The organism is Pseudomonas gingeri (genome assembly GCF_013386115.1).
Lineage (GTDB): Bacteria > Pseudomonadota > Gammaproteobacteria > Pseudomonadales > Pseudomonadaceae > Aquipseudomonas > Aquipseudomonas gingeri.
In genome coordinates, this window is the sequence record NZ_JACAOR010000012.1 from 1 (window position 1) to 115,343 (window position 115,343).

The window sequence follows — 115,343 nt, forward strand, 5'->3', positions numbered from 1 at the left end:
GGGGTTTTGTTTTTGCGCTGCGAAAAGCCCGCAGTGATGAGGTCCTTGAGCCCTGCGGGGATCTGGCGGCCGCCATCGCTGGCAAGCCAGCTCCCACAGGGGGCGGGTGGGTGCGGCCGCAAGAACGATACAGGACTTGTGGGAGCGGGCTTGCCCGCGAAGAGGCCGGCAAGGGCGACGCAAGCCTCAAGGGCCTCTTCGTGGGCAAGCCCACTCCCACAGCGCCAGACCGTCTGCAGTATGCAAGGCTCCGGCTCATCGCCGGCAAGCCGGCTCCTACAAGGGACGGGGATGAGGCCATCCCGGCGGTGTCCCGACAAGCCTGCTCCCACAGGAGGTGCTAAAGTCCTGCCTTCGTTTTGAATTCTCCAAGGAAGTCGGCATGCCGGACGCGACATCACTCAACCCTGCCTTCATGGTTGTCCAGAGCAACAGCCCTGAAGAACTACGCAGCCTGGTGATCAACGTGATGCGGCGTTACCCCCTGGCGCCCCTGGAGAATGAGATCGCCCTGGTCCAGAGCAACGGCATTGCCCAGTGGCTGAAGCTGGCCCTGGCCGAAGACGCCGAAGACGATGACTCGGGAGGCTGCGGCATCGCCGCCGCCATCGACGTGCAACTGCCCGGCACCTTCATGTGGCAGCTCTACCGCATGGTCTTGGGCCGTGACCAGATCCCGGCCAAGTCGCTGCTCGACAAGGCCCCGCTGACCTGGCGCCTGATGCGCCTGCTGCCGGAACTGATCGACCAGCCGCACTTCGAGCCCCTGCAGCGCTTCCTCACCCACGACAGCGACCTGCGCAAGCGCTACCAGTTGGCTGAACGCCTGGCCGACCTGTTCGACCAGTACCAGGTCTACCGCGCCGACTGGCTGGAAGACTGGGCCGCCGGTCGTCACCAGTTGCGCAGTGGCCGTGGTGAAGCCAAGCCGCTGAGCCCGGCCAATTGCTGGCAGGCCGAACTCTGGCGTGCCTTGCTGCTGGATGTCGGCACCGAAGGCATGGCCCAGAGCCGCGCGGGCGTGCACCAGCGCTTTATCGAGCGCATCAACAGCCTGACCGCGGCACCAGCGGGCCTGCCTTCACGGGTGATCGTCTTCGGCATTTCCTCATTGCCGGCCCAGGCCCTCGAAGCCCTCGCCGGCCTGGCACGTTTCAGCCAGGTGCTGCTGTGCGTACACAACCCCTGTCGCCACCACTGGACCGATATCGTTGCCGACAAGGACCTGCTGCGTAACGAATACAAGCGCCAGTCGCGCAAAGCCGGCATGCCGCTCGCTCTCGATCCCGAGACCCTGCACCAGCACGCCCACCCACTGCTGGCCGCCTGGGGCAAGCAGGGGCGCGACTACATCAACCTGCTCGACAGCTACGACGACCCCAACAGCTACCGTGCGGCCTTTCGCGACGGTCGGATCGACCTGTTCAGCGAGAGCCTTCCGGCGACCTTGCTCAACCAGTTGCAGGACGACATCCTCGAACTGCGTCCCCTTGGCGAAACCCGCGAACTCTGGCCGGCCGTCGACCTCGATCAGGACCACTCGATCCGTTTCGAGATCGCCCACAGTGCCCAGCGCGAAGTGGAAATCCTCCACGACCAGTTGCTCGCCCGTTTCAGTGCCAATCCCGACCTGCGCCCCCGTGACGTGATTGTCATGGTCCCGGATATCGACAGCTATGCCCCACACATCCGTGCGGTGTTCGGCCAGCTCGAACGCAACGACCCGCGCTTTATCCCGTTCACCCTGGCCGACCAGGGCCAGCGTGGTCGCGACCCCTTGCTGATCGCCGTCGAACACCTGCTGAAACTGCCGGACAGCCGTTTCCCGGTCAGCGAGATTCTCGACCTGCTGGACGTTCCCGCCCTGCGCGCCCGCTTCAATATCGAAGAGCGCGACCTGCCGACCCTGCATCGCTGGATCGAAGGCGCCGGTATTCGCTGGGGACTGAACGCCGAGCAACGTGCTGGCCTCGGCCTGCCCAGCGAACTGGAACAGAACAGCTGGCGTTTCGGCTCGCGGCGCATGCTGCTGGGCTACGCGGTCGGTAGCGGCGACGGTTGCGAAGGCATCGAACCGTACGACGAGATTGGCGGTCTCGATGCTGCCTTGATCGGCCCGTTGATCGCGCTGCTCGATGCCCTGGAAATCGCCCACCAGGAACTCTCCGAACCGGCCCGTCCGCAACAGTGGGGCGAGCGCCTGCAAGCGCTGATCCAGCTGTTCTTCCTGGCCAGTACCGAGCACGACGATTACCTGCTGATCCAGCTCGAACAACTGCGCGCCACCTGGCTGGAAACCTGCGAAGCCGTCGACCTGCAGGAAGAACTGCCGCTGACCGTGGTGCGTGAAGCCTGGCTGGCCGGCCTCGACCAGGGCCGCCTGTCCCAGCGCTTCCTCGCCGGCGCGGTGAACTTCTGCACGCTGATGCCGATGCGCGCGATTCCCTTCAAGCTGGTGTGCCTGCTCGGCATGAACGACGGCGATTACCCGCGGGCCCAGCCACCCCTGGACTTCGACCTGATGGGCAGCGACTACCGCCCCGGCGACCGCTCACGCCGTGAAGACGATCGTTACCTGCTGCTCGAAGCCCTGCTCTCGGCACGGGAACAGCTGTACATCAGTTGGGTCGGCCGCAGCATCCGCGATAACAGCGAGCGCCCGGCCTCGGTACTGATCGGCCAATTGCGCGACCATATCGCCAGCGGCTGGCGACTGCCCGACGCCGACGGCGAACAGCTGTTGCACGCCCTGACCCAGGAACACCCGCTGCAACCGTTCAGTGCCCGCTATTTCCACGAAGGCGACAGCGGCCTGTTCAGCTATGCCCGGGAATGGCAGCAACTGCACGAACTGCAAGGGACGAGCCCGGCCATCGACGAACTGGCCGCCTACCTCCAGGAAGAACCGCTGACCCTGGCGCAACTGCAAGACTTCCTGCGCAACCCGGTCCGGCACTTCTTCAGCCAGCGCCTGAAAGTCTTCTTCGAAGCGGCCGAAGCACCGCTGGCCGACGAAGAACCCTTTGTCCTCGATGCGCTGCAACGCTACAGCCTCAGCGACAGCCTGCTGGGCGCAGCGCTGATGCACGCCGACAATCCCGAGCAAGCGCTGCGCCAGCAGGCCCGGCGCCTGCAAGGCAGCGGCCTGCTGCCGATGGCCGGCTTCGGCGAGTTGCTGCAAGACGAACTGATCGAGCCGCTGCCCGACCTGCTGCAACGCTACCAGCAACTGTTGACGCTGTGGCCGACCCCGGTGACCAGCGCCGTGCCGGTCAGTGTCGATGCCAGCGGCGTGCGCCTCGAAGGCTGGCTTGCCGGCTTGCACCAGCGCAGCGATGGCGGCTACCTCGCCGTCACCACCATTCCCAACAGCATCGGTTCGCTCAAGACCCGCAAATGGCATCGCCTGACCCGGCCCTGGGTCGAGCATCTGGTGGCCTGTGCCTGTGATTTGTCGATGACCACGGCGCTGGTCGCCAGTGACGATACCCTGCTGCTGCCGCCGTTCGAGCAGGAGCGGGCCCGCGCCATTCTCGGCGAGCTGCTGCTGGCCTGGCAGGCCGGCATGCGCCGGCCATTGCCGGTGGCGGTGAAGACCGCCTTCGCCTGGCTGTCTCAGCCCGACCCGCTCAAGGCCGACGCCGCCGCCCGCAAGGCCTACGACGGCGACGGTATCAACAGTGAGGGCGAGCGCCGCGAAAGCGCCGCCCTGGCCCGGCAGTTCGCCGACTACGATGCGCTGATCGCCAGCGAAGAATTCACCGGCTGGTGCGACACCCTCTATCGACCGCTGCTCGAAGCGCCGTGGCGCGCCCTCGCGGCCGAGGAGGCGCGCCCATGACCGCTACCAAGACCCCGTTGGCCCTGGCCTTTCCATTGCGCGGCAGCCAGTTGATCGAAGCGAGTGCCGGTACCGGCAAGACCTTTACCATCTCCGCGCTGTACCTGCGCCTGGTGCTCGGCCACGGCGGCGAAGCGGCCGGTTTCGGGCGCGAACTGCTGCCACCGCAGATCCTCGTGGTGACCTTTACCGATGCCGCCACCAAGGAACTGCGTGACCGGATCCGCACGCGCCTGGCCGAAGCCGCGCGCTTCTTCCGCGACGAGACGGCCGCCCCGGACGACTTGATCGCGCAATTGCGCGCTGAATACAGCATCGAGCAGTGGCCCGCCTGCGCGAACCGCCTGGACATCGCCGCGCAATGGATGGACGAAGCGGCCGTATCGACCATTCACGGCTGGTGCCAGCGCATGCTGCGCGAACATGCCTTCGACAGCGGCAGCCTGTTTACCCAGACCCTGGAAACCGACCACAGCGACCTGCTCGGCGAAGTGCTGCGCGATTACTGGCGGCTCTACTGCTACAAGATGCAGGGCGACGCGTTGAACTGGGTCCGCGCCAACTGGGGCGGTCCGGCGGCTTTGTTGCCAAGGGTCAGGGCCCTGTTCGGCAGCGACAGATCCGCTGGCGAACGACAGGATGATGTCGAGCCCGCCGAGCTGATCGATGCCTGCCTGCGCGAGCGCCGCGCTGCCCTGGTGCAGCTCAAGACCCCCTGGAAACAATGGGCGGCCGAACTGCGGGAGATCTGCCTGCAAGGCGTGGCGAACAAGACGGTCGACGGCCGCAAGATGCAGGCACGTTACTTCGAACCCTGGTTCGACAAGCTCACTGCCTGGGCCGACGACGATACCCAGGAGCAACTGGATATCGGCACCGGCTTCACTCGCCTGACCGCCGATGGCCTGGCCGAGGCCTGGAAGGGCGACGCCCCGCGGCATCCCGGTCTCGACGCCATGCCCGGGCTCAAGGCCAGCCTCGATGCCCTGCCGACGCCCGACGCCGCGGTGCTGGAACATGCCGCCCGTTGGGTTGGTGCACGCTTCGAAGACGAGAAGCGCCGCCGCGCCGAAATGGGCTTCGACGATATGCTGCTGCGCCTCGACGCGGCATTGCAGGCCGACGGCGGCGAGCGTCTGGCGAGCCTGATCCGCGAACAGTTCCCGGTGGCCCTGATCGACGAATTCCAGGACACCGACCCGGTGCAGTACCGGATCTTCGAAAGCATCTACCGCATCGAAGACAACAACCCCGACGGCGGCCTGTTCCTGATCGGCGACCCCAAGCAGGCGATCTACGCCTTCCGTGGCGCCGATATCTACACCTACCTGCGTGCCCGCCAGGCCACCAGCGGGCGCCTGCACACCCTGGGCACCAACTTCCGTTCCAGCCATGCCATGGTCGACTCGGTCAACCACGTCTTCGCGCGCGCCGAGCAGCGTGAACAGGGGCGCGGCGCGTTCCTGTTCCGCGATGGCGCGCAGAACCCGGTGCCGTTCCTGCCGGTGGCCTCCCAGGGCCGCAAGGAAGTGTTCGAGATCGACGGACAGCCGCCGGCGGCGCTGAATCTCTGGCAGTTGTCCTCCGGGCAGCCGTTGTCCGGCGCAGTCTATCGCCAGCAACTGGCAGCGACCTGCGCCAGCGAAATCGTCGCCCTGCTCAATGGCGGGCAACAGGGCCGCATCGGTTTCAGCCGCGATGGCCAACTCAAGGGCGTCCTGCCTTCCGATATCGCCATCTTGGTCCGGGACGGCAAGGAGGCCCAGGCGGTGCGTGGCGAACTGGCCGCTCGTGGTGTGCGCAGTGTCTACCTGTCGGACAAGGATTCGGTCTTCGCCGCCCAGGAGGCCCACGACCTGCTGGCCTGGCTCAAGGCCTGCGCCGAGCCGGATGTCGAACGTCCGCTGCGGGCGGCCCTGGCCTGTATCACCTTGAACCTGCCGCTGGCCGAACTGGAGCGCTTGAACCAGGACGAACTGGCCTGGGAAGCGCGGGTCATGCAGTTCCGCGGCTATCGCACGCTGTGGCGCACCCAGGGTGTGCTGCCGATGCTGCGGCGCCTGCTCCACGACTTCCAGTTGCCCCAGGCCCTCATCGCCCGCAGCGACGGCGAACGGGTGCTGACCAACCTCTTGCACCTGTCCGAGCTGTTGCAACAGGCGGCCGGCGAGCTGGATGGCGAACAGGCGCTGATCCGCCATCTGAGCGAACACCTGGCGCTGTCCGGCCAGGCTGGCGAAGAACAGATCCTGCGCCTGGAAAGCGACGAGCAACTGGTCAAGGTGGTGACCATCCACAAATCCAAGGGCCTGGAATATCCGCTGGTGTTCCTGCCCTTTATCTGTTCGGTCAAGCCGGTGGATGGCAGTCGCCTGCCGCTGCATTACCACGACAGCGAAGGCCGCGCCCAGGTCAGCCTCAAGCCCACCGCCGAACTGATCGCCCAGGCCGACGACGAGCGCCTGGCCGAAGACCTGCGCCTGCTCTATGTGGCGCTGACCCGCGCGCAGCATGCCTGCTGGCTGGGTGTCGCCGACTTGAAGCGCGGCAATAACAACAGCTCGGTGCTGCACCTGTCGGCCCTCGGTTACCTGCTGGGTGGTGGTGCCGTGCTGGGCGAGTCCACCGCCCTGGCGGGCTGGCTGGCGCAACTGCAACAGGACTGCCCGACCCTGGCCTGGGGAGAGCTGCCAGAGCCCACCGATGCCTCGTTCCAGCCGCCACGCAACCAGGCAACCCTGCTCGAACCGTTGCTGCCCAAGCGCCGTGCCGCCGAGCACTGGTGGATCGCCTCCTACAGTGCCCTGCGCATCGGCGATCAGCTCAGCAGCGACAGTGACGAAGCGCCGGAAAGCCCCCAGGCGCAGAAACTCTTCGACGATGAACGCCTGGACCCGGACGCGCCCCGCGAAGTCGCCGCCAGTGGTGGCGATATCCATCGCTTCCCGCGAGGGCCGAACCCCGGCACCTTTCTCCATGGTCTGCTGGAATGGGCCGGTGAGGAGCGCTTCACCGCCGATCGCACGCTGATCGAAAAGGCTGTCGCGCCGCGCTGCAACCTGCGGGGCTGGAAGGGCTGGATCGAGACCCTCAGCGACTGGCTCGCCCACCTGCTGCAAGTACCGTTGCGCCTCGGCAACGACCAGCCACCGGTGATCCTCGCGGGCCTGGACAGCTATCAGGTCGAGATGGAGTTCTGGTTCGCCAGCCACAAGGTCGACGTGCACCAGGTCGACGAACTGGTGCGTCGCCATACCCATGGCGGCGTGGCGCGGGCGGCGGCCGAGCCGGTGTTGCTCAACGGCATGTTCAAGGGCTTTATCGACCTGACCTTCGAACACCAGGGCCGCTATTACGTGGCCGACTACAAGTCCAACTGGCTGGGCGCCGACGATACCGCCTACACCGAGCAGGCCATGGCCGCGTCGATCCTGGAAAACCGCTACGACCTGCAATACGTGCTGTACCTGCTGGCCCTGCATCGCCAGCTCAAGGCCCGTCTGGTCGACTATGACTACGACCGGCACATGGGCGGCGCGCTGTACCTGTTCCTGCGCGGCACCCGTTCGCCCAGCCAGGGCGCGTATTTCGCCCGGCCGCCGCGGGAGCTGATCGAACACCTGGACCTGCTGTTCCAGGGCAAGCCCGTGCCGAAATCCGCGCCCGCCTGGGAACAGGGGAGTCTGCTATGAAACGTTCCTTCGCCGAATTGCTGCCCACCGCGTTGAGCGACGACAGCCTGGCCGAACTGGCGCCGCTGAGTCGCGCCGAAGACCTGCTGCTGTTGCTCGAACGCTGGCTCGAACGCGGCTGGGTGCGGGCGCTGGACAAGGCCTTCGTGGCCTTTCTCCATGAGCTCGACCCGAGCGGCGATCCGCTGGTGCTGCTGGCGGCGGCCCTGACCAGTCACCAACTGGGTCACGGGCATGTCTGCCTCGACCTGTTCGAAACCCTCAAGGAGCCGGACTTCGCCCTGTCGCTGCCACCGGAAGGCGATGTGCAGAGCGGCGCGATGCTGCTGCCCTCGCAACTGCTGGTGGCCCTGGACGGTGACGCCTGGTGCCGGGCCCTGCAGGCCAGTTCGCTGGTGGCGCTGGCCGACGATCATGACGCCGGGGCTGGACAGCGGCCGCTGGTCCTGAGTGGTCGGCGCCTGTACCTGCGACGTTATTGGGGCTACGAGCGACGTATCGACAACGCCTTGCGCCAGCGCCTCGCCGAACACGAAGCCAGCCCCGACGATCTGCCGCGGCGCCTGAGCGAACTGTTCGGCGTGGCGGCTGCCGGCGAGCGCATCGACTGGCAGAAGCTGGCCTGCGCCCTGGCGACCCGTGGTGCCTTCAGCATCGTCACCGGCGGTCCCGGTACCGGCAAGACCACCACCGTGGTGCGCCTGCTGGCCTTGCTCCAGGCCCCGGCGGTGGAAGCCGGGAAACCGCTGCGCATTCGCCTTGCGGCGCCGACCGGCAAGGCCGCCGCGCGCCTGACCGAATCCATCAGTGCCCAGGTGCGCTCATTGCTCATCGATGAAGCGGTGCGCGCGCGGATCCCCAGCGAAGTGACCACGGTGCACCGCCTGCTGGGCAGTCGTCCCGGCACCCGGCACTTCCGCCATCACGCCGGCAACCGCCTGCCGCTGGACGTGCTGGTGGTGGACGAAGCCTCGATGATCGACCTGGAAATGATGGCCAACCTGCTGGACGCCTTGCCGGTGCATGCACGGCTGGTGCTGCTGGGGGACAAGGACCAGCTCGCCTCGGTGGAAGCCGGCGCGGTGCTCGGCGACCTGTGTCGCGATGCCGAGGAGGGCTGGTACAGCGCGCAGACCCGCGATTGGCTGCAAGCGGTCAGCGGCGAGGACCTGAGCGCCAGCGGCTTGCGCGAAGACCTCGATCACAGCCATCCGCTGGCCCAGCAAGTGGTGATGTTGCGTCACTCACGACGTTTTGGCGAAGGCAGCGGCATCGGCCGGTTGTCGCGGCTGGTCAACCAGCAGGCGGCGGACGAGGCGCGTGCCCTGCTGGCGGCGGGCAGTCATGCCGATCTGTTCGCGCTGGCCCTCAAGGGCGAGCAGGACCGCGCGTTCGAGAAGCTGGTGCTCGACGGCCAGGGCAGCGAGCGCAAGGGTTATCGGCACTACCTCGGGGTGATGCGCGGCCAGCGCCCGGCGGCGGGCGTCGACCTTGATGATCCGCGCTGGTCGGACTGGGCCCGGGCCGTGTTGCAGTCCTTCGACGAATTCCAGTTGCTCTGTGCCGTGCGCAAGGGCCCCTGGGGCGTCGAAGGCCTGAACCAGCGCATCACCGCGGCGCTGTTCGCCCATCGCCTGATCGACAGCGACCAGCACTGGTACGAAGGGCGCCCGGTGCTGATGACCCGCAACGACTACGGCCTGGGGTTGATGAACGGCGATATCGGCATCGCCTTGCGCCTGCCGGAGCGCGACGGACCGCAAGCCGGCCAGCAGGTGCTGCGCGTGGCGTTCCCGCGCAACGACGGCCAGGGCGGCGTGCGATTTGTCCTGCCGAGCCGGCTGAACGACGTGGAAACCGTCTACGCCATGACCGTGCACAAATCCCAGGGCTCGGAGTTCGCCCATACCGCGCTGATCCTGCCGGAGGCGCTGAACCCGGTGCTGACCAAGGAACTGATCTACACCGGGATCACCCGGGCCAAGGACTGGTTCAGCCTGATCGAGCCCCGCGGCGGCGTGTTCGAAGAGGCCGTGCGGCGCAAGGTCAAGCGGCTGAGCGGGTTGATGCTGGAGCTGGGAGAGTAGCTGCCTGTACCGGCCTCCTCGCTGGCAAACTGCACCGAGAACCTTGTGGGAGCGGGCTTGCCCGCGAAGGGGCCCGCGAGATCGCTGAAGACTTCCAGGCAATCCCGATTCCCACAGGCACCGCGTTCGCTTCAGTTGAGCTGTGCCACCGCCACCTTCGCGGCCGCCTCGATCCCCATGAAGCGCCGCACCCGTTCACCCCGCGGCTCTTCACGAATCGCCCCGGGGCTGGCATCCAGTTGCACCACGCCGTTCTCCATGAAAATCACCCGGTCGGAAATCGACATCGCAAAATCCATCTCATGGGTGACGATCAGCATGGTCATGCCTTCATCGGCCAGGTCGCGAATCACCTTCAGGACATCGCCCACCAACTCCGGGTCCAGTGCCGAGGTCGGCTCGTCGAACAGCATCACTTCCGGCTCCATCGCCAGCGCGCGGGCGATCGCCACCCGCTGCTGCTGACCACCGGACAACTGATGCGGGTACTTGTGGGCATGGGCCAGCAGGCCGACCTTGTCCAGCAGCGCCAGGGCCCGCTGCTCGCCCGGTACGCGCGCCGCGCCGTGGTAACGCGGGGCCAGGGTGACGTTGTCGAGAATGCTGCGGTGCGGGAACAGATTGAAGTTCTGGAACACCATGCCGATGCGCCGTACACCGCGGCGTACCTGCGCACTGTTGGGATGGTCGGCGGCACTGATGAAGCTTTCGCCGAACAGCACGATCTCGCCCTGATCGATGCTTTCCAGGCCGTTGATGGTGCGGATCAGCGACGTCTTGCCCGAGCCGGACGGGCCGATGATCGACAGCACCTGGCCGCTGCCGACGTTCAGGTCGATGCCCTTGAGCACCTCATGGTCGCCATAGCGCTTGTGGATATTCTGCAATTGCAGGGCCGGCGCGGCCCCGGCGACGGCCTTCGTACGGGCTGCCGCGGCCAGTTGTGGCAAGCTCGCCCGCAGGCTGGCGGCGGCGCTGTCGACGAGGGTCCGAGGCTTGCGCTGGCTGAGGTCCAGATACTGTTCCAGGCGCTGCAACAGCCAGCCGAACAGACTGACGATCAGCACGTAGTACACCGCCACCGCGCCGAGGGTTTCCATCACCAGGAAGTTCTGCGCGTAGAGGCGCTGGCCCACCGTGAGGATCTCGGTCAGGGAAATCACCGAGATCAGCGACGTCAGCTTCACCACCGTGATGTATTCGTTGATCAGCGTCGGCAGCGAGATGCGGAAGGCCTGGGGAATCACGATCAGGCGTTGCAGCCCGAGCAGGCCGACACCCAGGGCCCGGCCGGCCTCCTTCTGGCCCTTGGCGACCGAGATCAACCCGCCGCGATGAATCTCGGCCATGTAGGCCGCTTCCGTGACCACCAGGGCGAACAAGCCCGAATAGAACGGGTTCGACAGTACACGGCCGGTAACCGGAAACAGCTGAGGCAAGTTGTAGACGAACACCACCAGCACCAGCAGCGGGATACTGCGGAAGAACCAGATGTACACCACTGCCGGCAGACGGAACCAGGCCGCGCTCGACAGCTTGGCCGAGGCCAGGACAAAGCCCAGCAGCATGCCGATAAACCAGGCCAGGGCGCTGAGCTCGACCACCGTGACACAGGCCTGCCAGAAGGCCGGCATCGAGAACAGCGAAAAGAAATAGGGCCAATCGAATTGCATGGGAACCTCGGTGTGGCTGTATCGCAGGTTGCGGGGGATCCTTTGCATCCACTATCCCTGTAGGAGCCGGCTTGCCGGCGATGAGGCCCTCGAGCCTTGCATCGCCTGACCGGTCGCTATCGCCGGCAAGCCGGCTCCCACAGTCGATCGTTCCCACGCTCCGCGTGGGCATGCAGCCCGTGACGCTCCGCGTCACAAGCGCCGACGCGAGCGCCCGGCGAGGCATTCCCTTGCCGCGCGCGGGAACGATCAGGGCGGTTGTTACTCCGCCGCCTCCAGACTGTACTTGCTCAGGATCGCCGCATACTCGCCGCTCTTCTTCGTTTCCTCGAAGGCCTTGAGCAAGGCCTGGTACACCGCGTCATTGCCCTTCTTCACGAAGATCCCGAGGGTCTGCTGGTAGATCGGATGCTCGGTGGTCACTACCACCCGGCCCTTGGTCCGTTCGGCGATCATCTTCGCCGCGCCGGCAATCTCCACCTGCGCCTGGATATTGCTCGACAACAGCGCCTGGGTGACTTCCGGCGCCGACGGATATTCACTGACCGTGATCGCGCCCTTGCCCTTGGGCACGCAGTAATCGGTGGACAGCTTCTGGAACTGCGCGACCCAGGTCGTGCCCTGCTCCAGCCCGACCTTCAGCCCGCAGAGGTCTTCCGGGGTGGTCGGTTTCAGCGCGCTGTCCTTGGGCACCATGATTGCCGCGCCGGTCTTGGCGTAGGCAATCGTCATGGCCTGGGTCTGGCGCTCGGGAGTGATGTACATGCCGGAAATGATCGCGTCGAACTTGCCGGCATTGAGGCCCATGATCAGGCTCGGGAACTTGGTGTCGATAAATTCCGCCTTGCTGTCCATGTGCCTGGCCAGCGCCTGGGACAGCTCCGGATCGGAGCCGACCACGTTCTTCTCGGCGTCATAGGACTCGAACGGCGGGTAGGTGATTTCCATGCCGACTTTCAGTTGGCCGGGGGTGGCGGTCGCGGCGGCGAAAACGCTGCCGGCGCAGAGCAGGCCGGTGGCGACCAGGGTCAGGCGGGGGAGGTGCTTGAGCATGTGCGATAACTCCAGGATGAGAAGGTAAGCGGCAGGTTCAGGAAGGCTGCGCCTGGTTTTTCAGATGACCGAAGCTCGATGGCTTTCGGGCTTTTTCCGGCAGGGCGATCTCGCCGTTTTCCACGCGCTTGCGCAGGTACTGGTAGGTCTGCAGGGCCTGGCCATACATGTGTTCGCCGATGGCGATCTGTTCGTATTCCTGGCCGGCCCGGGCAAAGCTGGGCAGCGGCTGGATCAGGGTGTGGAAGTCGCAGGCATAGAACAGCGGGAAGGAGTAGCGCTCCTCGCTCACGGTGCGCACGCGGTGGGCGGTGGCGACAAAGGTGCCGGCGGTCATCACTTCGAGCATGTCGCCGATGTTCACCACGAACGCGCCGGGAATCGGCGGCGCGTCGATCCACTGGCCCAGGTCGTTCATCACCTCCAGGCCGGGCTTGTCGGCCAGCAGGATGGTGAAACACTCGTAGTCGGTGTGGGCACCGATACCGGGGGCGTCCTGGGCGGCATCGTCGAACGGGTAGTGGATCAGTCGCAGCTTCGATGGCGGCCGGCTGACCAGGCTGTCGAAAGTGTTTTCCTCCAGCCCCAGGGCCAGGGCGAAACCGCCGAACAGCTTGCGCCCGAGGGCGAACACGGCGGCGTAGTAGGCCTGCACGGCTTCCTTGAAACCGGGCAATGACGGCCACTCGTTCGGCCCCAGCAGAGGCGTGCCGGCGAGCACCAGCGGATCGTCCGCCGGCACTTCGAAACCGATGTCGAAGGCTTCCTTGTGGTCCGGCTTGCCCTTGGCGTACACCTCTTCGCCCTCGGGCACGAAACCCTTGTGGCTCTTCGACGTGCCGATGTAGTGCTGCATCTTGGCTTCGAGCGGCTGGGCGAAGTAGTCCTTCGCCGCCTGGCGCAGGTTGGCGATCAGTTGCGGATCGATGCCGTGCTCGGTGATGTAGAGGAAACCGACCTCGCTGGCGGCGGCCCCCAGTTGCTCGGCGACCGCCAGGCGATGCTCCAGCTCGACGCTGAACAGCCCGGCGATATTCACCACCGGAATGCTCTTGAAGTTGGCTTGGGCCGGACTGTTATGGCTGTTCTCAGGCATGACGCAAACACCTCACGGGTGGGTTGATTGGCTGAAGCGGTCGAAGTGCGCGCGTTCGGTCCCGGCCATCCAGACGTTCAGCGACCACAGGTCGGCGACCGGGACATTGGTGAAGGGCAGGTGATGCAGATAGCCGTCGGCGCCGAACTCCGGGGTCAGGGTGCTGACGGCATAGCCGCGGGCCTGCTGGGAACGCCAGATGCTTTCCCAGTGGGCCTGGTGGAAGGCCAGTTCGCGGGCGTATTCCGGGGCGCCGGGGTGTGGCACCTGAGGGCCCTGGTCATAGCCGACCCGGGCCTGGATATGGTGGACGCGTTCGACAAACGGCCCCAGGTCATCGGCCGGATCGTCCAGCAGGCGTTCGCAGGTGACGATCCAGTGGCTGATATCGCTGGTGAAGCGCAGGTCGGGCAGTTGGCGGATCAGTTCGAGGGTCAGCCAGGGGTTGAACAGCGAACGCGAGCGGTGGGTTTCGAAGCAGCAGGTCTGCCCCGATTGGCGAGCCAGGTCCATGGCCGCACCGAAGAATTCCACCTGTTGCGCCAGGGGCCAGCGGTCGTTGCCGGCCAGCACGTTGACGAAGCGCGGCTCCAGTTCGGCGGCCCAGGCCAGTTTCTGTTCGAGATCGCGCAGGTGCTCGGCGGGCGGCGCGGCCTGCTCGGGGAGCACGTCGTAGGCGGTGAAGACCGTGCTGATATAGCCCAGTCGATTGGCCCGCAGGAAGGCGGCGAACTCGGCGCGTTCCCGGGCCTGCAACGGCAGGCGCGCTTCCATGCCGTCGAAGCCGGCGCCCAGCAACTCGTCGAGTGCCTGGGCCTTGCTCGCGGTGTAGCCCCAGAGGGTGCGGAAAATCTCCAGTTTCATCGGTGAACCTCAACCAGACCTTGAGCTGCTCGAAGCACGCCACGGCACAGGGCCAGGGCGGGCGGTTACGGCAGTAGCAAAAGGTTTCGTCGAGCCGGCTCTCTGTGGAGCCGGTCTCACCGCGAGGCGGGGAGGGATCAATCACGCTGGCGTCGATCTTAGACAGCCACGGACGCAGAGAAGAATAGGAAACCTCAAATCCATACTTCAGAGATTCATGAACTATTAGCCGGCTATCTACCGCCTTGGCTTGACGCTGGCAGGCCAGTGATATGCTATCGTTGCGGCATCATTCCTACATAGTTTCAAGAGAATCCCTGCATGAACGTGGCTGTCTGGACGACAGAGCGGTGGTTTGGCTGGAGACAGCTGGGGCTGTCCGCCATGCTCTGTTTGTTCACGCACTTGAGTAGTGCCCAGGACACCGTCGCCCCTGGCGCCGCCGACCAGCGCGCCCAGGCCGTCACCCAGGTGGTGCTCGGCATCCTCAGTTATGCGCGCTGGCCGGTGGAGCCCGCGCAGCTGCGCTTGTGCATCATCGGTCCCACCGAATATACCGACGACCTGGTCAAGGGCACCACCCAGGCCACCGGCCGGTCGGTGCTGGTGCAGCGCCTGCTGGCCGACAACGCCACCGTCGCCAGCGCCTGTGATGCGGTGTATATCGGCAAGCTCACCAGTGACGAACGCAGCCGCCTGTTCAACGCCCTCAACGGCCATGCCGTGCTGAGCATCAGCGAAGGTGGCGATCAATGCACCGTCGGCAGCCTGTTCTGCCTGCGCGTGGCGGACAGCCAGGTGTCGTTCGAGGTCAACCTGGATTCGGTGGCCCGCAGCGGCGTGCGCATTCACCCGAGTGTCCTGCAACTGTCCCGTCGTCGGGCCGCACAGCCATGATCGGTCTGCACAAGCCGGAAGTCCGCCGTAGCCTGCGCTCGGTGCTGGGGCGCGGGCACCTGATGGCGGCGCTGGCGGCGGTCGGGCTGGTCAGCGTGTCCCTGACCTTCCTCGGCGTGCTGGCGCTGCGGGTTTATGCCGATCACAACCTGCACCTGATCGCCCGCTCCATCAGCTACACCGTCGAGGCGGCGGTGGTTTTCAACGACAGCAGCGCGGCGACCGAAGCCCTCGACGTGATCGCCGCCACCGAGGAAGTGGCCGATGCCCAGGTGTTCACCGCCAACGGCCAGCGCCTGGCCCACTGGCAGCGACCGGAGACCGGTCTGATGTCGCAGTTGGAAACGCAATTGGCGCGGTCTCTGCTCGAACAACCCATCGAACTGCCGATCCTGCACCAGGACCGTGAAATCGGCAGCGTGCGCCTGACCGGCCATGGCGGCAGCCTGCTGCGCTTCCTGCTCAGCGGCCTGGCGGGGATCCTGGTCTGCAGCGTGCTGGCCGCCTGGCTGGGCCTGTACCTGGCCCGCCGGTTGTTGCGCGGGATCATCGTACCGCTGCGCAGCCTCGCCGAAGTGGCCCACGCGGCCCGCAGCGAGCGGGCCTTCGATCGTCGCGTGCCGGCGGCGGAGATCGTCGAGCTGGACAACCTCGGCACCGACTTCAATGCCCTGCTCGACGAACTGGAAGCCTGGCAGACCCACATCCAGAGCGAGAACGAATCCCTCGCCCACCAGGCCAGCCACGACAGCCTGACCGGCCTGCCCAACCGGGCGTTTTTCGAGGGCCGCCTGATGCGTGCCCTGCGCAATGGCGCCAAGCAGGGCGAGCGGGTCGGCGTGCTGTTTCTCGACAGCGACCGCTTCAAGCAGATCAACGACAACTTCGGCCATGCCGCGGGCGATGCGGTGCTGATGGCCGTGGCCACGCGGGTGCGGGCGCAGTTGCGCGAGGACGACCTGGTGGCGCGCCTGGGCGGTGACGAGTTCGCCGTGCTGCTGACACCGCTGCACGCGATCGAAGACGCCGAGCGCATCGCCGACAAGATCATCGCCAGCATGGAAATGCCGATTGCCGTGCCCGGTCAGGCCCAGGTCGTGACCTCCCTCAGTATCGGTATCGCCGTCTACCCCGATCATGGCACCACCCCCGGCACCCTGCTCAATGCAGCCGATGCCGCGATGTACCAAGCCAAGCGCCTTTCCCGAGGCGGGCAACACACGGCGGAGTCGGAGCACTCCGCAGCCACTGTTCAGATCAGGAGTTGAACCCTTGTATACCTTTACCCAGCGTTCCCTGCGATTCTTCGGTGTCTTCCTGTTTACGGCGCTGCTGGCCCTGGCCGGCTGCCAGACCGCCCCGCAAAAAGGCCTGAGTCCGGCGCAGATCGCCGTGCTCAAGCAACAGGGGTTCGAACTGACGGACGAGGGCTGGGCCTTCGGCCTGTCGGGCAAGGTGTTGTTCGGCAGTGACCTGGAAGTGCTGAACAAGGAAAGCCACGACATCGTCGAACGCATCGCCAAGGCCCTGCTCGGCGTGGACATCCAGCGGGTGCGGGTCGACGGTCACACCGATGCGTCGGGCAAGGAAGCCTACAACGAACAGCTCTCCGTACGGCGCGCCAACAGCGTGGCGACGGTGCTGGAGCAGACCGGCATGAAGAAGGAAAACATCGAGATCCGTGGCCTGGGCAGCCGCGAGCCGGTGGCCTCCAACAGCACGGCCGCCGGTCGTACGGAGAACCGTAGGGTGTCGATCGTGGTGATTGCCGACTGAGTATCAGGCGCCTGACGATCTGGACACATTATGAAATAACATACGCCGCTCTTTCTCGAGTTGTACCCATGCGGGTATAAGTGATGGCCCTGCCAGGCAGGGGCGTCGACTGAGAGGAAGTTTGAATGGCAACTGTTCAATGGGTCAGTCGGGCAGCTTTGATCCCGTCCGTGTTATGGGACACCTGTTTCAACCATGTCGAAGGTCGCTGGTGGTACGAGGCGCTGGAGGCCAGCGGTCTCGATGACCAGTTTGAATTCGCCTATGCGGTGGTCGAGCGCGACGGCCAGCCCATCGGCCTGGCTCCGACCTTTATCATGGACGTGCCGATGGAACTGGTGGTGCCGCCACTGATCGCCAGGCTGATGCGGGTGATTCCGGCGTTGCGTTACCAGCGCACCCTGTTCGTCGGCTCGCCCTGTTCGGACGAAGGCGCGGTGGGTGTGATGCCCGGTTATTCCCTCGGCGATATCCTGCTGCCGCTGCAAGATGCGCTGACCCGCCGTGGCCATGAGAAAAAGGTCGCGATGACGGTCTGGAAGGACTTCGGCGAAGCCGAGAAGCCGGCGCTCGAAGCCCTCAGCCAGGCTCGCCGGTTGTTTCCCATGGTCAGCTTTCCCGGCACGACGGTCGAGTTGGCGGCGGGCGGTTTCGAGGGTTACCTCAAGGGACTCAAGAGCCGTCATCGTTATCGCCTGAAAAAGAAGCTCAAGGACGGCCTGGCCCACGGCGCCCACGAAGTGCGGGTGCTGCAGCAACCGGACGAGCAGATCCTGGACGCGGTATTCGCGCTGTTCCAGCAGACCTATGAAAAGGGCAAGACCAAGTTCGAGCGCCTGAATATCGAGTTCTTCCGCCAGATCGCCGCCAAGCCCCAGTCCCACTTCATCCTGATGACCGATGCGCACAGCGGCAAGCTGGTGGCATTCATGCTGTGCTTCCTGGTGGGCGACAAGGCCATCAACAAATTCATCGGCATCGACTATGCCGTGGGCATGCAGTCGCACCTGTACTTCCAGCTTTGGGAGCAGGCGGTGAAATGGGCCTGCGGTGTTGGCGCCACCCGCCTGGAAAGCGGCCAGACCGGCTACAGCGCCAAGCGCGAGGTCGGCCATCAACTGGTCCCGCTGGACTGCTACTGCCGGCACCGCAACCCGTTGCTGCACCGCGTATTCGGCGCGGTGGCCAAGGGCATCAACTGGCAGAACCTGGATCCCGACCTGCGGCAGATGGCCGAGGCTGAATAGCACCGCGACCTGTGGGAGCGGGCTTGCCGGCGAAGAGGCCCGGAAGGCTTGCACCCTGTGGGAGCGGGCTTGCCCGCGAAAGCGGCGGTGAGGCTGGCATCGTCATCGCTGGCAAGCCAGCTCCCACAAGGTTCCAGGCTGGGCGATAGACCGTGGCGAACCCCCCTCCTGTGGGAGCGGGCTTGCCCGCGAAAGCGGCGGTGCGGCTGGCATCGTTATCGCTGGCAAGCCAGCTCCTACAAGGTTCCAGGCTGGACGCTAGTCCGTGGCGAACCCCCATCCTGTGGGAGCGGGCTTGCCCGCGAAAGCGGCGGTGCGGCTGGCCTCGTTATCGCCGGCAAGCCAGCTCCTACAGGGTTCGTCACGATCGTTCCCACGCTCCGCGTGGGAATGCAGCCCGTGACGCTCTGCGTCACAAGAGCGGACGCAGAGCGTCCAGTAAGGCATCCCTTTGCCGCGCCTGGGAGCGATCAGCCGTCACCGTAATGGCACCTGTTTCAGGGTGTAAAAGTGGCAGCTATTCGGCAGATCGCTGGACTATAGTTCGGCAGTCATCGACGAATCGGTGACCGGTCTTAGCCGACTGAAACTACTACGAAACGCAGAAGCGCCCTATGATATTGGCGCTTTTTGCTGTCTGGATTTTTGTCATGGCGGCTGTGCGTGGGACACCCTCGGGTGTGCCGGGTTTCGTAATAGTCCCGGTCGGCTAACCCGCGTACAGCTGCCACCTTCGTTTGTTTAGCCGCAGATGTTGGTGACTCCATAACTATTACGGGGTTACACCATGACCAATTTCCGCCCGCTACAAAGCAATCTCACCCAAGTCCCTGTGCTCTACCTCAACCTCGACGCCCCGGTGCGCGATCTCTACGAGCTGGCCGTACAACGCATCAAGGCGGCTCGCGACCTGAGCCACAGCCTGACCTGCATGAGCATCGGCAATACCTGTGACCGTGACCTCTATCACTTTGCCGGCGCGGCCTATCTACTGTTGCAGGACGGTTGTGACGCCCTGGATGCGTTGCAGCGGCGGATCCCCGATCCCCAGCCCGACGCGTTGCGGGCCTGATTGGGTACACCCCAAAACGCTGAAAACGCCACCTGACTTGTAGGGGCCGGGCTTATCGGGACGCCGCACCACCGCGAAGGGACCTTCAGGTCGCTAAAAGCTTCGCGGGCAAGCCCGGCTCCTACAAGGGACCACACCCGCCCTCAATCGTGAAACACCATGCTCCGCGTCTCTCCCATCAGCAGCGCCTGGTTGCGCTCGGTCACTTCGCGGATGTAATCCCACAACAAGGTAATGCGCTTCAACTTGCGCAGGTCCTCCCGGCAGTACATCCAGAATTGCCGGGTGATGTTCACTTCGTCCGGCAGCACCGGCAGCAGGTTCGGGTCCTGGGCTGCGAGAAAGCAGGGCAGGATCGCCAGCGCGCGGCCCTGCTGCGCGGCGACGAACTGGGCGATCACGCTGGTGCTGCGCAGGTTGGCGGTGGCGCTGGGCAGGACATTCGCCAGGTACAGCAGCTCGTTGCTGAAGGCCAGGTCGTCGACATAACTGACAAACCGATGCCGGCCCAGGTCGCTGGCGCGACGGATCGCCGGGTGCTGGTCCAGATACTCGCGGGTCGCGTACAACTGCAGGCGGTAGTCGCAGAGCTTGCAGCAGACATACGGCCCATGCTCCGGGCGCTCCAGGGCAATGACGATATCCGCCTCGCGCTTGGACAGGCTGATGAAGTGTGGCAGCGGCAGGATATCGACGGAGATCGCCGGGTACGCCTCGACGAAATGACTCAACTGCGGGGTGATGAAGAAACTGCCGAAGCCTTCCGTGCAACCCATGCGCACATGCCCGGAAAGCGCTACACCCGAGCCGGAAACCTGCTCGCAGGCCATGTGCAGGGTGCTTTCGATGGACTCGGCGTAGCCCAGCAGGCGCTGGCCTTCGGCGGTCAGGACAAAGCCGTTGGTCCGCGACTTCTCGAACAGCAAGGTGCCGAGCGCTGCCTCCAGCGAACTGATGCGCCGCGACACCGTGGTGTAGTCCACCGCCAGGCGCTTGGCCGCGCTGCTGGCCTTGCGGGTACGAGCGACCTCGAGGAAAAACTTCAGGTCGTCCCAGTTCAATGAACCCAAAGACGTGATGTTTTTTTGCATGTTGGTCCGGTTTTTATGTGCGTTCTTATTAGAAGAATGCACATCTATACTCCAAAAACAGTCCAGTCACCATGCTCGGCGCTGCCTCGCCCGTCTCGGACCCTTGCACCAGGATTCGCCCCTACAATAATTCAGGAGACTTCCATGAACGTTTCTCTCAAGCCCGACGCTACCCTCAAGACCGCCAGGTTGCTGATCGACGGCGAATGGGTCGAATCCAGGACCAGCGAATGGCATGACATCGTCAATCCGGCGACCCAGGAAGTCCTGGCCAAGGTCCCGTTCGCCACCGCCGATGAAGTCGACGCCGCCATCGCCGCCGCGCACCGTGCCTTCCAGACCTGGAAGCTGACCCCGATCGGCGCGCGCATGCGCATCATGCTCAAGCTGCAGGCATTGATCCGCGAACACTCCAAGCGCATCGCCGTGGTCCTCAGCGCCGAGCAGGGCAAGACCATCGCCGACGCCGAGGGCGATATCTTCCGCGGCCTGGAAGTGGTGGAGCACGCCTGTTCCATCGGCACCCTGCAAATGGGCGAGTTCGCCGAGAACGTCGCCGGTGGTGTCGATACCTACACGCTGCGCCAGCCCATCGGCGTCTGCGCCGGGATCACCCCGTTCAACTTCCCGGCGATGATTCCGCTGTGGATGTTCCCGATGGCGATCGCCTGCGGCAACACCTTCGTGCTTAAGCCTTCCGAGCAGGACCCGCTGTCGACGCTGCTGCTGGTGGAGCTGGCGCTGGAAGCCGGGGTTCCGCCGGGCGTGCTGAACGTGGTGCACGGCGGCAAGGACGTGGTGGACGCCTTGTGCACCCACAAGGACATCAAGGCGGTGTCCTTTGTCGGTTCGACCGCGGTCGGCACCCATGTCTATGACCTCGCCGGTCGTCACGGCAAGCGCGTGCAGTCGATGATGGGCGCGAAGAACCATGCGGTGGTGCTGCCCGATGCCAACCGCGAACAGACCCTCAATGCCCTGGTCGGTGCCGGTTTCGGCGCGGCCGGCCAACGCTGCATGGCCACTTCGGTGGTGGTGCTGGTGGGCGCGGCGAAACAATGGCTGCCGGACCTCAAGGCCCTGGCGCAGAAACTCAAGGTCAACGCCGGCAGCGAGCCGGGCACCGATGTCGGCCCGCTGATTTCCAAGCGGGCGAAAGAGCGTGTGCTGGGTCTGATCGAAAGCGGCATCAAGGAGGGCGCCAAGCTTGAGCTGGACGGTCGCGACATCCAGGTGCCGGGCTTCGAGCATGGCAACTTCGTCGGCCCGACCCTGTTCTCCGGGGTGACCACCGACATGCAGATCTACACCCAGGAAATCTTCGGCCCGGTGCTGGTGGTGCTGGAAGTCGACACCCTCGACGAGGCGATTGCCTTGGTCAACGCCAACCCGTTCGGCAACGGCACCGGCCTGTTCACCCAGAGCGGCGCGTCGGCGCGCAAGTTCCAGAGTGAAATCGACATCGGCCAGGTGGGCATCAACATCCCGATCCCGGTGCCGGTACCGTTCTTCAGCTTCACCGGTTCGCGCGGTTCCAAGCTCGGCGACCTCGGCCCGTACGGCAAGCAGGTGGTGCAGTTCTACACTCAGACCAAGACCGTCACCAGTCGCTGGTTCGACGATGACAGCGTCAATCACGGTGTGAACACCACCATCAATCTGCGCTGAGGGAGGAACGGGCCATGAAGATCGCATTTATCGGACTGGGCAACATGGGCGCGCCGATGGCGCGCAACCTGATCAAGGCTGGGCACAGCCTGAATCTGTTCGACCTGAACAAGACCGTGCTGGAAGAGCTGGCGGCCCTCGGCGGGACCATCAGCGGCTCGCCGAAAGCCGCGGCCCAGGGCAGCGAGCTGGTGATCACCATGCTGCCGGCCGCCGCCCATGTGCGCAGTGTCTGGCTGGGCGAGGACGGCGTCCTGGCGGGTATCGCCAGCGGCGTACCGGCGGTGGATTGCAGCACCATCGATCCGCAGACCGCCAAGGATGTCGCGGCCGCCGCAGCGAAACAGGGCGTGGCCATGGCCGATGCGCCGGTGTCCGGCGGTACCGGCGGTGCCGCGGCCGGGACCCTGACCTTCATGGTCGGCGCCTCCGCCGAACTGTTCGCCACCCTGCAGCCGGTGCTGGCGCAGATGGGCCGCAATATCGTCCATTGCGGCGAAGTCGGCACCGGGCAGATCGCCAAGATCTGCAACAACCTGCTGTTGGGCATTTCCATGGTCGGGGTCAGCGAAGCGATGGCCCTCGGTGCGGCGCTGGGAATCGACACCCAGGTGCTGGCCGGCGTGATCAATAGCTCCACCGGGCGTTGCTGGAGTTCCGACACCTACAATCCGTGGCCGGGGATCATCGAGACGGCGCCGGCTTCCCGGGGTTATACCGGTGGTTTCGGTGCCGAGCTGATGCTCAAGGACCTCGGCCTGGCCACCGAGGCCGCGCGCCAGGCCCACCAGCCGGTGGTGCTCGGCGCCGTGGCGCAGCAGCTTTACCAGGCCATGAGCCTGCGCGGCGAAGGCGGCAAGGACTTCTCGGCGATCATCAACAGCTATCGCAAACCCGAATAAGGGTTTTTTCCGGGGGCTCGCGTCGGGCGGGCCCCCGGTTTTTTCCGTGCATGGAATAAACGTCGCGTTCAAACGTTAACTGCTCAACACCCGACACTAAAGAGCACGTCATGCACTATCACTTCCGCTTGGCCGCCGATCAGGATGTCGACACCCTGGTCTGCCTGATCAATGCTGCGTATCGCCCCGGCGCCGACCTCAGCGGCTGGACCCACGAGGGCGCCATCCTCGACGGGCCGCGCATCGACGCCGGGCAACTGCGCGAATCCCTCGCCACCCCGGGCGTGGTCCTGCTGGTGATGGAAATCGACGATGTGCTCACCGCCTGTGTCGAGGTCCGGCACCAGGGCGACGATGCCTATATCGGCACCCTCGCCGTATTGCCCGGACAGCAGAACAGCGGCATCGGCAAGATGATGCTGGGCGCGGCCGAGGCCTATGCCATCGAACAGCTCAAGGCCACGCGGCTGGTGATGAGCGTGCTGTCGGGGCGCGTGGAACTGATCAATTTCTATGTGCGACGCGGTTATGTGCGCAGCGGCAAGCTACAGGATTTTCCGCTGGACGCCGGAGTCGGCGTGCCGAAAGTGTCTAGACTGGTCCTGGAGACGCTCTACAAGACGGTGCCGCAAACCGCAGACGCGTGAATGTGCCGTGCCGCCAGGCAGCGGTATTGACCTGCCCCGAGACTCGATGTGGCCCCGTCCATGGATAAACCCGTACTGCCGTTCTCCTATGAACAACTGGACCATTGGGTTGCGTCGTTGCGCTCCCGGCTGGTCGACGAGGCCTTTGCCTGTGTGGTCGGCATCCTGCGTGGCGGGGCGCCGCTGGCGCTGATGGTGTCGCATACCACCGGGCTGGCACCGGCCTTCCTGCGCTATGAGCGTGGCAGTCGCACCGTCACCTGGGATTCGTCATTGCCGATGCCCGCGCCGGGCAGCAAGGTGCTGTTGTGCGAGGACATCGCCGGTGCCGGGCACACCCTCGCCGACTGTATCGAGTTCCTGCAAGGCCATGGCCTGACCCTGAAAACCATGACAGCGGGCTTCGACGACCTCAGCCGGATCCGTCCCGACTACAGCATCGATGGCCGGGGCGCCTTCCTGCTCTTTCCCTGGGAGCGCCATTCCCATACCGCCGAATACCGCGCCCGCTGGCAGGCCACCGGCGGCGGCCTGACCGGGCCGGTGGGTGAAGATCACGAATACGAAACCTACGGCATCGACCTCGATGGCATCCTGTTGCCCGATATCGCCCCGGAGCGTTATGCCGCCGACCTGCGCCGGGCGTTGCGCGAGCGAGACCGCCTGGACCCCTTCGAGCGCCCGTCCTGGCTGGCCTTGTCACGGGTCAGGGCGATCATCACCGGGCGTCCGGAAATGGATCGCGAGCGCACCCGGCATTGGCTCGACCTTCACGGTTACGCCGGAATCACGCTGCTGATGCGCGATATCGCCACCTACGACGACAGCCCGGAACAGGTGGCTGCCCACAAGGCCGCGGCGGCATTGCAGCAGGGCTGCACGCATTTTGTCGAAAGCGATGCGCAGCAGGCGATCCTGATTTCGACGCGCCTGCCGCTGCTGCGGGTGATCTGGTGGGATGCCCTGGTGCGCAGGGGGCGATTGATCGGTGCCCATGACTGGAGCCACGTCCCGCAGCGACAGGAAGACGCGCAACTGGCGTGAGAGAGGGGCGCCCCGGCGGGCAATGACGAGTAGAATTGCTGCCTGGAATCGGTTTCGAGGTAGTGGTGGTGGATCTACAGCAGGGTTTTGTCCTGACCCGGCATTGGCGCGACACCCCTGCGGGGACGCAGGTCGAATTCTGGCTGGCCACCGATGACGGCCCGCGCCATGTTCGCCTGCCACCGCAACCCTCGGTCGCGTTTATCCCCGCCGCCCAGCGCGAGCGCGCCGAAAACCTGTTGCGCAACGAGCGTGGCGTCGAGCTGCGACCGCTGGAACTGCTGGATTTTCATCACCGCCCGGTGCTCGGCGTCTACTGCCAGCAGCACCGGCAGTTGATAAATATCGAGAAACTGCTGCGCTCGGCCGGCGTGGATGTCTACGAAGCCGATATTCGTCCGCCCGAGCGTTACCTGATGGAGCGCTTTATCACCGCGCCGGTGCAGTTCGGCGGCACGGCGAACGGCGATGGGCCGCTGCTCGACGCGCAGATGAAGCCGGCGCCGGACTATCGGCCACGGCTGCGGCTGGTATCCCTGGATATCGAGACCACCATGCAGGGCGAGTTGTATTCCATCGCCCTGGAAGGTTGCGGCGAACGCCAGGTGTACATGCTCGGGCCGGAAAACGGCGAAGCCGGCGAGCTGGATTTCAAGCTCGACTATCGCCAGAGCCGTGGCGAACTGCTCGAAGCCCTCAACGGCTGGTTGGTCCGCCACGACCCCGATGCGATCATCGGCTGGAACCTGGTGCAGTTCGACCTGCGGGTCCTGCATGAACATGCCCAGCGCCTCAAGGTGCCGCTGCGCCTGGGGCGCGGCGGCGATGTCATGGGCTGGCGCGATAACGGTGCGCGCAACACCCACTATTTCGCGGCCGCCGCCGGGCGCCTGATCATCGACGGTATCGAGGCCCTGCGTTCGGCGACCTGGAGCTTTGCGTCGTTCAGCCTCGAATACGTGGCGCAGAACCTGCTGGGCGAGGGCAAGGCGATCGACAACCCCTACCAGCGCATGGACGAGATCGACCGCATGTTCGCCGAGGACAAGCCCGCCCTGGCGCGCTACAACCTCAAGGACTGCGAGCTGGTGACGCGGATCTTCGACAAGACCCAGTTACTCACCTTCCTGCTCGAACGCGCCACCGTCACCGGCCTGCCGACCGACCGCAGCGGCGGCTCGGTGGCGGCCTTCACTCACCTGTACCTGCCGCTGATGCATCGCCAGGGGTTCGTCGCGCCCAATCTCGGCGAGCGCACGCCCGAAGCCAGCCCCGGCGGCTTTGTCATGGATTCTCGCCCGGGGCTGTACGAGTCGGTACTGGTGCTGGACTACAAGAGCCTCTATCCATCGATCATCCGCACCTTCCTGATCGACCCGGTGGGCCTGATCGAGGGCCTCAGGCATCCCGATGACAGTGAGTCGGTGGCGGGTTTTCGCGGCGCGCGATTTTCCCGCACGCGGCATTGCCTGCCGGCGATTGTCGAGACGGTCTGGCAGGGGCGCGAGGCGGCCAAGCGCGAGCACAATGCGCCGCTGTCCCAGGCGCTGAAGATCATCATGAACGCTTTCTACGGGGTGCTCGGTTCCAGCGGTTGCCGTTTCTTCGATACCCGGCTGGCGTCGTCGATCACCTTGCGCGGCCACGAGATCATGCGCCGCACCCGGCAACTGATCGAGGCCCAGGGCTACACGGTGATCTATGGCGACACCGACTCGACCTTCGTCTGGCTCAAGCGCGCCCATGACCAGGAAGAGGCCGCGCGGATCGGCCGCGCGCTGGTGGCCGGGGTCAATGACTGGTGGCGCGAGCATCTGCATCAGGAGCATGGCCTGACCAGTGCCCTGGAGTTGCAGTTCGAAACCCACTTCAGCCGTTTCCTGATGCCGACCATTCGTGGTGCCGAGGAGGGCAGCAAGAAGCGCTATGCCGGGTTGGTCACGCGGGCCGACGGCAGCGAGGAAATGGTCTACAAGGGGCTGGAAACCGTGCGCAGCGACTGGTCGCCGCTGGCCCAGGAGTTCCAGCAGGAACTGTATCTGCGCATCTTCAATCGCCAGCCCTACCAGGACTATGTGCGCGACTATGTGCGACGCACCCTGGCGGGCGAACTGGACCCGCTGCTGGTATACCGCAAGCGCCTGCGCCGGCAACTGGGCGACTATCAGCGCAATGTCCCGCCCCATGTGCGGGCGGCGCGGCTGGCCGATGAGTACAACGATGCCCAGGGGCGTCCACGGCAATACCAGAGCGGTGGCTGGATCAGCTACGTGATCAGCCTGGCCGGGCCGGAACCGCTGGAGGTCCGGCGCGCGCCGATCGACTACGACCACTACATCACCCGGCAATTGCAGCCGGTGGCGGATGCGATCCTGCCGTTCGTGCAGGACGATTTCAGCACCCTGATCGGCGGCCAGCTCGGGTTGTTCTGACGGGCCCTCGATCAAGGTGATGATCGTGTATTGCAATGTATCTGGCCCCGTCCGCGATACGTGCTGACTTCCGCGACCCGGCTGGCGAACACATTCGAGATACCTCAAGGGCGTTCAATAGGTTCCAGGGAGACAGACCGCTCTGCCTCCAGCCCATCGAATCGAATCTTGAGGAAATCATCATGAAACTGAAAGCCTTCATTGCCACCGGCCTGTTCGGCGCCCTGAGCGTTCTCGCCGTGATCGCGCCGGTCCAGGCTGCCAGCCAATCCGCCAGCGCCAAGCCGGATATCCAGCGGGTACTGTCGGTGGTGACCGACGCCACGGGTGGCTGCGGCGTGGTCAACGCCCACATGACCTACGTGGACTCCCACGGCGAGCAGCACACCCTCGACTACGGCAAGTTCGCCAACAACTGCAACCTGGGCAGCTGATCCCTTGGTGATCACGTTTGTGCCCGACCTCCCTCTCGCCTGAAACCGTGCCGTACCCCGCTCGGTTCCAGGCTCGCCTCTGTCCGGTGACGCCATGCTGCTTATCGCTTTTCTGGGCGGGATACTGACGGTCCTCAGCCCTTGTATCCTGCCGGTTGTACCTTTTCTCTTCGCCCGCGCGGACCGCTCGCGCGCGTCGGTCGTGCTGACGCTGGTCGGCATGGTGCTGACCTTCGCGCTGGTTTCCAGCCTGGCCGTGGTCAGCAGCGAATGGGTGATCCAGGCCAACAATGCCGGACGCCAACTGGCCCTGGTGGTGATGGTGCTGTTCGCCCTGTCGCTGATTTCCGCCCGCGCCGGTGCCTGGCTGTCACGGCCATTCGTCATGCTGGGCAATTGCATCGACCCGGCGGCCCGCCAGTTGTCCGGCCCCTTGGCTTCGCTGCTGGTGGGGGTGGCCACGGGATTGCTGTGGGCGCCATGTGCCGGCCCGATCCTGGGCGTCATTCTTACCAGCGCGATGCTGCAAGGCGCCAATGCGCAGACCAGCCTGTTGCTGCTGGCCTATGGATTGGGCAGTGCGCTGTCCCTGGGCACGCTGATTTTCGCCGGTCGCGGGCTGGTCAACCGGCTTCGCCCGTCGATTCCGGTGACCGGCTGGTTGCGGCGTGGCGCCGGTGTGGCGGTGCTGTTGTCGGCGCTGGTGATTTCCACCGGCGCGGATAACACGCTGCTGGCCGGCACCTCGTCCCAGGGCGCCGCCGCGGTGGAGCAGAACCTGCTGAAGCAGATTCCCCGGGCCATCGACTATGTGATCAGCAAGGCCAATGCCGCCACGGCGGTCGACCTGGAGCCCAAGGGCGCCATGCCGTCGCTGGCGGGTGCGGTGGAATGGTTGAACTCGCCGCCGCTGGATCGCGAGTCCCTGCGCGGCAAGGTGGTGCTGGTGGACTTCTGGACCTTCGACTGCATCAACTGCCTGCATACCCTGCCGTATGTGAACAGCTGGGCGAAGAAGTACGAGAAGGACGGACTGGTGGTGATCGGCGTGCATACGCCCGAGTACGCCTTCGAGAAGATCCTCGGCAATGTGCGCCAGCAGGTGATGAAGCTCGGTATCGGTTACCCGGTGGCCATCGACAACGACTACAGGATCTGGCGTGCTTTCGACAACCAGTACTGGCCGGCCCATTACCTGATCGATGCCAAGGGGCAGGTGCGCTACAGCCATTTCGGCGAGGGTCGTTATGACGAACAGGAGCAAGTGATCCAGACCTTGCTGCAGGAAGCCAAGGGCGTTGTGCCAGCGGGTAACGCCGGCTGAGATTCAAGTCCGGGCCACCCAGGCCGCAAAACCCCTGGCCGGGTTTTGCGGCTTTTTCGTGGGCGCCGGATTGCCGGCAATGGCGTGTGATCGATCGTTCCCGCGCTTTGCGTGGGAATGCCCCTCTGGACGCTCTGCGTCCGCTCTTGTGACGCGGAGCGTCACGGGCTGCATTCCCACGGGGACCGTGGGAACGATCACGGTGTGTTCCGGCTTGAGGGCGTGTCTTTCGGTCGGCCATGAAAAAGCCCCGGTACTGATCGTTCCCACGCTCTGCGTGGGAATGCCTCTCTGGACGCTCTGCGTCCGCTCTTGTGACGCAGAGCGTCACGGGCTGCATTCCCACGGGGACCGTGGGAACGATCACTGTGTGTTCCGGCTTGAGGGTGTGTCTTTCGGTCGGCCATGAAAAAGCCCCGGTCGGATGAGCGGGGCTTTTTCTCGAGGAACCGTTCAGCGCGTTGCAGGCTTCAGACACGGCGATCAGCGTGATGATCGGCATCGCCGGCAGCCAGGCGACGTTCCAGCAAACGATCGGAACCGCCTTCGGCGACACGACGCTCCAGCAAACGATCGGAACCGCCTTCGGCGACACGGCGCTCCAGCAAGCGATCGGAGCCACCTTCCGCCAGTTGCTGCTGGTTGACGTGGCTGAATTCGACGGCCGGGACATTGGCCGAAGCGACATTGGACAGGCCGAGGCCGCCGGCCAGTGCCAGGGCGAGGGTCAGGGAAACGGTCGGGAACTTGAACATGGGGTGAGACTCCTGCGTTGTGGGTAAGACTCACGGGGTATGAGTCGAGGGCCTGGATCGGCGTTGCCGATCGACAGGCCCATTTCAACGCGGGGGTGTATCCGCCGTGTGTCGCCGGCGGACGACAACGTGCCTCAGTGTATGGCGGGGGACTGCGTACACAGTCTGATACGTGGCTCAGATCGAGAAGCGTGCCACCAGCCCGTGCATGTCCGCCGCCAGGCGCGACAGCTCGGCACTCGCCACCGAAGTCTGCTGGGCACCGCTGGCGCTGTGCATCGACAGGTCGCGGATACTGCTCAGGTTGCGGTCCACGGTGCGCGCCACTTCGGCCTGTTCTTCGGAACCGGCGGCAATGCGCAGGTTCATGTCGTTGATCTGGCCGATGGCGCCGGCGATCTCCGTCAGGGCCGCGCCGGCCTCATGGGCGATGCGCAAGGTGTCGCGGGCTTCCTCGCAACTGTCCTGCATGGCCCGGGTCACCTGCTCGGTGCCCTGGCGGATACGCTCGATGATCTGGGCGATTTCCCCGGTCGATTGCTGCGTGCGCCCGGCCAGGGCACGGACCTCATCGGCCACCACGGCAAAGCCGCGACCCTGTTCGCCGGCCCGCGCCGCCTCGATGGCGGCGTTCAGGGCCAGCAGGTTGGTCTGCTCGGCGATGGTGCGAATCACCTCCAGGACCTGGCTGATGTCCTGGGATTGGGTCGCCAGCTGCTGCACATCGCTGCTGGTGTTCTGCACCGTCGAGCTGAGTTTCTCGATGGCGACGACGGTGTGCATGACCCGGTCCGCACCGGTCTGGCTCGACTCGCCGGAGGAGCGCGCCGCCGTCGATGCCGAGGCGGCATTGCGCGCCACGTCGTTGACCGCCACGGTCATCTGGTTCACCGCCGTGGCCGCCTGTTCGATCTCCTGGTTCTGCCGTTGCAGGCCGCGACTGGATTCGCCCGTCACCGCGCTCATTTCTTCCGCGGCCGAGGCCAGTTGGGTCGACGAGTCGCCGATCAGGCGGATCGTGTCGCGCAGGTTGCCCTGCATGGTCCGCGCCGATTGCAGCAGGGCCGAGAGTTCGTCCTTGCCTTCGATGACGATCTCGCTGCGCAGGTCGCCGCGGGCAATGGTGTCGTTGATCGACAGGGCGTATTTCAACGGCACGGTGATGCTGCGGGTGAAGCGGTACGCCAGGGCCAGGGTGGCCAGCGAGGCGAAGATGATCATGGCAATGGTGAAGTCGAGGCTGACGTTGTAGGTGTGCGCCGAGTCGAGCCCGGACTGCCTGGCCTTGTCGATATTCAACTGCACCAGCTGGTCGATGGCCTGCTGCATCAGCTTGTTCAGGGGGACCTGCTCATCCAGCAGCAATGCGCCTTCGGCGTACTGCCCCTTCTGGCTGAAATCGATGCAACTGTCGGCCAACCGGGTCAGGCGCTGGATGCCGTCGCTGACCACCTTGAACAACTGCTGCTCGTGCTCGTCGCTGATATAGGCGCTGTAGTCCTGCAACTGGCCGAGGAGGGTGGTGCGAAACGCGCGGATATTCTCGATGGTGGCGTCCCGGGTCGACGCATTGGACTGGGCGATCAGCCGGCGGCTTTCCAGCAGCAGCTTCAAGGCGGTCGAGTTGACCCGGTCGGCGGCGATGACGCTGGCCATCGAGCGTTCCTCGAGCTGGGCCGCCAGGGTGCGGATGGCGCTCATGTTCCACAGGGAAACCAGGCCCAGCACGATCAACAGCGAAGTAATGACAGCGAAACTCAGGGCAGAACGTACGGGGATCTTCAGATTCCTCAACAGCATGACAACCGGCTCCTGGATTCCGCCAAGTGAAAGTGGGTGTTACGAAAGGCTTCGATGATGGCACGAGAGCTTTGCCGTTTCAGAGCGGTGTTCATTGAATTAACTAATGCCTTCCATAGTTTTTCCCGTGGTTTTGCCGGGGGCGCGAGGCCCAGTAGCCGGGGCTGACAGCCTGCCCATGTCCCCCATAAAGGGGGCAGTGGCGGCCATGCCCAGCGGATGCCCGTCAATGTTCATTGGTTGTTCTCCGGGCATCACGGGCGTACCGTGGCGCAGACCGCATAAGGGGGCCTGCCTGGGTGGTGGTGGCTTCGCCGATGAAAAAAAACGGCTCGTTCGCAGGTGAGTGGTTCGCCGGGCGAAATGAGTTCCATGAAAAATCATCATTGCACTTGCGGTATCGATCACATGACATCTCTAGTGCTGGCACTCTAAAGTTTGTAATGCCAGTGCTTTGACATTGCCGGGGCTTTCAGGAGTATTTTGTCCATTGCCCGGTATTTGAACTTCAGTGTTCGAAAACGGGGCAGGGGAGAATAACTCGCACTGGCATCTGTCGATGTAAGATTACGGTTGACAGGCATAAGTACGAATGTATTCTTTCGCCCACTACCGGGAACCACTCTGCTTTGCCGGCCTCAGTTATCGTGGGATGCCGATCTTTATCGGTCAATGGAGCGTGAATGATAAGGTGGCCTTTCAAACGTTTGTACGAATCGTTCAAAGAAGATATTTCAGGTTTTTTGTGCGCGTGCTCTTATTTTAATGCCCTGTTAATAGCGCCGGTTTCCGAATAGTGTTAACGGAAAAACGAACTTGCTGAATATCAGTACTCGTCGGTTCTGTTTCAAGTATAGGGCAATCATGTTGTCTTAAATAAGCGGCTTGCCAATTTTTGGGCACGCTAAGCCTGTCCTGATGTTTTTTTGGCGTTGTGGAAAATAAAAACATAATGGATTTTTCTGCTCGGTAAGTTGTTCCGAGTGCGGGGTTCTGTTCGCAACAGCTGCCGGTGCGATGCAAATGTCACCAGGTGGTTACAAAGGAAGCGACGGCCTCGCCTGGCGGGGAATTTAATAGAGCGGACCGATCTGGAGATCGTAGATGGGTGTGTACGATTGCTTTGATTGTGAGCTTGACTCCGAGAAGGAGATTCCCAATATAAAGATCATTGCGCAAAGCACGTCTCAGCTGGGCATCGACCTGCTGCTCTCGGGTGAGACGGGGACGGGCAAGGATACCCTGGCCCAGCGGATCCACGGGCTTTCCGGCCGTAGCGGTCCCTTTGTGGCGATGAACTGCGCGGCGATTCCCGAATCCCTCGCCGAGAGCGAATTGTTCGGGGTGGTCAGCGGCGCCTTTACCGGGGCCAGCCGGTCGCGCATGGGCTACATCGAGGCGGCCCAGGGCGGCACGCTCTATCTCGACGAGATCGACAGCATGCCGTTGAGCCTGCAGGCCAAGCTGCTGCGTGTGCTTGAGGTACGGGCCATCGAGCGCCTGGGGTCGACCACCGTGATTCCTCTGGACCTGTGCGTGATCGCCTCGGCGCAGCGGCCCCTGGGGAAGATGGTCGAGGACGGGCTGTTTCGTCGTGACCTGTATTTTCGCCTCAATGTCCTGACCATCCAGTTGCCGGCATTGCGTGAGCGTCGCGAGCAGATCATCCCGCTGTTTTCCAAGTTCGTCAGTGCCGCCACCCGCGATCTCGGGCGGGGCCAGAAACCGTTGAACGCCTCGCTGGCGCAGATGCTGCTCAGCCATTCCTGGCCGGGCAATATCCGTGAGCTGAAGTCGGCGGCCAAGCGCTTTGTGCTGGGGTTCCCGCTGCTGGGCGGCGATGCGCCGGACGATGTCGAGGGGCAGACCCTCAAGGCGCAGATGCGGGTGATCGAACGCACGCTGATCCAGGAGGCGCTCAAGCGCCACGGCCAGTCCGTCGATGCGGTCAGCATGGAGCTGGGCGTGCCGCGGCGGACCCTGTACCACCGGATCAAGACCCTGGATATTTTCCTGAAGAACGATGGCCTGGAAAAAAAGATGGAACTCAAATCGCTGGGGGTTCCACTCATGGATATCCCGCACTGACGTGGGTGAACAATCAGGAGTTGTAGAAGATTATGAAACTTCCAGGTATCGGCGGTATGGTGAATTCGGCGGTCAATGGTTTCAACTCTGTGAAGGAAACCGCCAACTCTATCCAGGGTAACGCGCAAAACCAGTCAGCGGCGGCGGATTTGTCCGGTGGCGGCAAGGCCGCCGACGCACAGATGAAGATGATGCAGATGCAGGACGAGCAGTCCGCGCGCAATATCATGTTGCAAGGCCAGGCCGCGATGCAGACCGAGCAGCGCAACACTCTGCAGGCCATCAGCTCCGCTCAGACCGACGCCGCGAACAAGGAAATCTCGAACGTGGCGCAAACCGCCAAGGGCATCAGCTATTAATCATCCCCCGGCCCCCTGATTGTTCAGGGGGCATTGTGATCGTTAGCGAGATTCTTCCATGTTAAATTCTGTTTCCAGCTCTGCCGGTGCATTCGGGCGGATAGGCACTGTCATTCCGTCAGCTTCAACTTCGGACGCTTCCGGTTCGCCCCAGACCCTCAAGGGCGTTATCGAAAAGTTAAGCAATGCCTTAATGTCAGGAGGCCATCTTTCCACCGATTCGCCGTTGGGGAAAATGGTTGAACAGCAACTAAAGAAAGATAATCCGCTGGCGGCATTAACGGGCAATAGCGATAGCGGTGCAGTTAAAAAAGCATTGGGCGAAGTTATCAAGGACAAGCTGGGCAGCAACTTCGGTGCTGCCGCCGACGCCGGAATCGGTGGCGGGCAGGGCGGTCCGGACCTGTTGTCGCAGGTCATGAACGGCCTGAGCAAGTCGATCCTGGATCACGCCCTGACCGACAAGGGTGACGGCTCGACCTTTTCCAACGCCGACAAACCGGTCCTGCAACAGGTCGCCGACTACATGGACAAGAACAAGGCGCTGTTCGGCGCGCCTGATTCCGGCTCATGGAGCAAGGAGCTGGACGAGGACAACTACCTCGACAAGGGCGAAACGGCGAAATTCAGGGCGGCACTCGACCAGATTTCCCAGCAGTTGGACGGGGGCGACGCTGGCGATGCCTCGACCCAGCCGGCCAATGCCGGTGGCCTGGGCAGCCCGCAGGGCTCGTCCGATGGCGGCGGTCTCGGTGGCCCGCAAGAGGATCTGTCCGGCAACGGCGGCCTCGGCACCCCACAGCAGGAGCCTGCCGACAACGGCGGCCTGGGCAGTCCCCAGCAAGCGTCGCCACGTGGTGATCTGGCCAAGGTCGTCAACAGCCTCGAAGACCAGCTGGCGAAATTGATGGGCGCGAAGAATCCGATGGATATCTTCAAGCAGGGCCTGGAGATGGGCCTGGGCCTGGCCAGTGGCTTGCAGTCCGGTGGCCTGGGGCATCATCTGCAGCAGCATGACCTGCAGAACTCCGCTGCCCAGGCTGCGCAAAACATCCTCGACGTGATGACCAGCAGCCTGGGCTGATGCCCGGTTCGCTGTGGCGTTATTCCACCATTCGACACTGTCTGCCGGAGAAGTCCCGTGAGCCTAGCCCCCATCCACTCCTTCAAGGGTTTGCCCGTCGACCATGAGCAGGGGCTGGTTTCCGGGCCCGCGCAGGCGGATGTCGACCTGTTCAACAACGCCATGCGCCAGGACCACGGGGTCTCCGGACACCTGGCCGACGGCATGGTCAATGCCATTTCCGACCGCCTGCAGTCCCAGGGACGTCTGTCCGAGCAGGCCATGCGGGCGATGAAGGTCGCCGCCGGTTCGGCCGATCCGATGGACGTGGTCAAGATGAGCCGCTCCCTGTCCCAGTACTCCCTGCAGATGGCGATGACCACCAAGGTGGTGAGCAAGGGTGCCCAGGCACTCGACAAGCTCACCAACCTGCAATAGGACCGCGTGTGAGATCGCTCTGGCCGCTCCTGCTGTTGTGCCTGTCGCTGCTCGCCGGCTGCAGCGATGAAAGCAAGCTCTTCGGTGGCCTGTCCGAGCAGGATGCCAACGAAGTGATCGCGCAACTGGCCGACCAGCATATCGAGGCGCACAAACAGGCGGAGAAGGTCGGCGTGACGGTGATCGTCTCCAGTCACGACATCAATCGCGCGGTGCGTGTCCTCGACGCGGCGGGCCTGCCGCGGCGCACCCGCACCAGCCTGGGGGAAATCTTCAAGAAGGAAGGGGTGATCTCCACGCCGCTTGAAGAACGGGCACGCTACATCTACGCCTTGTCCCAGGAGCTGGAGTCGACCCTGTCGCAGATCGACGGGGTGGTCGTGGCCCGGGTGCATGTGGTGCTGCCCGAACGCATCGCGCCGGGCGAACCGGTGCAGCCGGCCTCGGCGGCGGTGTTTATCAAGCACACCTCGGCGCTGGACCCGGACAGTGTGCGCGGGCGTATCCAGCAGATGGTCGCCAGCAGTATTCCAGGGATGTCCCAGGAAACCCTGAACTCGAAGAAATTCGCCATCGTCTTCGTACCGGCGGTGGAGTTCGAAGACAAACAGAAACTGGTGGCGTTCGGGCCGTTCCTGGTGGACAGCCGCGACCAGGGCTTCTGGAACTCGGCGCTGCTCGCGGCAGTGGCCGGCGTCTTGCTGTTGCTGCTGCTGATCGTCCTGATCCTGCGGGCCGACTGGCGCCAGGCGCTGCTGGGGCGCTTGCTTCCCGGTCGGCGCAACGCTTCCCGCTACCCGGCGCGGCTGTGAACGAACTCGACTGGGTGAACTGGTGGTGTTGCACCTGGCGCTGGGCCCATCCCGACTGGCGCCTGCGACTCCTCGCAACGCGCGGACTGGATGCCGGCCACGCCGCGGCCCTGGCCGGCAGCCGACACGGTGAACTGCTGGAGGCGCTGGGGGTGATGCCCAGCCAGCCGCCGCCTGTCGATGCCGATGTCGCGCTGTGGTTGTCCCTGACCGCCGAGCAGCGCGAGCAGGCGCTGTTGCTCGCCCGGTCGATCTGCTGCGCGCCGCTCCCGCACCAGCCCACGGTTCCCGAACGCCACGGGCAATGGTGCCGCAGCCTGGCGAAAGCCCTGCGTCCTGGCCTGTGGCTCGATCAGCCGACGGTGGACGCACGGGTGTTGCTGGCCAGCTGGCTGGGCGCGCCGTTCTGGTCACGCCTGCGCCTGGCCTGGGCGCCGGATGAGCGGCTGGAGCCGCTGGCGGATCTGCCACGGCAGAAACTCGATACCCTCTGGCGCGCCATACTCTGGCGGGTCGGAACCCCATGAGCCGCCCCTGGAGCCCGTTATCGTGCTGAGTCTCAGACGCTTGTCCCTCGGCGCCTCGGCGCTGCCACACTCGCCCATCGTGCGCCTGGAACAACTGGCCCAGGCGCAGGAAGCCACGGATGTCCTGGCGGCGGCCCGGGCAGAGGCCGAGCGTTTGCTGGCGGACGCCCGTGAACAATGCCAGCGCTATCTTGACCAGGCCCTCGGCCAGTTCTGGGAACAGGCCAATGATTTTCTCCAGGCTCTCGACAGCGAGCGCGAAGCCCTGCACCAGGAAGTGCTGGTGTCGGCCGAGAGCGTGCTGGTCGCCGCCATGACCCGCCTGTTCGGCGAAACCGGTCCCGCCGAGCGGGTCCGCGCCCTGGTCGGCCACCTCGCGGGCAGTCAGCGCCAGGCGGTGAGTGCGGTGCTCAGTTGTTCCCCGGGGCTGTTCGACGAGGTCCAGGCATGGTTGGCGAGCAGTCGCTTCGCGCAGCTCTGGCAACTGCGCGAAGACGCCTTTCTCGGACCCCAGGCGCTGCGCCTGAGCAGCGACACCGGGACCTTCGAACTGGATTGGGAAGGCCTGGTGCGTTGCCTGTCGCTGCGCGGTGAATGACAGCGGGTGCGCCTGGCGGTCATCGGCCGTGGAAAAAGTGGAACCCACTGGCGGCTTTGCTCCACTCACAGGCATCACCTCGCTGGAGCGACCTCGATGATCAGTTTCAAAGCCTTGCAACATCGCCTCGATCACTCGTTTACCCACAACCAGACCGGCACCGATGACGCCGCCATGGCCGCCGCCGAAAGCGGTTCGGTGGAGGACATGATGGCGTTTACCGATGCGGCGCAGAAAATGGCCACCGCCACTTCGGTGATGAGCGAAGGGCTGCGCGCCCAACATGGCCTGACAAAGTCGATCATCGATGGAATTCAGTGATTTCACGGCGATCGTCGTCCAGTGGTGCGAGCAGTCTTCCGGCACCCCGCTGGACTGCTGGATCGATGATGCGAACGCCCGGCTCGTCGCCATCGAAGGCGGCGTGCGCTGCAGTATCGATGTGCTGGATCCCTATGATGCGGCCGACCCGGAACGGGTGACGGCACTCCTGAACCAGGGCGCGGCCAGCGTGGCCTGCCACTGCGAGGGCGCATTGGCCATTGATCCCGACAGCCATTGCCTGGTCCTGGTCAGTTGGCAGCCGCGGCCGTGTCCGCCGCAACGCCTGCTCGAACGCCTGGAGAACCTGGCCAACCAACGGGCGGCGATGCTCAGCCTGTTGCGCACCACCCTCGACAGCCTGGCGGCCAGCGCCTCCGGGCGTCCGACCCTTCACAGCTGGCAGCCGGGAGTCTGAAATGCGCAAGGTTGCCTGGTGGTTACCGTGGTTGTTGATGTGGGCCGGTGCCCCGGCCCTGGCGGTGGTTCCGCCGGCGTGGAAGCACACGGCGTATGCCTATGACGCCAAGCAGGCCGATGTGGCGACGACCCTGGAGGACTTTGCCCGGGAATTCGGCATCGGCCTGGAAATGGGCCCGCTGGACGGCGTGGTCGACGGTCGTATCCGCGCCGCCAGTCCCCAGGCCTTTCTCGATCGGCTGGGGCAGGAGCATCACTTCCAGTGGTTCGTGTACAACGAAACGCTGTATGTCAGTCCGACCGACCAGCAGACCTCGGCCCGTATCGAGGTGTCCCAGGATGCGGCGGATGACCTCAAGAGCGCACTGACCGATGTCGGCCTGCTCGATCCGCGTTTCGGCTGGGGCGCCTTGCCCGACGAGGGCGTGGTGCTGGTCAGCGGACCGCCGCGCTACGTCGAGATGATTCGCGAGTACAGCCGCAAGGTCGACACCCCGGACGAAAAACAGGATGTGGTGGTGCTGCCGCTGCGTTACGCCAACGCCGCCGACCGTACCATCCGCTACCGCGACCAGCAACTGACGGTGGCCGGCGTGGCGACCATTCTCCAGGACCTGCTGGAAAGTCGTGCACGGGGAGACACGGTGAACGCCGCCAACCTGTTGCAGGGTGCGGGCCTGGGCGGCGGCCAGGGCAGCAATCCCTACGGTGCCTCGTCGACCCTGCTCGGCGGCCTGGATAACGACAGCCTCCAGCAAGGCCTGGACCGGGTCCTGGCCAACACCACCGCTGGCGCCAAGAACAGCCATGGCGGCACGCCCGGCGGCAGCAAGTCGCGGATCCGCGTCAGCGCCGATGTGCGCAACAACGCCGTGCTGATCTATGACCTGCCCAAGCGCAAGGCCTTGTACCAGGAGCTGGTCAAGCAGCTCGATCAGCCGCGCAACCTGATCGAGATCGATGCGGTGATCCTCGACATCAACCGCGACGACCTGGCCGAACTCTCCAGCAGCTGGAACGTCTGGGCCGGCGGTACCAATGTCAGCGGCTCGCTGCTCGATTCGGGGGCGACCCTGTCGGCGGAAAACTCCGGGCGGTTCGCCCTGGCGGTGCATGCGCTGGAGGCCAGGGGCGCCGCGACCGTGGTGGGCAACCCGTCGATCCTGACCCTGGAAAACCAGCCGGCGGTCATCGACTTCAGCCGCACCGAGTACATCACCGCCACCGGTGAGCGGGTCGCCGATATCCAGCCGATTACCGCCGGCACCAGCCTGCAGGTGATCCCGCGCTCGCTGAACGGCAATGGCAAGTCGCAGGTGCAGTTGATCCTCGATATCGAGGACGGGCAGATCGACCAGTCGGTGCTCAATGTCACCCAGCCCAGCGTGCGCAAGGGCAATGTCAGCACCCAGGCGATCGTTGCCGAGCGTGGTTCGCTGGTGGTCGGCGGGTTTCACGGCCTGGAGTCCAACGACAAGATCAGCCGGATTCCCTGGCTCAGCGATATCCCGGTGATCGGCAAGGTGCTGTTCACCTCCACCAGCCATCGCACCACCAAGCGCGAGCGGTTGTTCATTCTCACACCGCGGCTGATCGGCGACCAGGTCGACCCGGCGCGGTATGTCGAGAACGGCAACCCCGACGATATCGACGCCGCCGGCCAGCGCATCGACAAGCGCCGCAGCGAGGCGCAGCCGACGCGGATCCAGGTGCAGAACACCTTTACCCAGTTGCTCGACGGCCTGCAGCCGAGCGGTTTCAGCAGCGGCGGCGCCTTGCCGTTCGTGCCGGACAGTCTCTGCGATTCCGGCGGTGGCCTGGTCATCGACCGCCAGCGAGCCCAGTGGTACGGCCACAAGACCTGGGGCGTGGCGGTGGTGGTGGCGCGCAATACCGGGACCCAGCCGGTGCGTGTCGACGAGAGCGGCTGTGGCGGGCGCTGGGTGCTCGGGGTTGCGGCCTGGCCCCATGCCTGGTTGCAACCGGGAGAGGAAAGCGAAGTGTTCATCGCCCTGCGCCAGCCCAGGGCCGCCCAGGGCAATGCCCAGGCCCGCGCTTCACTGCTCAAGGGAGCGAAACCATGAACAAGTTGATCTGTCTCGCGCTGGCGGGACTGGGGGTCATGCTGGCCGGCTGCAGTACCGCGCCGCCGCCGGTGGGTTGTACGGGCCTGGCGTGCAGCCGGCCGGATTCCACCGATCGCAGCCTGGTGATCTGGTGGCCCGAGGAGATGCGCCACGGTCTGGAAGGCCCCGAACGAGTACTCGATTTTACAGTCGTGCCATTGAAGGACTAAGCGTCATGATTCGCGTTTCCGGTAAGGCGGCGTTTTACGAGCGGGTAGCAGCAGAGCAGGATGCGATCTGGCCTCTGGTCAGTGGGGTGTCCTTCCTCAGTCGACGTGAGCATCACGACTGGGGGATTGCCCTGCATATCGAGAAGCGTGCGCTGAAACCTCAACAACTGCGTGAAACCCTCGAGCGGCGTTTCACCCAATCCCATCGCTTCCCCGATTACTTCCTGTTCCTCGATCCCCAGCGCAACTTTGTCGTCTGGCACGCGGTGCCGGGCGGTGGCGAGGGGAGCCCGTCACTGGATCAGATCCGCCAGCATCAACTGATGCTGGCGGGGCTTGAACACCTCAACGACTCCCCGCACTGACGCGGCCTAGACCGCGTCGTCCGCCAGGGCGGCGCGGGCGACCCGTGTGTTGCCCCTGCGGTTGACCATCCCCGCCTGAGCCTCGATCCGCGCCTGTACCGGTTCCACCGCCGTGGCGGCCGGTGGCGGGGCGTCGATGGCCTTGCGCACGCTGCCGTGGGCCTGGAATGTCTGGTTCATGGTGCGATAGGCCAGGCCCATGGCCAGGGCGGTGCCGCTGTTGCCGAGGAAGCTGGACAGGGCCGGTGTCGTCCCGCCCCGCGTCAATTCCCCCATGGCCATGTTGATGGCGCTGGCCAGCGAGGTCCAGGCCACCCGCGCCGGCGACTGATCGAACAGACGCCCATAATCCTTGAGCGGCAGGCTGGCCTCGAACTGCTGGGTGGTGCCCGCCTGCCGGGTGTCGAAATGCTTTTGCAGGTGGCCGTCGATAATTGCCGTGACGGTGTTGAACGCCGCGCGGGTGCCCGCCAGGGTCTGGATCGAGCGGGCCAGGGCGTCGCCGCGCAACGGCTGGTGGTCGGCGCCGGTCAGGGCCGGGCTCGACAGGGTCTGGCCCGGTGGCAGGGTCTTGGGGCTGATGGAGTCCTGGATAAACCCCATGGTCAGGGTCATGGTGCCGTAGGCCCAGCCCAGCAGCGCCATATTGTCTTCGTTGACGCCGTGGGTCTTGGTGTCGTCGTGCTTGCCGGTCATGCTCAGGCTGGCCTGCATGGTTTCCCGCGACAGGGCATAGATCACGTTGCGCAACTGGGTCGCCAGGATCCGCGCGCTCAAGGCGCCATCGCCCCGGGCCGCGCCAAGGGCGCCGAGGCCGAGGTAGATCGCTTCGGCGGCAATCTGGTTGCGGGTGACATTGCGCGAGTCGCGCTGCATCTGCTCGCGCCGGGCCTGCTGCTGGTCGGCACCGAGGGCGTTCCATTGCCGCTCGCTGAGGGCGAAATGCCCGCGCACGGCGACGGTGGATTCGGCGCCCAGGCGATCCAGGCGCGGCTGGCGGACATACACATGGCTGGCGACGGTGGCCAGCGAGATTGCCGCCTGCAAGGCCAGCGCACCGCCCGGACTCTTCTGCGCCAGGCCCTCGGCCAGGGCGCTGTAGGTGTGCATGAAGGCGACTTCACGGGCGTAGGTCGGCAGCCCGCAGGTGACCATCTGCTGCAGGGTCTGCCCGGCGGCGGCCAGGGTACTGCGCCCGGACGGCAGGTTGGCGGCGGTGTCGGCCCAGCTTTGCACGGCGGTGTGCCGGATGCTGTTGCCGGCGCTGACGCCACCCTGGTACATCGCCGTTCCCGCGGCATTCATGCCCTTCCACGCGGGCGCCAGGCACTGGCGATGAAACGCCTGGCCCATGCCGCTCGCCGCCTGGGCCGCACGGGCGGTGAAGCCGGGGGGCGCGACGGCCACCTGGGCGTTTTCCACGGCGCCCGGAGTACGCACAGCCAGTTCGATGGCCGCTGTCGGCGGCGTGGCGTTGACCGTGGGCGCCTGTGTTCTCAAGACCATGTCGGGTTCCTCAGCTGGGTTCTGGTGGGCGTGGTTTCGGGCGCGGAAGGCGTGGCGAAACTTTCGGCGAAGGCGGCGAAGTCCAGCAGCCAGTCGACAAAGGCCTGGGCGTCCAGGCCCTGGCTGTCCCAGCGGGCCTGCAGGCAGGCACCCTGTGGGGCAAGGGCGATGGCACAACCGGTAAGCGTCATCAGTTGCAGGTTGGCGCGCAGTGCGAGTTCGCGCTGGTCGCTGCCGTGCAGCGGGGCATCGATGGCGGTGCTGACCAGCAGGTGACGCTGGTCGCTGTCGGCAATGATTTCCAGCGCGCGACCATTGAGCCGGATCACGCCGACGGTTTCCGGCGCCGCCGGCGGCGGGGCGATGCCAAGGTGGCGCAAGACCTGTTCCAGCAGCGGGCGATGCCAGGTCTGCGCCATGGCCGCTTGCGCCTGTGCCCGGGCCGCGGGACTTGCCGCCGGTGGCGGGCCGGCCGCTGCGTTGCCGGTGGCGAGAGGCGAGCTCAAGGCCGTGGCGCCGGCAATCAGGCTTTCGCCCAGGGCCAGCAAGTGACTGAGTTCGGCGGCCAGGTAGCGGGTGTCCGAGTACGGCTGGTATTGCAGGCGCGAGACCAGTACCGCGTTGCCGTGATCATCCAGTGCGCCGGCGCAGGTGCTCATCGCACTGGTGGCGCAATTGGCCCGCAACAGCAGCTCGCTCCACAGCGCCGGCGTGCAGTCGAGGGGGCGTTGCAACCAGCCCAGTGCCAGCCATTGTGCCACCGGTTGCTGCTGCCACTGCACCAGTTGCAGGGTCAGGCCAGGCAGGGGCAATTCACCGCTGCGGGCGAAGTCGCGAGCCTGCGGATCCGCCAGCCCGAGCTGCCTCGCCGCGTTCAGGAACCAGCTCGCCGCAGCGTCTGGAATGGGGATTTGCGGGCCTTTTGCAGCGGGTGGGCGAACATGTGATTGCATGGGCTCTACCTATGGGGCTTTTGAAGCCCATTTGAGCGCAACAACATGTCAGTTTGATGAATCGGAAGGCTCTGGATCAGTCTTCTTCGAGCTGAATGATCTCGTCGGTGACTTCATCGAGCTGGCGGATCACCTGGTAGATATGAGCCACGTCGAGCAGGGTCGGACGGGGGATGTATTTGCCGGTCCTGACCTTGTACAAAGTGCGCGCCAGCCACACGCTCTGCACCACCGGAATCTTCGCGCGCCGGGCACGTTCGATCAGCGCCAGGGCGTCGGCATCCTCGCCCTTGCAGTGGATCAGCGGCAGCGGTGTCTGGCCGGGGCGGTAGTAGAGCGCCACGGCGAAGTGGGTCGGATTGACCAGCAGCATGTCCGCGTCTTCCACCGGCTTGGGCGGCGTGCGCGGTTCCTCGTTGAGCAGTTCATGGGCCAGTTGGCGGCGATGGCCCTTGACGTGCGGGTCGCCCTCGGACTCCTTGTATTCCTTCTTGATGTCCTCGTGGCTCATGCGCATTTTCTTCGCGTGGAAATACTTCTGCAGGGCGAAGTCGATCATGCCTATCGCCAGCAGCAGGCCGAGGGTGGTGCGCAGGACACTGCGCAACAGCGTCAGCAGGGCATGCCAATAGGTGTTCAGGTCCGAATCCGCCAGCAGCACCAGGGTGCCCAGCACCGGCTTGATCGAGACATAGAGGGTGGTGCCGATCGCCACCGCCTTGAGGATGCTCAGCAGCAGGTTCATCAGGTTCTGCCCGGAGAACATCTGCTTCAGGTGGCTGATGGGATTGAGCTTGCCGAAGTCGATCTTCAGGGCCTTGGGCGCGAACAGGAAACCGATCTGCACCCAGCTGCCGACCATGCGCATCAGCATCGCCAGGCCGACGCTCATCAGGATGAAGCTGATCAGCAGCCAGGTGGCCTCGCCGGTCATTTCCGTCAGGCTGCTGAGGAACGGCTGGTTGATGCGCCGCAGGGTCAGCGACATCAGGTGTTCCAGGCGCGCCACGCTGTCGTCGGCCATGCCCAGGGCGACCTCGCTGACCACCATCAGCACCAGCAGCTTGCCCAGGTCCTGGCTTTGTCCCACCTGGCCTTTTTCACGGGCGTCGCGCAGCTTCTTGGGCGTGGCCTTTTCGGTTTTTTCGCTCATGGCACCTGCACCAGCAGGCCGAGCAGATGCTTGAGGTCCAGCAGTTGCCGCAACTGGCCGTTGCCCAGTTCCAGCAGGGTCGGCAGGTAGATCAGCAGGAACGCCAGGCCGGCCATGCTCTTGGCCGGCATCGCCAGGACCGAGACGTTCAGTTGCTGGGCGTAGAGACCGATGATGGCGAATGCCACTTCGATCAACAGCAGCAGGCCGATAAAGGGCGCGGCATAAAGCAGCGCGTGTTGCAGGGTCTGGTTGAGTTGGCCGAGAAAGACGTCCAGGCCGCCGACATTCAGCCCCGGCACCCAGACGGTGGGCGGCCAGACTTCATAGCTGTCCCAGATCACCTGGGTGATCAACGACAGCCCGCCGCTGAGGATCACCAGCATGATCAGCGCCTCCTGGAACAACTCGCCCAGGGGCGTCGCGTCCGGCCCGAGGGACGGGTTGAGCTGGCCGCCGCTGAGGGCGCCGCGCTGGCTGTCGAGCAAGGCGCCGACGGTGGCGAACATCCAGAACGGCGCGTACAGCAACAGGCCCAGGAGAATGCCCAGTACCGATTCCTTCAGGAGCAGCCCGGCGATGGTGAACCAGGCGTCGTTTTCCAGGGCCAGGGCGCGACCGATGCTCGGCGCCGGGATCAGCGCCAGGGCGCAGGTCACGCCATAGCGCAGCGGGCCCTTGAGGTGCTTGAAGCAAAAGGCCGGGACCAGGATCAGGCAGGGCAGGATCCGCGCCATGGCCAGGCCCATGCCGAGCATCAGCTCGAAGGCGCTCTCGGCGTTGAACGGCATCAATGGGCACCACCGGTGCGCGCGATCAGGTCGAAGGACAGGTTGATGAACTGGATCAGTTCGACCCCGATCCAGCGGCCGGTCGCGGCCAGGGTCAGGCCGACGGCGGCGAGCTTGATGCCGAACGGCAGCGTCTGGTCCTGGATCTGCATCAACGCTTGCAAGAGTGAGGTGATCACCCCCACCAGGACCGCCACGCCGAGGGGCGGCGCGGTAAGGATCACCACCAGGAACATGCCTTGCTTGAACAGTGCCAACGCTTCCACGGCAGGTCTCACAGATAGGAATAGAAAAGGCTGTCGAGCAGGCGCGACCAGCCCTGGACCAGCACGAACAGCAACAGCTTGAGGGGCAGCGAGATGGTCATCGGCGAGACCATCTGCATGCCCAGGGCCAGCAGCAGGTTGGAGACGATCAGGTCGATGACGATAAACGGGATGTAGATCAGGAACCCGATCTGGAACCCGGCCTGCAGCTCCGACAGCACGAACGCCGGGATCGCCAGCAGCAGGTCGCTGCTGCTGGCCTTCTCGGCCATCTCGGCGGGCCACATGCGGTGGGTGTTTTCCAGCAGGTGGGCCTGCACGTCGGGATCGGTGTTGCGGGTCATGAAGCGCTCGATCGGTTCCATGACGGTGTTGGCGCTGAATTGCAGTTTTTCCGTGCTGCCGATTTCCAGCGGGTTGTCGTGGACCCGTTGCTGGATCTGATGGGCCACCGGCGCCATGACGAACATCGTCGCGGCCAGGGCAATGCCGTACATCGCCATGTTCGGCGGTACCTGCTGCACACCGATGGCGTTGCGGGTGATCAGCAGCACCATGGAAATCTTCAGGAACGCGGTGCAGACGATCAGGAACAGCGGGATCAGGGACAACGCGCCGAGAAACAGCGCGAGCATGATCGGGTTCATGCCATCCAGGATCATCGGTCGAATACCATCCGGGTGATCTGCAGGCCGAGCCGACCTTCCACGTCCACCAGCTCGCCGTGGGCCACCACGCGCTCGCCATGGCACAGGGTCGCCTCGCCGGGGACCACGCCGGTGACTTCCAGCACCACCCCCGGCGCCAGGCGCTGGAGGGCGTACAGGGGCAGGCTGATGCTGCCGCTGCGGATGGTCAGGTCCAGGTTCAGGCCAGCCAGGGGCGATGGCGGCTGTTCGGGTTGCTGCTCCAGCCCCAGTTCCTGTGTCGGGGGCGGTGCCTCGTCCTGGTCGTCCGGTGCCACCGGCACGTCTTCGTACAGTGCATCATTGTCCATCGTGCGGGGTTTCCTCATGGTTGAGCTGTACAAGCAGCGTGTCGTTGGCGACGCCGGTGGCGACGCGCCAGGTCCGGGCGGCGAGGTGCAGCACGCCTTGCCCGGCGCAATCGAAGTAGGCGCGGCCGGGCAGCAGCACATCGCCGGGGCGCAGCGAGCGCAGTTCGTTCAGGGTCAGGCTCAGCTCGCCGAGGACCAGCGGCGCGGGCAGCGGCCAATCCTCGGGCAAGGGTTGTTCGAGGGCCTGCCAGGGCAGGGCGTCCAGCAGGTGGATCAGGGTCTGCGCATCGCAACTCAGGCGTGCCTGCACCGACTCGTCGGCGCAGTGCACCACGAGTCGGCAGGCGATGTGTCCGGCGCGCTCGTCATCCGCCGGTAGCCGCGGTTCCAGGGGCGCCAGCAAGGCGGCCAGCGGTGGGCTCAGTTGCTGGTTCAGGTATTGCCAGTACCAGGCCTGCAACGGTCCGCCGGTCACCACGGGCACTTCGCCGAACAGGCTCAGCACGGCGTCGGCGTCGGTCAGGTGCAAGCGGCCCCGGGCGCTGTCGAGGGTGGTCCAGGTGCGCTCGTCGGGGCTGGGCTGATCGGCCGCGAGCAACGGGCTCAGGCTCAGCCGGGCCACAGCGCCACGCAGCGGATATTCCAGCCAGCGGCCACGGCCGAGCAGGCGGCTGGCGCTGGCCAGTGTCCGCGACACCGGGCGCAATGCCAGGGGCGTCATGCTGTTCCGGTTCCGTGCAGGGACAGGTTCACTTCCCGGCCCAGGGCCTGGCTGAAGGCATCCTCGCAGGCCTGCCGATTGTTGCTCAGGCGATTGAGCACGTCGGCGCGTTCAAAGCCCAGGTCGATGGTCCACTGGTTGTCCCGTCTGCCGGCACGGACCTGGACCTTGCCCAGGTTGGGCATCAGCAAGGTGGCGCTGAAAGGCCGGTCGCCGCGGGCCGGCAGTTGCAGAGCCAGTTCGTCGATCAACTGCGTGGGAATGGCCTCGGCGGCCTGGAACAGGCTGAAACCCGAGCCGCCGTGCTGCTCAGATTGGTCGCCCTGGTCGCTGGCGGACGGCGCCAGCAGTTGCTCGAAGAACAGGCCGTCGGCGATCATCTCGCCGCTGTCGCGACTGGCACCGAACGCGCCCCCGGACTGGCGTGCGCGCTCGGTCTCGGCGCGGCGCGGAAAGGCCGGCGAAGGCAGGCGGTTCTCGGCCTGCGGGGCTCGTGCGGCAGGAGCCGGCCGGTGCGCCGGGTGCGGGGGCGCGGGCTTGATCGGAGTGGTCATCGCGGAGTCATTCCTCATTCAGGTTCTCGCTCATGCAGGCGAGTTTTTCCACGGCGCGCTGACGGGCCCTGGCTTCCATCCGGGCCTGCTCCAAGCGCTGCTGGTGCTGCTCGATCTGCTGGCGCAACTGCCTGACGTCCTGCTGGATAAAGGCCAGTCGGTCGAGCATGCGCCGCTCTTTTTCATGCCAGCGCTCGACCTCGTTCAACTCCAGGGTCTGTTGCAGGTGCGCCTGGGACAGCTGCCGACGGCGAACCCGCTGGTTGTCGCGCTCCTGGAGCCAGGACTGCTCGCTGTGCAGGAGCTGCTGGCGCAGTGTTTCCAGCTCCTGCTGCAAGCGGCGCTGGGCGCGCTCGGCGCTGGCCTGGCGGTGCTGGCGCAACGGCGTGAGGATCTGGATCACCTGGGCCATGGCGACGTGGTTGGGGTCGGCTTCGAGTTCTTCGTCCATGGTCACTCGGGCAACTGCGAGGTCAGGCGGGTGAGCAGGTCCATCGTGGTTTCCAGCGGCACCGGCTCACGCAGGTCCTGGCGCAGGAAATCATTGATGGCGTCGTTGAGCTGCACCGCGCAATCGGTGACCGGATCGGCGCCGGGCTGGTATTCGCCCAGGCGCAGGAGCATCTCCACCTGGCGATAGGCGGCCATCAGCCGACGCAGGCGGTTGTTGGCCTGCTGGTGCGCGCGGCCGGTGACGTTGCTGAGGATCCGGCTGATGCTGGCGGGCACGTCGATGGCCGGGTAGTGCCCGCGCTCGGCGAGTTTGCGCGACAGCACGATATGACCGTCGAGCAGCGAGCGGACCTCGTCGGCCACCGGGTCGTTCATCGAGTCCTGTTCGATCAGTACGGTGTAGAGGGCGGTGATCGAGCCGTTCTCGCTCATGCCCGCGCGCTCCACCAGGCGTGGCAGCAGGGTGTAGACCGAAGGGGGCAGGCCGCCACGACCGAGCGGCTCGCCGGCGGCAATGCCGATTTCGCGCTGGGCGCGGGCGAAACGGGTCAGCGAGTCGATCAGCAGCAGCACCTTCAGGCCGCGCTGCCGGTAGGCCTCGGCAATGGCCGTGGCGGTAAACGCCGCGCGGGCGCGCTCCATGCTCGAACGATCGGAGGTGGCGCAGACCAGCACCGAGCGCCGGCGCAGGGTGTCATCCAGTTCGTGGTCGAGGAACTCGCGCAACTCCCGGCCACGCTCGCCGATCAGGCCGAAGACGATCACATCGCAGGCCATGTTGCGGGCCATTTCCGCGAGCAGGGTGGTCTTGCCGCAACCGGCCCCGGCAAACAGGCCGACCCGCTGGCCTTCGCCGAGCAGGATCGCGCTGTCGATGGCGCGGATGCCGGTGGGCAGTGCGGCGGTGATCCGCGGACGCTGGGTCGGCGGCAGCGCATCGGCGATCACCGGCATGGTTTCGCGGGTGTCATAGGGGCCGGCGAAAGCGCCTTCGCCATCGCCCAGCAGTGGCCGACCGAAACCGTCGAGGACACAACCGAGCAGGCTGTCGTCGACGCCGATCCGGTGGGCCATGCCCAGGGGCCGGATCTGCGCCCCGACCTGGATGCCATCGGGCGTGCCCAGGGCGCTGAGCAGGGTGCACTGGGTGGTGAAGCCGACGATCTCGGCCAGCATGCTGCTGCCGTCGGCCTTGCTCACTTCGCACAGGTCGCCGATCTTCGCCGCGGGAATCTGGCATTCCAGCAGGATGCCGTTGACCGCCGAGACCCGCCCGCTGACCTGCACCGCCGACAGTTGCGTCAGGCGGCGGGTCTGCTCGCGGGTCCACTGGGCGAGGGCGGCACTCACCAGCGCACCTCGTAATGCTGGTCGCCTTCGAATTCGATGCGCTGGTCGTCGATGCGGGTCAGGCGCAGCCCGTTGAGTTCGTCACCGACATACAGACGGTGGCCGTCATCGGTGACCAGGTGACCATTGGCGCCGGAAATCACCTGGACGATGACGAAAGGCAGGCCGCTGCTGACCGGGACCACGCTGTCGACAATAGGCACGGCCGATTCATAGCGTTCGTGGAAACGCTGGAGCATCCGCTGATAGACCGACAGGGCATCGCCCTTGAGGCCGCCTGCGAGGGTCAGGCCGTCGACGCTGTCTTCGATGCGCACGTCGGTCAGCAGGCGATCGCTGAGCAGGGTATTGAGCAGGCGACGGGTGTCTTCGCGGCTGGCCAGGCGGGTCTTGCCCGGAGCCGGTGGTTCGACGTGCGCAGCCTTCGCCGGGCTGGCAATGGGCGGCGCCGGTGGTGCGGTCGGCTGGCTGACGCTGCTGCGGTTCCAGACCCAGGCGCCGCCGAGCAGGCTCAACAGCACGCCGACCAGCAGGGCATTGCGCCGGCTGAACCAGCCCGCGCGGGCACTGACTTTCTCCAGCGGCGCGGAGGCGGCGAACTCATCGGCCCGGGGGTCGAAGGCCGCCGGGCGGGAAGCGTTGTCATGGGCCACCGGCACCAGCGGCCAGGCGTCTTCGGCGGGTGCAAGGCACAGCCAGACATTGCCCAGGGCAAAGGTCTGGTTCGGCGTCAGTTCGGTGAGGCTGTGGGCGTGGCCCTCATCGTCGTTGATCAGGCTGTCTTCGGCGCTCAGGGTCCAGCCATCGGCACTGCGTGTCAGCCGGCAATGCCGGGCCGCCACGCCGGGATCGTAGAGGGCCAGGTCGTGATCGGCGTCGGCACCGATCAACCACTGCTCGCCCACCAGCGGCAACGCGGCGCCCTGGTGCAGGCCGTTCAATACCCGCAGTTCGTACATCATGCGGGGCTCCCTGCAGTATCAGGCCGCATACTCGTCCTCCAGCGGTTGCATATCGTCTTCCAGGTCGAAGCGACCCAGGACCTTGACTTCGGCGGCGTTGCTGATTTCGGCGAACGACAGCACGGGCACGTGGTGGAACTCGTCCTGCAACAGGGTGCGCAACGGGCTGCGCAGGTCCTGGGCCACCAGCAGCACGGCGCGCTCGCTGGTGCGCAGGGGGAAGGCGATGCGCAGTTGCTGCACCAGCAACAGGCTGGTCTCGCTGCTCAAGGCAAAGAAAGTCTCGGTCTGGGTCTGGCGCAGGCCGTCGCGCAGGATGCCTTCGCTTTCCGGGGTCAGCAGCCACACCAGCAGGCCGGCGGGGCTGCTGTACTGGTTGTAGATCAGCGACTTCAAGGCGATGCGCACGTAGTCGGTGAGAGCGGTGATATCCCGTTCGTGCTGGCCGTGTTCGATCAGGGTTTCGGCGATGACGCGGATCGCCCGTAGCGGCACGCACTCCGAGGCCAGGCGTTGCAGCACGGCGGAGAACCGCGCCAGCGGCAGGACCCGCTGCATCTCCTGGGCCAGCTCGGGTTGCTCGGACTCCAGCCAGCCGAGGATCGCCTTGGTCTCCTGCAAGCCGATGAACTGCGGACCGCAGGCCTGCAAGGCCCGCTCCATGCGTTCGACGATCAGGGTGCTGGCGCTGACGGTTTCCAGCCGTTCGGCTTGCAGCTGCGGCGCATCGGCCGGCATCCACACCCACTGGTTTTCCTGGCGGTCGAGGCTGCCGGCCACCGCCTGTTCGACCTGGCTCGCATCGAGCACCTGGGCGTCGACCGCGACGTGGGTCTGGTTGAAGGTGGCCTTGAGCAGCGGTACTTCGTAGACCGAAAAACGAAACTCGTCGGGCTCCAGGTGCTCGGCGGTCTCGATGATGAAGGACGGCAGCGTCAGGCCGTACTGCACCACCAGGCGGTTGCGCCGCTGGCGGATCTCGCTGACCAGTTCCTCGATCTGCGCCGCGTTCTGTTGCGGGTGGAACTGCAACAGGAACTGGCGGCTGGGGATAAAGGTGCGCAGGTCTTCCTTGCCGTTGTTTTCCGGCGCGACGAAGATCGGCTGGGCCTGGGGCGCCTTGGGCCTGGCCCGTTGCAGTTGCAGCATGCCGCCGCAGCCGCAGATCAGGGCAATGATGACAAACACCGCGGTGGGCATGCCGGGCAGGGCGGCGAAGCCGAGCATCGCCACCGAGGCGATGATCCAGGCCTTGGGCTGGCTGGTGATCTGCTCGGCGATCTCGCGGCCGATATTGGCTTCCACGCCCGGCGTGTCGTTGTTGGAGACGCGGGTGATGATCATCCCCGACGTCACCGAAATCAGCAGCGCCGGGATCTGTGCGATCAGGCCGTCACCGATGGTCAGCACGGTGTACAGCTGCACCGCGTCGCCGGCGCTCATGCCATGCTGGACCACGCCGATGGCGATGCCGCCGATCATGTTGATCGCGACGATGATCAGGCTGGCGATGGCGTCGCCGTTGACGAATTTCATCGCGCCGTCCATGGCCCCGAACAACTGGCTTTCCTTGCCCAGTTCGGAGCGTCGGCGGCGGGCTTCGTGGACGCTGATCAGGTTGGCGCGCAGGTCGCTGTCGATGGACATCTGCTTGCCGGGCATGGCGTCGAGGGTGAACCGCGCGCCGACTTCGGCGACCCGCTCGGAGCCCTTGGTGATCACCAGGAAGTTCACCACCGTGAGGATCATGAAGATCACCATGCCGACCGCCAGGTTGCCGCCGACGACGAACTGGCCGAAGGCTTCGACGATGTGCCCGGCATCCTGGTTCAGCAGGATCAGGCGCGTGGTGGAGATCGACAGCGCCAGGCGGAACATCGTGGTGATCAGCAGCACCGAGGGAAAGGTCGAGAACGCCAGGGGGCGCGGCAGGTGCATCGCCAGCATGATCAGCAGGCAGGAAATACAGATGTTGATCGCGATCAGCACATCCACCAGGCCGGTCGGCAACGGCGTGATCATCATGAAGACGATGGCGAGCACGACGAACGCGCCGACGATTTCCGAACGGCGCATGGCCGCCAGGGCGACCTGGTTGAGCAGGTTGATCAGGTGATCCATCAGGCGCTTTTTCCCTTGGGCAGGCTCTGTTCCTGGCGGGTCAGCTCGGCCATCAGCAACAGCAGGTTGCCGAGGGCGTTCTGGCGCGCCTTGAGGTCACGCCAGAGCAGGATCGGCAACTGTTGCAGCATCGGTCGCAGGCCATTGAGAAAGGCCAGCTGGTGCCGGAGTTTGGGGCCGCCGATGTACTGGGTCAGTTGCAGGGTTTCCTGCAGGTTCATGCCCTTGCCCGAGAGGGTCAGCAAGTGCTTGAGAAAGGACGGCGCGCTCAGTTGCAGGGTCGGGTTCTTGCCGCGCATGCGCCCCAGCAGGTGTTCGCTGTTCTGCAGCAGGGTGGCGACATGGCGCGCGGTGTTCAGGCCGTGCATGAGGTTGCGCAGTTGCTGCTGGGTGCTGGACGGGCTCAGGGCCGCGAGGTCGTCGGCGATGGCGCCGCGCAGGTCGCGCAGGGTCGGTTCGAATTGACGCTCGCCTTCCTCCAGGCCCAGCAGGGTGTCGATCAGGCTGGAGATGGTCTGCTGGCCGACCACCCCGGAGTAGTACAGGTCGCGCAGGTTCTGCCGACGTCGCGGGTTCAGGGTGGAACGGGCGAAGGCCCGCGCGGTGTTCATGCCGGCCTGGGCACGGCTGCCATGTTCGCGGCGCAGCAATTTGAGCTGCTGGCTCAGCACCACGTGCTCGTTGTCGTCGCCTTCGTCCTGGGCCTGCCGGGCGGCGGCCTGGAGCGTCACATGGGCCTTGGCCGCGTCGCCACCGCTGAATGCAAGAACTTGCGCGAGGGTCGCGGCCTGGTTTTTCAACTGCCGCCGCAGCGCCCGGGCCGCCTCGTCGAGGCCCTTGTCCTGGGTGCCCATCAGCAACTGATACAGCTCGCCGAGCTTGACCGCCTTGGATTGCAGGGCGGTGCTGCTGGCCATCAGGTCGCGCTGGCTCAGGCTGAGGCTCTGCTGCACCAGGGCCGAGGCGAAGCGGGTGACCTGCTGGGCCGAGTTGTCCTGGTGGGGCGTGCTCTGCGCGATCAGCGCCGCCGGCTTGGCCGGGGCGTTGATAACCGGTGGCTGGACAGGCGATAGGGTCGGAGCGGCGATCTTCATGGCGCATGACTTCGAGGGGCGATAACCCATGAGTGGTCAGGTGCGCCATCCGGTTCCATCGAGCCCTTCGGTCGGGAAGGATTTGTGCAAGAAAGGTTGTACGGAGCAAGGTGATTTGTGCAACTAATTGCAAAGAAACCTTCGGTAACAAAAAATAAAATTCATAAAAATCATGCAGTTATTTTTATGTAACAGGTGGCATACATATCGCTATAGGCATTGGACATATCCTGAAATGGTTTATCTCTATGCTCTCCAGCGATTCGATTGCCCATTCATCCCAGGCCTCCGGCATCCGTCAGCTCAATACCGAGCAGGTGCAGAAACTGCGATCGTTCATCAAGCGACGGGTGATGAACCCTGATGATGTGGAGGACATCATGCAGTGCACCTTTCTCGAGGCGCTGCGCAACGAGCACAAATTCCGTTTCGATTCCCGACCGCAGACCTGGCTGTGCGGCATTGCCCTGAACCTGATCCGCAACCATTTCCGCCGTCAGTACAAACAGCCGCTCCAGGAGCGCTGGGAGGATCGCGAGGACATGGAACTGTCCGATGGCGTCGATATCGGCGCGCAGATCGATGGTCATCGGCAACTGGCGCGGGTGGTCCGGGCCATCGGCACCTTGCCGCTGACCATGCAGCAGGTGATCCAGGTCAGCCTGGAAATGGATGGCAACTACCAGGACACCGCCCTGAGCCTCGGTGTGCCGATCGGCACTGTCCGTTCACGGCTGTCGCGGGCCCGCGAGCAACTCAAGCGCAGCGTGCCCAGCGTTTTCTGAAGCAATTGCCATCAGATTGGAACCACTTGCGTCGGTCGCGCCACACAGCGATATGTTCGACTGACGATGGCGACCTCTCATGCGCATTTCCACTACACCTTTTTCCGGTACCGGTTCTCCCATGCTGGGCGGCGACATGGCGGCAGCTCCTTCGACGAAGGAGCCCAAGCTCGATAGTCAGTCGGCATTCGATTTCGGCGTTCAATTTGCCCAGCAGGCCTTGCAGCAGCATCCGGGCACCGATTCGGCGGATGATCTGAAAGCCATGATCAGCCAGCTGTTGAAGCGACTGTTTGGCGGGGATGCGAAACCCGAGGGCCAGGTTCCGGACAAGCCCGCGACCAGTGCCCCTGCGACACAGACTGCGCCGGCTACAGGCGCCTGCCCGGCGACGCCGGTGCAGGCTCCGGCTCCGGCGGCACCTGCCGCGGCCAACGATTGCTCGGCACCGGCCGCCAAGCCGAGTGCGGAAGCCAGTTTCCTCGATGATTCGAAGTACTCCTCGCCCAAGGACCTGGAGCGCTGGGCACCGATGGTCGCCAACCTGCCGCCGGACCAGCGCCTGCAGGCGGAAAAAGAGCTCAATCGACCGATCGCCGCCGCGCGCATGGCCTTGGAGAAAGGTCCCGACGGGGCCAAGGCGATGAAGTTCATCAACGACAACCCGGCCCTCAAGACGGCCATCGACACCGCCAAGCATGGCGGCAAGGCCGACGGCAAGATCAGCGACGGTGACCTCAAGGCGTTCGCCAAGAAGATGCAGGGCGCCGCGGATGGCGCGGCCAAGGATCTCGCCCAGTACCAGAAGGACAATCCCGGAGCTGACCCGCAGTCGTTGCAGATGGTCCGCTCGGCCCTGTTGCTCAAGGCCAACGCGCCACTCACCGCGGCCGCCGACCCCAAGCATGCCGCCGGCACGGAGGGCGAAACCAAGGTCGACAACCTGACCAGCGCCGATGGCCTGCAGGCCTTGCAGAAGAGCAACCCGGGCCTGGCCGGTACCCTCAAGCAGTCGGCGAAGACCTTCTCCCAGCCGGGCTTCCTGAACATGCTCGACCAGGGCGGATTGTCCGGCCGCGGCCTGGCCACCCATGGCCCGGACAAGCTGTTCAATCCGGCGAATATCGGCGACTGGGTGAAGAAGCAGGCCCCCACCAACGGTGGCGAATTCGCCTCCATGCTCAGCGATGCGGCGACCTTGAACGCCGTGGCCGGTACCGATATCAGCAAACTCGACAAGCAGGTGTTCGAGCAGCCGCAGAACTACACCGGCGCGCAGAAAGCCGCGGTCATGGTCAAGCTGCAACAGACCCAGCAAAGCGTGGTGGCCGGTCGCGACCTGCACAAGACCGGCAAGACCGAAGACGCGCTGGCAGAAAAGATCGCCCAGTTGCAGGCCGATCCGGATGTCCAGGCCTACATGAAGCAGGCGGTGCCGAGCCAGGAGCGCGCCCTGGTGGCCAGCGACCCGGCCCTGGCCAAGGCGGTCAAGGGACAGCTGCAACAGGTGACCAGCGGCCAGGCGCTGCGTAACGACATGAGCACCGCCGACCGCAAGGCCAACGGCGACAGCAGCAAGGCTGACTACAGCGGTGCGATCAGCGGCCTGTCGGCCCAGTTGCAGATGCAACAGGACCTGCTGGGCCCGGATACCAAGTTGCCCAGCGCCCAGCAGGTGATCGGCGGACAGCCGCAGGTCCAGGCCCGGCTCAAGCAGTCCTATGAGGCCAACTTCAGCGAAGGCGGTGCCCTCAAGCAACTGCTGGGGCAGAAGAAGGCCGATGTCGGCGACTCCCTGCAAACCGTCGATGCGCGCAAGGCGGCCTATGACAGCGTGCTGCCGGAGCACTTCGTCCGTGGGCAGCAGGACAGCTACATGAACACCACCGTCGGCCAGTTGCAGCAGTCGAAGAAGGGCCGCGAACTGCTCGAAGGCATGCTCGACCCAGGTGCCGGCGCCGATGCCGCATCACCGAAAAGCAAGGCCCAGCAGTTCAAGGACGGCTACGACAATGCCAAGTCCGGGCTGTCGGCCGCCAGGAACGGCATCGAGACCGCCGGCAAGCTGGCCGGCCGCGAAGTCTCGGTCGGGCTCGGGCGCCTGGCCGGTTCCATCGGCGGGCGCATTGCCGGGGCCGTGGCCGGTGAAGCGGTCGGCATGGCAGCGGCCTCCGCCATCGGTGCGGCGGCCGGGCCGGTGGGTTGGGTCATCGATGCGGCCATGAGCCTGGGTTTCGGCATCGCCGCGATCATCGAAGCGGTGAAGAAACACCACGCGCAGAAACAGTTCGATCACAACGTCGATCCGACCCTGGACCAGTTCGGCATTCCCCGGGCGCATTGATCCCAGGCGCCAGTGATTGATGCCATCGAGCAGAGGAGCAAGACCGTGAGTGTGTCGATTTCACCGATTCGCACAGCTGTGCAAGATTCTGCAAATGCCTTCAACCCCGTGCTTGAACGGAAATTTTTCGTATAACAGCGAGGCAAGACGCCAATGACTATTCCATCCTCGACCTCAGGGGGCCATTACCTGACCACTTCGCAACGGCAGGCAAATGCCTCGCACGACGTGGAAATGCAAACGCCGTCGCGGGCGACCGCCGTCGACCGGGTCCAGCCCGGCACGCCGCAAGCCCTGGAAGGGCTGAAGCAGAAAATGGCCGACATTTTCGAGCCGCACAAGACCGCGGACAACGAAGAGGCCCTCAAGACCCTGATCGACAGCCGCGCCGACGAGCTGCACGCCATGGGCCAGACCGCCGATGACGTCGAGCGCCTGCTGGACAAGGCCGCGCGCATGGACCGCGTGGCAGTGCCGGCCCAGGGCGCGGTGGGCGGTATTCCGTTCGGTGTCGCCTCGGTGGTGCTCGATCGCGTGCCGGATATTTCCGCCGATGCCGCCCACAGCCCGGCCTATGGCGGCTTTCTCTCCGGTGCCTTCTCCGGTGCGGCGGACGTGGTCGGTGGCGGCCTGTTGTCGAAGGCGACCCATGACACCTTCTGGCTCAAGGCTCCGGCCGAAAGCCTCGAACCGGTGATGCAGGACGCCCAGAAAGCCAAGGCCTCGGAAAACCTCGGCACGCAGACCCTGCAGAACGCCGTGGCGACCCAGACCTTTTCCCTGCGCAACGCGGTGCGCGGCGTACTCAATACCACGCTGACCGCGACTTCGGGTCCGAAGACGGCCGCGGCGGTGGATACCGGTATGTCCGCGCTGGGCGGGATGGCTGCGGGTGCCGGTTTCGCCAGCATCATGCGCGGGCATGACACGCGGGCGCACCGCGCCGGTCCCGAGTACCTGTTCGGGCGCCAGGACTGGAAGAAGCAGTACGAGACGCTGCGGGACTGCAATCCGACCCGCGACCCACTGATCAATGGCGCCAAGCGCATGGCCAAGCTGCCGCTGGACATCATGACCGACGGCCTGAAGTCCATCGCCGGCGCCGCCACCATGACCAGCCTGGCCAACAATGGCCTGGCCCTGGGCGGTGGTTTCGCCGTGGCGTCGCAGGTCCGTGGCCTGGTCAAGGAGGCCGCGACCCGGGCCGGTTTCTCACCGGTGGCGAAGGTCGCGGTGGACCAGGCGACCAACCTCGGCATGTCGGCCCTGGCCTTTGCCGGCCTGAGCGTGACCTCGACCCTGGCCGGTCCTGCCAGCGATCATGCGGTCAAGGTGCTGCAGGAGGACGTACCACCGAAGGCCCAGGCCATTGCCGACAAGGTCCAGACCCAGGTGGCGGCCAAGGCCGAGTCCGCCGGCAAGCAGATCAGCTCGGGTTATGCCGGGGCCAAGCAGAGCGTGAGCCACATGATGGACGGGCTCGGCGATGCCGCCGCGTCCGGCGCCGATCTGCTGGCGGGTGCGATCAACACCGTGCGCCGTCGTCCTGCGGCTACCGCCAACGCGCCGGTCAACACCCCAACACCGACCCCGGCCAATGCCGTGGCGAGCAGCAGCACCCAGCCCAATCCGGCTTCGCAGGTCTGACCCCTGGGTGAATGAAAAAGCCCCCGGTTGCCAACGCAGCCGGGGGCTTTTCATGTGTGGGGCTCAGGCGAAGACGAAATACTTGCGCACGGTCTCGACCACTTCCCAGGTGCCCTTCATGCCGGGTTCAATGATGAACTTGTCGCCAGCCTTCAGGTGGATCGGCTCCTGGCCATCAGGGGTGATCACGCAATAGCCTTCCTGAAAGTCGCAGTATTCCCACTTCACGTATTCGACCCGCCATTTGCCCGGAGTGCAGATCCAGGTGCCCATGATCTTGCTGCCGTCCTCGCTGGTGTAGGCGTTGAGGTTGACGGTGTGCGGGTCGCCTTCGAGCTTTTCCCACTTGCAGGCATCGAGCACCGGCAGTGGGTGGGTGTCGCGCAGAACGGTAATCGGTGGATTGGACATGCTGGGCTCCGGGCGCAGGTTCTGAATGAAGCCTGCACCCTAGCGGTCGCGGCCGCCCGGCGAATGTCCAGGGTCGACATCCACCTGTCCATGCGCGCACGGCGTCATTGCGGTTTCAGAGCCTCCACCAGGGCTCGGGCATAGGACGGCAGGTGTTCGAACGAGCGCGCGCACAGCAGCAGTTTGCGCCGGGCCCAGGGTTCGGGCAGCGGGCGACTGATCAGCCGCTCATCGGCCGGCCAGCGGTCGAGGGTGGCCTGGGGCACGATGCCCGGGCCGGCACCGCGGGCGACCATGCGCAACACCGCGTCGAAGCTGTCGACCCGCACGCGCAGTTGCATGCGCAGGCCCAGGTGCAAGGCCTGTTCTTCGAGGTACACCGCCAGTGCGCTGGCGGCGGCCAGGCCGACCTGCTCGTGGCGCAATGCATCGCTGAAGCGCGGCTGCGGGACCGCGGCCAGCGGGTGCCCGTCGGGGATCACCAGCACCAGCGGATCGTCGTGAAAGGGTAGGGTCTGCAAGTCCTGGGTGTCCACCGCGTCGGAGACGATGCCCAGTTCCGCGGCGCCCTGGCTGATGGCATGGACGATGCGCAGGCTGGGCAACTCCTGCAGGTCGATATCGATGGGCGGGTGCTCGCGCAGGAAGTCGGCGAGACGTTCCGGCAAGTATTCGCTGATCGCCGTGGTGTTGCACAGCAGGCGGACCTGGCCCTTGACCCCGTTGGCGTAGTCGGCCAGGTCCTGGCGCAGGCGCTCGCTCTGTTGCAGGATCAATCGCGCATGTTGCGCCAGGGCCTTGCCCGCCGCGGTGGGGGTGACGCCACGGCGACCGCGCTGGAAAAACGGCGTGCCGAGGGATGCTTCCAGGGCCCTGATCCGCGCGCTGGCCGCCGCCAGGGACAAATGACTGCGGGTCGCGCCGGCGGTGATATTGCCGGCATCGAGGATGTTCAGGTACAGGCGCAGGTCGGTCAGATCGAAGTGCATGGTTTTCAGCCTCTTGTATTGGCAGAGGCTAGCTCAGGCAATCGCAGATTTTCAAATGCATTCGCCGGGTCCAGCATGGGCCCATGAATACTTATCTCGAGTTCTACCAGACACTGGGCCTGGCCCTTTCCCTGCTGGTGCTGGGCACCTTTCTGCTGGCCGGTACGGTCAAGGGCGTGATCGGCCTCGGGCTGCCGACGGTCGCCATGGGGCTGCTCGGCCTGGCTATGGTACCGGCGCAGGCTGCGGCCCTGCTGATCATTCCGGCGACCCTGACCAATGTCTGGCAGCTGGCGGCGGGCGGGCATCTGCCGGCGCTGCTCAAGCGCCTGTGGCCGCTGTTGCTGGCGATCTTCCTCGGCACGGCGGCCGGCACCCTGTGGCTCGGTGGGATCGAGAGCGGCGGTTGGGCGGTGCGGGCACTGGGCGCGGCCTTGCTGCTGTATGCCGGGTGCGGGCTGTTCCTGCCGACCCTGCGGGTGGGCAGCCGCTCCGAACGCTGGCTGGGGCCGCTGTGTGGCGTGGTGACGGGTGTGATCACCTCGGCCACCGGCGTCTTCGTGATCCCGGCGGTGCCTTACCTGCAAGCCCTGGGACTGAACAAGGACCAACTGGTGCAGGCGCTGGGCCTGTCGTTCACGGTCTCGACCCTGGCCCTGGCGGCGGGGCTGTTCTGGCGCGGCGCCCTGGGCGAGGGCGCGCTCGGTGCCTCGTTGCTGGCGCTGGTGCCGGCCCTGCTCGGCATGTGGCTGGGCCAATGGTTGCGCCAGCGGATCAGTGCCGTGCTGTTCAAGCGGGTGTTCTTCATCGGCATGGGCGTGCTGGGCGGGCACCTGTTGATCAGCGGCTAGTGGTTCCTTTTGCCCCGCATACGGCTACTATCAGGCCTGTTTCCAGATGAGGGGCCAAGGTGAAAGCCAGATCCGATGAGTTGCAGATCTTTGTCAGCGTGATCGAGTGCGGTTCGATTTCGGCAGCGGCCGAGCAGGTCGGCCAGACGCCGTCGGCGGTCAGTCGCAGCCTGTCGCGGCTGGAAGCCAAGCTCGACACCACGCTGATCAACCGCACCACGCGACGCATGGACCTGACCGAGGAGGGCAAGTTCTTCTTCGAGCGGGCCAAGCAGATCCTGGAGCAGATGGACGAGCTGGAAGAGCGACTGTCCCTGCGCCAGCAGACACCGGCCGGGCGCCTGCGGATCAATGCCGCGTCGCCGTTCATGCTGCATGCGGTGGTGCCGTACATCGCCGAGTTCCGCAGCCTGTACCCGGATATCCAGCTGGAGCTCAACAGCAACGACCTGATCATCGACCTGCTTGAGCAGAGCACCGATATCGCCATCCGCATCGGCAACCTGGCGGACTCGACCTTGCATGCGCGTTCGCTGGGCAGCAGCCCGCTGAATATCCTCGCCAGTCCCGCGTACCTGGAGCGCCATGGCGTGCCGGCCACTGTCAGTGAGTTATCCGCGCACACCCTGCTCGGGTTCACCCAGACCGAGAGCCTCAACCACTGGCCGCTGCGTCATGCCCAGGGTGACCGCTGGCAGATCCAGCCGGGCATCAGCGCCTCCAGCGGCGAGACCCTGCGCCAACTGGCACTGGAAGGGCAGGGCATTGCCTGCCTGTCGCATTTCATGACCCACCAGGACATCCAGTCCGGCCGCCTGCAAGTGATCCTGCCCGAGGCCAACAGCGGCTATCGCCAGCCGATCCACGCGGTGTACTACCGCAACTCGCAGCTGGCGTTGCGCATCCAGTGCTTCCTCGATTTCATCCAGGGCAAGCTGGCGGGGTACGCCAGCTAACCGGAGCGTGGGAACGATCAAAAGCTTCGGGGGCAAGCCCCCTCCCACGGGAGCGATCATCGGGTCAGTGCGCCGCCTGCTTTTTCAGCAGCACCGGGATCGACAGGGCGATCAGCGCGGCGATCACGCAGAGCATTCCGGCGATGAAGAAGGCCGGGATGTAGGTGGCGAGCAAGGTGCGGGTCAGCCCGGCGCCGTAGGCGGCGAAGGCCGCGCCCAACTGGTGGCCGGCAAACACCCAGCCGAAGACGATATTGGCCCGCTCGCCGCCGAATTTCTGTGCCACCAGCTTGACCGTGGGCGGTACGGTGGCGATCCAGTCAAGGCCATAGAGCACGGCGAAGAATGACAGGCCGAACACGGTGAAGTCGGTGAACGGCAGGAGCATCAGGGAGATGCCGCGCAGGCCGTAGTACCAGAACAGCAGCCAGCGATTATCGAAACGGTCCGACAGCCAGCCCGAACCCACGGTACCGAAGAAGTCGAAGATGCCCATCATCGCCAGGATGCCGGCCGCGGTGGTGGCGACCAGGCCGAAGTCGCCGCACATACTGATGAAGTGGGTCTGGATCAGCCCGTTGGTGCTGGCTCCGCAGACGAAGAAGGTGAGGAACAACACCCAGAATGTCCAACTGCCCGACACGTCACGCAGGACCTTCAGCGGGCTGATCAGCATCTGCAGCAGGCTGCCGCGATGGGCGGGGGCCGGCAACACTTCACGCTCGCCGTACAGCGGCAGGTTCAGGTCCGCCGGGCGGTCGCGCAGGAGGGCGATCACCGTCACCACGACCACCGCCATGGCGGCGCAGATCAGGCCCAGCGCAAGGCGCCAGCCATAGTGCTCGGTCAGCGAGGCCATCAGCGGCATGAACAGCAGTTGGCCGGTGGCCGAACTGGCCGACAGCAAGCCGACCACCAGGCCGCGACGATGGGAGAACCAGCGGGTCGCCACCGTGGCCCCGAGGACCATGGCGGTGAGCCCCGTGCCGATGCCGATCACCACGCCCCAGAGCAGGACCAGCTGCCAGAAGCTGTTCATGAACATCGAGCCGATCATGCCGCCGAGCACGATCACCAGCGCCGCCAGCACTACCCGGCGCAGGCCGAAGTAGTTCATGAACGCCGCCGCGAAGGGACCGATCAACCCGTAGAGCATGAAGCGGATCGCCAGGGCCGAGGAAATCTGCGCGCTGCTCCAGCCGAACTCATGTTCCAGGGGCACGATAAACACCCCCGGCGCGCCCATGGCGCCAGCCATCACCAGCATGGTCAGGAAGGTGACGGCGGCCACCACCCAGCCATAGTGGACCTGGCGCCTGGCCAGGCGGTTTGCAACCAATGTAGACAGCATGAGGTGTTCCTTGTGCGTGCGGTGTCGGTGGAGGTATCGGCAACAGCATCGACGGGCAACACGTGGCGAGCGCAAGGGACAGCGTGGATGGCCTGCCAGGTTTGTCGAATAAATGTTTTGTAACATCTATTATTTCGCCGGATCGCGAGATGCTTGTCAACTTAAATGTCATTTGTCATTTATTTGAGACGCGCCAGCGGACAAACCACCGGACGGTTGTGACGGTCACGCTCAGGATTCGTGAATTCAATGCAAGAGTGAATTGGGCGGTACGGGGTTATTCGGCACGGATAAGTCTTCGATACTCATTCCATCACTTATTCATCCACGGAGTTTCTCCATGAACGTATTCGTTACCGGCGCAGCCGGCTTTATCGGCGGCTCCATCGCCACCGGCCTGATCGCGGCCGGCCATCAGGTCACCGGTCTGGTCCGCAGCGCCGAGCAGGCCGAAGAACTGCGCGGCCTGGGCATCACCCCGGTGATCGGCACCCTCGACGACAGCATGCTGCTCGCCGAACAGGCGCGCCAGGCCGATGCGGTGATCAACGCCGCCAGCAGCGACCATCGCGGTGCGGTCGAAGCCTTGCTCGGCGCCCTGCGTGGTTCCGACAAGATGTTCCTGCACACCAGCGGTTCGAGCATCGTTGGCGATGCGTCCGGCGGCAAGGCCAGCGATATCGTCTATTACGAAGACAACCTGCCGGAACCGACCGTCGACAAGGCCGCCCGCGTGGCCATCGACAACCTGATCCTTGGCGCGGCGAAGTTCGGCGTGCGCTCGGCGGTGATCTGCAACACCCTGATCTACGGCCACAGCCTGGGCGTGAATCGCGACAGCGTGCAGCTGCCGCGCCTGTTGAAACAGGCACGCAAGAGCGGTGTGGTGCGCCATGTCGGCAGTGGTCGGAACATCTGGTCCAACGTGCATATCGAAGATGTGGTGGCCCTGTACCTGCTGGCCCTGAGCAAGAATCCGCCGGGCACCTTCTACTTTGTCGAAAGTGGCGAAGCCTCGTTTATCGACATGACCACGGCGATGGCCAAGGCCCTGGACCTGGGCGAGCCGCAGGACTGGCCGCTGGCGGATGCCGAAGCCGAGTGGGGCTATGAAATGGCCAACTACGGCCTGGGCTCCAACAGCCGGGTACGTGGCAAGAATGCCCGTGAGTTGCTGGGCTGGGTACCGAAGCGCACCTCGGTCACCGAGTGGATCCTCAACGAAATGGTCTGACGCGCGGCGGGCCCGGCAACGGAACCACTTCGCGCGATGGAGCCACACAACAGGACTCCTTCTCGCGAGCCCTGCGCCATGCCTTTATCGACGGATCGAACCTTTTCCGCCAGTTCCCGCCATTTCAACAGCGGTGATCGTGACCACACGGTGTCGACGCGCCGGGTACTGGCCTCCGGTGACCCCCGGCATTTCAAGGCGACGACGACGGTTTCCGTGGCCCAGATGAATGCGCTGATGTTTTCCAATCGCGCCATCGATGACACCTGGAAGATCCTCAACTACGGCTCGGGCAACCAGCGCAAGCATGTCCGGGCGAGCGAGGCCGAAGCCTACAAGCGCACGGTGGTGGTCTACGACGTCAGCGCCAATCAGGGGTACACCGACTTTGCCCGCACCGCGGCACGCTTCCAGGCCGGCAACTGCGACCAGATGGCCGCGGTGAACGCGCTGCTGCTGGCGGGCGCCGAAGGGCAACACCAGCAGGTGTCGATCTTGCAGGCCAGGGATGTCGGCCATACTTTCGTGGAAATCGGCGATTCGCGGGTGGACAACAACACGGTGATTTCCGATGCCTGGCCGGAGTTCGGGCGGGCCATGCGCCGCCAGGAGTTTTCATTGCTGGGGGCCAACCCCGAGGTCCTGCATCGTTATCAACCGCGCTACGATCCGGAAGAGCGCGAACGCCTGTTCAACGGGCCCAAGGCCAGCCAGCGCGAGGTCGACCGGGAGTTCACCCGCCTGCGGCCGAGCTATCCGGCGGGCAAGGCGCAACTGACGGATTTCCTGCTGGAAAACGCCAAGCTCTACACCCAGGTGCATGCATCGAAGAACCTCGGCATGCGCTATGAGGGCGACCGCAACCAGGGTGATGTGCGGCGCCAGGACCAGGATTTCCCGGAGTACAAGTTCAAGCGCCGGATGAGGCAGTTGGGCCTGGATACGCGGGATGGCACGGAGGTGCCGCGCAACCCGCCTCCGGCCCCGATGCCGATCGTCAATACCATGAACTTCCCCCCGGTGAACGGGCATTCCCGTGGGCGCAGCGCTTCGATCAGCACCCCCGCGCCGCCACTGCCCCGTCCTCGTGCCGATAGCATCAATACCTGGTCGCGTCCGGTCGTTACCCCCTATGTTCCACCGCGGGACGACTATCGTGTCGATCCCCGGCACTACCGGCCGCCGGTGGATAACAGCGATTACTCCCGTGGTCGGCCCTCGACGTCGCGGGCCCGGGCGGAATCGTTCAGCACCCGCGAACGGCCGGTGATCCCCAACTACGGTCCGCCTCCCGTGGAGCGGCGCCGGGCGCCGTCGGTCAGTGCCCGGCGCGAGCCGTCTTCGACACGCGACGGCGGCCGCTACCGCGAGACGCCGCCGGCCCGCCGCGAGCGCTCCAATTCACTGATGGCGCGGATGCGCAACATGATCATCCGATAAGGAAAGTCGTCGATGGCGAGCCAGTTGAAACAAGTGCTGTCCCCGGTGTTTCACCAGATGGGTATCGACGAACGAGAGCTGGAGGTGTCCGACAGCTATGTCATGACCTTGCCGAGCGGCCTGGTGCTGGAGTGGCGCGAGTCGCCCCATGACTTCCTGACGGTCAGTTGCCTGCTGCCGGTGTCGGAACAACGCTTCGACGATCCGGGTACCCTGGCCATCCTGCTCCAGAGCAATCTGCTAGGGCTGGAGCATCCGCCGATCCTGACCGGGGCGATTGTCGAGCAGAAGAAAGTCATCCTGTGGACCCGCCAGCCCTTCCTCATGCTCGACCACAGCGCGATGCAGCGCCTGTTCGAGCGCTTCACGGAGCAGGCCGACAAGCTGGGCAACTGGCTGGCGCTGAGCCTGGAAGAGCTGAAGGCCCGCGAACAGGCTTCGCGACAGCCGATGCGGAAGACGCCGTTGCGCGGAGCGATACCGCGCAGCTAGGCCACTGGTCCTGATGAAAATACCGCGGCGTATTTTCATTTTTCCCGGTTCGGGATTTCTCTGAGCGACACTTCATACCTCTGTGCGAAAGTTATTTTCATGGAGGTTGGTCGGTGCTGCCCGCTAATGCATTCTGGTTTTCATAAGAGTTTTCCAGATACCGTTATCGAGGAACCCGCCATGACGCCACCACCGGGCTACGGACTGCTGCTGTATGCGGCGATTGCGATCATTGCGCTGATCGTGCTGATCGCGCGCTACCGGATCAATCCGTTCATTGTGATCACCCTGGTGTCCGTCGGCCTCGCGCTGTTGGCCGGGATGCCGGCGGGCAGCGTGGTGGGGGCGTACGAGGCGGGGGTCGGCAAGACGCTGGGGCATATCGCCCTGGTGGTCGCCCTGGGCACCATGCTCGGCAAGATGATGGCCGAGTCCGGTGGCGCCGAGCGGGTCGCGCAAACCCTGATCGAGCGGTTCGGCGAGCGCAACGCGCACTGGGCGATGGTCTGCATCGCCTTCCTGGTGGGCTTGCCGCTGTTCTTCGAGGTGGGCTTCGTGTTGCTGGTGCCCATTGCCTTCACCGTGGCACGGCGGGTCGGGGTGTCGATCCTGATGGTCGGCCTGCCGATGGTGGCCGGCCTCTCGGTGGTGCACGCCCTGGTGCCGCCGCATCCGGCGGCGATGCTGGCGGTGCAGGCGTACCAGGCCTCGGTGGGGCAGACGCTGCTGTATGCGATCCTGATCGGCATTCCCACGGCGATCATCGCCGGCCCACTCTATGCCCGGTTTATCGTGCCGCATATCCAGCTGCCCGCCGAGAACCCGCTGGAACGCCAGTTCATCGAGCGCGAACCGCGCAAGCGACTGCCGAGCTTTGCCCTGACCATGATCACCATCCTGCTGCCGGTGCTGCTGATGATGATCGGCGGCTGGGCCAATCTGCTGTCCACGCCGGGTTCGGGCTTCAACCAGTTCCTGTTGTTTATCGGCAACTCGGTGATCGCCCTGCTGCTGGCGACTCTGTTGAGTTTCTGGACCCTGGGCCTGGCCCAGGGCTTCAACCGCGAGGCGATCCTCAAGTTCACCAACGAATGCCTGGCGCCCACCGCCAGCATCACCTTGCTGGTCGGTGCCGGTGGTGGCCTGAACCGGATCCTGATCGACGCTGGGGTCACCGACCAGATTGTCGGCCTGGCCCACGCATTCCAGTTGTCGCCGCTGTTCATGGGCTGGCTGTTCGCCGCGCTGATGCGTATCGCCACCGGCTCGGCGACCGTCGCCATGACCACCGCCTCCGGGGTGGTCGCGCCGGTGGCAGTCGGCCTGGGTTACCCGCATCCGGAATTGCTGGTGCTGGCGACCGGTGCCGGGTCGGTGATCTTTTCCCACGTCAACGACGGCGGCTTCTGGCTGATCAAGGAATACTTCAATATGACCGTCATGCAAACGTTCAAGACCTGGACCGTGCTCGAGACCCTGATCTCGCTGGTCGCCTTCGGCTTGACCCTGGGCCTTTCGGAGTGGCTGTAGATGGACATCCTGTATCAGATCCGTGCCCGCCAGGACGCCTTCAGCGCCGGTGAAGGGCGCATCGCCCGAGTGATTCTCGAAGACATCGGCCATGCCGCTTCGGCCAGCCTCGACGAGTTGGCCGAACGGGCTGAAGTCAGTGCCGCGACGCTCTCGCGTTTTGCCCGCACCGTCGGTTGCCGCGACCTGCGTGACCTGCGCTTGCAACTGGCCCAGGCCAGTGGGGTCGGCAGCCGTTTTCTCGATCCGGTGGGGCGCCCTGAGCAGTCGGCGTTTTTCCGGCAGATCGTCAGCGATATCGAGATCACCCTGCACGAACACCTGGCCGGTTTCGACCAGGTGCACTTTGCCGACGCGGTGCGGCTGCTGGCCCAGGCGCGGATGATCCATGCCTTCGGTCTCGGCGGCAGCTCGGCGCTGTGCAGCGAGGAGTTGCAGGTCCGGCTGGTGCGACTGGGCCTGCCGATCGCGGCCTGTCACGACCCGGTGATGATGCGTGTCACCGCCGCGACCCTCGGTCCCGAACATACGTTGCTGGTCTGCTCGCTGACCGGCCTGACGCCGGAGTTGCTGGAAGCGGTGCGCCTGGCCCGCAACTATGGCGCGTCGATCATCGCTATCACCCGGGCGGATTCGCCGCTGGCGCAATTGGCCGATGTGCTGCTGCCGCTGCAGGGCGCCGAAACCAGTTTTATCTACAAACCGACGGCGGCCCGTTACGGCATGCTGCTGGCCATCGATGTGCTGTCCACCGAAGTGGCGCTGTCGCTGCCGCAGGACAACCAGGAGCGGCTGCGGCGGATCAAGCTGGCCCTCGATGAATACCGTGGCGGCCCCGACAATCTGCCGCTGGGAGACTGATATGCAGTACGACACGCTGATTCGCAACGCCACCGTTATCGATGGCAGCAACACTCCGGGCTATGTCGCCGATGTCGGTTTGCGCGACGGGCGCATCGTCCGCATCGGGGCGCTGGGCGACGCCAGCGGTAGCGAGGAAATCGACGCCGGCGGCAAGGTCCTGGCTCCGGGATTTATCGACGTGCACACCCATGACGACACGGTGGTGATCCGCCAGCCGCAGATGCTGCCCAAGCTCAGCCAGGGGGTGACCACGGTGATCGTCGGCAATTGCGGGATCAGCGCCGCGCCGGTCAGCCTGCGCGGCGATCCGCCGGACCCGATGAACCTGCTGGGCTCGCGGGAGGCCTTCGGCTATCCACGTTTCAGCGATTACCGCGCGGCGGTCGAAGTGGCGAATCCGGCGGTGAACGTGGCGGCGCTGGTGGGCCATACGGCGCTGCGCAGCAACCACCTGGATGACCTGTCGCGCACGGCGACGGCGAGCGAGATCGACGCCATGCGCACGCAGTTGCGCGACAGCCTGGAGGCCGGTGCCCTCGGATTGTCCAGCGGACTGGCCTACGCCAGTGCCTTCAATGCCGAGACCGATGAGGTCAAGCAACTGGCCGAAGAGCTGACGGCCCATGGCGCGGTGTACACCACCCATCTGCGCAGTGAGTTCGAACCGGTGCTGGAGGCCATGGACGAAGCCTTCGAGATCGGCCGCCATGCCCGCTCGCCGGTGATCATTTCCCACCTCAAATGCGCCGGCGCGGGTAACTGGGGACGCAGCCCGCAGCTGCTGGCGAAACTGGAGCAGGCGGCGAAGGATCATCCGGTCGGCTGCGATTGTTATCCCTATGCGGCGAGTTCCTCGACCCTCGATCTCAAGCAGGTCACCGATGCCTTCCGCATCACCATCACCTGGTCGACTCCGCACCCGGAAGTGGGGGGCCGGGACCTGATGGACATCGCCCGGGAGTGGGGCGCTTCGCTGCTGGAAACCGCGCGGCGCCTGCAACCGGCGGGCGCGGTGTATTACGGCATGGACGAGGCGGATGTCCGGCGTATCCTGGCGCATCCGCTGTCGATGATCGGCTCGGACGGCCTGCCCGAGGACCCGTTTCCCCATCCGCGGCTGTGGGGCGCCTTCCCGCGGGTGCTGGGGCATTTCAGTCGCGATCTTGGCTTGTTTCCCCTGCACACCGCCGTGCACAAGATGACCGGGTTGTCGGCGACCCGTTTCGGCCTGGTGGAGCGCGGTGAAATCCGCGAAGGGCATTGGGCCGACCTGGTGCTGTTCGACCCGCTGACCGTGCGCGACGTGGCGGACTTCAATGACCCGCAACGGGCCGCTGCCGGCATCGACGGGGTCTGGGTCAACGGCGTGAAGAGCTATTCGGCCGGGCAGGCCAACGGTCGGCGAGCCGGCCGCTTCCTGGCGCGCTCCGGGGATTTGCGCGAGGGTTTTTGAGACGAATGTCGCGATTTCAATCGATGATGGCATTAAGCTATTAAAGAAACCCGCGCCGGGGCCGAAGCGCTTTGATCCAGACCCGCCAGGAAGACCTGTCATGAGCTTCGGTAAAACCACTCCCATTCTGCGAATTTTCAATGAGGCCGAGGCGTTGGGGTTCTATGTCGACTTCCTCGGCTTCCAGGTCGACTGGCGGCATCGCTTCGAGCCGCAGTTGCCGCTGTATCTGCAAGTGTCCAAGGGCGATTGCCTGCTGCACTTGAGCGAGCATCACGGCGACGCCACACCCGGTTCGGCCCTGCGTATCGAAACCGACGAACTGGTGGCGTTCCGCGAGCAATTGCTGGCCAAGGGTTATGCCCAGGTCCAGCCACAGATCCAGGCGACGCCTTGGGGCAGCCTGGACATGACCATCACCGACCCGTTCGGCAATCGGCTGGTGTTCACCAACGCGATTTGTGTATAGGGCGGACAGCTGGGCTCTTGCTGGTTTCATGTGTTAGCCTGCAATCAATGATTTCATTGATTGCATGGGGTGAGTCATGGCCAGTATCACTATTCGTAATCTTGACGACCAGATCAAAGAGCAACTGCGCATCGAGGCGGCCCATAACGGGCACTCCATGGAGGAAGAGGCGCGGCTGATCCTGGGGCGGGCACTGTTGCAGGCCAAACGCTCCGGTGGCCTGGGCAGCCGCATTCACGCACGCTTCGCACCATTCGGTGATGTCGAACTCGACCTGCCGGCCCGTACCGAGAAAGCACGAGCGGCGGATCTTGAAGAATGATCCTGCTTGATACCAACGTGCTTTCTGAATTCATGCGCCTGCAGCCCGATGCGCGGGTCCTGGCCTGGGTCGACGCCCAGCCCGCGATTGATCTGGTGATCAGCTCGATTTCCGTCGCCGAAGTGCTTCATGGCATTGCCCGGCTTGCTGCGGGCAAGCGCAAACAACGCCTGCAGGCGCAAGCGATGGCGATGTTCGAAGAAGACTTTGCCGGACGCATCCTGCCCTTCGATGCGCTCGCAGCAGTGGTCTATGCAGAGCTGGTGGCCGAGCGAGAGGCGGGAGGCCGGCCGCCCAGCGTGGCTGACGCGCAGATTATGGCGATTGCCAAGGCGCACGGTGCCAGCATCGCCACGCGAAATGTTCGTGATTTCGAGCAATCCGGTGTGTTGATCATCAACCCTTGGATAGCCTGAAACCCGATCGCTCCCATGAGTATGGGAGCGATCTTCTCCGTCAGACCCGGAAGTGGCTGACCATCATCTGCAACTGATTGCCCAGGCGGGCCAGTTCGACGCTGGAGGCGGCGGTTTCATCGCTGGCGGCGGCGGTCTGTTCGGAGACGTCGCGGACATTGATGATGCTGCGGCTGATCTCTTCGGCCACCGCGCTCTGCTGCTCGGCCGCCGCGGCGATCTGCTGGTTCATCGACTGGATGTTCGACACCGTGCGGGTGATGTTTTCCAGTGAGGTGCCGGCCTTGCGCGTCAGTTCGACGCTGCTGTCGGTGAGGCTGCGGCTGTTGTTCATCACGGTCGCCACTTGCTGGGTGCCGTTCTGCAGGGCCGCCACCAGGCCTTCGATTTCTTCGGTGGACTTCTGCGTGCGCTGGGCCAGGCCGCGCACTTCATCGGCCACCACGGCGAAACCACGCCCGGCTTCGCCGGCTCGGGCCGCTTCGATGGCGGCGTTGAGCGCCAGCAGGTTGGTCTGCTCGGCCACGGCCTTGATCACGTCCATGACGCTGCCGATCTTGTCGCTTTCCTGTTGCAGCACGGTCATGGCTTCGGTCGAACGCACCACCTCGGTGGCGAGGCGTTCGATCTGGGCGATGGCTTCGCCGACCACCCGATCGCCTTCACGGGCTTCGCCATCCGCCGCGGCGGCCGCGAGAGAGGCCTCTTCGGCATTGCGCGCGACTTCCTGCACGGTGGCGGTCATTTCGTGCATGGCCGTGGCGACCTGGTCGGTTTCGATCTTCTGGCTGTTGACCCCGGCGCTGGTCTGCTCGGTCACGGCCGACAGCTCTTCGGCGGCGCTGGCGATCTGGGTGACGCCGTCGCGAATGCCGCTGATCAGGTCGCGCAAGGTGCTGCCCATGCGCTGGATGCCCTGTTGCAGCACGCCCAGTTCGTCACGGCGGGTGACGACCAGGTTCTGCGTCAGGTCGCCGGAAGCGATGCGTTCCACCACCCCGAGGGTCTCGCGGATCGGCCGGGTGATCTGGCGGGTGATGACCACGGCGGCCAGGATGCCGAACAGCAGGGCGAGCAGGGTGCTGCCCAGTTGCAGGCTGCGGGCCCGGGCGCTTTCGCTGTCACGACGGTCCAGCTGGATCTGATAGAGATCGTCGCTGCGGGCGACGATGTCATTGCCCTGGTCGGTCATTTCCTTGCGGGCCTGGATGGCGGCGCTGTTCGCCGTTTTATAGGCCTGCACGGCGACGCGGTAGTTGCCCAGGGCCGTCTCCAGTTTTTGCAGCTCGTTCTGCTGGCTGCTGCTGAACTGCTGCTGGAGTTGTTTCAGGCCGGCAATCGCTTCATTCAGCTGGTTGACAGCCTTCTGTTCGGTATCCGGGTTACTGTTGCCGGTATAGCCACGCACTTCGTAGCGTGTCAGCTGGAACTGTTCCTTGGCGTGGGTGATGGCCTGGAAACGCTCGAAGCGTCCCTCTTCGCCCGGTGCCATGTTCAGGACGTTGTCGTGGATCGTGGAGATCAGTTTCTGAATGACCTCGGCATTGTCGCCCATGGTCTGGCGAGCGCCGGCAGCGGTGCGATAGGCGTCGCGCATCTTGTTCAGCGACTGCTGGTAGTTGCTGATGATCGTCGCCTGCTCATTGAGCAGCTTGAGGTTTTCCGGGCTCTTGAAGCTGCCGATCAGCTTCTGCTGCTGGGCGATAAAGGCATCGAGGTTGACCTGCACGTTCTGTGCGGCGGTCTCGTCGCCGTTGGTGAGCATGTACTGCAAGCGGGCTACGCGCAGTTTGGTCAGCGAGGCATTGAGCTGGGTGATGTCGCTCATCCAGTTGCTACGGTCGATCAGGCCGCCCAGGCTGGTCCAGCCGGTCAGGGCCAGGATGGTGGTAAGCACCAGGACCAGGCCGAAGCCCAGGCCCAGTTTCAGGTTGACGCTGATATTTCCAAACCAGCTATTCATTGAATTCCTCCAGGAACGTTGTGTTGCTTGCTCGTCGGGTGGCTGGAAGGTGTTGTTCTTGGTGCCAGCTGAATTTGTCCGTAGGGGCTGTATCGGCGGCAGGGCCGATAGCTGAAAGGTTTTTCTCGTGAGCTGTTGTTTCACGAAGTGTAGTGCGGGATGGCGAATCGCCGCCGTGCCCGGATCCCGGGCTCGTGGCGGTGTTTTTGCCGGCGGGACAGCGCACCGCGGGCTTAAGGAATTTTTCACATTCCTTTCACCAGAGGGCGACTTCTGCGGACCTAGTCTCTGCGTTCGGATCGGTGTAGCGCGGTATTCGAGCGGTTTCTCCAGTGGCAGTGACGCCCGATGCTCGGCTGTCATTTTTGCCCTGTAGGGTCACCGACATCGTTTACTCAACCAGCGTTTGCCGTAGGGGCCACCTCAACGTGGAATCAAGACTGACGTATAGCGGGATCAGGCGTTCGTTCGAACTGAGCCGTTTCGCCAAATATAAAAATACCCTGGTTGTGCTGCTTTCCGCGTTATTTGTCATTCCCCTGACGCTGTTCATCCTGCGCCCGGCGACCATTACCGATCTTGCCCGTCACGGCGCCAGCAGCGCGGCGGCGTTGAGTGCCGGTTGGGCCAAGGGCGAGATGGTCGTGCTGGTGCGCCATGTCGAGCGCTGCGATCGTTCCAAGGCGCCTTGCCTGGACGGCCAGGACGGTATCACCGATCGCGCGCGCGATGTGGCGGTGGGCCTTGGCGCCCGCTTTGAAAAGCTCGGACTGGCCAGGACGGATATCTACAACAGTCCGTTGACCCGGGCGGTGCAGAGCTCATTCTATATGTTCAACCAGGTCAGCAGCACGCAGGACTGGCTGTTCAACTGCCGCAAGACCATGCTGCGCGATGTGCGCCGCTTCAAGGTGCCAGGGCGCAACCTGATCCTGGTCACCCACAGCGAGTGCATGAATGCCCTGGAGCAGTCGATGAAGCTCTCCATGCCTTCTCTCGGTTATGGCGCCGCCTTGTTCATCACGGAAAACTCGACGAGCGAAGCCCCGCGAGTGATGGGCTTTATCGAAGCTTCGGATTGGCCGCAGGTGTTCAAGCCGTGAGTGGTCGCGACCCGATCCAATAAAAAACGGCGCCCAGGGGGCGCCGTTTTTTTATGCCTGGCGTTCGCTTCAGCGGGTGTAGAAGTAGTAGGTGCGCTTGCCGCCGATGGTGACGGTCGCCAGGATCGTGTGCGAGGCATCCGGCTCCTGGTTCTGGACCACGGCCACGTTGTCCGGCGAGGCGGCCAGGAAGGCATCCAGCTCGGCCTGGGTCTGTACCACCTGTTGCTGGCGCTGGGTATAGAAGACCGTCGAGGCGAGGCGTTCGTCCGGTTGATACAGCGCCACCTGCTTGCCGCCGGACTGCAGGGCGATGACCTGTTCGGTCACTGGCTTGAAGGAAGTGGTGCGGTCGGCGATAGGCGCCCGCCAGGCGACCACCAGGTAAGCGCAGACCACGACCGCCAGCAGTCCCCCCGCCAGCGGGCGACGATACTCGACCAGGTTGCGGCTGAGCGTCGAGCTGGCGGACCGGCGGCGCAGCCAGTCGAGGATCACCCCGCTGTATTCGGCGGCGATGATGGCCGCGGCCGGTGCCATGGACACCATGTAGACCATGCGCTTGCTCGAGGCCAGGGTCAGCAGGGTGAACTGGGCCAGGATCCAGACGGTGGCGAACAGCAGGTGGCGCTTGCGTACCAGTTCCTTGCGCAAGTGCCAGAGGCCCAGGTAGACCAGCAGGTTCCAGGGCAGGAAGGCTTCCGGCAGCTTGGTGAAGTAGTAATAGAACGGCTCGTAGTGCCCGGCGGCGGTGAAGGAACCACTGAAACGGCCGACGCTGTTGGCCCACAGCACCTCACCGACCGCTTGCAGGCCACCCTGGCGGTAGAGCAGGGTCAGCCAGATCAGCAACGGGATCAGCCCGATCAGGGTGAACACCGCCGGGCGCAGCCAGTTGGCGAAGGTGAAGCGCTTGTCGATCAGGCTCTCGCTGACCAGGTAGACGAAAATCACGATACCCGGCAGCGCCAGCCCGAGCACGCCCTTGCTGAGGGTCGCGATGGCGATGCCGACGACGAACACCAGCCAGCTGCCCAGGGTTCCCGCCTGTTCCTGCTGTCGCCGGCCGGCATGGAAAAAGGCGAACAGTGCCAGCGCCACGCCCAGGCTCAGGATCGCGTCCTCACCGACCTGGCGCGCATTGCCCAGATAGCTGGCCATGGTCGCGAGCATCGCCGCGGCGGTCCACGCCAGTAGCGTCGGTCGGCCGATCTTGCGCATGAATCCGTACAGTGCCAGCACCGTGAACAGCCCGGCGAAGGCCGAGGCCAGCCGCACCGCCAATGGCGTGCCGCCAAACAGGCGGATGGCGCTGGCGTCCAGCCACAGGCTCAGCGGCGGCTTCTCCAGGAACGGCTCGCCCAGCAGGCGCGGGGTGACCCAGTCGTTGTTCAGGTGCATTTCCATGGCGATCCCGGCGACCCGGGATTCGGTGGAACCCTGCAGTTCATGGTTGCCCAGGGCAAAGAAGAACACTAGACAGCCAAGCAGGAACAGCAGGAGAGCGGGGCGTGTTGTTCGCATGGTGATACCGGCTAAAGGAAATTGAGCCCGAGGGCATCCAGATAACCGGTCACTATACGGAGGGAGTTCTTAATAAATTGTGAACGACTGTGCGGAAGATCGGGTTTGTTCAATCCCCCAGTGCCGCGCCCTCGCGCCGTGGATCGGCACCACCGGCCCACGAACTGGCACCTCGCGCATCGCGCACGCGCATGATCGCCTGGGTGCCGCTGGTCATCTCCGGCTCGCTGATCTCGTGACCCTGGTGCTTGAGCGCATCGATCAACTGTGGAGAGAACAGGCCCTGCTCCAGTTCGGTGGGACCATTGCGGCTGCCGAAGTTGGGCAGGTTGATCGCCGCCTGCGGGTCGAGGTTCCAGTCCAGCAGGCCGACCAGGGTCTTGGCGACATACTCGATGATCTGCGAACCGCCCGGGGAGCCGACCGTGCCGAGGAACTCGCCACCCTGGCGGTCGAACACCAGCGTCGGCGCCATCGACGAGCGCGGGCGCTTGCCCGGCTCGACACGGTTGGCCACCGGCTTGCCGTCTTCGCTGGGGATGAACGAGAAGTCGGTCAACTGGTTGTTGAGGATGAAACCCTCGACCATCAGGTGCGAACCGAACGAGCTTTCCACAGTGGTGGTCATCGACACGGCGCCGCCCTGGTCATCCACCGCGACGATCTGCGAGGTGGAGATGCGCGGAGGCGAACGGTCCGGGGCGAGGGCGACCTGGAGTCCGGCGGGGACGCCGGGTTCGGCCTTGCCCAGGCTGCGTTCGCCGACCAGTGCGGCGCGTCGGGCGAGGTAGGTCGGATCGATCAGGCCGGCCACCGGCACCGGGACAAAGTCGCTGTCGGCGACGTACAGGCCACGGTCGGCATAGGCCAGGCGCTCGGCCTCGGCGATCAGGTGCACGGCTTGCGGACGCGGTTCGAGACCGGCGGCCGATGCGCTTTTCTGTGGGGCCAGGGCTGGCAACGCCCATTGCCTGTCCCGGGCCTCCAGCGCCTGCAAGGTGCCGAAGATCTGCGCGATGGCAATGGCGCCGGAGGACGGTGGTGGCATGCCGCAGAATTTCCAGCGCTTGTAGTCCGAACAGATCGGCGTGCGCTCCTTGGCCTGGTAGCCCTGCAGGTCGGCCAGCGACAGGCTGCCGGGGTTGGCGCTGCCGTTGACCGCCGCGACCATCTCCCGGGCGATCGGACCTTTATAGAGGGCGTCGCTGCCCTCATTGGCGATGCGCCTGAGCACGGCTGCCAGGGGCGGATTCTTCAGGATCGTGCCGACGGCTTTCGGGCTGCCGTCGGCGTTGAGGAAATAGGCCGCCATGGCTGGGGATTTCGGCAGGAACGGACTGGCGGCGATCTGCTTGTGCAGACGCGGCGAAATCGGGAAACCCTGCTCGGCCAGGCGGATCGCCGGCTCGAACAGCTGGGCCCAGGGCAACCGGCCATTGTTGTGGTGGGCCAGTTCGAGGGCGCGCATCACCCCGGGCGTGCCCACCGAGCGGCCGCCGATCTGGGCCTGGGTAAATGCCATCGGCGTTCCGTCGGGGTTGAGGAACAGCTTCTCGGTCGCACCGGCCGGCGCGGTTTCGCGGCCGTCATAGGCGTGCACGCGCTGGCCGTCCCAGACCATGATGAAGGCGCCGCCGCCGATACCGGTGGCCTGGGGTTCGACCAGGGTCAGTACGGCCTGCATCGCGATGGCGGCGTCCACGGCGGAGCCGCCCTGGCGCAGGATTTCCCGTCCGGCTTCAGCTGCCAGCGGGTTGGCGGCGGCGGCCATATGCCGGGTCGCATGCTGGGTGACCATGCCGGTGCGATAGCCCGTGCCGATCTCCGGCGCATCGGGCAGGGCGGTGGCGGTCGTGGCGGGCGGGGCGTTGCAGGAGGCAAGCGAAAGGGCGATGGCCAGGGAAGAAAGAGTACGAAGATAGACGCGACGGGTGAAAATTCTGGAGTGCACTGCGTAGGCTCCTGCCTTGGACGTGCCTGGCACTATAGAGCGTGCCGGGAGGCTGGAACAACACGGGTGCCGGCGGGTGCCGCGTTCCCACCGCCATCTGACGACAGCGGTGGGACTGTCGTCAGGCGCTGACGATGATCCGGAACCCGCCGAAGATCATCCGCTGGCCGTCAAACGGCATGGGGTTGACGTCCGGTTGCAGGCGGGGATCGCTCATCACTTTCTGCATCCCGGCGTCGCGGACTTCCCGCGAGGGCCAGACGATCCAGGAAAACACCACGGTCTCGTCTTCCTTGAGCTTGACCGCCAGGGGGAACGAGGTCAGCTTGCCGGGCGGGACATCATCGCCCCAGCACTCGACGACGCTCAGTGCGCCGAACTCCTTGAACAGGACCGCGGCGCTTTCGGCATGCTGGCGAAAGCGCTCGCGGTTGGCGGTAGGTACGGCGGCTACAAAACCATCGACATAGGACATGATCAGTCTCCTGACTGGCGTGAGTGAATCGAGGTCGACCCGATAACGGTCGATCTGTGGGTTAGTCGATCCGCTGCTGGCGGAATCGACACGGCCATTCACTCGATGCCGGCCAGGCCGACCGGCGGTTGTGCCAGTGCCCGGACCTGCGATCCCCCTGCGCTAGTCGCCGTAGTCCACATGCAGGTCGTCATCCAGGCGGTTGCTGGACGAGCCGCCCTTCTGCGGGGTCTGGTCGAAGTGTTCCCATTCGCTGTCCTGGAAGCGGAACAGGCTGTCGTCGGTCGGTGCTTCGCGACCGCCGTAATGGTGGATCGAGTAGTGGGCGTATTCGACCTTGTCGGCCCAGTTGTCCTGCAGCACCCCGTCACCGGCGAGTTCGCGGTACCAGTCGTTTTCCTTCTCGGAAGCCTTCTGTTTCTTGTTGTGGTCGACGAAGTAGCCGACGATCCCGCCGACCACCGCCAGCACCACGCCCACCAGGAAGAACGGGCCGGTCAGCGCCGCCGCGGAACCGGCGCCAAACAGCGCCGCCGCGCCGAGTACCCCCGCCGAGGCGCCGAAGGCACCCCCGGCGACCTGCAGGCCGCCGGCCGCCTTGGACAGCGGGTCGTTGGTCTCCACGCCGCTCTTGATGGTGAACGCACCGAGCACGATATCGGCAAAGCCGCCGACGATATCCGTGGCCGGGCCCAGCACCTTGATCACCGAACCGGCGATCTTCGCGGCCTTCGAGGCGCTGAGCTTGGCGCCGCCGGCGGCTGAGAGGGCATCGTCCAGGTGAGTGGTCAGGCCGTCGGTGACATTGTCGGCGGCGGCCTTGGCGCCATCACCGTCGCCGAACAGCTCGGCGATGCCGTCGTACTTGCTGTCGGGGACCGCATCCAGGGCGGTGCTGATCTTGGCTTTGACATCCGCCGGCAGGTCGCTGACGCGGAACTCGAAGTTCGGCGCCTGGGTGCCGGTCTTGCCCCAGATCTCGGGCAGGGTCTTGTCCAGGCCGAGGAAGTCCACCAGGCCGCCCTTGCCGAGGGCTTCGCCGATCTTGTCGCCGAGTTTGACGAAGTGACTGCTGGCTCCGGCGAAGCTGAGGAAGTCCTTGGCGATGGTCATGCGCTGGGCCGGGGTTTCGCCGAGCTTGCCGCCCTTGCCGACCAGTTGGTAGATCGCCGAGAACAGGGTGACGCCGGCCCCGAGGGAGCCGAGGATGCCCTTGTTGTTGAGGGTGTTGAACACCTCGCCGAGGGTGCCGCGGTCGGCGATCGGGATGTAGGGTTTGTTCAGGGCGGTGTTCAGGTCGGCTTCGCTGATCGAGCCGTTGGCCTTGTAGACCGCGCCCAGCTCTTCCAGGGCCTTGGTCACCGCCGAGGCTTTTTCCTTGCCCTGCAGGCCTTCGGTGAGAAATTTCTCGATGACTTCCTGGGAGCGCCGCGGCAGGTCGAGCAGGCTGCCCTTGAGCACCCCCTTGAGCAGGCCGAACAGGTCCTTGGTCGCCAGCTCCTTGTTGTCGTCGCTGATCTTGCTCGGGTCGGCGAGGATGCCGTTAAGGTCGGTGGTCAGGCCGTCGGCCTGGATCGATTGCGCGGCCTTGCTCGCGGCGTCCGGGTCGAACAGTGACAGCGAGGTCAGGGTATCGCTCAGGTCCTGCTGGGCTTCGTGGGTCTTGCCCTGGTTCTGCAGGTCCTTGAGGTAGGTGATGTAGTCCGGGTTGGCGGTCAGGTCGAGCAGCTTCTGCTTGATCTCGTCCTTGTTCGGCAGGTGGTTGATGGCATCGTCCATCTTGCCCTTGTAGTCGGCCTGGACGGTCGGGTCGGCGAACAGCGTCGCCAGCTGTTTCTGCAGCGCCGGGCCGTCGATGATGTCGTGCATGTCGGCGGAGGTGAGTTCGGTCTGCTTGTCGTCGAACACCCGCCAGGTGCCGCCGAAGGCGCCGGGTTCTTCCTCGTAGCCGGTGATGCCGCGACCGTTCTGGTAGGCGGCCTGGGCTTCCAGGGCGCGAACCAGCCTGGCCCGCGGATCGTCCTTGGCGATCGAGCCGTCGGCGACGCCGGCGCGGTAGGTGTCGAGCAGTTCCTTGGTCGCCAGTTCGCTGACACTCAGCTCCGGCGAGTTCGAATCCTTCTCATCGGCGCGCACGCCGGTCTTGAGGTTGAGCACGTCCAGTTCGGACTTGGGCGGCAGGTTGTATTTGCCGCGCGTCTCGTCGACCGTGCCGGCACTCCAGGCCTCCCATTTGCCGACCACCTCTTCGTAGAGTTGCGGGCTCAGTTCCTTGGAGACGATGACCTTGCCTTCGCTGGTCTCGTAGCGGATCAGGCCGTTCCCCAGTTCGTCGGGGGAGCCGAAGGTGATATCGGTGTTCTTGAGGAAATCGTTGGGGCCCGCGAGCTTGTAGCCTTCGCCTTCGCTGGTGTGGATCTTGTCCCAGGTGTCGTGGGCGGTGGCGACGCTCTTGAACAGTTCCGGCGTCAGGTCGGCGGAGACCACCATGCGCTTGCCGTCATGGGTTTCGTAGGTCAGCACATTGCCTTGCTGGCCTTCGATCCAGCCGAAGCCCTTGTAGTCGTTGAGTCCGGGCGGCGGGGTGTTCTGGTCGGCCAGGGTCGAGCCACCGTCGGTGGCGGACTGCAGCGCGGCGAGCTTGCCCGGATCGCTCTTGAGGTCGTAGAGGCCGACGAGGTAGTCGAACAGCTTGGGATTGTCGTCGCGGGCGACCACGACTTTCTTGCCGTCGCTTTCATAGCGGATGGTGTCGGGACCCACTTCGTCCTTCGGCCCGACAATCGTGCCATCGACCGGTGGCCAGACTTCGTTGTCACCGGCCCGACGATACCCTTCGCCTTCGCTGGCGGTCAGGCCGCTCAGGCTGGCGTAGGCGTCCTTGGCCTGCTCGAAGAGCGCCGGGTTGTCGCGCTCCGAGACGATGACCTTGTTGCCGTCCTGGGTCTCGTAGCGGATCAGGCCGGGGCCCACTTCATCGGCGGGGCCGACGGATTTGAAGTCGCCGAGCTTCCCGGGCGGCGTGTCGTCGGCGCCGGCCCGGTGGTAACCGTCGGCCTCGCTGGCGTTGATGGCGCCAAGGGCCTTGAAGTCTTCGCTGACCTGCTTGAACAGCTCGGGGTTGTCGCGCTCGGCGACAATGACCTTGTGGCCGTCCCCGGTTTCGTAGCGGATCAGTCCCGGGCCCATTTCGTCGGCGGCGCCGATGGCCTTGTAATCCGCCAGGCTGCCGGGTGCCGACGCGTCGCCGGCGGCCAGCTGGTAACCCTGGGCGAGGCTGTCGGTCAGGCCCGGCAGGAGTTTCTGGTCGGCCACTACCTGTTGGTACAGCCCGGGGTTGGAGGCCTTGCTGACCAGCACGTGATCGCCGTCCCGGGTGACGAAACGCACCGTGTCGGCGGCCAGGGTGTCGGGCTTCTCGATGGACGCATAGCCGGACAGCGCCGGGGCCTTCTCATCGGGCCTGGCCTGGCGGTAGACGGCATTGTCCTGTTCGCCGGTCTTGAGCAGCACGGCAAAAGGGGCCCCGGAAGGCGAGCGATTGAAGGCTTTCGGGTCGGCGGTAGTGTTCAGCGCTTGCGTCTTCATGCTCGGGAGCTCCTGTGATAACCGGGCGGCGAGTGGTTGTCCTGCCGTTTCAGGATCGGCAAAAACCATAGCAGGGGGGCTGCCGTGGAAGGTTGCGAAAAGTTGTGAAAGATCGCGAAACCCAGGTGGGCCGTGGGCTGGCGACGAAACCAGGGCGGTCCGGGCGTCGCGAAGCGGGGCGTGGCGGCGGTTTTTCTGCAGCTTGTTCAGGGTGTATTCAGGGCCTGGACCTGCACCATTGGGGCTGGCACGCCAGCCTGCCGAGTGGCGACTCTGACTGATGGGACACCCGATGGCTCACGAAAACCGGTTTCGCCTTGAATCCCTGTACATCTTCCTGATCGCACTGCTGCTCTTTACCCTGGGCATCTGGGACCAGACGGCCCAGGGCTTCGACGGTCGCTGGGCGTTGTTCCTCAATGAAATGTTTCGCCATGGCCCGAGCCTGTTCGCCACGACCTATGGCCAGCCGTATCCCGACTATCCGGGCACCGCGACGTTCCTGAGCTTTCTGTTCGCCCAACTGTTCGGGGCGCCGAACCATCTGGCGAATGTCATGCCGACCGCGCTGGCCTCGGCCGGGGTGATGGCGATGATCTATCGCTTGCTGGCGCCGTCCGGGCGTTCCTGGGCGCTGCTGACCGTCCTGCTGACGGCGCTGACCACACAGCTGCTGGAGAAGTCCCGTTCGGTGTGCCTGGACCAGATGACTTCGTTGTTGTGCCTGGCCTGTTTCTATCTGCTGCACAGCGGTGAACGCCTGGGCTCGAAGCTTCGGCAGTACGCGATCTTCCCGCTGTTCGTCCTGGGCTTTGTCATCCGTGGGCCGTTGGGCTTGATCGAGGTCTGCGGGGTGGCCTGTGTCTATTGGGCCATGGGTGTTTCCCGCTCGCGGGCCGAGACGCTGCAACTGCTCAGGAAGGTCCTGGTGCACGGCGTTATCGGCCTGCTGCTGCTCGCCGCCTGCTGGTGGTTGCTGATGAAGCTGGCGCGGTTCAGCGGCGGCGACGGCTTTGCCGATCAGGTCTACCACATGCAGGTCGGCGGTCGTCTCGATGAAAGTGGCGAGCCGTTCTTCTTCTACTTCCAGCTCAGTCTCTATCGTTATTTCCCGGTGGTGCCGCTGGCCCTGGCGACCCTGATCGCGCTGCGCCACAAATGGTCGCTGCGGGACCGGGACAGCGATGTGCAACTGGCTTTGCGCCTGGGGGCCTGCGGGTTGATGATCCTGCTGGGGCTGTCGGTGCCGCACTTCAAGCGTGCTTATTACGTCCTGCCGATGGTGCCGATGTTCGCGGCGGTGGCGGCCTATGGGCTGCTGCAGGCGCAAGGCTGGCTGGTGGGCGTGCGCCGCTTCTATGAAGGGCTGGTGACGCTGTTGCCGGGGTTGGCGGTGATTGTCGTCTTCGTCCTGCGCCATTCCTGGCTCAAGCATGGTTTCTGGCCGCAGGTTTCGCTGCCGCTGCTGGTCGGGACGCTGGTGATTCTGCAAGGGCTCGCTGCCTGTGTCTGGCTGAACAAAGCCAGGGTGCAGCCGCTCCACGACCTGGGCCGGCGCCTGGTGCTGCTGAGCCTGATCGCCCTGGCGGCGCAGTGGTTGCTGCTGGTGAAGGTGGTGGAGCCGGCCAAGGACCTGGAGTTCGACACCCGGGGCTTTGTCGAACCGGTGGAACGCCTGCGCGCGGCGAATCCGGGGCCGCTGGTGTTCCTGAACCTGGGGCAGGACACCTGGGCCGTGCGCTACATGATGAACCTGGACCATGACGAGCAGCCGCTGTTCATCGCCGGGGCCGATGCCGCCAGACTGGATTCGCTGCCCCGTCCGGCCTGGGTGATCCTGTCGCGCAAGGACCTGGGGTTGCTGGCGGGGACGGCACTGGAGAAGAGCACTCCCGCATTCGAGGGGCGCTTCAATGGTAATCCGTGTGTGGTGATCGAGATGAAGTAACGTTTTTCCAGGGCTGCGCTGGCGCCGGAGGAAAGGGCGTCGGGTAGCGCAGACACCATGAAGCCGAGCATTGTCGGAATCTGCCCTGTTTATGTCCTGCCGGGCGCTTTGAAAAGTCATCGGTTGTCGGTCAAATAGCTTTCGTCAGCAGGAAGGTACGGTGCTTTGATCGAGCCCGACTCCATTCACTCCAACACAAAGGTGGCAAGCCCATGTCGCAAGCAAACAGCCTGATCAGTTTCAAACGTCCCGATGGTCGCGAGGTCAGCGGTTATCTGGCCCGTCCGGCAAAAGTCGAAGGTGCCCCGGCCATTGTGGTGATCCAGGAATGGTGGGGGCTCAACGACCAGATTCGTGGCGTTGCCGATCGCCTGGCGGCCTGCGGCTACCTGGCCCTGGTGCCCGATCTGTACCGTGGCGAGTCGACGGTGGAAGAGGAAGAAGCCCATCACCTGATGAGCAAGCTGGATTTCGCCGAGGCGGTGTCCCAGGATATCCGTGGCGCTGTGCAGTACCTGGGCGCCCACACGAAAAATATCGGCGTGACCGGCTTCTGCATGGGCGGCGCGCTGACGCTGCTGTCCTTGAATGCCATCCCGGAGCTGACGGCCGGCGTGGTCTGGTACGGTTTCCCACCGCTGGAATACCTCAATGCCGCGGCGATCAAGGCACCGCTGCTGGCGCATTGGGCGACTCAGGATCTGTTCTTCCCGGCGGAAACCGTCGACACCCTGGAGACCACGCTGCATGAAGCGGGTGTCGATGCCACGTTCCATCGTTACCTGGCGCATCACGCCTTCGCCAACGAGACGGCGGTGGGGAGCGGACGCATCCCCGGGACCCAGTTCGACCCGGTCTGGTCGCAAATGGCCTGGGACCGGACCCTGACGTTCTTTGGCCAGAAACTCTGGGATTGATCCACCGTCAGGCCGTTTGCACGGGGCACCACGTCGTGTCCCGTGTGCCGGACGACTCAGGATGACGCCGGGTCGTCCTGCAAGCCCGAGCCCGTCTGGCAGTTCCTGGTGTCCATGACAATCTCCGGTGGACGGGCGCTATGGGCGGGCGTCAGCAGGTACAGGAGCAGGATCAGGCAGGCTGCCGGGCGCACAGGATGCTGCCGGTATTCAGGACGCGAGCAATTCGCGCTGGACTTCCAGGGCATTGCGCTCGACCCAGTTGTGGCCCAGTTGCCCGTCCGGGCGCACTTCCCAGACCGCGGTCCCCAGCATCTTGAACGGGGTGCCGCAGGCCCGATTGCCGATAAAGCCGTTGTTCTTGCCCTCGAGTATCCAGCGCGAGGCCACGCGGGTGCCGTCGGCATTCTGGAATGTCTCGATGCTGGCGAAATCGAAGTCGTCGATTTTCGCCAGGAACGCGCCGATCCAATCGATAAATGCCTCGCGGCCGACGATGTCGACACCTCCCGAGGTGATGACAAAGTCTTCGCTGACGAAGCGCGCCGCCGCTCGCGGATCCTGTTTCTGCCAGACCTCGCGCCAGAAGCTTTCGACGATTTCTACAGCCTTGTTGCCTGTCATGGGGTGTTCCTCGTGCTTGCAGTTGTTTGGCCGATGCGCTGACCGCCGACCGGATGAGCACGATGTTCGGAGTTTGCTATCTAGAACTCAAACGCATAAATTTAATTGCATCCAGTTGAAAGGCGAATTCATCATGCAAGCCAGCGATATCGAGATCGACCTGCTCCGGGCGTTTATCGCCGTGTCGGAAACCGGCAGTTTCACGGCGGCGGCAGAGGTGATCGCGCGTTCGCAATCGGCGGTGAGCCAGAAGATCATCCGGTTGGAGGAGATCCTCGGTCTCCGGGTGTTCGAGCGCACCAGTCGCGCACTGACCCTGACCGCGGACGGTGAGCGCCTGCTGGTGGGCGCGCGCCGGATGCTGGTGCATTACGAGACGTTCCTGCGTGAGATCAAGGCGCCGGCGATGCCGGGCTTGTTGCGCCTGGGCATCTCGGAAAACCTGGTGCTGACCCAGCTGCCCAAATTGCTGTCGCGCTTTTGCGCGCTGTATCCCGATATCCAGCTGGAGCTCACCACCGGCCTGAGCAATGACCTGCTCACCGCCTATGAGGCGGGGCAACTGGATGTGGTGATCGCCAAGCGCAAGATCAGCGCGACGGCCCAGCGCGGTCGCGTCATCTGGCGCGAGCCGCTGGTGTGGATGGCTGCCAGCGACTATGAAATCGAAGCGTCCCGGCCGGTGCGGCTGGTGATGATGCGACCGCCTTGCGCGTACCGCGCGATCATGGTCGAGGCCCTGGCATCGGTGAATCGCGAATGGGTATCGGCCTGCTTGGCGAGCAACCTGATCGGCGTGCAGGCTGCCGTCTCCGGCGGGCTGGGCATCACTGCCCTGGGCACCTCGTTCCTGCAGGAAGGGATGAAGATTCTCGAACCTTCGGAAAAATTACCGACACTGCCCTCCACCGAGGTGGCGGTAGTGGGCGATGAGGCCGGCACCCAGCACCTGGTACAGCCGCTGGTGTCGTTGCTGACCGAGGGGCTGATGGCGGGGGCGCGGTTGACCTGAGTGTTTACTGTTGTGTCGCAGTTGGCGACCAGGGGCCGTTAGCCGGCCAGTGTTGTAGATAGGATGTTTTGCTGCGTACTGCGGTAATCACAGGCATCAAGAAGTCGTGCAGAGTTGTCACTACGTGCATCAGGTCCAATGCTTCGAGTTTGTTCTTTTTCAGAAACGCTCGCCACTGTGTGTGCTTTTGTGGATCGCGGGCAAAACCCTCGGTGAGACCAAACGGGACATCCTCTCGTAATATCGTCCCGCGACGGTCAAATATTGAAATCCTGACGGGTTTCCCGTGCGCGGTTGAGCAGGCGTGCTCGTACTGATGTCGCGATATTGCGGTCATTCATGTCAGGCTTTCCATGTAGGGACGCATCACGTTGGTCACCCGACAAAGGGTGGCGTAGCGCCATAGCTCGTCCATGTTCAGACGTCTGGAATGCCAGGCATCAGACAGCGCTTCCAGCGCCACATCCAGCCCTATCTTGTTACGAAACTTGAAGCAGTCGACAACGGTACGAGCGACGCTGGTCACGCGTATGGTCACGCCATCGATATCATGATTTTCAACGCCATCAGTGAGTGCAGAGCTTGAGAAGCGGACGATGCGCAATGGCGGATAACCGGGCTTTGGCGCACGAGCCTTGTTGGGTATGGCGAACCAGACCTCGAATGGCGACTGGGTCGTGAGCCCATGTACCCTCAAGGCTGACAGCAGGCAGATCACCCCTTTGGGGTATTTGCTTGCTACCTCGGCCAAGGCAACGTGCTCGGAGATGTTGCGCTGCGGTAGCGAGTAAAGACCGTGGTCTATTCGTTGGAGCAGACCCTGTCGTACCAGCCGGGTCAATGCGACGCGGGGGAGTCCTTGTGCAACGACGTCCCGGGAGCGGATGAGGCCGTTGCGAGCGGCGAGCGCCAGGATATGGTGGTGTGAGTTTTCCATATCGACAGCGTGTTCCTCTTTGTCGGTAATTGTCAATATTTACCGACATAGAGGAACGTGCAGGATAGCAGCTTTCTCAATACGCCCGAACCCATCGCACTTTCGTCGAAGCCTGGACCGCGCCACTTCCGCCTCCGCCCGTGGGTGGGGTGGGGGTGGTGATGGTCTGGTCGCCGGTTACCGCCGAGACATCGATGGCGATGCCGCCCTGGGAAATGGTGGTGGGGCTGGCGCCGTTGTTGCCGGTGGACAGCGAGCCCTTGATGTTGGTCGTGGCCCCCGAGGTGCTGACCAGGCCGCCGAGGATGACGTTGCCGTAGAGGGTCCAGCCGCTGGTGGCGAGGCCGCCGTTGGCTTCGATGGCGATATTGCCGATGGGCAGGCCGCTGTGGGTGACGTTGGCGCTGTCGGTCCAGGTGGCCAGGGCCGGTGGTGTCGCGCTCTTGTTGCACAAGTTGGTCGGGTAGAACGACCCGCTGCACAGGTTCGAGTAACCGGAGAAGTTCGGCGAGTACAAGGGCACCGCGCTGTTGCTGGTCAGGGCAACGTTGCCGGTGGCGAGTACGGTGTTTGTGAGTCGGCTCAGGCCTTGCACACCATCGAGAGTGATGTTGCCCTGGAACCACAGCACGCCCGGCGGCAGGGCCTTGATCCCGGTGAAGGTCCAGCCGTTGGCGGGTGTCGCGCTGTTGCCGCAGCTGCTGTTGCCGTAATTGCAGGTCAGGAAGGTGTTTCCCAGCAAGGTGCGCAGGTCGGTGGTACCCAGGTTGTAGGGGCCGCCTGCCACGGCGGTGCCGGCGGCGGTCTTGACGTTCTGGATCTTCAGCATCGGTGTGTTGCCGTCGAAGTAGAACACGTAGTTGGCCTGGCTTTGCAGGGGCGTGACGTCCACCGGGGCGCTGGTGATGTTGCAGTACGGTATGCCGGGCAGGCCCGGCGAGGCGCCGGCGATGTTCTGTGTCAGGTTCGCCAGCGCGGTGCCCGTGTAGGCGGTGCCGTTCTGGTTGAGCACCTTGCCGGCGATCTGGCTGGCGGTGTTGAACGAGGGCGTGTTGTATTGCGTCACGCTGAGGTTGCCGCCGCCCTGGAACTGCCCCACCGTCGCGGTGAGGATCGATACGTCGCTGTTGGCCTTGAGCGTGTTGTAGGTGGCGCTGTAGCCGCTCAATGCCAGGGTGTTGCCCCAGAAGGTGCCGACGGTGGCGTTCCTGAAGTTGACGTCGCCGCCGTAGATCGCATTGTAGCTCAGCGAAATGCTGGCGGGCAGGGTGCCGGTCCCGGAGATCAATTGCGCGCCGGTGCTGGTGCTGATGACCCCGGCGGATTGGCTGGCCTTGCTCAGGTCCAGGGTATAGACCGTGCCATCGGTCAGGGTGATCAGGGCCGTGCCGGTGCTGGCGGCGGTGATCGAGTTGTCGGTGTTTTTCGTGCCGCCGACCAGGGCGGTGCCGATGGTTGATCCGGCCGACAGGACGTTGGCCTTGAACGCGCCGGCCTTGATCGACACATAGCTGCCGTCGGACTGGCTGATGTTGATGGACTTGGCGCCTACCGTCAGGTTGACCGGCGGGCTGCTGGAACTCATGGAAAAGGTGCCCTCGGTGTTGAGGGTCGCGTTGTCCGCGATCCCGCCGCCGCTGAGGTTGATGCCGCCCTTGGCACAGCCGGAGACATAGGCTTTCGAGCCGTTGGAGATGGTCAGCACGCCGGTGACGGCGATATTCGCCAGGGTCGTGCCGTTGGTGATCGACAGATTGCCGCCGGTGTAGTTGAAATTGCCATTGAACTGCAGGGCCGGTGGCAGGTTGCCGCTGGGCGGGGCAGTCGCGGCACTGGCCGGGGTCAGCACGTAGACCACCTGCAGGGTATTGGTCGCCAGGTTGTTGGTGGCGGTGATGGTGGCGGTGACCAGCGTGCTGCCGGCGCTGGCGACCTTGGAGATGATCTGGGCGCTGAGGCCGCTAGCGCTGATGGGCAGGTTGCCCGGTGTGACATTGGCCAGGGTACTGTCCTGCAGCAGTTGGGCCTGCAGGTACAGACGCACCCACTCCACCCCGCTCCAGACCCGTGACTCCGCCGGTGAGATGGCATGGGCCGCCACTTGCTGCTGCTGGGCGCCACGTATGCCGTACATCATTCCCAGGGCGGTCACGGACAGGGCCATGCCGACGAACAGGATCATCAGCGTGGCGGCCATGCCGCGTTGAGACGCGGGTGTCGATCCGGAAAACGAAGGGGCTGGCATCAAGCGCTCTGTCAGGAAGTGGGTTTTTCGAAGTTGATCAGACACGCCGTTGCCTTGCTTTTCACGTAAGCGGGCTGGGGATCGCTGCTGTTGGGGTCGAGCGTGCTGTTGTTGGCGTTCAGGGTGACTTGCAGGCGCGAGGCGGTATTGGTGGTGTCGGTGGTCCGGCCATAGGGCCAGCAGGTGGCGAAGCCCACCGAGAACGAGGCGCTGCCCTGGCCGGCTTCGATCAGCGGGGTGCTGGTCCAGGTGCTGCTGCCCCATTGCGCTGAGGCCTGGGTGCAAGCGGCGGCGGCCTTGAGGCTGAGCAGGGCGCCGTTGCTGATCAACAGTCCGGCGCAGCTGGGGTTGGCGGTGGCGCTGGTCTGGTAGGACCAGACAATCGCGTTGCCGGTGATGCCGTTGGGGGACGCGTTGGTCAGGCTGGGAAAGCTGGTCTGGGCGGTGGCGTTGCCGCTCAGGGTGCCGTTGCTCAGGACGGCGCCGGACAGCAGCACGAAATTATTGTCGATATCGGCGCTGGCGCGCACGGTGGCACTGCCGCTCCAGAAGCCGGCATTCATCAGCTCGCGCTGGGCGGTCAGCAGCGCCGCCGCCACCTGGCCGTCCTGCCGGGCGCTCTGGATCGATGCCGCCGAGGTGTAGACCAGGTTTTTATACAGCGAAAGCATGGCCAGGATGCTGACCAGGGAAATGGCCGTGCCGACCATCAGGCTGATCAGCGTGAAGCCGCCTTGCCCACGGCTCATGACTCATCGCCCACGCGGATGACGCCGCCAAAGAGGCTGCTGTCCTGGGTGCGGGTGGTCAGCACCACGGCGCTCTGCGGCGTCCCGCCAGTGAGGGTGCTGGTGCCGACGGTGACGGCCGGGGCGCTGGTACAGGTCGCCACGATCGGCAGTGGGCTGGTCTGGGTGGGAAGGGAGACGACGAGCAAGGCGGCGTTGGTCGAGCACAACAGCGCGCCGTTCTGTTCCAGCAGGCTGCGCATCTGGCTGACCACGATGTTCTGCAGCTTCATGTCGCGCTGGCTCACCGCCGCCCGCGATGCGGCATAGGTGATGCCCAGGCCGACGATCGCCATCAGCAGGATGCCGATCAGGGATTCGAGCAGGACATCACCCCGTTGTCGCCCGGGGTGGGGGTCAAATGAGCGGGACATCGACTGAACTCTCACTCCCCGCCGTGACCTGCAGCGTCGCGGTGGTGCAGGTGCTGGAACTGACCGCCAGGCCTCGATTGTTGAAGGCGACGCAGGCCAGGTCGACACCGGCGCTCTGGATACTGGCCGCCGCCGGCAGCGGGCTGCTCCAGAGGGGCGGCGTGGTGGTGGTGCAGTCGATGGCCTGTCCGGCGGTGAGCCTGAACAGCTGGAGATTCTGCCCGGAACGACAGAGCACGGCGGCGGGGGCGCTGTCCTGCACGGCGCCCTGGTTGCGCAGGGCGATGGCCTTGGTGCGGCTGATCCCTTGCTTGAGCAGGCCGGCGGCATCGCGCTGATAGGCGCTGTTGGTCCATGACTGGGTCAGCGGCACCCCCACGAACAGCAGCAGGCCGAACAGGGTAATGGTGATCATCAGCTCGATCAGGGTGAACCCGCGGCTGCGCATTACAACCAGTTGCCGTTATACGAGCTGCACGAGGCGATGCTGCGGGTGTTGTCCTGGGTCAGCGTGATCGTGCAGCCATTGACGTTACCGCTGTTGCCTGTGGCGGTCACGGTGTAGGTGGTCGCGTTGGAGCTGAGCGAGTAGCTGAACTTGCCGGACTGGCTCGGCTGCCAGCCTGACGTCGGGGCGGTGCAAGGCGAAGCGCTGCTGGCCAGCACGCACTGGATCTGCGTCGTGCCGCTGGCACCCGAGGCCGGGTACACCAGTTGTTTCTGGTAGTAGTTTTCCAGGCTGAGGCTCAGCGCGACCAGGTCGGACTCGGCGGCCTTGATCGTGCTCTTGGTGACGTAGCTGCTGTAGGCGGGCACGGCGATGGCGGCGAGGATCGCGACAATGGCGACGGTGACCAGCATTTCTATCAGGGTGAAACCCGATTGTGTTCTTGGGTGTTTCATCGACATGTGAATGATGCTTTCCAGTGCCCCAATGCTCATAAATCGCATTATGACATCATTGAATAACAGTTCGGTGAATGGAGCCGGCGAGAAGCCGAATCTGAATAATCTTTCATTGTCGATGCTGTCGCGGATTCTCCCGTTGATCTGCATCAGTCCGGGGTATTGCGCGAGCGGGACTCAGGAGCGATTGGCGAGCGTGGACTGGAAGCGTTCGGCCAGCCAGTCGATAAATACCCTGACCCGATGGCTCAGGTAGCGATTGGGCGCGTAGACCACATGGAAGGGGTAGGGCGCCGGTCGCCAGGCTTCGAGGAATGGGACCAGGGCGCCGCTGTCGATGTGCTTTTGCACCGTGTAGCCGAAGGTGTGGATGATCCCCAGCCCGGCGAGGGCGGCGGCGACATGGGCGTTGCTTTCATTGACGCTGCAGTTGCTGTGCCCGGTGATTTCAAAGCGTTCCCGGCCACGCTCGAAGACTGCCGGCATGACCCGGCCGGTGCGCGCGGACAGGTAGTCGATCAACTGGTGGCCGTTTTCCAGCGCCGTGGGATGGGTCGGTCGGCCGAAGCGTTCGAGGTAGGCGGGTGTCGCACAGGTCACCCAGCAGGCGTGGCCGATCGAGCGCGCCGCCAGCGACAGGTCCTTGAGCTCGCCGCCACGGATCGCGCAATCGACGCTTTCGCTGATGAGATCGACATGACGGTCGCTGACGCCGACCTCGAGGCGGATATCCGGATAACGCGCGAAAAACTCCGGCAGTGCCGGAATGATCAATTCGGTGGCGACCGACGAGCCGATATCCACCTTCAGTTTTCCCCGTGGCTTGACCTGGGCGGTGCGCAATCCCGTGTCGACTTCCTCCAGATCCCGCAGCAGGCGCGCGGTCTGTTCGTAGTACGCGAGGCCCTCGTTGGTCACCGAGACACGGCGGGTAGTGCGCTGCAGCAGTCGCACATTCAGGTAGGTTTCCAGCTCTCGGACCAGCTTGCTGACCGTGGTGGTCGGCATCGTCAGCGAGTCGGCCGCTCTTGTGAAGGAGCCGGCTTCGACGACCCGGGCGAAGGCGCGTATGGCGAGTAGCTGGTCCATGGGTGGGCTCTACCTGACGGGTATCAATGGGCGGGGATAAATGATTATGCACCATTGTGCATAAAGTAAGCGGGGTCAGGCTATTTTTCACTTAATGACCGAGGCCTACAGTCGCTCCAACGGCTCACTTCCTACCGAGCCTTTTCCTACTGGAGCACTGAACATGAGCAATAAACTGGCAGGCAAGATCGCACTGATCACGGGCGGGACCACGGGTATCGGCCTGGCCTCGGCGCGGGAGTTCGCGGCACAGGGCGCCAGGGTTTTCATCACCGGGCGTCGGCAGGCGGAACTGGATGCCGCGGTGGATAGCGTGGGTGCCAAGGCCACCGGCATTCGGGGCGACGTCTCGAAGATCGAGGACCTGGATCGGATCTTTGCCGTGATCAAGTCCCAGGTCGGTCACCTGGATATTCTCTTCGCCAACGCCGGTGGCGGGGACATGTTGCCCCTTGGGGAGATCACCGAAGAGCAGTTCGACCGCATCTTCGGCACCAATGTGCGCGGCACCTTGTTCACCGTGCAGAAGGCTCTGCCGCTGCTCCGGGATGGCAGCTCGATCCTGCTGACCGGCTCGACCACCTCGGTCAAGGGCACAGCCAGTTTCAGCGTCTACAGCGCGAGCAAGGCGGCGGTGCGCAACCTCGCCCGCTCCTGGTTGCTGGATCTGCAACCGCGCAATATCCGCGTCAATGTGATCAGCCCGGGGCCGGTGCGCACCGAAGGGTTGGGCGGCCTGGTACCGGCGGAACAGGTCGACGGCCTGTTCGCCCACCTGGCCTCGCAGGTGCCGATCGGACGCCTGGGCGAGCCCGGCGAAATTGCCCAGGCCGCGGTATTCCTGGCCTCGGATGACAGCCGTTTCGTCAATGGTATCGAGCTGTTCGTGGACGGAGGCATGGCCCAGGTGTGATACGCCGGCGGCTCTCGATAAAGGTGCCGGGATCCGGCGCCTTTTTTGTGCGGCTCGTGCCGGCCAATGTTCCCGCCGCTACAGCGCCTGCGAGTGCAACGTGTGCTTGAAGTGATGCTCCCACAGCCGTATTCCCAACCCGCCCGAACGATCCAGGGACGAACCGACCGTCAGGTCAGTGATCAAGGTCGGTTGCAGCCCCGCATCGAACAAGGCAAATCCCGCCGCCAGGCAACAGGTTTCGGTTTGCAGGCCACAGACCAGGACACGCTCGACCTCCAGGCTCTTCAGGTATTCGATGGTTTCCGGCGAGGGAGCGTAGCCATGCTTGATGAAGATGCGATCGGCAGGCACCAGGCTGTCGTCGTCCGGTGCCGGGTGCCAGCCTAGCTGGCGCTGGAACGGGGTGATCGATTCATCGTGGCGCTCGACGGTGGCGACGCTGGGCATGCGGCCGATCAGGCCCCGAATACCGTCGATCAGCCATTGCGGCGGGGAGAAGCTGGGTTGGACATCGATGATCAGCAGGGCTTGGCGCATGGGGTGGTCCTGGGCGGTGTTCACGTCGTCAAGGATTGACGCATAACCCTGGCGATCGGTTCAACCCGAGGCGTGCGACCCGCCAGCGCACACACCAGTAAAGACTGCGCGCCCGTGGAAAGGACGTCACTTGACGTCTGGCCATTCCCCGGGCGGCCAATCCGCTTGAAGTCCTGAAACATCGCACCCAACTGCCCTGAAGGTCGCCTGGGGAGCCTCAGCGACTGGCAAGCAGTACAGGGACCGCGTTGTTGAGAGAAAACGCCACCAGAAAGACTGCCAGCCCGACGTCGATCTGCCGGGTGTATTTCAGGAACAAGGCCTTGATCGGCCCCTGACCGAACAACAGGGCCACCAGGGAGTACCAGGTGATTTCCAGGGTCGAACACAGCAGCACCACCAGCACCTTGTCGAGCTCCGAGCGCGGCGAAGACAGAAAGCCCGCATAGATACTGATCATGAAGGCGATGGTTTTCATGTTGCTGATGTTGGTGATCAATCCGACCCTGTAGGCCCTGGCAAAACTGGTCACGCCAGGTCCCGTGCTTTCAGGCGTGCCGGTGCTTTTCGCCAGCACGCTCCTGATGATGCTGTAGGCGATGTACAGCAGGTACGCCGAGCCGCAGAGCGTGGCGACCTTGGAGAACGCCGGATACTGGTGCAGCAGCGCCGCCAGGCCCAGCAGCGAAATGGTCGAGAAGAACACGCCAACCGTGCAAATGCCCAGGGTTGCGCCAATGCCGGTCGACACCGAGCCGAGGGAAGAAAACCGGCTGACGATAATGAAATTGGGGCCAGGGCTGATGACCGCCAGGATGTAGATCAGTGCCGCAGTAAACATGTGAATTCCTTTTCATGGAGCACCGCCTGTTCGACCGTGATGTTATTGATAGTGTGATTGCGCTGCCGACCTTGCAGTTTTTCCTCGGGGATCCGCACATACGGGGTGTTGATCAGGTCGCCGAGTGGCTCAGAGTAGCCGTCATGTCATATACCGGTTATCAATCCAATGAAATGGACTTTCAACAGGTAGGGTTATTGCCCAGTAGCCATGTAAGTAGTGCTGAGAAGACTTTAATCCCTTGAAGTTCGGCTGCAATCTTCATCCAGTGAAACATGACCCGCTCTATTGACAAGCAAGAACAATGACGTCTTTCTTTTTTTAAACTAACAGCAATTACCGGGAATCTGAAAAAGTATAAATTCATATGCTTATGTCGTTCGTCGTCGAGTGCCTCCGGAGGCTGTGCCGATGAAGCGTCGATCGATCAGCGCTCGCCGCTCAATCGGCTCTCGCGTCGAACCGGTTGCGGCGGATGCGGGGGAACAGGCCGCAGACCGTGATATGGCGTGAAGTGAGGGATAAATGTCGTTTGTGCCTTTTGCCATCAACCGTAGAGTCGGTGCTCGGAACAGCGCAGGCCATTCGCCCCTGTCGAAGGGGCGGCCGCCTGTTTTCGTTCAGCATGCAAATCAGGACAAGGATATGAAAGATGACCAAGAAAGTACTTGAGATCCCGGCAGACCACCCGATGTTTGCCGCGACCCATGGCGGCTATGAGAGCTACGGCTACTCGCCCGCCGTTCGCGCTGGCAACCTGCTGTTTATCGCCGGCGAAGTCGGCTTCCGTCCCGATGGCTCGATCCCCGAGAGCGTCGCCGAACAGACCGAGGTAGCGCTGGAACGGACAAGGGAAATCCTCCGCTTGCAGGGGCTGACAATGGCCGACCTGGTTGAAGTGGTGAGTTACCACGTCAACCTGAAAGACACGGTCGACGAGTTCCTGCCGGTCAAGGCCCGCTACACCGAACGCCCGTTTCCGGCCTGGTCGATCATCGGGGTCGAGGCGCTGGCGCTTGCGCAGTTGAAGATTGAGATTCGCAGTGTTGCGGTTTTTCCGGAGGGGAAATAGGCGAGGGCTGCGGGCACGATGGCATGTTTCGATGGCTGGACGTGCGGGTATTTGGATTTTAGCTTGCTGAGCTGAAACGACGACGGTACTCCGTCGGCGTGAGGCCAACGACCCTTCGGAACCGCGACCGGAAGGTCACCGCAGACCCGAATCCGGAAAGAAGCGCCGTTTGATCAATCGACACCTCGCTCTCCTCAAGCAATTCACGCGCTCTCCCAATACGAGCGCTGAGAAGCCACTGTAAAGGAGTAGTGCCGGTCTGTTCCTGAAATCGCCGAGCAAATGTACGCGAGCTCATCTTGGCGCGAGCCGCAAGGTCATCGACTGTGTGCGAACTGCTCAAATTGTCCCGCATCCATTCAATCAACGGCATTAAGCTCGTTGGCGAGCCTGGTAGCTCCTGACGAATAAATTGTGCCTGACCGCCATCACGGTACAGCGGCGCGACCGCCAGGCGGGCAGTGTTTGCCGCAACAGACTGGCCGTAATCGCGTCGCACGAGATGCAAACACATATCCAATCCTGCTGACGCGCCGGCCGACGTCACGATGCTACCTTCATCGACGAACAGAACATTAGGTTCTACCTTTATCTCTGGGTGAAGCCTGGCCAGGTCCTCGGAGAAACGCCAATGCGTCGCTGCGCGTTTTCCGACAAGAAGACCGCTTGCGGCAAGGATAAAGGCCCCCGTGCAGATTGAAGCCAGTCTTGCGCCACGAATATGTGCCTCGCGAAGAGCGATTTTTACTGCTTCTGGAACCACTCCAAACGGATCTTCACTTCCTGGTATGACGATAGTTTGGGCTAGCGCAAGACGGTCGAGGCCGTACCGCACCTGCATATCAAAACTGGCGGCGCGAATTGTCCGCTCGGGTGCGCACACCTCCACCTCGTAAGCTTTGCGACCATCGGGCTGAGAAGCCAAGGCGAAAACCTGATAGGCAATACCAAAGTCCAAAGGCACCACGTCATTCAATGCCAGAACCGCGATCTTATGCATGGTGTTGGACTCCGCTCGTAAACCTGAATATTCAGCTGGCAGAAACTGATCGATCAATGTCATTTCCGCCACTCACGTGGAGCGTCTAACAGGAATACTCTTCAGTCAAGTACGACGAGAGGAGACGGTAATGTCTGATGAACTGAGCAATAAGATTGAAGACCGCCAACTGCAGATTGGCATGGTGATTTTTCCTGGTTTCACTCTGCAAGACTTGGCAGGCCCACAGACGGCGTTCGGCCTTCACGCTAAAACTCACATAATCTGGAAGACAATGGAGGCTGTTCCAACGGATATGGGCGTCACCATGAATCCCACGATCACGATAGATGACGTTCCAGATCACTTGGACGTGCTGTTTGTCGCAGGTGGCGGAGGAACTCCTGAAATCATGAAGGACCAGGAGCTGCTCGATTTTATTGCTCGCGCAGGAAAGACAGCCACTTATGTAACCGCCATATGCACGGGCTCTGTACTTCTTGCTATGGCGGGACTGCTGGAAGGCTATCGTGCAGCGACCTACTGGCCTTTCTACGAACCTCTCATAGCCTTGGGTATCGAACCGAGCTACGAACGGGTATGCGTCGACAGAAACCGAATCACAGGTGGCGGTGTCACGGCGGGTATCGACTTTGCGCTGCAGGTCATCGCCGAACTCAAAGGCCAGGATGCGGCTGAGTTTACGCAGCTCGTGCTCGAGTACGACCCGCAGCCGACAATGCACTCGGGGAATCCACGTACTGCGCGGCCTGAGATCGTCGCACAGATAGAAGGTCTGTGGGGGAGAACTGACGAGGCTGTGAGAGTCGCGAATGAGCATATGGAGCGTCGAGCGCAGTTATCAAAACTGACTCCCGCGTGATCGTAGCTCCCATGCGCCCTCTATCTGCGTTTGGGCTGATACCTGGAAAACCAGCCCTGGTAGAGAAAGCCCAAGGACGATCTGTTCAACGCGTTGATTTGTTTTGGTTCGATTGGGCGCTGGGTGCATTAGCAAATCTCCATGAGGGTAATCAGATCTTCTGCACATTGTTGCGCCGAAAGTGCTTGAGAAAATCCGAGGCGTAGCGTTCCTTGGTAGTCATACACATAGCTCGTCGATGAATGAGTCAGTGTATAGCTTGATCCAATCGGTACTTTTTTATAGAACACGCCAAATTCCTTGGCTGTGGCCGCCGTTTCTTCTGGTGTTCCGTAAAGTGCGACAAAAGACGGGTCAAAAGTTTTGACATAGGCGTCTAGTACGGCTGGGGAATCCCGTTCGGGATCAAGCGTAATAAAGATAACCTGAAGGCGGTAGCCATCCTTATCCATCATCTTTTTGATTTTTGCTGCACGAGCCAAGGCGGTGGGGCAGACTGCCGGGCATTGAGTAAATCCAAAAAAGATCATTGGCATCACGCCTCTATAGCTTGAAAGCGTTCTTACCTCGCCGTCAGTATCTTTTAGCCTGAATGTGCGCCCAAGAATTTTATCGCTTAAGTCTTTGCCATATTTGTACGATAGCTCACCCCGGGTATCGCAGCCTGCCAGCATGCCGATACCTAGAAGTCCCATACCTGAAATCACCTTGCGGCGAGTCAACAAAACGCTCATTGGTTCAAGCCTCTTCATACGAAAAAACAATAAATTGGATTGGCGTATCTTATTTAAATTACTACTTCATGCATCGACGGTATGCTTGTCGATAAATAAACACATCCGTTCAAGATCGAGCTGATCCCTGGTGCGGTTGACTTGAGGATTTTGTCTCTAATACTTTTAACAGAATCCCAACGCCATCAAACGTGGGCCACCCAACTAAGCATTCACGCAAACCACGCTCAAACCGGTGCCGGTGATGAGTGCACGCTTGCCTGAAAGTTATTTCATGACTGTCCCATTAGTAGGTTGGAGATTCACCGCGACCATTCGGGGTCATCAAGGCCCAGAGGTTTAAGCTTAAGCGTCACTGGCGCTTTGCAAAACGACTTAGTCCCCTCGATTTACGCCATGCTATTTGGTCGAACTTGTTTCTCCCTTAACTTCAGAAGCGCTAACACCCTGATGTGCGGCCAGCCGTCTGATGCTTTGAGGTGGGTGTCCAATAACTCTGATGAAGGCTCTGCGCATCCGCTCCGGATCCTTGAAACCGACCGAGTGTGCTATCAGTTCGATTGGTTCCGCCCCACGTTCAACGCGCAGCCTCGCGACCTCGACACGCAAACGCTCCACTGCTTTAGCCGGTGTTTCCCCCGTTTCCAGCAGGAAAGCCCGACCGAACTGACGCAAGCTGAGGCAAGCAATTGATGCCAGATGCTCTGTTGATAGCTGTTCGTTCAGATGCTCTCGCATATAGGAAAGCACCTCCCTCATGCGATCCGTCGACGGCTCCATATCGGCCATGGCCGAAAATTGTGATTGCCCTCCTGGCCGACGGTGATACACCACCATGGTGCGAGCGACCTCATGGGAAACAGCACTTCCCAGATCCTCCTCAATCATGGCCAGCGCCAGATCGATTCCCGCAGAGATGCCAGCAGACGTCCAGATGCCACCATCCTTCGTAAATATATGATTGGGCTGTACCCGCACCTTCGGAAAATTGCGTTGCAGTCGCGCGGTCTGCCTCCAGTGTGTAGTAGCCCTGCGACCGTCCAACAGGCCCGCCGAAGCCAATAGAAAAGCCCCGGTGCAAACACTCGCCACTCGCCTGGTACCTTTCGCGGCCGCATTAGCGAGGTGGTCCGACACCATAGGAAGGTCATAGGGCTTGGAAAAGGCCTTACCGCCGACCACTATCAACGTATCGTACGGGCTTGATCTGATCTTCTGACTCCTTACTTCCAGACCAGACGAACTCATCACAGGACCGCCCGACAACGAAACCACCGAACAGCAGTAGGGATCTGGTACCCCAATCTCTTTAGCGATCTCGAAGGCCGCCAGCGGACCGCTAAGATCCAGAATCTGAAACTCGGGAAAGATCAGGAAAGCGATGTCACGCATGGAATTACCTTCTTGAAAAATCATAGGTCCTGCTCGGAATTACTGTTCCCTGCCGGCGTCTTATTGGCCGATTTTCGTACTGCTGGCCCCAAATCATCCTCTAAAAATTTCATGGCGAAAAGGGCGGAAAACCCTCAAAAAACGTCATCGTTTTTTCTCGCTTCGCAGTCCCGCTTCGCTATCGGTTTTCCTGTTTGTGACACCTGCTGCCCAATGCAGCCCGACGACCAAAAAGGAGGGAACTAAGTCCTTTCTCCCGCGATAAGCGACGGAGAGAATGCTCCAGTTTCTCAACGGGAGAGTCGTCATGGTTGTAAGGGCAGACAGCTCGAACCTTCTTGACTGGAGGCGGGCACAATGAGCACATCAAAATTATCGGAAGACATTTCAGCGCCAGAAAAGTCGTCAAGCCGATCGAATGTGGCGGTACTGGCAATAGCTCAGGGTTTGTTCACGGCAGCCATCGCTATCGATCTCACATTGACCGGTTTGACGGGATATCAGCTCGCCCCCGATAAATCGCTTGCGACTCTGCCCTTTGCACTGATCACCGTAGCCGGCGCGATTGCGACATACTTCGCCTCTACCCTGATGCAAAAGATAGGTAGACGGCGTGGATTTGTACTAGGTGCCCTCACTGGCGCGATAGGCGGCTTGATTTCCGTATGGGCAGTCTTCCTGAATTTTTTCTGGCTGTTTTGCATCGGGACAGCCGCCGTAGGTGTTTTCCAGGCATTCGCCCAGTATTACCGGTTGGCGGCAACAGATTCGGAACCTGACAACCGCAAAGCACGCGCGATCTCGTTGGTGCTTGCGGGCGGAGTGATCGCCGCTTTTCTCGGGCCTTTGTTGGCGAGTTGGAGCGCGGATTTGTTCCCGGTCCTGTTCGCCGGCTCGTACTTGATGGTATGCCTGCTGGGCCTTGCCTCCGCAGCATTACTTTGGCTGGGTTACCAGGATGCACGTCCAGAACCATTGGAACTGCATGACCACGAACAGCCGCCACGCAAACTACTCACTATATTCAGGCAACCTATTTCACTAGCGGCACTCTCGAATAACGTTATTGGCGGCGTGGTGATGATGTTCATCATGACCGCGACACCGCTGGCTGCTGTCGCCAGCAATCACTCCATAAATGATGGCGCCAGCATTATTCAATGGCATTTAGTGGGTATGTACGCGCCGTCACTATTCGCTGGGCGCCTGATTGCCCTATTCGGATTGCCACCGATTTTATTCCTGGGAATGGCACTAAGTGCAGCTTGCGGATTGATTGCACAGTTTTCGGACAGCTTGACCGCGTTCTATATCGCGCTTCTTTTTTTAGGCGTCGGGTGGAATTTTATGTTTGTTGGTGGCACCACCTTGTTGACTTCCTCCTACCACCCCTCCGAAAAGGCCAGGGTGCAGGGAGTGGCAGAGTTTATTCAATATACGTTCACTGCATTTTCCACCTTGGCCGCCGGCCCCATATTGCAATTACTTGGCTGGAAGGGCATGAATAATATTGTTTTTCCGCTAATCGCGGTATCTGCGGTTATTACCTTAAGGTGGATGCGTGCCGACCGCAGAACAAAAATCGCCAATGGCGAACGCGTTCCAGACAATGAAAACAGGTCGATGACGTGATTTTTCACGCATACCGTTCACTGTAAAAAAGCCGCGGTGTCGTTGGCGAAGCAAACACCTAGGCTCCCAACAAGCGCCACTTCATATTTCATGAGAATTGGCCATCGGAAGTTGGCATTCACACAGCAGTCAAGCTAGAACAGGATTAACTTTGGAGTAATTATGAGCGCTAATTCCAAGCCCCGCACCAGGCTGGCACTTTATTCGGCAGGCATGCTTTGTATTTCCGGAGTCATTGCCTTTGGGGTGTTCGATAACTCAGAGAAAGCTGTAGCACAGGAAGGCCCGCTCCCAATCCAGGAGGTAGATGTCGCGGTCGTTAAAAGAGAAATCGTTACCGACTGGCAAATCTATTCTGGTCGATTAGCAGCGGTGGAAAAAGTTGAGGTCAGGCCGCTGGTGGCAGGAACCATAACGGACGTCAACATACATGACGGCCAATTGGTTAAAAAAGGGGACACTCTGTTCGTCATCGATCCACGACCTTACCAAGCACAAGTCGAACGAGCCAAGGGGCAGGTTGCGGCAGCTCAGGCTCGCGCCGCGTACACGAAAAGCGACTGGGAGAGGGCACAGCGCCTGATTACCGAAAATGCAATCGCAAAACGTGATTACGATGAAAAAAACAACGCAGCACTGGAGGCCATTGCCAATCTTAAAACTGCTGAAGCAGCGCTGGATGCAGCTAAAATTGATCTCGGCCATACCCAGATTAAAGCTCCAATTTCTGGTCGCGTATCGCGGGCAGAAATAACACTTGGAAACATCGTAAACGCCGGGGCAGGCGCGGCGCCTTTAACGATGCTTGTCTCTGTGAACCCCATTTATGCAGAGTTCAACGCTGATGAGCAGACTTATCTCAAGTACATCAACAGACTCGGCAATAAGGTTAATGTTCCGGTTGATCTAGGGCTTGCAGATGAGACAGGGTATTCGCGCCGGGGAGTCATCCAATCCGTAGACAATGAACTCGACACTACCTCAGGCACTATCCGAATGCGTGCACGGTTCGACAACGCTGATGGCACCATGGTCCCGGGGTTATATGCGCGTGTAAAAGTGGGCGGCAGTGAACCATACGCGGCCCTTCTTATTGATGATGCGGCAATTGGCACCGATCAAGACAAGCGATTTGTCCTGGTCGTGGGAAAGGATGACCATATTGTTTATCGCCCGGTAGCGCTGGGGAATCTACAAGGCAATGATCGCATTATCACGTCCGGGCTCGAAGAGGGCGAACGGGTGGTGGTCGGCGGTATTCAGCGAGTCCGTCCAGGGGAGCAGGTTCTAGGAAAGATAATTCCCCAAAGTGACGCTCAGGCTAGAAACGCTCACTGACCCACGACGGCACTAACCAGAATTCACTGATAAACGACAAATGCCCCTCGGGTTCGTACGATTTATTGGTCCGCGCATTGATTATAAAGCAGAGTGCATCCTCAAGCGTCCTGTTGTCTTTTTTAACCTTGAAGCAGCGCTGAGAGTAAGTAGCCGCCTCACTTAAAGAGTCGTTAATGAACATATCAAAGTTCTTCATCGATCGTCCGATCTTTGCGGGCGTACTATCCGTGGTGATCCTGCTTGCAGGGTTGATAGCAATATTCAAATTGCCGATTTCTGAGTATCCAGAGGTCGTTCCACCCTCGGTAACCATCAGCGCACAGTATCCTGGAGCGAACCCAAAAGTCATTGCCGAGACAGTTGCGGCGCCGCTTGAGGAAAAAATCAACGGCGTTGAGAATATGCTGTACATGCAGTCTCAAGCGAACAGTGACGGTAACCTGACCATCACCGTGACTTTCGCATTAGGAACTGACCCGGACCTGGCTACCCAGTTGGTACAGAACCGAGTCAATCAAGCATTGCCACGGCTGCCCGAAGATGTCCAACGATTGGGTGTTACTACGCTCAAAAGCTCTTCTTCATTGGTTCTTTTTCTGCACCTCGTGTCACCCAATGATCGGTACGACACGACGTATTTGAGAAACTACGGCGTACGTAACGTCAAAACGCGCTTTGAGCGGATACCTGGCGTTGGCCGTGTCGATATGTGGGGCGCAGGCGATTACGCAATGCGTGTGTGGCTCGATCCGCAGAAGGTGGCACAGCGTAATCTCACCGCCTCGGAGATTGTCACTTCCATTCAAGAACAGAACATCCAGGTTGCTGCGGGGGCCGTTGGTGCTGCGCCTTCTTCGCCGGGTACTGCAGTACAGCTGACAATCAATGCCCAGGGTCGCTTGAAGACCGTCGACGAGTTCCGCGACATCGTTCTCAAAACCAGCCCGAATGGCGCAGTGACTCATCTGCGGGATGTCGCCCGGGTCGAACTCTCCGCGGCTGAATACGGATTGCGTGCGTTGCTGGACAACAAACCCGCCGTCTCCCTCGCCATCTACCAATTGCCTGGCGCCAACGCGCTGGAGATCTCCGATCAAGTCCGCGCGGCACTCAAAGACCTCAGCGCTGATTTCCCTCCAGGCCTGGATTACAGGCTTATCTACGACCCCACCCGCTTCGTGAAGTCGAGCATCAATGCGGTTATAGAAACACTGCTCGAAGCCATCGCACTGGTGGTCGTGGTCGTCATTGTGTTCCTCCAGTCATGGCGTACAGCGATCATCCCCTTGATCGCTGTACCGGTATCCATCATCGGTACCTTTGCGCTGTTGCTGGCCTTCGGCTTCTCGATCAATGCCCTGTCGCTTTTCGGAATGGTGCTAGCCATTGGTATCGTCGTCGACGATGCCATCGTTGTGGTTGAAAACGTGGAGAGGAACATAGCCAGCGGGCTGACGCCGAGGGACGCCACCTATAAAGCCATGCAAGAGGTCAGCGGCCCCATCATTGCCATCGCACTCACGTTGGTTGCTGTGTTTGTACCGCTGGCATTCATGAGCGGTCTCACGGGCCAGTTCTACAAGCAGTTTGCGATGACCATTGCGATCTCCACAGTGATCTCCGCGTTCAACTCACTCACGCTCTCTCCAGCCCTCAGCGCACTCCTTTTGCGTAGCCACGACGCCAAGCAAGACGCCTTGACGCGGGTGATGAATAAGCTGTTGGGCGGTTTTTTTCGAGCATTCAACAAGGTTTTCAATCGTGGCTCGGAGCAATACTCGAAAGGCGTAACAGGCGTCCTCAAGCGCAAGGGCAGCATGCTGGTTGTTTATGTGGTTCTTCTGGGGCTCACGGCGTTCATGGGGAACGTTGTGCCTGCCGGGTTCATTCCCATGCAGGACAAGGAGTACCTGGTCACCATCGCCCAGCTTCCCAATGGCGCTTCTCTTGACCGTACGGAAGAAGTGATTCGCCAGATGAGCGAAATAGTCATGAAGCAGCCGGGCGCAGCTCACGCAGTCGGCTTCCCTGGCATGTCCGTTAACGGATTCATGAACAGTTCCAGCGCTGGGATTGTCTTTGTTCCCCTCAAGCCTCTCAGCGAGCGTACATCGAAAGATGAGTCCGCCGCGGCTATCGTCGCAGCCCTCAACCAAAAGTTCGCCAGTATCAAAGGAGCCTATGTCGCAGCCTTTCCACCGCCTCCAATACTCGGGCTTGGCACACTGGGTGGCTTCAAAATGCAGCTGGAAGACCAGGGTAGCCTGGGGTATGAGGCGCTTGACAAGGCCGCTCAAGCATTCATGGCCAAGGCTGCTGTGACCCCGGAGCTTGGTGGGTCACTGACAAACTATCAGATCAACTTCCCGCAGTTGAACGTCGAGCTGGACCGTGTGAAAGCCAAACAGCTGGGCGTGTCCGTTACCGATGTGTTCAAGACCATGCAGGTATACCTCGGCTCCTTGTATGTGAATGACTTCAACAGTTTCGGCCGTGTCTACCAGGTACGAGTACAGGCCGACGCCCCGTTTCGTCAGCGAGCAGATGACATCCTTCAGCTGAAAACCAGAAACGACCGTGGGGAAATGGTGCCCTTATCGTCTCTGGTTCGTATCAGCCCAACCTACGGTCCGGACATGGTGGTTCGGTATAACGGCTACACCGCAGCGGATATCAACGGCGGCCCAGCGCCGGGCTATTCGTCTGGCCAGGCCCAGGCAGCAGCAGAGCGCATTGCCGCCGAGGTGTTGCCTCAAGGCGTGAAATTCGAGTGGACCGAGCTGACTTACCAGAAGGTTTTGGCAGGTAACGCCGGTATGTGGGTCTTCCCTGTCAGCGTCCTGCTCGTATTCCTCGTACTGGCCGCACTGTACGAAAGCCTGACCCTTCCTCTGGCGGTCATCCTGATCGTCCCCATGAGCATCCTGTGCGCACTCACGGGGGTGTGGCTCACGCAGGGAGACAACAACATCTTTACCCAGATCGGGTTGATGGTATTGGTCGCATTGGCTTCCAAAAACGCCATCTTGATAGTCGAGTTCGCCAGAGAACTGGAGCACGACGGGTACACGACGCTGAAGGCCGCCATTGAAGCAAGCCGCTTGCGTCTGCGGCCGATTCTCATGACTTCGATCGCCTTCATCATGGGCGTTGTCCCACTCGTGTTTTCCACGGGGGCGGGCTCAGAAATGCGCCAGGCCATGGGGATCTCGGTGTTTTTCGGCATGTTGGGCGTGACTCTGTTCGGTCTCGCACTGACACCTGTCTTCTATGTGGTTCTGCGTACGCTGGCAGGTGGCAAAGTACACGTGGCTCAAAAAGACGCGCCCCACCTGACAACGCAAGCATTGGACGCATGATCGGAGCCAAACGAATGATCCAGTTACCCCAAAAGTCTATTGTTGGACTGCTAACTTCCTCGGCGCTGCTATCGCTTCTATCAGCATGCTCTGTGGAGCCGACATACAACCGCCCCGACGTCCCGACTCCGCAGACGTTCAAGGAAGCTTCGGCTGAACAGAAGCAAGCATCATTGCCCAAGGATAGCGCCTGGAAAAACGCTGAACCGGCCGATGCCGAGCATCGTGGGCAATGGTGGCTGGTCTTTGGCGACCCGGTGCTAAACGACCTGGAGCGGCAAGCCGCAGAGGCTAATCAGAATCTGAAGGCGGCTGCCGCACGAGTCCAGCAATCGAGAGCCTTGACCCAATCAGCCCGAGCGGGATGGTTCCCGTCCCTGGATGCGGGATTTGGTCCTACGCGTGAACGCCTGTCTCCTGCCTCGCAATTGTTGCCTGACGATGCGAGTGGGTCCACGCAGACTCTTTGGCGGGCGCAGGCGACAGCCTCTTACGAGGTAGACCTGTTCGGGAAGGTGGATTCACAAGTGAACACCGCGCTCGCTAATCAAGCACAGAACGAGGCGCTGTATCGTTCTGTGCTGTTGGCCCTCCAAGCTGATGTGGCGAAAAATTATTTCGAGCTGCGTGAGTACGACAACCAACTTCGACTATTTCGTCGCACGGTCACCCTGCGTGAAAACACCCTGAAATTAGTGGAGGGGCGATTCAAAGAGGGCGACATAAGCGAACTTGATCTCTCGCGAGCGCGCAACGAATTATCGACCGCGAGGGCGGACTCGGTAGGGATCGCACGGCTTCGCGCGACGTCGGAACATGGTCTTGCCGTGTTGTTGGGCAAGTCTCCTGCCGACTTCGACTTCCCTGACTCACCGATAGAGCCCATCGCGACCCAGGTGCCTGTCGGATTGCCATCAGCGCTACTGGAACGTCGTCCCGATATTGCTGCCGCCGAGAGAGCCATGGCCGCGGCTAACGCACAAATCGGATTGGCGAAATCAGCATTTTTTCCGCGGCTTAACATAAATGCCACTGCCGGCTTCGAGTCGTCGTCGCTGGGAAATCTGTTCGACTGGTCGACTCGGTCTTTTCTACTAGGCCCCCTTACGGGAACGGCACTGACGTTACCGATATTTGATGGTGGTCGCAGGAAAGCAGATCTCGCCTCTGCAAGGGCTCGATACGACGAGCAGGTTGCGAAGTATCGGGAGCAAGTATTGGTGGCGTTCAGAGAGGTAGAAGACAACCTGGCGGACCTGAGGTTGCTCGATGATCAGAAAGGTAATCAAAGCGCAGCTGTTGCAGCATCCATACGGACAGAGCGGCTTTCTAAAACTCAGTATGAAGAGGGACAGATCAGCTACTTGGACGTGATCGATGCCCAGCGCCAGGTCTTGCAAACCGAACTGCAACTGAGCCGTCTGACGGGCACGCAGGCCATTGCAACGGTGAATCTGATCAGAGCCTTGGGTGGGGGGTGGGACCGCGCCAACACCGATATTGCCGCCAATGGGCCTTAGGCGGTCATCGCGCAGTCTTGGACGGCTTTAAAGAGACGCCCCACCAAAAGCAGCCCATTGAAGATCGCGAATTTCCTGACCTGGATCGCTTGAAAGCCAATCGAAACTTTTAACAGGTAATGCATGTATGAGCGAGAAGACACTGTTATTGACCGGTGCCAGTCGTGGCATAGGCCATGCCACCGTCAAACACTTTCACGCCGCCGGGTGGAGGATTTTCACCGCCTCTCGCCAGGACTGGGTCGCTGAATGCCCATGGGCCGAGGGCTTGCTCAACCACATTCATCTTGATCTGGAAGATATCGAGAGCATCACTGATAGCCTTCCGGCCATCAGGGAGAAATTGGGTGGGCGCCTGGATGCATTGGTAAACAATGCCGGAATTTCGCCCAAGGGGCCTGAAGGGGCACGTCTTGGTGTTCTGGAGTCCGACTATGCAACCTGGATCAAGGTCTTCAATGTCAATCTGTTTTCCACGGCTCTCCTTGCGCGGGGGCTGTTTGATGAATTGAAAGCTGCAAAAGGCAGCATCATCAACGTGACCTCTATTGCAGGTTCCAAGGTGCACCCGTTTGCAGGTGTGGCCTATTCCACATCCAAAGCTGCGCTCTGCGCCCTGACTCGGGAGATGGCCTTTGATTTTGGCCGACATGGCGTAAGGGTCAACGCTATCGCACCCGGAGAAATTGAAACCTCAATGCTCTCCGCAGGCACTGCGCAAATCGTTGAACGGCTGGTGCCGATGAACCGACTGGGCAAACCTGAAGAAGTTGCCTCGCTCGTCTACTTCCTTTGCACCGGTGGCGCTTCTTATGTAAACGGCGCCGAGATTCACGTTAACGGTGGCCAGCATGTCTGACGTTAATCGCCGTCGACCTGCCAGGCGCACCTCCATGAAAAAACCATTGATGCCTTCATGACTGCGGCAGCGGCCCGGTGGATAAATACGGGCTTTTGATTCTGGTGATGCCCAATCCTCCTGCGTATTCAGTTTCACATGACTTTCATCGGAATATCCCATGTACTCGGACAAGAACGAGCCGCAGTTTTACATTGATCCGTCGCGGCTGCGCTGGCGCCATGCCTTTTGCATGTTTCTGGGGCTGGCATTACCAGTCATTGCCCACCCACAAGACGGTGCCGTGGATGCACCCCCAACATCCGATCAATCACAGATTTGGACGTTGGAAACCATAACCGTTTCCGGGTCGCGTGAAGGCTACAGCGCACCCTCTTCTGCGTCGGCCACGCGCACCGACACGCCCCTGGTCGAAGTCCCGCAATCCGTGCAAGTTGTCACGCAAACGCTCCTCAAGGAGCAGGACAGTCATTCGCTTGCTGACGCGCTGGTCAACGTCTCGGGGGTAAGAGCAACCAAGCAGCAGGAGGCACTGTTCGCCCAGCCAATCGTGCGTGGTTTTCCGGCGGAAATTTACATGAACGGGCTGCCTGCCTTTGGCGGCACGGCAGCGAGCATCGACCCGACCAGCCTCATCGGCACCGAGCGCATCGAGGTACTCAAAGGCCCTACATCAGCGTTGTACGGCGGCGGTATCGGCGCACCGCTGGGTGGCTTGATCAACGTGGTTTCCAAACGGCCCGAGACCGAGCCAAGTGCACTGCTGTCGCTGCGCACCGGTAGCTTCGGCACAGAGAATCCTTCGCTGGATCTCAACACACCCATTGGCGACAAGGTCGCCGCACGGATTACCGCCGACTATCAAGAAAACGACAGCTGGATTGATCACGTCAACGGCCATCAGTGGTCGATACAACCCAGCATCGCTTTCCAGCTATCGCCAGAGACTGAGTTGTTACTGCGCGGCCAATACGAGAATCGCAGCCAGGTCGAATATTCCGGCCTGCCAGCCGCTCAAGCATTGAGCGGGCAGATTGATCGCAACGCCTTCCCAGGAGCGACCCACGGACAGCCTCACACCACTATCGAGAATCGAACAACCACCGCCGAACTCACGCATGAGCTTGACGACGACACACGACTGACCGTCACCGCTCAGTATTACGAGGGCAAAGTTCGCGATTATGGCAGCCTTGCATTTCCGGACCTTCTGGGACCGAATCCCGCGACACCCACGGTTTACCCGATATTCAAGCTTTACCTGCCCACGAATATCCGGGAAAGCACACTGGATACCAACCTAAGCTCCCGAGTCGAATCGCTGGGCGGAGATCATGAGTTGCTGGTTGGTATCAGTTACGACAGCACTCACTTCAGCTCGGGGATGTCCGGCATTGAACTCATCGGCGAGCTTGACCTTGCCAATCCGGGATATGGGATTTCCTACGGCGCGACGCCCGAAACAACGGTGTCCCAGACCAACCGTTACGAGACGAAGGCTTTATACGTTCAGGATCAAGCGACCTATGGCCGTTTGCACTTGTTGGGGTCGTTGCGATTGACCCAGCTCGACATCAACCAACAAGAGCAAGGTGTAGATGCTTCATATCATCGTGTGACACCACGGTTTGGCATCACGTATGACCTGACCGAAAGTCTTGCGCTCTACGCGGCGTATTCCACCGGTTTCAGGGGGGCGTTCAACTTCACTGGTAACGAGGCGCCCAAGCCTGAGCTGTCTCGCAATTATGAGGCGGGCGTCAAACTGGCGTTCAGCGATCTGGGCATTTCTGGCACTCTCGCCGTGTTCGAGCAGACGCGTCGTAATGTCTCCACCCCGGATCCTGACCCTACCTATGCGATTCTGGGTTACTCGGTACAGAGCGGCGAACAACGCGCTCGCGGGGTAGAAGCGGACCTGGTCTGGGAACCGACCCCCGCTGTTTCATTGCTGGGCAACTACGCCTACACCCAGGCAGAAATCACAGAGGACAACTCGATTCCGGTCGGTGATGGACTGCCTCGAGTACCACGGCACAGCGGTCGCCTCGCAGCCCGCTACCGGATACTTGACGGCGCCGCCAAGGGACTGGGCTTCGGTGCTGGTATTACAGCACTCAGCGCCCGTGAGTTAACCCTGCCTAATACGGTATCCGTCCCAGGCTACGCACTGCTGGATGCGCAGACTTCCTACGATTTCGACCGCTACACGATCTCGGTTTCGGCGGTAAACCTGACAGGTCGCAAAGTCTTCGAGACCTATCAATACATGGGCTCCCCAGTGGTACTACCCACTCAACCACGTTCAGCGTACCTGACGCTGACGGCCCGCTTCTAAAGACACCCTCATGATCGATAGGCCTGCGGATAAGAGCGGGTGGGTGGCCGGCGAATTCGAACCAGTGGGTGAGAGGTTTTCCTTTTTCCCCCCTGGATCGCGGGTGTCTCGTAATGAGTAGAAATAGCTTTCAAAATGAACTTACTTTTCCTACGCGTTTTAGGCGTGTGAGAATGTTGTGTGTGTCCAATGCCGTGTCTACATTCCTGTTGTCGCTGCAAATTCAGCGATACGGGTTTCGCAGCCCGGTAGTGTCTTGGCGCACAGCGCCGCGTAAGCGGTTTTTTCATGTCTGCTTTACGGCGGGCTGTGCGCAGGAGGCTTATGCCTGCCGGTTTCCAAGATCACCGGTCTGCGAACCTGCGTACAGTTCGCCACCCTTGTGTCGCAGCGAGTGTGGTGATCTCCTCAAATGATCTTGGAGACCTACCATGGTGAAAAAAATCACCCCTGACCCACCTCCTGTTAGCAGCGATCCCGTGGAGTCAATGAGGCCAGATGCGGCCCGATTGCTTGATACCCTCGCTGTAACCCTGTCCAAAACCGTCAATCACGCTGACCCTCTGCGTCCCACGATTTTTGCCATCCAACCCGGCGTCACAGCCCACGACGCGCTGAGCTACGTATCGAACCTGTTGGAGGTCGCCGAGCTGAACGGTGACGAAATCAGCTTGCATACCAATCCAGTGGAGCAAACGCTGTTCTGGGGCATGCTGCACTCGGTAGAGATGGCGAAGGCGGTGGTGGATGCTTTGCTTCAAGGCGCGCCACCAGCCCTGGACGGTCGACCATCTGGTAACTCACGGGCTCGCGAGCTTGCGGGGGCAGGTTGATGTAGGCAAGCACTTCTTGGCTCTCGGTTGAGAGGGGGATGGCGCGGTTCTGGCGCAGTTTGCAGAACTGCGCCAGTTATGTTGGCGCAGATGGCGCGGTTCTAGGTGGGCTGGATGTTGGCGAGTAGATCACGTAGCGGCTGGCCTCTTCGTGGGCAAGCTGAGCTCCAACTGTGGATTGAGTAGAAATGAGTAGCACAAGTGGACCGACTGCCGAGGTAGGGCGTGCACATAGGGCGGGTGATGGTGGGGGCGGGGTGAATTGCCAAGGCTCATATGCGACAAAGCCCGCGCTGGGGGGGCGTTTGTTTCGTTTGGCCGGGGTAATCTGAATTGTTGCTTTATCTTGTTGAAATATATAAGAAAGATCCGGTTTAATTCTTGCTTGGAATACCGTTTGGAATACCGGCTTGCCGGATTTGAACTCAGGATGCTGTAGCGCTTCCTGGAGGTTGATCTTGCTGTCTCTGCTGGCGGAGCGTCATTCAATCGTCGGTGAGATATACGCCGGCTTCAGCTTCCATCCTCACCAGGTTCTCAATGATTTGAGCGCGTTTCATGCCATGCGCTTCAGCTAGCGCATCGAGCTGGACGATCACCGTTTTCGAGAGCATGACGTTGACCTGCTTCTTATCGGCGGCGCGCTCGTCGAATTGCTTGCGACTCCATCGCCTCTTGATCTCTCGAATCATGGCCGTCCGTTCGTTGCGGCCGATATCTTCCTGGTCGAAGAACATCAACAGCTCTTGGTGGTTGCTGATAGGAGGCTGTCTTGAAAATGGCGTCAGGTAATTCTTCTGGAGCCACTCCCAGGCGCAGGCACATCGCTTCTCGCCGTCTTTTTTATCGGCAAACCACTCGAACTCACTGTCCTTTGCTTTGTGCCTGAGCCAGTCCAGGTGAAGGAGTTCGACCTCGGATGCCTTCTCAGCAAGATCGACATCCCAAAGGTCGATCATGGCGATGAGGCGGTCCCTGCCAGTGAGGTGGACTAGCCCGCGAGGCAGGCGCAGGCCAGTCATCTGCTCGATCTCGCGGAGCAGCCACCGATACTGCCGTTCATCCTCTGTGATCCATTCCATTTTTTCGTTTGGAAGCAGGAGCCGGTCTTTCTCTTGAGGGATACGGGACTGGAATAGCTTCTGGTCCTTCAGGGATCTGGCTATCTCGTCACGCATGGTGAGGCCGTTGCAGGTTTTGAGATCAAGCCTGGCCTCTTTGTAGTAGTCGAGGTACAGCCACAGCCAGATGTCGTGGCGATGGTTTCGATGAGGATCTTGGAGCAGCTCGCTCAGCCTGTCCGCATCCTTGCTGCGTGCACGATTGTCAGTTTTCACGTCATTTCAATCCAGGTCTAAGGGCGGCCTTGGTGCAAAATCTCTTTTGATTCTACAGCTATTCTACGTGCGTTCTAGGTGAATTATATTAAACATCTATATGATCTCTATGGTGATTCTATGAATAGAAATTTCTTTTTAGCCCAGTATTTACTTGGTTTCAGATGGGTTTATACAGTTTTTCTCATTCTTTCTATTCGAACCTAATGTAGTGCGGTGTAATGGTGCGCTGCGGAACACCATCCTGAAAGCGCGGTTTGCTAGCCGCGTTCAGGTAGTCGACAAGATGATCAGGAGGATGGGGCGCTAGATTGGCCTGACGGAAAACGGCTATGTAGAACTCACACCGGATGCCTGCAGGGCATGTGTGAGCCGAGGCGGTTTCTGAATGCTGGCGGGATAGTCACGAGGCAGGGCAGGGGCTCTTGTCGGGGTTCGGGTGTCAGAGAGCTGTACGTTTAAGGCTTGTAGGTGTTCTGGGGCTGCGGATCAGTCCTTCAGTGTTTTTTTACCGGCTCTGCCAATCCTCTGAACGAATACGAGGAGCCCCGTTCATGAGGATCATCCGTCTGAAAGAAGTCATCGACTCGACCGGTCTTGCCCGATCGACCATCTACAAATACATCGGAGAAGGAACCTTCCCGAAACCGGTCTCGCTGGGCGACCGCTGCGTCGGTTGGGTCGATAGCGAGGTGCACGACTGGATCCTGGCCAGGATCGAGGAACGTGACCAGGCCGAGGGAGCTACTGCGCGCCATATCGGTCACCTGAGCATGGCCAGCTAGAACCAGCAGCGCCATGACCGGCTACGGCTGGTCATGGCGCTTATGCCGCTGCTGAGGGTTCTCTGATCTCAGCTAACTCTACCGAAGCTCGGTGCGGTAAATCTTTCGACAGGCTTGGCAGTGTTGCTCCCCATTGCCCGGCCTGACCGGGAAGGTCTGCATCGGTCAGGGCTGCATCTATTGATATAGCGATTAACTATCTACTCTACCTATCCAATAGTAACCATCACTACCCATCACCACTGACTACCACCAGAGGGAAAGAGACCAGTAAAAAGAAACAGACCACGTACCTGGTATGCACCATCAACCAATCAGGTACGCACCATGAATAACCGCAAGCTCAACGCCTACCTTTCCCAATCTGACATTGCCCTTCAGATCGAGTCACTCGTCCTAGCTATCGAACACAGCGACACACCTGCATTCCGCATCACGCAGAGCCGTTCAGGTTGCGAGCGTATCGAAGCGACCAGGCTCTCCCGCTACTTCACCCATATCAAGCAGATGGTCGACCTGTTCGATGACAGAGTGGAGTACAGCTACAGCGAGCACCTACAAGCGTTTAGGGAGGCCTGTCAGGATATCGGTCTTGAGCTTCATTCCGATGGGCCTGTCTGCCTGGATGAGCGGGGCGCGGGTTGGCTCAGTCATCACCACAGCATGAACGTCCTCGTCGCAAGGATCTGTCAGCTGACCCGGCAGCAGTGGTATCGGCGTAGGGCTAAGGATCGTCGTGATTTGGCCAAGCAGCAGGAGAGGGAGATCACTGAGTACACGGAAGCTGTGACGAGCTGGTACTCCCGCACCACGATCATCCGGGTGAATCTCTATTACCGTCCTGAAGCCCAGGCCAGGCTGCGAATCGAGCATGTTTTCGATGATCTAGACGCTCTAATTGCTAAACACAGCCGCCATTCGATTTTCGAGCACCTCATCGGCTACACCTGCTCAGTGGAGCAGGGGGATCGCAATGACGGGCAGGGCTATCACATCCATGCTGCCTACTTCTTCAATGGCAACGTGGTGTGCCGGGATGTCTGGAAGGCGATTGAGATCAGCGAGCTGTGGGAGGAGATCACGCGTGGTCAGGGCTATGCCCATAGCTGCAACCACGACAAGGAGCGATATGGCGATAGGCGCGGAATCGGCCTTATCCAGAGGGATGATCAGTCGATACGGCCTCATGTGCACAAGGCGATGAAGTATCTGGTCAAGGATGGTCAGTGCCTACGCCTGAAGCCTGTAGGGAGGCGCTGCCTGCGTAAGGGGGCTCTGAGTCATGCTCGTCGGTGATGGCATGCTTAGATGTCCGCTGAGGTCCCCAGGCGCGCGCGTACCCGGTGCTCCTGGGGTCGTGGGCATCGGCTGACGCTTCGGTGTC

Annotated in this window: 101 protein-coding genes and 1 pseudogene; 58 read left to right on the forward strand and 44 right to left on the reverse strand. The window is 62.8% G+C overall.

The window, feature by feature from the left end:
* The first annotated feature begins 382 nt into the window (after positions 1–382).
* The 3 genes from recC to recD are packed head-to-tail and all read left to right on the forward strand — an operon-like array spanning position 383 to position 9,620.
* Positions 383–3,841 (forward strand): exodeoxyribonuclease V subunit gamma, encoded by a 3,459-nt coding sequence (recC, locus tag HX881_RS23535; protein ID WP_177086909.1) that lies wholly within the window; start codon positions 383–385, stop codon positions 3,839–3,841.
* The gene (gene recB, locus HX881_RS23540; RefSeq protein ID WP_177086911.1) at positions 3,838–7,533 is read left to right on the forward strand and encodes an exodeoxyribonuclease V subunit beta; all 3,696 of its coding nucleotides are present in this window, start codon (positions 3,838–3,840) and stop codon (positions 7,531–7,533) included. Before recC ends, recB begins: the two co-directional genes overlap by 4 nt.
* On the forward strand, positions 7,530–9,620 hold the full coding sequence (gene recD, locus HX881_RS23545) for an exodeoxyribonuclease V subunit alpha (RefSeq protein ID WP_177086913.1): 2,091 nt from the start codon (positions 7,530–7,532) through the stop codon (positions 9,618–9,620). The genes recB and recD overlap by 4 nt, the downstream gene beginning before the upstream one ends.
* A gap of 131 nt (positions 9,621–9,751) precedes the next feature.
* On the opposite strand, the gene HX881_RS23550 is transcribed toward recD, so the two are convergent.
* The 4 genes from HX881_RS23550 to HX881_RS23565 all read right to left on the reverse strand — a co-directional run bounded on the left by HX881_RS23550 (position 9,752) and on the right by HX881_RS23565 (position 14,306).
* On the reverse strand, positions 9,752–11,293 hold the full coding sequence (locus HX881_RS23550) for an amino acid ABC transporter permease/ATP-binding protein (RefSeq protein ID WP_177086915.1): 1,542 nt from the start codon (positions 11,291–11,293) through the stop codon (positions 9,752–9,754).
* Positions 11,294–11,554: 261 nt separating this feature from the next.
* Entirely contained in the window at positions 11,555–12,346 is a 792-nt protein-coding gene (locus HX881_RS23555) for an ABC transporter substrate-binding protein (RefSeq protein ID WP_017126677.1), read from the reverse strand.
* A gap of 37 nt (positions 12,347–12,383) precedes the next feature.
* Positions 12,384–13,442: an isopenicillin N synthase family dioxygenase gene (locus HX881_RS23560; protein ID WP_017126678.1), complete on the reverse strand. Its 1,059-nt coding sequence runs from the start codon at positions 13,440–13,442 to the stop codon at positions 12,384–12,386.
* Positions 13,443–13,454: 12 nt separating this feature from the next.
* Positions 13,455–14,306 (reverse strand): sugar phosphate isomerase/epimerase family protein, encoded by an 852-nt coding sequence (locus tag HX881_RS23565; protein ID WP_017126679.1) that lies wholly within the window; start codon positions 14,304–14,306, stop codon positions 13,455–13,457.
* A gap of 321 nt (positions 14,307–14,627) precedes the next feature.
* Here HX881_RS23565 and yfiR point away from each other — a divergent pair, with 321 nt between their 5' ends.
* From yfiR to HX881_RS23590, 5 genes are all read left to right on the forward strand, one after another.
* A complete protein-coding gene (gene yfiR, locus HX881_RS23570; RefSeq protein WP_177086917.1) occupies positions 14,628–15,203 on the forward strand; it encodes a regulatory sequestration protein YfiR in 576 nt (191 codons plus the stop codon).
* Positions 15,200–16,471, forward strand: a complete 1,272-nt coding sequence (gene dgcN / locus HX881_RS23575; protein ID WP_017126681.1) for a diguanylate cyclase DgcN/YfiN — start codon at positions 15,200–15,202, stop codon at positions 16,469–16,471. Before yfiR ends, dgcN begins: the two co-directional genes overlap by 4 nt.
* A 4-nt stretch (positions 16,472–16,475) precedes the next feature.
* Positions 16,476–16,979 (forward strand): outer membrane lipoprotein YfiB, encoded by a 504-nt coding sequence (gene yfiB / locus HX881_RS23580; RefSeq protein ID WP_017126682.1) that lies wholly within the window; start codon positions 16,476–16,478, stop codon positions 16,977–16,979.
* A 125-nt stretch (positions 16,980–17,104) separates the two neighbouring features.
* Positions 17,105–18,226 carry a GNAT family N-acetyltransferase gene (locus tag HX881_RS23585; protein WP_177086919.1) on the forward strand — a complete coding sequence of 374 codons (1,122 nt, stop codon included), beginning with the start codon at positions 17,105–17,107 and terminating at the stop codon, positions 18,224–18,226.
* A gap of 787 nt (positions 18,227–19,013) precedes the next feature.
* Positions 19,014–19,298 (forward strand): hypothetical protein, encoded by a 285-nt coding sequence (locus HX881_RS23590; RefSeq protein WP_017126684.1) that lies wholly within the window; start codon positions 19,014–19,016, stop codon positions 19,296–19,298.
* 143 nt (positions 19,299–19,441) lie between these two features.
* On the opposite strand, the gene HX881_RS23595 is transcribed toward HX881_RS23590, so the two are convergent.
* Complete coding sequence (locus HX881_RS23595) at positions 19,442–20,389, reverse strand: LysR family transcriptional regulator (protein WP_017126687.1); 948 nt, start codon at positions 20,387–20,389, stop codon at positions 19,442–19,444.
* 144 nt (positions 20,390–20,533) lie between these two features.
* Between HX881_RS23595 and HX881_RS23600 the strand changes: the two genes are divergently transcribed.
* From HX881_RS23600 to HX881_RS23630, 7 genes are all read left to right on the forward strand, one after another.
* Positions 20,534–22,057, forward strand: a complete 1,524-nt coding sequence (locus tag HX881_RS23600; protein ID WP_017126688.1) for a CoA-acylating methylmalonate-semialdehyde dehydrogenase — start codon at positions 20,534–20,536, stop codon at positions 22,055–22,057.
* Between the two features lie 14 nt (positions 22,058–22,071).
* The gene (gene mmsB / locus HX881_RS23605; protein ID WP_177086921.1) at positions 22,072–22,959 is read left to right on the forward strand and encodes a 3-hydroxyisobutyrate dehydrogenase; all 888 of its coding nucleotides are present in this window, start codon (positions 22,072–22,074) and stop codon (positions 22,957–22,959) included.
* Positions 22,960–23,069: 110 nt separating this feature from the next.
* Complete coding sequence (locus HX881_RS23610) at positions 23,070–23,606, forward strand: GNAT family N-acetyltransferase (RefSeq protein WP_017126690.1); 537 nt, start codon at positions 23,070–23,072, stop codon at positions 23,604–23,606.
* A 60-nt stretch (positions 23,607–23,666) separates the two neighbouring features.
* Positions 23,667–24,650, forward strand: a complete 984-nt coding sequence (locus HX881_RS23615; protein ID WP_177086923.1) for a phosphoribosyltransferase — start codon at positions 23,667–23,669, stop codon at positions 24,648–24,650.
* Positions 24,651–24,718: 68 nt separating this feature from the next.
* Positions 24,719–27,082: a DNA polymerase II gene (locus tag HX881_RS23620; protein WP_177087001.1), complete on the forward strand. Its 2,364-nt coding sequence runs from the start codon at positions 24,719–24,721 to the stop codon at positions 27,080–27,082.
* 182 nt (positions 27,083–27,264) lie between these two features.
* A complete protein-coding gene (locus HX881_RS23625; protein WP_177086925.1) occupies positions 27,265–27,516 on the forward strand; it encodes a DUF2790 domain-containing protein in 252 nt (83 codons plus the stop codon).
* Positions 27,517–27,610: 94 nt separating this feature from the next.
* The gene (locus HX881_RS23630) at positions 27,611–28,840 is read left to right on the forward strand and encodes a cytochrome c biogenesis protein DipZ (RefSeq protein WP_177086927.1); all 1,230 of its coding nucleotides are present in this window, start codon (positions 27,611–27,613) and stop codon (positions 28,838–28,840) included.
* Between the two features lie 470 nt (positions 28,841–29,310).
* Here the strand turns inward: HX881_RS23630 and HX881_RS23635 are convergent, their stop codons facing one another.
* Positions 29,311–29,595: a phage infection protein gene (locus HX881_RS23635; protein WP_177086929.1), complete on the reverse strand. Its 285-nt coding sequence runs from the start codon at positions 29,593–29,595 to the stop codon at positions 29,311–29,313.
* Between the two features lie 177 nt (positions 29,596–29,772).
* Positions 29,773–31,395: a methyl-accepting chemotaxis protein gene (locus HX881_RS23640; protein WP_246356567.1), complete on the reverse strand. Its 1,623-nt coding sequence runs from the start codon at positions 31,393–31,395 to the stop codon at positions 29,773–29,775.
* Positions 31,396–32,499: 1,104 nt separating this feature from the next.
* On the opposite strand from HX881_RS23640, the gene HX881_RS23645 reads away from it, so the two are divergent.
* The 12 genes from HX881_RS23645 (at position 32,500) to HX881_RS23700 (ending at position 40,682) form a co-directional block, all read left to right on the forward strand.
* Positions 32,500–33,483: a sigma-54-dependent Fis family transcriptional regulator gene (locus tag HX881_RS23645; RefSeq protein ID WP_017126697.1), complete on the forward strand. Its 984-nt coding sequence runs from the start codon at positions 32,500–32,502 to the stop codon at positions 33,481–33,483.
* A 32-nt stretch (positions 33,484–33,515) separates the two neighbouring features.
* On the forward strand, positions 33,516–33,842 hold the full coding sequence (locus HX881_RS23650) for a type III secretion system major pilin HrpA (RefSeq protein WP_017126698.1): 327 nt from the start codon (positions 33,516–33,518) through the stop codon (positions 33,840–33,842).
* Between the two features lie 58 nt (positions 33,843–33,900).
* Complete coding sequence (locus HX881_RS23655) at positions 33,901–34,926, forward strand: hypothetical protein (RefSeq protein WP_083875355.1); 1,026 nt, start codon at positions 33,901–33,903, stop codon at positions 34,924–34,926.
* Between the two features lie 162 nt (positions 34,927–35,088).
* Positions 35,089–35,343, forward strand: a complete 255-nt coding sequence (sctI, locus tag HX881_RS23660; protein WP_244861881.1) for a type III secretion system inner rod subunit SctI — start codon at positions 35,089–35,091, stop codon at positions 35,341–35,343.
* An 8-nt stretch (positions 35,344–35,351) separates the two neighbouring features.
* A complete protein-coding gene (gene sctJ, locus HX881_RS23665; RefSeq protein ID WP_042935514.1) occupies positions 35,352–36,155 on the forward strand; it encodes a type III secretion system inner membrane ring lipoprotein SctJ in 804 nt (267 codons plus the stop codon).
* A complete protein-coding gene (locus tag HX881_RS23670) occupies positions 36,152–36,682 on the forward strand; it encodes a type III secretion protein (RefSeq protein WP_177086931.1) in 531 nt (176 codons plus the stop codon). The genes sctJ and HX881_RS23670 overlap by 4 nt, the downstream gene beginning before the upstream one ends.
* A 22-nt stretch (positions 36,683–36,704) precedes the next feature.
* Positions 36,705–37,280, forward strand: a complete 576-nt coding sequence (gene sctL / locus HX881_RS23675; protein ID WP_244861811.1) for a type III secretion system stator protein SctL — start codon at positions 36,705–36,707, stop codon at positions 37,278–37,280.
* Positions 37,281–37,376: 96 nt separating this feature from the next.
* Entirely contained in the window at positions 37,377–37,601 is a 225-nt protein-coding gene (locus HX881_RS23680) for a hypothetical protein (protein ID WP_017126704.1), read from the forward strand.
* Entirely contained in the window at positions 37,588–38,019 is a 432-nt protein-coding gene (locus HX881_RS23685; protein ID WP_017126705.1) for a hypothetical protein, read from the forward strand. Before HX881_RS23680 ends, HX881_RS23685 begins: the two co-directional genes overlap by 14 nt.
* 1 nt (position 38,020) lies before the next feature.
* Positions 38,021–40,105, forward strand: a complete 2,085-nt coding sequence (gene sctC / locus HX881_RS23690; protein ID WP_103032836.1) for a type III secretion system outer membrane ring subunit SctC — start codon at positions 38,021–38,023, stop codon at positions 40,103–40,105.
* On the forward strand, positions 40,102–40,317 hold the full coding sequence (gene hrpT / locus HX881_RS23695) for an HrpT family type III secretion system protein (protein ID WP_017126707.1): 216 nt from the start codon (positions 40,102–40,104) through the stop codon (positions 40,315–40,317). Before sctC ends, hrpT begins: the two co-directional genes overlap by 4 nt.
* Before the next feature lie 5 nt (positions 40,318–40,322).
* Complete coding sequence (locus HX881_RS23700; protein WP_177086935.1) at positions 40,323–40,682, forward strand: type III secretion protein HrpV; 360 nt, start codon at positions 40,323–40,325, stop codon at positions 40,680–40,682.
* 6 nt (positions 40,683–40,688) lie between these two features.
* Here the strand turns inward: HX881_RS23700 and HX881_RS23705 are convergent, their stop codons facing one another.
* From HX881_RS23705 to sctW, 14 genes are all read right to left on the reverse strand, one after another.
* The gene (locus tag HX881_RS23705; protein ID WP_017126709.1) at positions 40,689–42,188 is read right to left on the reverse strand and encodes a hypothetical protein; all 1,500 of its coding nucleotides are present in this window, start codon (positions 42,186–42,188) and stop codon (positions 40,689–40,691) included.
* A complete protein-coding gene (locus tag HX881_RS23710; protein ID WP_177086937.1) occupies positions 42,179–43,141 on the reverse strand; it encodes a type III secretion system chaperone in 963 nt (320 codons plus the stop codon). Before HX881_RS23710 ends, HX881_RS23705 begins: the two co-directional genes overlap by 10 nt.
* 76 nt (positions 43,142–43,217) lie before the next feature.
* Complete coding sequence (gene sctU / locus HX881_RS23715; RefSeq protein ID WP_017126711.1) at positions 43,218–44,294, reverse strand: type III secretion system export apparatus subunit SctU; 1,077 nt, start codon at positions 44,292–44,294, stop codon at positions 43,218–43,220.
* A complete protein-coding gene (gene sctT, locus HX881_RS23720) occupies positions 44,291–45,085 on the reverse strand; it encodes a type III secretion system export apparatus subunit SctT (RefSeq protein WP_017126712.1) in 795 nt (264 codons plus the stop codon). Before sctT ends, sctU begins: the two co-directional genes overlap by 4 nt.
* Entirely contained in the window at positions 45,085–45,351 is a 267-nt protein-coding gene (gene sctS, locus HX881_RS23725) for a type III secretion system export apparatus subunit SctS (RefSeq protein WP_017126713.1), read from the reverse strand. The genes sctT and sctS overlap by 1 nt, the downstream gene beginning before the upstream one ends.
* 8 nt (positions 45,352–45,359) lie before the next feature.
* Positions 45,360–46,013 (reverse strand): type III secretion system export apparatus subunit SctR, encoded by a 654-nt coding sequence (sctR, locus tag HX881_RS23730; protein ID WP_017126714.1) that lies wholly within the window; start codon positions 46,011–46,013, stop codon positions 45,360–45,362.
* Positions 46,010–46,348 carry a FliM/FliN family flagellar motor switch protein gene (locus HX881_RS23735; protein WP_177086939.1) on the reverse strand — a complete coding sequence of 113 codons (339 nt, stop codon included), beginning with the start codon at positions 46,346–46,348 and terminating at the stop codon, positions 46,010–46,012. The genes sctR and HX881_RS23735 overlap by 4 nt, the downstream gene beginning before the upstream one ends.
* On the reverse strand, positions 46,338–47,069 hold the full coding sequence (locus HX881_RS23740) for a type III secretion system protein (protein WP_177086941.1): 732 nt from the start codon (positions 47,067–47,069) through the stop codon (positions 46,338–46,340). The genes HX881_RS23735 and HX881_RS23740 overlap by 11 nt, the downstream gene beginning before the upstream one ends.
* Positions 47,066–47,623 carry a type III secretion system HrpP C-terminal domain-containing protein gene (locus tag HX881_RS23745; protein ID WP_246356568.1) on the reverse strand — a complete coding sequence of 186 codons (558 nt, stop codon included), beginning with the start codon at positions 47,621–47,623 and terminating at the stop codon, positions 47,066–47,068. The genes HX881_RS23740 and HX881_RS23745 overlap by 4 nt, the downstream gene beginning before the upstream one ends.
* Before the next feature lie 7 nt (positions 47,624–47,630).
* On the reverse strand, positions 47,631–48,074 hold the full coding sequence (locus HX881_RS23750; protein WP_177086943.1) for a type III secretion protein: 444 nt from the start codon (positions 48,072–48,074) through the stop codon (positions 47,631–47,633).
* 2 nt (positions 48,075–48,076) lie between these two features.
* Positions 48,077–49,426 carry a FliI/YscN family ATPase gene (locus tag HX881_RS23755; RefSeq protein WP_017126719.1) on the reverse strand — a complete coding sequence of 450 codons (1,350 nt, stop codon included), beginning with the start codon at positions 49,424–49,426 and terminating at the stop codon, positions 48,077–48,079.
* Positions 49,423–50,385 (reverse strand): FHA domain-containing protein, encoded by a 963-nt coding sequence (locus HX881_RS23760; RefSeq protein ID WP_177087007.1) that lies wholly within the window; start codon positions 50,383–50,385, stop codon positions 49,423–49,425. Before HX881_RS23760 ends, HX881_RS23755 begins: the two co-directional genes overlap by 4 nt.
* 21 nt (positions 50,386–50,406) lie before the next feature.
* Positions 50,407–52,509, reverse strand: a complete 2,103-nt coding sequence (sctV, locus tag HX881_RS23765) for a type III secretion system export apparatus subunit SctV (RefSeq protein WP_177086945.1) — start codon at positions 52,507–52,509, stop codon at positions 50,407–50,409.
* Positions 52,509–53,603 carry a type III secretion system gatekeeper subunit SctW gene (gene sctW / locus HX881_RS23770; RefSeq protein ID WP_177086947.1) on the reverse strand — a complete coding sequence of 365 codons (1,095 nt, stop codon included), beginning with the start codon at positions 53,601–53,603 and terminating at the stop codon, positions 52,509–52,511. Before sctW ends, sctV begins: the two co-directional genes overlap by 1 nt.
* Before the next feature lie 248 nt (positions 53,604–53,851).
* Between sctW and HX881_RS23775 the strand changes: the two genes are divergently transcribed.
* The 3 genes from HX881_RS23775 (at position 53,852) to HX881_RS23785 (ending at position 58,379) form a co-directional block, all read left to right on the forward strand.
* Positions 53,852–54,388, forward strand: coding sequence for an RNA polymerase sigma factor (locus tag HX881_RS23775; protein ID WP_017126722.1), 537 nt, complete (start codon positions 53,852–53,854; stop codon positions 54,386–54,388).
* A 79-nt stretch (positions 54,389–54,467) separates the two neighbouring features.
* Positions 54,468–56,732 (forward strand): type III effector HrpK domain-containing protein, encoded by a 2,265-nt coding sequence (locus HX881_RS23780; protein ID WP_177086949.1) that lies wholly within the window; start codon positions 54,468–54,470, stop codon positions 56,730–56,732.
* 153 nt (positions 56,733–56,885) lie between these two features.
* Entirely contained in the window at positions 56,886–58,379 is a 1,494-nt protein-coding gene (locus tag HX881_RS23785) for a hypothetical protein (RefSeq protein WP_146049185.1), read from the forward strand.
* Between the two features lie 63 nt (positions 58,380–58,442).
* On the opposite strand, the gene HX881_RS23790 is transcribed toward HX881_RS23785, so the two are convergent.
* Complete coding sequence (locus HX881_RS23790; protein ID WP_017126724.1) at positions 58,443–58,790, reverse strand: cupin domain-containing protein; 348 nt, start codon at positions 58,788–58,790, stop codon at positions 58,443–58,445.
* A gap of 104 nt (positions 58,791–58,894) precedes the next feature.
* Positions 58,895–59,779 carry a LysR substrate-binding domain-containing protein gene (locus tag HX881_RS23795; RefSeq protein WP_177086951.1) on the reverse strand — a complete coding sequence of 295 codons (885 nt, stop codon included), beginning with the start codon at positions 59,777–59,779 and terminating at the stop codon, positions 58,895–58,897.
* A gap of 83 nt (positions 59,780–59,862) precedes the next feature.
* Here HX881_RS23795 and HX881_RS23800 point away from each other — a divergent pair, with 83 nt between their 5' ends.
* Both HX881_RS23800 and HX881_RS23805 read left to right on the forward strand, forming a co-directional pair.
* The gene (locus HX881_RS23800; RefSeq protein WP_177086953.1) at positions 59,863–60,630 is read left to right on the forward strand and encodes a sulfite exporter TauE/SafE family protein; all 768 of its coding nucleotides are present in this window, start codon (positions 59,863–59,865) and stop codon (positions 60,628–60,630) included.
* Between the two features lie 59 nt (positions 60,631–60,689).
* Positions 60,690–61,586: a LysR family transcriptional regulator gene (locus HX881_RS23805; RefSeq protein ID WP_017126727.1), complete on the forward strand. Its 897-nt coding sequence runs from the start codon at positions 60,690–60,692 to the stop codon at positions 61,584–61,586.
* Between the two features lie 64 nt (positions 61,587–61,650).
* On the opposite strand, the gene HX881_RS23810 is transcribed toward HX881_RS23805, so the two are convergent.
* Positions 61,651–62,937 (reverse strand): MFS transporter, encoded by a 1,287-nt coding sequence (locus HX881_RS23810; RefSeq protein ID WP_177086955.1) that lies wholly within the window; start codon positions 62,935–62,937, stop codon positions 61,651–61,653.
* Between the two features lie 340 nt (positions 62,938–63,277).
* On the opposite strand from HX881_RS23810, the gene HX881_RS23815 reads away from it, so the two are divergent.
* The 9 genes from HX881_RS23815 to HX881_RS23855 all read left to right on the forward strand — a co-directional run bounded on the left by HX881_RS23815 (position 63,278) and on the right by HX881_RS23855 (position 71,157).
* Positions 63,278–64,171 (forward strand): NAD-dependent epimerase/dehydratase family protein, encoded by an 894-nt coding sequence (locus tag HX881_RS23815; protein ID WP_017126730.1) that lies wholly within the window; start codon positions 63,278–63,280, stop codon positions 64,169–64,171.
* A gap of 78 nt (positions 64,172–64,249) precedes the next feature.
* The gene (locus HX881_RS23820) at positions 64,250–65,611 is read left to right on the forward strand and encodes a hypothetical protein (RefSeq protein WP_017126731.1); all 1,362 of its coding nucleotides are present in this window, start codon (positions 64,250–64,252) and stop codon (positions 65,609–65,611) included.
* Positions 65,612–65,623: 12 nt separating this feature from the next.
* Positions 65,624–66,103: a CesT family type III secretion system chaperone gene (locus tag HX881_RS23825; RefSeq protein WP_177086957.1), complete on the forward strand. Its 480-nt coding sequence runs from the start codon at positions 65,624–65,626 to the stop codon at positions 66,101–66,103.
* Positions 66,104–66,283: 180 nt separating this feature from the next.
* The gene (locus HX881_RS23830) at positions 66,284–67,633 is read left to right on the forward strand and encodes a GntT/GntP/DsdX family permease (RefSeq protein WP_017126733.1); all 1,350 of its coding nucleotides are present in this window, start codon (positions 66,284–66,286) and stop codon (positions 67,631–67,633) included.
* Positions 67,634–68,494: a MurR/RpiR family transcriptional regulator gene (locus HX881_RS23835; RefSeq protein WP_177086958.1), complete on the forward strand. Its 861-nt coding sequence runs from the start codon at positions 67,634–67,636 to the stop codon at positions 68,492–68,494.
* A 1-nt stretch (position 68,495) separates the two neighbouring features.
* Entirely contained in the window at positions 68,496–69,950 is a 1,455-nt protein-coding gene (locus HX881_RS23840; RefSeq protein ID WP_177086959.1) for an N-acyl-D-amino-acid deacylase family protein, read from the forward strand.
* Positions 69,951–70,050: 100 nt separating this feature from the next.
* A complete protein-coding gene (locus tag HX881_RS23845; protein WP_017126735.1) occupies positions 70,051–70,419 on the forward strand; it encodes a glyoxalase superfamily protein in 369 nt (122 codons plus the stop codon).
* A gap of 76 nt (positions 70,420–70,495) precedes the next feature.
* Entirely contained in the window at positions 70,496–70,741 is a 246-nt protein-coding gene (locus HX881_RS23850) for a FitA-like ribbon-helix-helix domain-containing protein (RefSeq protein WP_177086960.1), read from the forward strand.
* A complete protein-coding gene (locus tag HX881_RS23855; protein WP_177086961.1) occupies positions 70,738–71,157 on the forward strand; it encodes a type II toxin-antitoxin system VapC family toxin in 420 nt (139 codons plus the stop codon). The genes HX881_RS23850 and HX881_RS23855 overlap by 4 nt, the downstream gene beginning before the upstream one ends.
* Before the next feature lie 40 nt (positions 71,158–71,197).
* Here HX881_RS23855 and HX881_RS33320 read toward each other — a convergent pair whose 3' ends face one another.
* Entirely contained in the window at positions 71,198–72,061 is an 864-nt protein-coding gene (locus tag HX881_RS33320) for a methyl-accepting chemotaxis protein (RefSeq protein WP_425503538.1), read from the reverse strand.
* A 39-nt stretch (positions 72,062–72,100) separates the two neighbouring features.
* Positions 72,101–73,483 (reverse strand): annotated as a pseudogene (locus HX881_RS33325) (methyl-accepting chemotaxis protein); the annotation flags it as partial.
* A gap of 65 nt (positions 73,484–73,548) precedes the next feature.
* On the opposite strand from HX881_RS33325, the gene pmrG reads away from it, so the two are divergent.
* Positions 73,549–74,223 carry a lipopolysaccharide core heptose(II)-phosphate phosphatase PmrG gene (pmrG, locus tag HX881_RS23865; protein ID WP_177086962.1) on the forward strand — a complete coding sequence of 225 codons (675 nt, stop codon included), beginning with the start codon at positions 73,549–73,551 and terminating at the stop codon, positions 74,221–74,223.
* Between the two features lie 69 nt (positions 74,224–74,292).
* On the opposite strand, the gene HX881_RS23870 is transcribed toward pmrG, so the two are convergent.
* The 4 genes from HX881_RS23870 to HX881_RS23885 all read right to left on the reverse strand — a co-directional run bounded on the left by HX881_RS23870 (position 74,293) and on the right by HX881_RS23885 (position 81,746).
* On the reverse strand, positions 74,293–75,747 hold the full coding sequence (locus HX881_RS23870; RefSeq protein ID WP_177086963.1) for an ArnT family glycosyltransferase: 1,455 nt from the start codon (positions 75,745–75,747) through the stop codon (positions 74,293–74,295).
* 109 nt (positions 75,748–75,856) lie between these two features.
* On the reverse strand, positions 75,857–77,698 hold the full coding sequence (locus tag HX881_RS23875) for a gamma-glutamyltransferase (protein ID WP_177086964.1): 1,842 nt from the start codon (positions 77,696–77,698) through the stop codon (positions 75,857–75,859).
* 121 nt (positions 77,699–77,819) lie between these two features.
* On the reverse strand, positions 77,820–78,173 hold the full coding sequence (locus HX881_RS23880; RefSeq protein WP_017126742.1) for a DUF1428 domain-containing protein: 354 nt from the start codon (positions 78,171–78,173) through the stop codon (positions 77,820–77,822).
* Between the two features lie 162 nt (positions 78,174–78,335).
* Entirely contained in the window at positions 78,336–81,746 is a 3,411-nt protein-coding gene (locus HX881_RS23885; protein ID WP_377652232.1) for a hypothetical protein, read from the reverse strand.
* A gap of 307 nt (positions 81,747–82,053) precedes the next feature.
* On the opposite strand from HX881_RS23885, the gene HX881_RS23890 reads away from it, so the two are divergent.
* Together HX881_RS23890 and HX881_RS23895 are read left to right on the forward strand one after the other, a co-directional pair.
* Positions 82,054–83,709, forward strand: coding sequence for a glycosyltransferase family 39 protein (locus HX881_RS23890; protein ID WP_177086965.1), 1,656 nt, complete (start codon positions 82,054–82,056; stop codon positions 83,707–83,709).
* Positions 83,710–83,921: 212 nt separating this feature from the next.
* Entirely contained in the window at positions 83,922–84,626 is a 705-nt protein-coding gene (locus HX881_RS23895) for a dienelactone hydrolase family protein (RefSeq protein ID WP_017126744.1), read from the forward strand.
* A gap of 210 nt (positions 84,627–84,836) precedes the next feature.
* Here HX881_RS23895 and HX881_RS23900 read toward each other — a convergent pair whose 3' ends face one another.
* Complete coding sequence (locus HX881_RS23900) at positions 84,837–85,250, reverse strand: ester cyclase (RefSeq protein ID WP_177086966.1); 414 nt, start codon at positions 85,248–85,250, stop codon at positions 84,837–84,839.
* 133 nt (positions 85,251–85,383) lie between these two features.
* Here HX881_RS23900 and HX881_RS23905 point away from each other — a divergent pair, with 133 nt between their 5' ends.
* Entirely contained in the window at positions 85,384–86,262 is an 879-nt protein-coding gene (locus tag HX881_RS23905) for a LysR substrate-binding domain-containing protein (RefSeq protein WP_042935574.1), read from the forward strand.
* A gap of 337 nt (positions 86,263–86,599) precedes the next feature.
* Here HX881_RS23905 and HX881_RS23910 read toward each other — a convergent pair whose 3' ends face one another.
* The 7 genes from HX881_RS23910 to HX881_RS23940 form a co-directional block, all read right to left on the reverse strand.
* Entirely contained in the window at positions 86,600–87,199 is a 600-nt protein-coding gene (locus HX881_RS23910) for a type IV toxin-antitoxin system AbiEi family antitoxin domain-containing protein (protein WP_177086967.1), read from the reverse strand.
* Positions 87,200–87,275: 76 nt separating this feature from the next.
* The gene (locus HX881_RS23915; RefSeq protein ID WP_177086968.1) at positions 87,276–89,444 is read right to left on the reverse strand and encodes a beta strand repeat-containing protein; all 2,169 of its coding nucleotides are present in this window, start codon (positions 89,442–89,444) and stop codon (positions 87,276–87,278) included.
* 11 nt (positions 89,445–89,455) lie between these two features.
* On the reverse strand, positions 89,456–90,193 hold the full coding sequence (locus HX881_RS23920) for a PilW family protein (RefSeq protein ID WP_177086969.1): 738 nt from the start codon (positions 90,191–90,193) through the stop codon (positions 89,456–89,458).
* The gene (locus HX881_RS23925) at positions 90,190–90,606 is read right to left on the reverse strand and encodes a hypothetical protein (protein WP_017126750.1); all 417 of its coding nucleotides are present in this window, start codon (positions 90,604–90,606) and stop codon (positions 90,190–90,192) included. Before HX881_RS23925 ends, HX881_RS23920 begins: the two co-directional genes overlap by 4 nt.
* Positions 90,590–91,054 (reverse strand): pilus assembly FimT family protein, encoded by a 465-nt coding sequence (locus tag HX881_RS23930; RefSeq protein WP_177086970.1) that lies wholly within the window; start codon positions 91,052–91,054, stop codon positions 90,590–90,592. The genes HX881_RS23925 and HX881_RS23930 overlap by 17 nt, the downstream gene beginning before the upstream one ends.
* The gene (locus HX881_RS23935; RefSeq protein WP_281367733.1) at positions 91,054–91,515 is read right to left on the reverse strand and encodes a type IV pilin protein; all 462 of its coding nucleotides are present in this window, start codon (positions 91,513–91,515) and stop codon (positions 91,054–91,056) included. Before HX881_RS23935 ends, HX881_RS23930 begins: the two co-directional genes overlap by 1 nt.
* A gap of 174 nt (positions 91,516–91,689) precedes the next feature.
* Positions 91,690–92,601 (reverse strand): LysR family transcriptional regulator, encoded by a 912-nt coding sequence (locus HX881_RS23940; RefSeq protein ID WP_177086971.1) that lies wholly within the window; start codon positions 92,599–92,601, stop codon positions 91,690–91,692.
* Between the two features lie 163 nt (positions 92,602–92,764).
* On the opposite strand from HX881_RS23940, the gene HX881_RS23945 reads away from it, so the two are divergent.
* Entirely contained in the window at positions 92,765–93,514 is a 750-nt protein-coding gene (locus HX881_RS23945) for an SDR family NAD(P)-dependent oxidoreductase (RefSeq protein ID WP_017126754.1), read from the forward strand.
* A gap of 78 nt (positions 93,515–93,592) precedes the next feature.
* On the opposite strand, the gene HX881_RS23950 is transcribed toward HX881_RS23945, so the two are convergent.
* Together HX881_RS23950 and HX881_RS23955 are read right to left on the reverse strand one after the other, a co-directional pair.
* A complete protein-coding gene (locus tag HX881_RS23950) occupies positions 93,593–94,054 on the reverse strand; it encodes an isochorismatase family protein (protein WP_177086972.1) in 462 nt (153 codons plus the stop codon).
* A gap of 217 nt (positions 94,055–94,271) precedes the next feature.
* Positions 94,272–94,895 carry a LysE family translocator gene (locus tag HX881_RS23955; protein ID WP_177086973.1) on the reverse strand — a complete coding sequence of 208 codons (624 nt, stop codon included), beginning with the start codon at positions 94,893–94,895 and terminating at the stop codon, positions 94,272–94,274.
* Positions 94,896–94,909: 14 nt separating this feature from the next.
* Between HX881_RS23955 and HX881_RS23960 the strand changes: the two genes are divergently transcribed.
* A complete protein-coding gene (locus HX881_RS23960) occupies positions 94,910–95,140 on the forward strand; it encodes a hypothetical protein (RefSeq protein WP_177086974.1) in 231 nt (76 codons plus the stop codon).
* A gap of 407 nt (positions 95,141–95,547) precedes the next feature.
* Positions 95,548–95,967 carry a Rid family hydrolase gene (locus HX881_RS23965; protein WP_177086976.1) on the forward strand — a complete coding sequence of 140 codons (420 nt, stop codon included), beginning with the start codon at positions 95,548–95,550 and terminating at the stop codon, positions 95,965–95,967.
* 58 nt (positions 95,968–96,025) lie between these two features.
* On the opposite strand, the gene HX881_RS23970 is transcribed toward HX881_RS23965, so the two are convergent.
* The gene (locus tag HX881_RS23970; protein ID WP_246356571.1) at positions 96,026–97,030 is read right to left on the reverse strand and encodes a helix-turn-helix domain-containing protein; all 1,005 of its coding nucleotides are present in this window, start codon (positions 97,028–97,030) and stop codon (positions 96,026–96,028) included.
* Between the two features lie 67 nt (positions 97,031–97,097).
* Between HX881_RS23970 and HX881_RS23975 the strand changes: the two genes are divergently transcribed.
* Positions 97,098–97,829: a DJ-1/PfpI family protein gene (locus tag HX881_RS23975; protein ID WP_177086978.1), complete on the forward strand. Its 732-nt coding sequence runs from the start codon at positions 97,098–97,100 to the stop codon at positions 97,827–97,829.
* Positions 97,830–97,957: 128 nt separating this feature from the next.
* On the opposite strand, the gene HX881_RS23980 is transcribed toward HX881_RS23975, so the two are convergent.
* Both HX881_RS23980 and HX881_RS23985 read right to left on the reverse strand, forming a co-directional pair.
* On the reverse strand, positions 97,958–98,563 hold the full coding sequence (locus HX881_RS23980) for an SCO family protein (RefSeq protein ID WP_042935531.1): 606 nt from the start codon (positions 98,561–98,563) through the stop codon (positions 97,958–97,960).
* A 399-nt stretch (positions 98,564–98,962) separates the two neighbouring features.
* A complete protein-coding gene (locus HX881_RS23985; RefSeq protein WP_343054820.1) occupies positions 98,963–99,979 on the reverse strand; it encodes a GlxA family transcriptional regulator in 1,017 nt (338 codons plus the stop codon).
* A 333-nt stretch (positions 99,980–100,312) separates the two neighbouring features.
* Between HX881_RS23985 and HX881_RS23990 the strand changes: the two genes are divergently transcribed.
* The 7 genes from HX881_RS23990 (at position 100,313) to HX881_RS24020 (ending at position 111,837) form a co-directional block, all read left to right on the forward strand.
* Positions 100,313–101,587: an MFS transporter gene (locus HX881_RS23990; protein WP_177086981.1), complete on the forward strand. Its 1,275-nt coding sequence runs from the start codon at positions 100,313–100,315 to the stop codon at positions 101,585–101,587.
* A gap of 162 nt (positions 101,588–101,749) precedes the next feature.
* Positions 101,750–102,925, forward strand: coding sequence for an efflux RND transporter periplasmic adaptor subunit (locus HX881_RS23995; RefSeq protein WP_177086983.1), 1,176 nt, complete (start codon positions 101,750–101,752; stop codon positions 102,923–102,925).
* Between the two features lie 176 nt (positions 102,926–103,101).
* Positions 103,102–106,287 (forward strand): efflux RND transporter permease subunit, encoded by a 3,186-nt coding sequence (locus tag HX881_RS24000; RefSeq protein WP_177086985.1) that lies wholly within the window; start codon positions 103,102–103,104, stop codon positions 106,285–106,287.
* A 14-nt stretch (positions 106,288–106,301) separates the two neighbouring features.
* Positions 106,302–107,807, forward strand: coding sequence for an efflux transporter outer membrane subunit (locus HX881_RS24005; RefSeq protein WP_246356572.1), 1,506 nt, complete (start codon positions 106,302–106,304; stop codon positions 107,805–107,807).
* Positions 107,808–107,934: 127 nt separating this feature from the next.
* A complete protein-coding gene (locus HX881_RS24010; RefSeq protein WP_177086989.1) occupies positions 107,935–108,666 on the forward strand; it encodes an SDR family NAD(P)-dependent oxidoreductase in 732 nt (243 codons plus the stop codon).
* A 160-nt stretch (positions 108,667–108,826) separates the two neighbouring features.
* The gene (locus HX881_RS24015) at positions 108,827–111,004 is read left to right on the forward strand and encodes a TonB-dependent siderophore receptor (RefSeq protein WP_177086991.1); all 2,178 of its coding nucleotides are present in this window, start codon (positions 108,827–108,829) and stop codon (positions 111,002–111,004) included.
* 431 nt (positions 111,005–111,435) lie between these two features.
* Positions 111,436–111,837: a hypothetical protein gene (locus tag HX881_RS24020; RefSeq protein ID WP_177086993.1), complete on the forward strand. Its 402-nt coding sequence runs from the start codon at positions 111,436–111,438 to the stop codon at positions 111,835–111,837.
* Between the two features lie 485 nt (positions 111,838–112,322).
* Here the strand turns inward: HX881_RS24020 and HX881_RS24025 are convergent, their stop codons facing one another.
* Complete coding sequence (locus HX881_RS24025; RefSeq protein WP_177086995.1) at positions 112,323–113,174, reverse strand: hypothetical protein; 852 nt, start codon at positions 113,172–113,174, stop codon at positions 112,323–112,325.
* A gap of 554 nt (positions 113,175–113,728) precedes the next feature.
* On the opposite strand from HX881_RS24025, the gene HX881_RS24030 reads away from it, so the two are divergent.
* Entirely contained in the window at positions 113,729–113,959 is a 231-nt protein-coding gene (locus HX881_RS24030; RefSeq protein ID WP_057406246.1) for a helix-turn-helix transcriptional regulator, read from the forward strand.
* Between the two features lie 327 nt (positions 113,960–114,286).
* A complete protein-coding gene (locus HX881_RS24035) occupies positions 114,287–115,255 on the forward strand; it encodes an inovirus-type Gp2 protein (protein ID WP_057406247.1) in 969 nt (322 codons plus the stop codon).
* Positions 115,256–115,343: the final 88 nt, after the last annotated feature.

Bases quoted from the DNA above. Each gene is read 5' to 3' on its own strand.
- recC (WP_177086909.1), top strand. From the start codon at position 383: ATGCCGGACGCGACATCACTCAACCCTGCCTTCATGGTTGTCCAGAGC.
- recB (WP_177086911.1), top strand. From the start codon at position 3,838: ATGACCGCTACCAAGACCCCGTTGGCCCTGGCCTTTCCATTGCGCGGC.
- recD (WP_177086913.1), top strand. From the start codon at position 7,530: ATGAAACGTTCCTTCGCCGAATTGCTGCCCACCGCGTTGAGCGACGAC.
- HX881_RS23550 (WP_177086915.1), bottom strand. From the start codon at position 11,293: ATGCAATTCGATTGGCCCTATTTCTTTTCGCTGTTCTCGATGCCGGCC.
- HX881_RS23555 (WP_017126677.1), bottom strand. From the start codon at position 12,346: ATGCTCAAGCACCTCCCCCGCCTGACCCTGGTCGCCACCGGCCTGCTC.
- HX881_RS23560 (WP_017126678.1), bottom strand. From the start codon at position 13,442: ATGCCTGAGAACAGCCATAACAGTCCGGCCCAAGCCAACTTCAAGAGC.
- HX881_RS23565 (WP_017126679.1), bottom strand. From the start codon at position 14,306: ATGAAACTGGAGATTTTCCGCACCCTCTGGGGCTACACCGCGAGCAAG.
- yfiR (WP_177086917.1), top strand. From the start codon at position 14,628: ATGAACGTGGCTGTCTGGACGACAGAGCGGTGGTTTGGCTGGAGACAG.
- dgcN (WP_017126681.1), top strand. From the start codon at position 15,200: ATGATCGGTCTGCACAAGCCGGAAGTCCGCCGTAGCCTGCGCTCGGTG.
- HX881_RS23585 (WP_177086919.1), top strand. From the start codon at position 17,105: ATGGCAACTGTTCAATGGGTCAGTCGGGCAGCTTTGATCCCGTCCGTG.
- HX881_RS23590 (WP_017126684.1), top strand. From the start codon at position 19,014: ATGACCAATTTCCGCCCGCTACAAAGCAATCTCACCCAAGTCCCTGTG.
- HX881_RS23595 (WP_017126687.1), bottom strand. From the start codon at position 20,389: ATGCAAAAAAACATCACGTCTTTGGGTTCATTGAACTGGGACGACCTG.
- HX881_RS23600 (WP_017126688.1), top strand. From the start codon at position 20,534: ATGAACGTTTCTCTCAAGCCCGACGCTACCCTCAAGACCGCCAGGTTG.
- mmsB (WP_177086921.1), top strand. From the start codon at position 22,072: ATGAAGATCGCATTTATCGGACTGGGCAACATGGGCGCGCCGATGGCG.
- HX881_RS23610 (WP_017126690.1), top strand. From the start codon at position 23,070: ATGCACTATCACTTCCGCTTGGCCGCCGATCAGGATGTCGACACCCTG.
- HX881_RS23615 (WP_177086923.1), top strand. From the start codon at position 23,667: ATGGATAAACCCGTACTGCCGTTCTCCTATGAACAACTGGACCATTGG.
- HX881_RS23625 (WP_177086925.1), top strand. From the start codon at position 27,265: ATGAAACTGAAAGCCTTCATTGCCACCGGCCTGTTCGGCGCCCTGAGC.
- HX881_RS23630 (WP_177086927.1), top strand. From the start codon at position 27,611: ATGCTGCTTATCGCTTTTCTGGGCGGGATACTGACGGTCCTCAGCCCT.
- HX881_RS23635 (WP_177086929.1), bottom strand. From the start codon at position 29,595: ATGTTCAAGTTCCCGACCGTTTCCCTGACCCTCGCCCTGGCACTGGCC.
- HX881_RS23640 (WP_246356567.1), bottom strand. From the start codon at position 31,395: ATGCTGTTGAGGAATCTGAAGATCCCCGTACGTTCTGCCCTGAGTTTC.
- HX881_RS23645 (WP_017126697.1), top strand. From the start codon at position 32,500: ATGGGTGTGTACGATTGCTTTGATTGTGAGCTTGACTCCGAGAAGGAG.
- HX881_RS23650 (WP_017126698.1), top strand. From the start codon at position 33,516: ATGAAACTTCCAGGTATCGGCGGTATGGTGAATTCGGCGGTCAATGGT.
- HX881_RS23655 (WP_083875355.1), top strand. From the start codon at position 33,901: ATGTTAAATTCTGTTTCCAGCTCTGCCGGTGCATTCGGGCGGATAGGC.
- sctI (WP_244861881.1), top strand. From the start codon at position 35,089: ATGCGCCAGGACCACGGGGTCTCCGGACACCTGGCCGACGGCATGGTC.
- HX881_RS23680 (WP_017126704.1), top strand. From the start codon at position 37,377: ATGATCAGTTTCAAAGCCTTGCAACATCGCCTCGATCACTCGTTTACC.
- HX881_RS23685 (WP_017126705.1), top strand. From the start codon at position 37,588: ATGGAATTCAGTGATTTCACGGCGATCGTCGTCCAGTGGTGCGAGCAG.
- sctC (WP_103032836.1), top strand. From the start codon at position 38,021: ATGCGCAAGGTTGCCTGGTGGTTACCGTGGTTGTTGATGTGGGCCGGT.
- hrpT (WP_017126707.1), top strand. From the start codon at position 40,102: ATGAACAAGTTGATCTGTCTCGCGCTGGCGGGACTGGGGGTCATGCTG.
- HX881_RS23700 (WP_177086935.1), top strand. From the start codon at position 40,323: ATGATTCGCGTTTCCGGTAAGGCGGCGTTTTACGAGCGGGTAGCAGCA.
- HX881_RS23705 (WP_017126709.1), bottom strand. From the start codon at position 42,188: ATGGTCTTGAGAACACAGGCGCCCACGGTCAACGCCACGCCGCCGACA.
- HX881_RS23710 (WP_177086937.1), bottom strand. From the start codon at position 43,141: ATGCAATCACATGTTCGCCCACCCGCTGCAAAAGGCCCGCAAATCCCC.
- sctU (WP_017126711.1), bottom strand. From the start codon at position 44,294: ATGAGCGAAAAAACCGAAAAGGCCACGCCCAAGAAGCTGCGCGACGCC.
- sctT (WP_017126712.1), bottom strand. From the start codon at position 45,085: ATGCCGTTCAACGCCGAGAGCGCCTTCGAGCTGATGCTCGGCATGGGC.
- sctR (WP_017126714.1), bottom strand. From the start codon at position 46,013: ATGATCCTGGATGGCATGAACCCGATCATGCTCGCGCTGTTTCTCGGC.
- HX881_RS23735 (WP_177086939.1), bottom strand. From the start codon at position 46,348: ATGGACAATGATGCACTGTACGAAGACGTGCCGGTGGCACCGGACGAC.
- HX881_RS23740 (WP_177086941.1), bottom strand. From the start codon at position 47,069: ATGACGCCCCTGGCATTGCGCCCGGTGTCGCGGACACTGGCCAGCGCC.
- HX881_RS23745 (WP_246356568.1), bottom strand. From the start codon at position 47,623: ATGACCACTCCGATCAAGCCCGCGCCCCCGCACCCGGCGCACCGGCCG.
- HX881_RS23750 (WP_177086943.1), bottom strand. From the start codon at position 48,074: ATGGACGAAGAACTCGAAGCCGACCCCAACCACGTCGCCATGGCCCAG.
- HX881_RS23760 (WP_177087007.1), bottom strand. From the start codon at position 50,385: ATGTACGAACTGCGGGTATTGAACGGCCTGCACCAGGGCGCCGCGTTG.
- sctV (WP_177086945.1), bottom strand. From the start codon at position 52,509: ATGGATCACCTGATCAACCTGCTCAACCAGGTCGCCCTGGCGGCCATG.
- sctW (WP_177086947.1), bottom strand. From the start codon at position 53,603: ATGAAGATCGCCGCTCCGACCCTATCGCCTGTCCAGCCACCGGTTATC.
- HX881_RS23775 (WP_017126722.1), top strand. From the start codon at position 53,852: ATGCTCTCCAGCGATTCGATTGCCCATTCATCCCAGGCCTCCGGCATC.
- HX881_RS23780 (WP_177086949.1), top strand. From the start codon at position 54,468: ATGCGCATTTCCACTACACCTTTTTCCGGTACCGGTTCTCCCATGCTG.
- HX881_RS23785 (WP_146049185.1), top strand. From the start codon at position 56,886: ATGACTATTCCATCCTCGACCTCAGGGGGCCATTACCTGACCACTTCG.
- HX881_RS23790 (WP_017126724.1), bottom strand. From the start codon at position 58,790: ATGTCCAATCCACCGATTACCGTTCTGCGCGACACCCACCCACTGCCG.
- HX881_RS23795 (WP_177086951.1), bottom strand. From the start codon at position 59,779: ATGCACTTCGATCTGACCGACCTGCGCCTGTACCTGAACATCCTCGAT.
- HX881_RS23800 (WP_177086953.1), top strand. From the start codon at position 59,863: ATGAATACTTATCTCGAGTTCTACCAGACACTGGGCCTGGCCCTTTCC.
- HX881_RS23810 (WP_177086955.1), bottom strand. From the start codon at position 62,937: ATGCTGTCTACATTGGTTGCAAACCGCCTGGCCAGGCGCCAGGTCCAC.
- HX881_RS23815 (WP_017126730.1), top strand. From the start codon at position 63,278: ATGAACGTATTCGTTACCGGCGCAGCCGGCTTTATCGGCGGCTCCATC.
- HX881_RS23820 (WP_017126731.1), top strand. From the start codon at position 64,250: ATGCCTTTATCGACGGATCGAACCTTTTCCGCCAGTTCCCGCCATTTC.
- HX881_RS23825 (WP_177086957.1), top strand. From the start codon at position 65,624: ATGGCGAGCCAGTTGAAACAAGTGCTGTCCCCGGTGTTTCACCAGATG.
- HX881_RS23830 (WP_017126733.1), top strand. From the start codon at position 66,284: ATGACGCCACCACCGGGCTACGGACTGCTGCTGTATGCGGCGATTGCG.
- HX881_RS23835 (WP_177086958.1), top strand. From the start codon at position 67,634: ATGGACATCCTGTATCAGATCCGTGCCCGCCAGGACGCCTTCAGCGCC.
- HX881_RS23840 (WP_177086959.1), top strand. From the start codon at position 68,496: ATGCAGTACGACACGCTGATTCGCAACGCCACCGTTATCGATGGCAGC.
- HX881_RS23845 (WP_017126735.1), top strand. From the start codon at position 70,051: ATGAGCTTCGGTAAAACCACTCCCATTCTGCGAATTTTCAATGAGGCC.
- HX881_RS23850 (WP_177086960.1), top strand. From the start codon at position 70,496: ATGGCCAGTATCACTATTCGTAATCTTGACGACCAGATCAAAGAGCAA.
- HX881_RS23855 (WP_177086961.1), top strand. From the start codon at position 70,738: ATGATCCTGCTTGATACCAACGTGCTTTCTGAATTCATGCGCCTGCAG.
- HX881_RS33320 (WP_425503538.1), bottom strand. From the start codon at position 72,061: ATGGGCAGCACCTTGCGCGACCTGATCAGCGGCATTCGCGACGGCGTC.
- HX881_RS23870 (WP_177086963.1), bottom strand. From the start codon at position 75,747: ATGCGAACAACACGCCCCGCTCTCCTGCTGTTCCTGCTTGGCTGTCTA.
- HX881_RS23880 (WP_017126742.1), bottom strand. From the start codon at position 78,173: ATGTCCTATGTCGATGGTTTTGTAGCCGCCGTACCTACCGCCAACCGC.
- HX881_RS23890 (WP_177086965.1), top strand. From the start codon at position 82,054: ATGGCTCACGAAAACCGGTTTCGCCTTGAATCCCTGTACATCTTCCTG.
- HX881_RS23895 (WP_017126744.1), top strand. From the start codon at position 83,922: ATGTCGCAAGCAAACAGCCTGATCAGTTTCAAACGTCCCGATGGTCGC.
- HX881_RS23900 (WP_177086966.1), bottom strand. From the start codon at position 85,250: ATGACAGGCAACAAGGCTGTAGAAATCGTCGAAAGCTTCTGGCGCGAG.
- HX881_RS23905 (WP_042935574.1), top strand. From the start codon at position 85,384: ATGCAAGCCAGCGATATCGAGATCGACCTGCTCCGGGCGTTTATCGCC.
- HX881_RS23910 (WP_177086967.1), bottom strand. From the start codon at position 87,199: ATGGAAAACTCACACCACCATATCCTGGCGCTCGCCGCTCGCAACGGC.
- HX881_RS23915 (WP_177086968.1), bottom strand. From the start codon at position 89,444: ATGCCAGCCCCTTCGTTTTCCGGATCGACACCCGCGTCTCAACGCGGC.
- HX881_RS23920 (WP_177086969.1), bottom strand. From the start codon at position 90,193: ATGAGCCGTGGGCAAGGCGGCTTCACGCTGATCAGCCTGATGGTCGGC.
- HX881_RS23925 (WP_017126750.1), bottom strand. From the start codon at position 90,606: ATGTCCCGCTCATTTGACCCCCACCCCGGGCGACAACGGGGTGATGTC.
- HX881_RS23930 (WP_177086970.1), bottom strand. From the start codon at position 91,054: ATGCGCAGCCGCGGGTTCACCCTGATCGAGCTGATGATCACCATTACC.
- HX881_RS23935 (WP_281367733.1), bottom strand. From the start codon at position 91,515: ATGTCGATGAAACACCCAAGAACACAATCGGGTTTCACCCTGATAGAA.
- HX881_RS23940 (WP_177086971.1), bottom strand. From the start codon at position 92,601: ATGGACCAGCTACTCGCCATACGCGCCTTCGCCCGGGTCGTCGAAGCC.
- HX881_RS23945 (WP_017126754.1), top strand. From the start codon at position 92,765: ATGAGCAATAAACTGGCAGGCAAGATCGCACTGATCACGGGCGGGACC.
- HX881_RS23950 (WP_177086972.1), bottom strand. From the start codon at position 94,054: ATGCGCCAAGCCCTGCTGATCATCGATGTCCAACCCAGCTTCTCCCCG.
- HX881_RS23955 (WP_177086973.1), bottom strand. From the start codon at position 94,895: ATGTTTACTGCGGCACTGATCTACATCCTGGCGGTCATCAGCCCTGGC.
- HX881_RS23960 (WP_177086974.1), top strand. From the start codon at position 94,910: ATGGAGCACCGCCTGTTCGACCGTGATGTTATTGATAGTGTGATTGCG.
- HX881_RS23965 (WP_177086976.1), top strand. From the start codon at position 95,548: ATGACCAAGAAAGTACTTGAGATCCCGGCAGACCACCCGATGTTTGCC.
- HX881_RS23970 (WP_246356571.1), bottom strand. From the start codon at position 97,030: ATGACATTGATCGATCAGTTTCTGCCAGCTGAATATTCAGGTTTACGA.
- HX881_RS23975 (WP_177086978.1), top strand. From the start codon at position 97,098: ATGTCTGATGAACTGAGCAATAAGATTGAAGACCGCCAACTGCAGATT.
- HX881_RS23980 (WP_042935531.1), bottom strand. From the start codon at position 98,563: ATGAGCGTTTTGTTGACTCGCCGCAAGGTGATTTCAGGTATGGGACTT.
- HX881_RS23985 (WP_343054820.1), bottom strand. From the start codon at position 99,979: ATGATTTTTCAAGAAGGTAATTCCATGCGTGACATCGCTTTCCTGATC.
- HX881_RS23990 (WP_177086981.1), top strand. From the start codon at position 100,313: ATGAGCACATCAAAATTATCGGAAGACATTTCAGCGCCAGAAAAGTCG.
- HX881_RS23995 (WP_177086983.1), top strand. From the start codon at position 101,750: ATGAGCGCTAATTCCAAGCCCCGCACCAGGCTGGCACTTTATTCGGCA.
- HX881_RS24000 (WP_177086985.1), top strand. From the start codon at position 103,102: ATGAACATATCAAAGTTCTTCATCGATCGTCCGATCTTTGCGGGCGTA.
- HX881_RS24005 (WP_246356572.1), top strand. From the start codon at position 106,302: ATGATCCAGTTACCCCAAAAGTCTATTGTTGGACTGCTAACTTCCTCG.
- HX881_RS24010 (WP_177086989.1), top strand. From the start codon at position 107,935: ATGAGCGAGAAGACACTGTTATTGACCGGTGCCAGTCGTGGCATAGGC.
- HX881_RS24015 (WP_177086991.1), top strand. From the start codon at position 108,827: ATGTACTCGGACAAGAACGAGCCGCAGTTTTACATTGATCCGTCGCGG.
- HX881_RS24020 (WP_177086993.1), top strand. From the start codon at position 111,436: ATGGTGAAAAAAATCACCCCTGACCCACCTCCTGTTAGCAGCGATCCC.
- HX881_RS24030 (WP_057406246.1), top strand. From the start codon at position 113,729: ATGAGGATCATCCGTCTGAAAGAAGTCATCGACTCGACCGGTCTTGCC.
- HX881_RS24035 (WP_057406247.1), top strand. From the start codon at position 114,287: ATGAATAACCGCAAGCTCAACGCCTACCTTTCCCAATCTGACATTGCC.